The 114,728-nt window shown below is 54.8% G+C and carries 113 protein-coding genes (2 of these 113 only partly in view); 41 read left to right on the forward strand and 72 right to left on the reverse strand.

What is annotated here, in order from left to right:
- From SR894_RS21175 to SR894_RS21185, 3 genes are all read left to right on the forward strand, one after another.
- Window positions 1-396, forward strand: partial view of a malate synthase G gene (locus SR894_RS21175; protein WP_133733604.1) — the final stretch only. It extends 1,779 nt beyond the left edge of the window; the window shows 396 of its 2,175 coding nt (coding positions 1,780-2,175); the start codon falls outside the window, past its left edge; the stop codon is at window positions 394-396.
- 67 nt (window positions 397-463) lie between these two features.
- Window positions 464-880 (forward strand): PaaI family thioesterase, encoded by a 417-nt coding sequence (locus SR894_RS21180; protein WP_133733605.1) that lies wholly within the window; start codon window positions 464-466, stop codon window positions 878-880.
- A gap of 277 nt (window positions 881-1,157) precedes the next feature.
- Complete coding sequence (locus SR894_RS21185; protein WP_133733606.1) at window positions 1,158-2,660, forward strand: methyl-accepting chemotaxis protein; 1,503 nt, start codon at window positions 1,158-1,160, stop codon at window positions 2,658-2,660.
- Between the two features lie 14 nt (window positions 2,661-2,674).
- Here SR894_RS21185 and paoC read toward each other — a convergent pair whose 3' ends face one another.
- The 3 genes from paoC to paoA are packed head-to-tail and all read right to left on the reverse strand — an operon-like array spanning window position 2,675 to window position 6,393.
- Window positions 2,675-4,876, reverse strand: coding sequence for an aldehyde oxidoreductase molybdenum-binding subunit PaoC (gene paoC, locus SR894_RS21190; RefSeq protein WP_223288413.1), 2,202 nt, complete (start codon window positions 4,874-4,876; stop codon window positions 2,675-2,677).
- A gap of 3 nt (window positions 4,877-4,879) precedes the next feature.
- Window positions 4,880-5,830, reverse strand: coding sequence for an FAD binding domain-containing protein (locus SR894_RS21195; RefSeq protein WP_223288412.1), 951 nt, complete (start codon window positions 5,828-5,830; stop codon window positions 4,880-4,882).
- Window positions 5,827-6,393: an aldehyde dehydrogenase iron-sulfur subunit PaoA gene (gene paoA, locus SR894_RS21200; protein WP_133733609.1), complete on the reverse strand. Its 567-nt coding sequence runs from the start codon at window positions 6,391-6,393 to the stop codon at window positions 5,827-5,829. The genes SR894_RS21195 and paoA overlap by 4 nt, the downstream gene beginning before the upstream one ends.
- 222 nt (window positions 6,394-6,615) lie before the next feature.
- On the opposite strand from paoA, the gene SR894_RS21205 reads away from it, so the two are divergent.
- On the forward strand, window positions 6,616-7,626 hold the full coding sequence (locus SR894_RS21205; RefSeq protein ID WP_223288411.1) for an XdhC family protein: 1,011 nt from the start codon (window positions 6,616-6,618) through the stop codon (window positions 7,624-7,626).
- Window positions 7,616-8,221 (forward strand): nucleotidyltransferase family protein, encoded by a 606-nt coding sequence (locus SR894_RS21210; RefSeq protein ID WP_133733611.1) that lies wholly within the window; start codon window positions 7,616-7,618, stop codon window positions 8,219-8,221. The genes SR894_RS21205 and SR894_RS21210 overlap by 11 nt, the downstream gene beginning before the upstream one ends.
- On the opposite strand, the gene SR894_RS21215 is transcribed toward SR894_RS21210, so the two are convergent.
- Complete coding sequence (locus SR894_RS21215; protein ID WP_223288410.1) at window positions 8,202-8,648, reverse strand: DUF411 domain-containing protein; 447 nt, start codon at window positions 8,646-8,648, stop codon at window positions 8,202-8,204. The two genes, SR894_RS21210 and SR894_RS21215, sit on opposite strands and share 20 nt — an antisense overlap.
- A complete protein-coding gene (locus SR894_RS21220; protein WP_223288409.1) occupies window positions 8,645-8,794 on the reverse strand; it encodes a hypothetical protein in 150 nt (49 codons plus the stop codon). The genes SR894_RS21215 and SR894_RS21220 overlap by 4 nt, the downstream gene beginning before the upstream one ends.
- 219 nt (window positions 8,795-9,013) lie before the next feature.
- On the opposite strand from SR894_RS21220, the gene SR894_RS21225 reads away from it, so the two are divergent.
- From SR894_RS21225 to SR894_RS21250, 6 genes are all read left to right on the forward strand, one after another.
- Entirely contained in the window at window positions 9,014-9,517 is a 504-nt protein-coding gene (locus SR894_RS21225; protein ID WP_223288408.1) for a cupredoxin domain-containing protein, read from the forward strand.
- 149 nt (window positions 9,518-9,666) lie between these two features.
- Window positions 9,667-10,332 (forward strand): response regulator transcription factor, encoded by a 666-nt coding sequence (locus tag SR894_RS21230; protein WP_223288407.1) that lies wholly within the window; start codon window positions 9,667-9,669, stop codon window positions 10,330-10,332.
- 85 nt (window positions 10,333-10,417) lie between these two features.
- Window positions 10,418-11,653: an ATP-binding protein gene (locus SR894_RS21235; RefSeq protein WP_290279164.1), complete on the forward strand. Its 1,236-nt coding sequence runs from the start codon at window positions 10,418-10,420 to the stop codon at window positions 11,651-11,653.
- 69 nt (window positions 11,654-11,722) lie between these two features.
- Entirely contained in the window at window positions 11,723-13,573 is a 1,851-nt protein-coding gene (locus tag SR894_RS21240; RefSeq protein ID WP_223288405.1) for a copper resistance system multicopper oxidase, read from the forward strand.
- Window positions 13,574-13,582: 9 nt separating this feature from the next.
- Window positions 13,583-14,347 carry a copper resistance protein B gene (locus SR894_RS21245; protein ID WP_133733617.1) on the forward strand — a complete coding sequence of 255 codons (765 nt, stop codon included), beginning with the start codon at window positions 13,583-13,585 and terminating at the stop codon, window positions 14,345-14,347.
- A 178-nt stretch (window positions 14,348-14,525) separates the two neighbouring features.
- Window positions 14,526-15,284, forward strand: coding sequence for a glutaredoxin (locus SR894_RS21250; protein ID WP_246638152.1), 759 nt, complete (start codon window positions 14,526-14,528; stop codon window positions 15,282-15,284).
- Window positions 15,285-15,362: 78 nt separating this feature from the next.
- Here SR894_RS21250 and SR894_RS21255 read toward each other — a convergent pair whose 3' ends face one another.
- Window positions 15,363-15,752, reverse strand: coding sequence for a DUF423 domain-containing protein (locus SR894_RS21255; protein WP_133733618.1), 390 nt, complete (start codon window positions 15,750-15,752; stop codon window positions 15,363-15,365).
- Between the two features lie 137 nt (window positions 15,753-15,889).
- Here SR894_RS21255 and thiS point away from each other — a divergent pair, with 137 nt between their 5' ends.
- The 3 genes from thiS to trmB are packed head-to-tail and all read left to right on the forward strand — an operon-like array spanning window position 15,890 to window position 17,702.
- Window positions 15,890-16,096 (forward strand): sulfur carrier protein ThiS, encoded by a 207-nt coding sequence (thiS, locus tag SR894_RS21260; protein ID WP_088700159.1) that lies wholly within the window; start codon window positions 15,890-15,892, stop codon window positions 16,094-16,096.
- A gap of 10 nt (window positions 16,097-16,106) precedes the next feature.
- The gene (locus SR894_RS21265) at window positions 16,107-16,916 is read left to right on the forward strand and encodes a thiazole synthase (protein WP_133733619.1); all 810 of its coding nucleotides are present in this window, start codon (window positions 16,107-16,109) and stop codon (window positions 16,914-16,916) included.
- A 15-nt stretch (window positions 16,917-16,931) separates the two neighbouring features.
- On the forward strand, window positions 16,932-17,702 hold the full coding sequence (trmB, locus tag SR894_RS21270) for a tRNA (guanosine(46)-N7)-methyltransferase TrmB (RefSeq protein ID WP_133733620.1): 771 nt from the start codon (window positions 16,932-16,934) through the stop codon (window positions 17,700-17,702).
- Between the two features lie 64 nt (window positions 17,703-17,766).
- Here the strand turns inward: trmB and SR894_RS21275 are convergent, their stop codons facing one another.
- From SR894_RS21275 to SR894_RS21290, 4 genes are all read right to left on the reverse strand, one after another.
- The gene (locus SR894_RS21275) at window positions 17,767-18,369 is read right to left on the reverse strand and encodes a glutathione S-transferase N-terminal domain-containing protein (protein WP_223288404.1); all 603 of its coding nucleotides are present in this window, start codon (window positions 18,367-18,369) and stop codon (window positions 17,767-17,769) included.
- 54 nt (window positions 18,370-18,423) lie between these two features.
- Window positions 18,424-19,419, reverse strand: a complete 996-nt coding sequence (locus tag SR894_RS21280; protein WP_223288403.1) for a 2-hydroxyacid dehydrogenase — start codon at window positions 19,417-19,419, stop codon at window positions 18,424-18,426.
- A 5-nt stretch (window positions 19,420-19,424) separates the two neighbouring features.
- Entirely contained in the window at window positions 19,425-20,336 is a 912-nt protein-coding gene (gene thpD, locus SR894_RS21285) for an ectoine hydroxylase (protein ID WP_223288402.1), read from the reverse strand.
- Between the two features lie 747 nt (window positions 20,337-21,083).
- Window positions 21,084-21,998, reverse strand: coding sequence for an AEC family transporter (locus tag SR894_RS21290; protein WP_223288401.1), 915 nt, complete (start codon window positions 21,996-21,998; stop codon window positions 21,084-21,086).
- Window positions 21,999-22,104: 106 nt separating this feature from the next.
- Between SR894_RS21290 and SR894_RS21295 the strand changes: the two genes are divergently transcribed.
- Window positions 22,105-22,608 (forward strand): hypothetical protein, encoded by a 504-nt coding sequence (locus SR894_RS21295; RefSeq protein WP_166650434.1) that lies wholly within the window; start codon window positions 22,105-22,107, stop codon window positions 22,606-22,608.
- Between the two features lie 5 nt (window positions 22,609-22,613).
- Window positions 22,614-23,207, forward strand: a complete 594-nt coding sequence (locus tag SR894_RS21300) for an SCO family protein (protein WP_133733626.1) — start codon at window positions 22,614-22,616, stop codon at window positions 23,205-23,207.
- Between the two features lie 22 nt (window positions 23,208-23,229).
- On the opposite strand, the gene SR894_RS21305 is transcribed toward SR894_RS21300, so the two are convergent.
- The 7 genes from SR894_RS21305 to SR894_RS21335 form a co-directional block, all read right to left on the reverse strand.
- Window positions 23,230-24,327 (reverse strand): alpha/beta hydrolase family protein, encoded by a 1,098-nt coding sequence (locus tag SR894_RS21305; RefSeq protein ID WP_223288400.1) that lies wholly within the window; start codon window positions 24,325-24,327, stop codon window positions 23,230-23,232.
- Between the two features lie 3 nt (window positions 24,328-24,330).
- The gene (locus SR894_RS21310) at window positions 24,331-25,011 is read right to left on the reverse strand and encodes a BamJ family beta-barrel-assembly machinery protein (protein ID WP_223288399.1); all 681 of its coding nucleotides are present in this window, start codon (window positions 25,009-25,011) and stop codon (window positions 24,331-24,333) included.
- Between the two features lie 133 nt (window positions 25,012-25,144).
- Window positions 25,145-25,588, reverse strand: coding sequence for a universal stress protein (locus tag SR894_RS21315; protein ID WP_088700144.1), 444 nt, complete (start codon window positions 25,586-25,588; stop codon window positions 25,145-25,147).
- A 21-nt stretch (window positions 25,589-25,609) separates the two neighbouring features.
- Window positions 25,610-26,893, reverse strand: coding sequence for a TRAP transporter large permease (locus SR894_RS21320; protein WP_133732166.1), 1,284 nt, complete (start codon window positions 26,891-26,893; stop codon window positions 25,610-25,612).
- A gap of 30 nt (window positions 26,894-26,923) precedes the next feature.
- On the reverse strand, window positions 26,924-27,502 hold the full coding sequence (locus tag SR894_RS21325; RefSeq protein WP_133732167.1) for a TRAP transporter small permease: 579 nt from the start codon (window positions 27,500-27,502) through the stop codon (window positions 26,924-26,926).
- Window positions 27,503-27,809: 307 nt separating this feature from the next.
- Complete coding sequence (locus SR894_RS21330) at window positions 27,810-28,856, reverse strand: TRAP transporter substrate-binding protein (RefSeq protein ID WP_133732168.1); 1,047 nt, start codon at window positions 28,854-28,856, stop codon at window positions 27,810-27,812.
- Between the two features lie 213 nt (window positions 28,857-29,069).
- Window positions 29,070-29,657 carry a TIGR02444 family protein gene (locus SR894_RS21335; protein WP_223288398.1) on the reverse strand — a complete coding sequence of 196 codons (588 nt, stop codon included), beginning with the start codon at window positions 29,655-29,657 and terminating at the stop codon, window positions 29,070-29,072.
- Window positions 29,658-29,686: 29 nt separating this feature from the next.
- On the opposite strand from SR894_RS21335, the gene SR894_RS21340 reads away from it, so the two are divergent.
- Entirely contained in the window at window positions 29,687-31,663 is a 1,977-nt protein-coding gene (locus SR894_RS21340) for an ATP-binding cassette domain-containing protein (protein WP_223288397.1), read from the forward strand.
- 26 nt (window positions 31,664-31,689) lie between these two features.
- Here SR894_RS21340 and dtd read toward each other — a convergent pair whose 3' ends face one another.
- From dtd to SR894_RS21390, 10 genes are all read right to left on the reverse strand, one after another.
- A complete protein-coding gene (gene dtd, locus SR894_RS21345) occupies window positions 31,690-32,127 on the reverse strand; it encodes a D-aminoacyl-tRNA deacylase (RefSeq protein ID WP_223288396.1) in 438 nt (145 codons plus the stop codon).
- 44 nt (window positions 32,128-32,171) lie between these two features.
- The gene (locus SR894_RS21350) at window positions 32,172-32,753 is read right to left on the reverse strand and encodes a chalcone isomerase family protein (RefSeq protein WP_223288395.1); all 582 of its coding nucleotides are present in this window, start codon (window positions 32,751-32,753) and stop codon (window positions 32,172-32,174) included.
- A gap of 105 nt (window positions 32,754-32,858) precedes the next feature.
- The gene (locus tag SR894_RS21355; protein WP_223288394.1) at window positions 32,859-33,704 is read right to left on the reverse strand and encodes a universal stress protein; all 846 of its coding nucleotides are present in this window, start codon (window positions 33,702-33,704) and stop codon (window positions 32,859-32,861) included.
- A 127-nt stretch (window positions 33,705-33,831) separates the two neighbouring features.
- Window positions 33,832-34,662 carry a bifunctional hydroxymethylpyrimidine kinase/phosphomethylpyrimidine kinase gene (gene thiD, locus SR894_RS21360; protein WP_133732174.1) on the reverse strand — a complete coding sequence of 277 codons (831 nt, stop codon included), beginning with the start codon at window positions 34,660-34,662 and terminating at the stop codon, window positions 33,832-33,834.
- Between the two features lie 137 nt (window positions 34,663-34,799).
- Entirely contained in the window at window positions 34,800-35,912 is a 1,113-nt protein-coding gene (locus tag SR894_RS21365; protein WP_223288393.1) for a TRAP transporter substrate-binding protein, read from the reverse strand.
- A 168-nt stretch (window positions 35,913-36,080) separates the two neighbouring features.
- The gene (locus SR894_RS21370; RefSeq protein WP_133732176.1) at window positions 36,081-37,487 is read right to left on the reverse strand and encodes a TRAP transporter large permease; all 1,407 of its coding nucleotides are present in this window, start codon (window positions 37,485-37,487) and stop codon (window positions 36,081-36,083) included.
- The gene (locus SR894_RS21375) at window positions 37,487-38,047 is read right to left on the reverse strand and encodes a TRAP transporter small permease subunit (protein ID WP_133732177.1); all 561 of its coding nucleotides are present in this window, start codon (window positions 38,045-38,047) and stop codon (window positions 37,487-37,489) included. Before SR894_RS21375 ends, SR894_RS21370 begins: the two co-directional genes overlap by 1 nt.
- Window positions 38,048-38,148: 101 nt before the next feature.
- A complete protein-coding gene (locus SR894_RS21380; protein ID WP_227406199.1) occupies window positions 38,149-38,985 on the reverse strand; it encodes an endonuclease/exonuclease/phosphatase family protein in 837 nt (278 codons plus the stop codon).
- A gap of 2 nt (window positions 38,986-38,987) precedes the next feature.
- A complete protein-coding gene (locus SR894_RS21385) occupies window positions 38,988-39,620 on the reverse strand; it encodes a thiol:disulfide interchange protein DsbA/DsbL (RefSeq protein WP_035583663.1) in 633 nt (210 codons plus the stop codon).
- A 202-nt stretch (window positions 39,621-39,822) separates the two neighbouring features.
- A complete protein-coding gene (locus SR894_RS21390) occupies window positions 39,823-40,452 on the reverse strand; it encodes a c-type cytochrome (protein WP_133732178.1) in 630 nt (209 codons plus the stop codon).
- Between the two features lie 357 nt (window positions 40,453-40,809).
- On the opposite strand from SR894_RS21390, the gene yihA reads away from it, so the two are divergent.
- Entirely contained in the window at window positions 40,810-41,448 is a 639-nt protein-coding gene (gene yihA, locus SR894_RS21395; protein WP_133732179.1) for a ribosome biogenesis GTP-binding protein YihA/YsxC, read from the forward strand.
- Here yihA and SR894_RS21400 read toward each other — a convergent pair.
- The 8 genes from SR894_RS21400 to SR894_RS21435 all read right to left on the reverse strand — a co-directional run bounded on the left by SR894_RS21400 (window position 41,421) and on the right by SR894_RS21435 (window position 50,411).
- Entirely contained in the window at window positions 41,421-42,179 is a 759-nt protein-coding gene (locus SR894_RS21400; protein WP_223288392.1) for an HAD family hydrolase, read from the reverse strand. The two genes, yihA and SR894_RS21400, sit on opposite strands and share 28 nt — an antisense overlap.
- On the reverse strand, window positions 42,176-43,135 hold the full coding sequence (locus tag SR894_RS21405; protein WP_223288391.1) for a tyrosine recombinase XerC: 960 nt from the start codon (window positions 43,133-43,135) through the stop codon (window positions 42,176-42,178). The genes SR894_RS21400 and SR894_RS21405 overlap by 4 nt, the downstream gene beginning before the upstream one ends.
- Window positions 43,128-43,838 (reverse strand): DUF484 family protein, encoded by a 711-nt coding sequence (locus tag SR894_RS21410; RefSeq protein WP_133732182.1) that lies wholly within the window; start codon window positions 43,836-43,838, stop codon window positions 43,128-43,130. The genes SR894_RS21405 and SR894_RS21410 overlap by 8 nt, the downstream gene beginning before the upstream one ends.
- A gap of 16 nt (window positions 43,839-43,854) precedes the next feature.
- Entirely contained in the window at window positions 43,855-44,688 is an 834-nt protein-coding gene (gene dapF / locus SR894_RS21415) for a diaminopimelate epimerase (RefSeq protein WP_223288390.1), read from the reverse strand.
- A complete protein-coding gene (lysA, locus tag SR894_RS21420) occupies window positions 44,688-45,959 on the reverse strand; it encodes a diaminopimelate decarboxylase (RefSeq protein WP_223288389.1) in 1,272 nt (423 codons plus the stop codon). The genes dapF and lysA overlap by 1 nt, the downstream gene beginning before the upstream one ends.
- A 33-nt stretch (window positions 45,960-45,992) precedes the next feature.
- Entirely contained in the window at window positions 45,993-46,124 is a 132-nt protein-coding gene (gene lptM / locus SR894_RS21425) for an LPS translocon maturation chaperone LptM (RefSeq protein WP_223288388.1), read from the reverse strand.
- On the reverse strand, window positions 46,121-47,524 hold the full coding sequence (gene argH / locus SR894_RS21430) for an argininosuccinate lyase (RefSeq protein WP_022521219.1): 1,404 nt from the start codon (window positions 47,522-47,524) through the stop codon (window positions 46,121-46,123). Before argH ends, lptM begins: the two co-directional genes overlap by 4 nt.
- Window positions 47,525-47,606: 82 nt before the next feature.
- Window positions 47,607-50,411, reverse strand: coding sequence for a bifunctional diguanylate cyclase/phosphodiesterase (locus SR894_RS21435; RefSeq protein WP_223288387.1), 2,805 nt, complete (start codon window positions 50,409-50,411; stop codon window positions 47,607-47,609).
- A gap of 134 nt (window positions 50,412-50,545) precedes the next feature.
- On the opposite strand from SR894_RS21435, the gene hemC reads away from it, so the two are divergent.
- The 4 genes from hemC to SR894_RS21455 are packed head-to-tail and all read left to right on the forward strand — an operon-like array spanning window position 50,546 to window position 55,032.
- On the forward strand, window positions 50,546-51,490 hold the full coding sequence (hemC, locus tag SR894_RS21440) for a hydroxymethylbilane synthase (protein WP_133732186.1): 945 nt from the start codon (window positions 50,546-50,548) through the stop codon (window positions 51,488-51,490).
- Window positions 51,487-52,266 carry a uroporphyrinogen-III synthase gene (locus SR894_RS21445; protein WP_223288386.1) on the forward strand — a complete coding sequence of 260 codons (780 nt, stop codon included), beginning with the start codon at window positions 51,487-51,489 and terminating at the stop codon, window positions 52,264-52,266. The genes hemC and SR894_RS21445 overlap by 4 nt, the downstream gene beginning before the upstream one ends.
- 13 nt (window positions 52,267-52,279) lie before the next feature.
- Window positions 52,280-53,758, forward strand: a complete 1,479-nt coding sequence (locus SR894_RS21450; RefSeq protein WP_223288385.1) for a uroporphyrinogen-III C-methyltransferase — start codon at window positions 52,280-52,282, stop codon at window positions 53,756-53,758.
- Window positions 53,755-55,032: a heme biosynthesis HemY N-terminal domain-containing protein gene (locus SR894_RS21455; protein WP_133732189.1), complete on the forward strand. Its 1,278-nt coding sequence runs from the start codon at window positions 53,755-53,757 to the stop codon at window positions 55,030-55,032. Before SR894_RS21450 ends, SR894_RS21455 begins: the two co-directional genes overlap by 4 nt.
- A gap of 54 nt (window positions 55,033-55,086) precedes the next feature.
- On the opposite strand, the gene mscL is transcribed toward SR894_RS21455, so the two are convergent.
- Both mscL and SR894_RS21465 read right to left on the reverse strand, forming a co-directional pair.
- On the reverse strand, window positions 55,087-55,614 hold the full coding sequence (mscL, locus tag SR894_RS21460) for a large-conductance mechanosensitive channel protein MscL (RefSeq protein ID WP_138799533.1): 528 nt from the start codon (window positions 55,612-55,614) through the stop codon (window positions 55,087-55,089).
- Between the two features lie 151 nt (window positions 55,615-55,765).
- Entirely contained in the window at window positions 55,766-56,209 is a 444-nt protein-coding gene (locus SR894_RS21465; RefSeq protein WP_223288384.1) for a universal stress protein, read from the reverse strand.
- Window positions 56,210-56,417: 208 nt separating this feature from the next.
- Here SR894_RS21465 and SR894_RS21470 point away from each other — a divergent pair, with 208 nt between their 5' ends.
- Complete coding sequence (locus tag SR894_RS21470; RefSeq protein ID WP_223288383.1) at window positions 56,418-57,320, forward strand: LysR family transcriptional regulator; 903 nt, start codon at window positions 56,418-56,420, stop codon at window positions 57,318-57,320.
- A gap of 18 nt (window positions 57,321-57,338) precedes the next feature.
- Here SR894_RS21470 and SR894_RS21475 read toward each other — a convergent pair whose 3' ends face one another.
- The 20 genes from SR894_RS21475 to salA form a co-directional block, all read right to left on the reverse strand.
- Window positions 57,339-58,142 (reverse strand): universal stress protein, encoded by an 804-nt coding sequence (locus tag SR894_RS21475; protein WP_223288382.1) that lies wholly within the window; start codon window positions 58,140-58,142, stop codon window positions 57,339-57,341.
- Between the two features lie 39 nt (window positions 58,143-58,181).
- Entirely contained in the window at window positions 58,182-59,378 is a 1,197-nt protein-coding gene (locus SR894_RS21480) for a benzoate/H(+) symporter BenE family transporter (RefSeq protein ID WP_138799536.1), read from the reverse strand.
- 74 nt (window positions 59,379-59,452) lie between these two features.
- Window positions 59,453-60,184 (reverse strand): ABC transporter ATP-binding protein, encoded by a 732-nt coding sequence (locus SR894_RS21485; RefSeq protein WP_138799537.1) that lies wholly within the window; start codon window positions 60,182-60,184, stop codon window positions 59,453-59,455.
- Window positions 60,181-60,948: an ABC transporter ATP-binding protein gene (locus tag SR894_RS21490; RefSeq protein ID WP_138799538.1), complete on the reverse strand. Its 768-nt coding sequence runs from the start codon at window positions 60,946-60,948 to the stop codon at window positions 60,181-60,183. The genes SR894_RS21485 and SR894_RS21490 overlap by 4 nt, the downstream gene beginning before the upstream one ends.
- 3 nt (window positions 60,949-60,951) lie before the next feature.
- Window positions 60,952-62,010: a branched-chain amino acid ABC transporter permease gene (locus tag SR894_RS21495; RefSeq protein ID WP_223288381.1), complete on the reverse strand. Its 1,059-nt coding sequence runs from the start codon at window positions 62,008-62,010 to the stop codon at window positions 60,952-60,954.
- 12 nt (window positions 62,011-62,022) lie between these two features.
- Entirely contained in the window at window positions 62,023-62,883 is an 861-nt protein-coding gene (locus SR894_RS21500) for a branched-chain amino acid ABC transporter permease (RefSeq protein WP_022521206.1), read from the reverse strand.
- A gap of 65 nt (window positions 62,884-62,948) precedes the next feature.
- Window positions 62,949-64,121: an ABC transporter substrate-binding protein gene (locus SR894_RS21505; protein WP_022521205.1), complete on the reverse strand. Its 1,173-nt coding sequence runs from the start codon at window positions 64,119-64,121 to the stop codon at window positions 62,949-62,951.
- Between the two features lie 99 nt (window positions 64,122-64,220).
- On the reverse strand, window positions 64,221-64,709 hold the full coding sequence (gene benB, locus SR894_RS21510; protein WP_138799547.1) for a benzoate 1,2-dioxygenase small subunit: 489 nt from the start codon (window positions 64,707-64,709) through the stop codon (window positions 64,221-64,223).
- A 33-nt stretch (window positions 64,710-64,742) separates the two neighbouring features.
- Entirely contained in the window at window positions 64,743-66,110 is a 1,368-nt protein-coding gene (locus SR894_RS21515; protein WP_223288376.1) for a Rieske 2Fe-2S domain-containing protein, read from the reverse strand.
- An 89-nt stretch (window positions 66,111-66,199) separates the two neighbouring features.
- Window positions 66,200-67,171: a catechol 1,2-dioxygenase gene (gene catA, locus SR894_RS21520; RefSeq protein ID WP_223288380.1), complete on the reverse strand. Its 972-nt coding sequence runs from the start codon at window positions 67,169-67,171 to the stop codon at window positions 66,200-66,202.
- 526 nt (window positions 67,172-67,697) lie between these two features.
- Entirely contained in the window at window positions 67,698-68,942 is a 1,245-nt protein-coding gene (locus SR894_RS21525; protein ID WP_223288379.1) for a benzoate/H(+) symporter BenE family transporter, read from the reverse strand.
- Window positions 68,943-69,014: 72 nt separating this feature from the next.
- Window positions 69,015-69,815 (reverse strand): benzoate diol dehydrogenase BenD, encoded by an 801-nt coding sequence (benD, locus tag SR894_RS21530; protein WP_223288378.1) that lies wholly within the window; start codon window positions 69,813-69,815, stop codon window positions 69,015-69,017.
- On the reverse strand, window positions 69,812-70,837 hold the full coding sequence (benC, locus tag SR894_RS21535; RefSeq protein WP_223288377.1) for a benzoate 1,2-dioxygenase electron transfer component BenC: 1,026 nt from the start codon (window positions 70,835-70,837) through the stop codon (window positions 69,812-69,814). Before benC ends, benD begins: the two co-directional genes overlap by 4 nt.
- Before the next feature lie 24 nt (window positions 70,838-70,861).
- The gene (benB, locus tag SR894_RS21540; protein WP_138799547.1) at window positions 70,862-71,350 is read right to left on the reverse strand and encodes a benzoate 1,2-dioxygenase small subunit; all 489 of its coding nucleotides are present in this window, start codon (window positions 71,348-71,350) and stop codon (window positions 70,862-70,864) included.
- A 33-nt stretch (window positions 71,351-71,383) separates the two neighbouring features.
- Window positions 71,384-72,751, reverse strand: a complete 1,368-nt coding sequence (locus tag SR894_RS21545) for a Rieske 2Fe-2S domain-containing protein (protein WP_223288376.1) — start codon at window positions 72,749-72,751, stop codon at window positions 71,384-71,386.
- Window positions 72,752-72,840: 89 nt separating this feature from the next.
- Window positions 72,841-73,812, reverse strand: a complete 972-nt coding sequence (gene catA, locus SR894_RS21550) for a catechol 1,2-dioxygenase (protein WP_138799548.1) — start codon at window positions 73,810-73,812, stop codon at window positions 72,841-72,843.
- Window positions 73,813-73,876: 64 nt separating this feature from the next.
- Complete coding sequence (gene catC / locus SR894_RS21555) at window positions 73,877-74,167, reverse strand: muconolactone Delta-isomerase (RefSeq protein ID WP_035565030.1); 291 nt, start codon at window positions 74,165-74,167, stop codon at window positions 73,877-73,879.
- Window positions 74,168-74,254: 87 nt separating this feature from the next.
- Window positions 74,255-75,373 (reverse strand): muconate/chloromuconate family cycloisomerase, encoded by a 1,119-nt coding sequence (locus tag SR894_RS21560; RefSeq protein ID WP_223288375.1) that lies wholly within the window; start codon window positions 75,371-75,373, stop codon window positions 74,255-74,257.
- Window positions 75,374-75,883: 510 nt separating this feature from the next.
- Window positions 75,884-77,056 (reverse strand): ABC transporter substrate-binding protein, encoded by a 1,173-nt coding sequence (locus SR894_RS21565; protein ID WP_223288374.1) that lies wholly within the window; start codon window positions 77,054-77,056, stop codon window positions 75,884-75,886.
- Between the two features lie 47 nt (window positions 77,057-77,103).
- Window positions 77,104-78,438, reverse strand: a complete 1,335-nt coding sequence (gene salA / locus SR894_RS21570) for a salicylate 1-monooxygenase (protein ID WP_223288373.1) — start codon at window positions 78,436-78,438, stop codon at window positions 77,104-77,106.
- A gap of 203 nt (window positions 78,439-78,641) precedes the next feature.
- Between salA and SR894_RS21575 the strand changes: the two genes are divergently transcribed.
- Window positions 78,642-79,547 carry a LysR family transcriptional regulator gene (locus tag SR894_RS21575; protein ID WP_223288372.1) on the forward strand — a complete coding sequence of 302 codons (906 nt, stop codon included), beginning with the start codon at window positions 78,642-78,644 and terminating at the stop codon, window positions 79,545-79,547.
- A 13-nt stretch (window positions 79,548-79,560) separates the two neighbouring features.
- Here SR894_RS21575 and SR894_RS21580 read toward each other — a convergent pair whose 3' ends face one another.
- From SR894_RS21580 to SR894_RS21590, 3 genes are all read right to left on the reverse strand, one after another.
- Complete coding sequence (locus SR894_RS21580) at window positions 79,561-79,968, reverse strand: nuclear transport factor 2 family protein (protein ID WP_138799554.1); 408 nt, start codon at window positions 79,966-79,968, stop codon at window positions 79,561-79,563.
- Between the two features lie 39 nt (window positions 79,969-80,007).
- Window positions 80,008-80,829, reverse strand: a complete 822-nt coding sequence (locus tag SR894_RS21585; protein WP_138799555.1) for a 3-oxoadipate:acetyl-CoA acetyltransferase — start codon at window positions 80,827-80,829, stop codon at window positions 80,008-80,010.
- Window positions 80,830-80,940: 111 nt separating this feature from the next.
- Window positions 80,941-82,443: an SLC13 family permease gene (locus SR894_RS21590; RefSeq protein WP_223288371.1), complete on the reverse strand. Its 1,503-nt coding sequence runs from the start codon at window positions 82,441-82,443 to the stop codon at window positions 80,941-80,943.
- A gap of 963 nt (window positions 82,444-83,406) precedes the next feature.
- Between SR894_RS21590 and SR894_RS21595 the strand changes: the two genes are divergently transcribed.
- The 5 genes from SR894_RS21595 (at window position 83,407) to SR894_RS21615 (ending at window position 88,379) form a co-directional block, all read left to right on the forward strand.
- Window positions 83,407-84,489, forward strand: coding sequence for a TRAP transporter substrate-binding protein (locus SR894_RS21595; protein WP_223288370.1), 1,083 nt, complete (start codon window positions 83,407-83,409; stop codon window positions 84,487-84,489).
- Window positions 84,490-84,491: 2 nt separating this feature from the next.
- Window positions 84,492-85,118 (forward strand): TRAP transporter small permease subunit, encoded by a 627-nt coding sequence (locus SR894_RS21600; RefSeq protein WP_223288369.1) that lies wholly within the window; start codon window positions 84,492-84,494, stop codon window positions 85,116-85,118.
- Window positions 85,111-86,469, forward strand: coding sequence for a TRAP transporter large permease (locus SR894_RS21605; protein ID WP_223288368.1), 1,359 nt, complete (start codon window positions 85,111-85,113; stop codon window positions 86,467-86,469). Before SR894_RS21600 ends, SR894_RS21605 begins: the two co-directional genes overlap by 8 nt.
- A gap of 54 nt (window positions 86,470-86,523) precedes the next feature.
- Window positions 86,524-87,147: an isochorismatase family protein gene (locus SR894_RS21610; protein ID WP_223288367.1), complete on the forward strand. Its 624-nt coding sequence runs from the start codon at window positions 86,524-86,526 to the stop codon at window positions 87,145-87,147.
- A gap of 254 nt (window positions 87,148-87,401) precedes the next feature.
- Entirely contained in the window at window positions 87,402-88,379 is a 978-nt protein-coding gene (locus SR894_RS21615) for a helix-turn-helix domain-containing protein (RefSeq protein ID WP_035581659.1), read from the forward strand.
- 223 nt (window positions 88,380-88,602) lie between these two features.
- Here the strand turns inward: SR894_RS21615 and SR894_RS21620 are convergent, their stop codons facing one another.
- Together SR894_RS21620 and SR894_RS21625 are read right to left on the reverse strand one after the other, a co-directional pair.
- On the reverse strand, window positions 88,603-89,511 hold the full coding sequence (locus tag SR894_RS21620) for an IS3 family transposase (RefSeq protein ID WP_290279159.1): 909 nt from the start codon (window positions 89,509-89,511) through the stop codon (window positions 88,603-88,605).
- Window positions 89,460-89,723, reverse strand: coding sequence for a transposase (locus SR894_RS21625; RefSeq protein ID WP_290278993.1), 264 nt, complete (start codon window positions 89,721-89,723; stop codon window positions 89,460-89,462). The genes SR894_RS21620 and SR894_RS21625 overlap by 52 nt, the downstream gene beginning before the upstream one ends.
- 299 nt (window positions 89,724-90,022) lie before the next feature.
- On the opposite strand from SR894_RS21625, the gene SR894_RS21630 reads away from it, so the two are divergent.
- The 3 genes from SR894_RS21630 (at window position 90,023) to SR894_RS21640 (ending at window position 93,839) form a co-directional block, all read left to right on the forward strand.
- Window positions 90,023-91,027 (forward strand): SphA family protein, encoded by a 1,005-nt coding sequence (locus tag SR894_RS21630; protein WP_223288365.1) that lies wholly within the window; start codon window positions 90,023-90,025, stop codon window positions 91,025-91,027.
- A 31-nt stretch (window positions 91,028-91,058) separates the two neighbouring features.
- On the forward strand, window positions 91,059-92,117 hold the full coding sequence (locus SR894_RS21635; RefSeq protein ID WP_223288364.1) for a hypothetical protein: 1,059 nt from the start codon (window positions 91,059-91,061) through the stop codon (window positions 92,115-92,117).
- A 264-nt stretch (window positions 92,118-92,381) separates the two neighbouring features.
- Entirely contained in the window at window positions 92,382-93,839 is a 1,458-nt protein-coding gene (locus tag SR894_RS21640) for a benzaldehyde dehydrogenase (protein ID WP_246638150.1), read from the forward strand.
- Between the two features lie 82 nt (window positions 93,840-93,921).
- Here the strand turns inward: SR894_RS21640 and SR894_RS21645 are convergent, their stop codons facing one another.
- Entirely contained in the window at window positions 93,922-94,701 is a 780-nt protein-coding gene (locus SR894_RS21645) for an IclR family transcriptional regulator (protein WP_223288362.1), read from the reverse strand.
- Between the two features lie 337 nt (window positions 94,702-95,038).
- On the opposite strand from SR894_RS21645, the gene SR894_RS21650 reads away from it, so the two are divergent.
- The 6 genes from SR894_RS21650 to SR894_RS21675 all read left to right on the forward strand — a co-directional run bounded on the left by SR894_RS21650 (window position 95,039) and on the right by SR894_RS21675 (window position 101,125).
- Entirely contained in the window at window positions 95,039-96,058 is a 1,020-nt protein-coding gene (locus SR894_RS21650) for a cupin domain-containing protein (RefSeq protein WP_223288361.1), read from the forward strand.
- A 30-nt stretch (window positions 96,059-96,088) separates the two neighbouring features.
- Window positions 96,089-96,946, forward strand: coding sequence for a fumarylacetoacetate hydrolase family protein (locus tag SR894_RS21655; RefSeq protein WP_223288360.1), 858 nt, complete (start codon window positions 96,089-96,091; stop codon window positions 96,944-96,946).
- Complete coding sequence (locus SR894_RS21660) at window positions 96,943-98,118, forward strand: 3-hydroxybenzoate 6-monooxygenase (protein WP_035563429.1); 1,176 nt, start codon at window positions 96,943-96,945, stop codon at window positions 98,116-98,118. Before SR894_RS21655 ends, SR894_RS21660 begins: the two co-directional genes overlap by 4 nt.
- Window positions 98,119-98,287: 169 nt before the next feature.
- Window positions 98,288-99,289 carry a TRAP transporter substrate-binding protein gene (locus SR894_RS21665; RefSeq protein WP_223288359.1) on the forward strand — a complete coding sequence of 334 codons (1,002 nt, stop codon included), beginning with the start codon at window positions 98,288-98,290 and terminating at the stop codon, window positions 99,287-99,289.
- 53 nt (window positions 99,290-99,342) lie between these two features.
- The gene (locus SR894_RS21670; protein WP_223288358.1) at window positions 99,343-99,861 is read left to right on the forward strand and encodes a TRAP transporter small permease; all 519 of its coding nucleotides are present in this window, start codon (window positions 99,343-99,345) and stop codon (window positions 99,859-99,861) included.
- Between the two features lie 4 nt (window positions 99,862-99,865).
- Complete coding sequence (locus SR894_RS21675) at window positions 99,866-101,125, forward strand: TRAP transporter large permease (RefSeq protein ID WP_223288357.1); 1,260 nt, start codon at window positions 99,866-99,868, stop codon at window positions 101,123-101,125.
- 192 nt (window positions 101,126-101,317) lie between these two features.
- On the opposite strand, the gene pobA is transcribed toward SR894_RS21675, so the two are convergent.
- Window positions 101,318-102,502, reverse strand: coding sequence for a 4-hydroxybenzoate 3-monooxygenase (gene pobA / locus SR894_RS21680; protein ID WP_223288356.1), 1,185 nt, complete (start codon window positions 102,500-102,502; stop codon window positions 101,318-101,320).
- A gap of 146 nt (window positions 102,503-102,648) precedes the next feature.
- Here pobA and SR894_RS21685 point away from each other — a divergent pair, with 146 nt between their 5' ends.
- On the forward strand, window positions 102,649-103,551 hold the full coding sequence (locus SR894_RS21685; RefSeq protein WP_223288355.1) for a helix-turn-helix domain-containing protein: 903 nt from the start codon (window positions 102,649-102,651) through the stop codon (window positions 103,549-103,551).
- Between the two features lie 27 nt (window positions 103,552-103,578).
- Here the strand turns inward: SR894_RS21685 and SR894_RS21690 are convergent, their stop codons facing one another.
- Window positions 103,579-104,469 (reverse strand): helix-turn-helix domain-containing protein, encoded by an 891-nt coding sequence (locus SR894_RS21690; RefSeq protein WP_223288354.1) that lies wholly within the window; start codon window positions 104,467-104,469, stop codon window positions 103,579-103,581.
- A 266-nt stretch (window positions 104,470-104,735) separates the two neighbouring features.
- Between SR894_RS21690 and SR894_RS21695 the strand changes: the two genes are divergently transcribed.
- Both SR894_RS21695 and SR894_RS21700 read left to right on the forward strand, forming a co-directional pair.
- Complete coding sequence (locus tag SR894_RS21695) at window positions 104,736-106,145, forward strand: aldehyde dehydrogenase family protein (protein WP_223288353.1); 1,410 nt, start codon at window positions 104,736-104,738, stop codon at window positions 106,143-106,145.
- Between the two features lie 27 nt (window positions 106,146-106,172).
- Window positions 106,173-107,282 carry an NAD(P)-dependent alcohol dehydrogenase gene (locus tag SR894_RS21700; RefSeq protein ID WP_223288352.1) on the forward strand — a complete coding sequence of 370 codons (1,110 nt, stop codon included), beginning with the start codon at window positions 106,173-106,175 and terminating at the stop codon, window positions 107,280-107,282.
- Between the two features lie 143 nt (window positions 107,283-107,425).
- Here SR894_RS21700 and SR894_RS21705 read toward each other — a convergent pair whose 3' ends face one another.
- From SR894_RS21705 to SR894_RS21735, 7 genes are all read right to left on the reverse strand, one after another.
- Window positions 107,426-108,715: a TRAP transporter large permease gene (locus tag SR894_RS21705; RefSeq protein ID WP_223288351.1), complete on the reverse strand. Its 1,290-nt coding sequence runs from the start codon at window positions 108,713-108,715 to the stop codon at window positions 107,426-107,428.
- Window positions 108,705-109,232 carry a TRAP transporter small permease gene (locus SR894_RS21710; protein ID WP_138799563.1) on the reverse strand — a complete coding sequence of 176 codons (528 nt, stop codon included), beginning with the start codon at window positions 109,230-109,232 and terminating at the stop codon, window positions 108,705-108,707. The genes SR894_RS21705 and SR894_RS21710 overlap by 11 nt, the downstream gene beginning before the upstream one ends.
- Window positions 109,233-109,244: 12 nt before the next feature.
- Window positions 109,245-110,270: a TRAP transporter substrate-binding protein gene (locus SR894_RS21715; protein ID WP_223288350.1), complete on the reverse strand. Its 1,026-nt coding sequence runs from the start codon at window positions 110,268-110,270 to the stop codon at window positions 109,245-109,247.
- A 349-nt stretch (window positions 110,271-110,619) separates the two neighbouring features.
- Window positions 110,620-111,666, reverse strand: a complete 1,047-nt coding sequence (locus SR894_RS21720; protein ID WP_223288349.1) for a TRAP transporter substrate-binding protein — start codon at window positions 111,664-111,666, stop codon at window positions 110,620-110,622.
- 56 nt (window positions 111,667-111,722) lie between these two features.
- Window positions 111,723-113,171, reverse strand: a complete 1,449-nt coding sequence (locus tag SR894_RS21725) for an aldehyde dehydrogenase (protein ID WP_223288348.1) — start codon at window positions 113,169-113,171, stop codon at window positions 111,723-111,725.
- Window positions 113,172-113,222: 51 nt separating this feature from the next.
- A complete protein-coding gene (locus SR894_RS21730; protein WP_133732200.1) occupies window positions 113,223-114,053 on the reverse strand; it encodes a p-hydroxycinnamoyl CoA hydratase/lyase in 831 nt (276 codons plus the stop codon).
- Between the two features lie 163 nt (window positions 114,054-114,216).
- Window positions 114,217-114,728: the final stretch of a TRAP transporter large permease gene (locus tag SR894_RS21735; RefSeq protein ID WP_133732201.1), read on the reverse strand. Its footprint extends 808 nt past the window's final position; 512 of the gene's 1,320 nt are visible here — the last part of the coding sequence; the start codon falls outside the window, past its right edge — the gene reads right to left on this strand; it ends in the stop codon at window positions 114,217-114,219.

A 114,728-nucleotide genomic window follows, 5' to 3' on the forward strand; every position in this document is an offset into this window, starting at 1 on the left:
AAGCAGCAGGAGTTGGATAACAACTGCCAGGGTATTCTCGGCTACGTAGTGCGCTGGGTAGAGCACGGCGTGGGCTGTTCAAAAGTGCCGGACATCCACAACGTGGGCCTGATGGAAGACCGCGCCACGCTGCGTATCTCCAGCCAGCACATTGCCAACTGGCTGCTCCACGGCATTGTCGATGCACCGCGGGTGGAAGAAACGCTCAAGCGCATGGCCAAGGTGGTCGATGAGCAGAACGCTGGCGACCCTACTTACACCGCCATGAGCGCCGATTTTGAAGGTTCTACTGCCTTCAAAGCCGCCTCTGACCTGATCTTCAAAGGCCGCGTGCAGCCTTCCGGCTACACTGAGCCGCTGCTGCACGAGTGGCGTCAGGTGCATAAAGCGAAGTAAATTCGTTTTATGGTGTAATCAGCCTCGAGGTTTATGCCTCGGGGCTTTTTTATAAAGGAAAACAATAATGACCGTAATGACTGCCGAGCAAATCGAAAACTTTCTGGATGAAGTCTTTCCCCAGCGGATGGGCAAGATAGAGAGCGTAGGTGAGATGACTGCCACCATGCGCCTTAAAATCGGTCATGAGCATCTGCGCCCCGGCCCCCGGGTTTCCGGCCCTACCATGATGGGCTTTGCAGATGTTGCACTCTACGTTGCGATTCTGGCGCAGATCGGCCCCGAACCGATGGCAGTGACCAGCGACCTAAACTGCCACTTCCTGCGTGCCGCCTCCGGCGATCACGATATTATCGCCCACGCCAAATTGATCAAGCTTGGTCGACGTTTAGCGGTCGGAGAAGTGCAGATTTTCTCGGTCAGTGATGAAGTACACCCAGTCGTCCATGTCACCGCTAGCTATGCGCTACCAAAGAAAGCCTAAGCCTTGACGGGATCTACCTCACCCAAATGTGAATAGCCAGCTAAACGAGGATGATCCATTAGTGATCCTTATATCAAAATATAAGCAAAAACAAATAGTGAAGAATTGTTAACTAACTACTCAAAGAATAAAAACTCCATTAATCTTACGGCGAAAGTGCTAACTATAGAAAAGACTGCTTATATTTAGCAAAATTCCATAAAGTTATTTTAAAAAATGTCGATAGGGCATTCCCCCTAGCAACTCCTTTCCGCTGCAAAGCAAGGAAAATATAATAATGCCAGACGCCTCTTTCTCGAACCATATTGCGCGTACCGACAGGCTCATGTGGTGGCCACTAGGGTTTGTCGCTTTATTATGCTTGGTGATTAGCTTTTTTACCCAAACGCTGATGCTAGTAGCGGTGGTAAGTGCTGCCACTCTACCGCTTACCTATATTCTCCAGCATAAATTACCAGGCCACATTGCTAACGGGTTCATCAAAGCCGCTGTGATGATGGTCTGGTCGGCCGTATTGATCGAACAAAGTGGCGGCATGATCGAAGCACACTTTGGCATCTTTATCTTGCTCTCTGTTTTAATCCTTTATAGCGACTGGCGAGTTATTGCTTTTGGTGGTTTGGTCATAGCACTTCACCATGCTCTTTTTACCTGGCTTCAGTATCAGGGGCTCGTTCAGCTTTACGTGAGCATGGGTGACATGCATGTCATGGAAGAGGGGGCGATAACCCACAGCCCTGTCGATTTACTGTATTGCTTACTTATGCACGGCGGCGCCGTGGTTGTCCAAGTCGTTATTCTTGGCTATTTGGCAAAAGTGCTGGAAAGCATGGTGCAAGAAGGGCTTCACGTCACTCGCTTTGCCATTGCCGCCGGTAGCGGAAACTTGGACGTTGCCTTCAGCAGAAAAGAACAGCAGTTGCCCGCAGTCTCGGCAATCGTAGAAATGCGCGACCAGGTAGCGGATAGCCTGCGAAAAACACAAACCGCAGCAAGCCACGTTATGGACTACAGTCAGCAGCTTTTTGTTGCTCAAGAGCAACTACGCACTCAAACGTCCCGTAACAGCAGTCAAACCGAGCGCATATCCACTAGCACGACGGAACTCGCAGCCTCGACTCGGGAAACCGCCAAAGAATCTCAACATATACGTCAACTGGCCAACGATGCTGAGAAAATTGCTCGACAAAACGGTAAGCAAGTCGAGGAAATGGGTGAAATGATGCGGCTACTTGATAAGCACTCCAAAGCTATCCAGGAGATGCTTGGCGAAATTGATAACATCACATTTCAAACCAACCTTCTCGCATTAAACGCATCCGTTGAAGCAGCAAGAGCTGGTGAACACGGCCGTGGCTTCGCCGTGGTTGCCAACGAAGTGCGTAACTTGTCGAAAAATACCCAAACAACTGCTACTCAGATCCGCCATACCATTGCGGCCACCACCGACCAAGTGTTGCTAGGGGTTAAACAAACTTCCACCATTGCGGAGACGACTCGGTCACTTATTCAAAGCTTTGAGCAGGTCGCCATGCGTTTAAACAATTCTGAAAGCGCAATTAGCCAGCAGCATCAAGGCGTTGAAGAGCTCGAGCAAAGCGTTAACGAAATTTACAATGCCCTGGAGCTCTCCCGTGCGGCGGTTGAAAACTCCCACAGCATGGCAGAACAACTATCGGTCACCGCTGATAAGATGATGAACGCCGTCAGTGGGTTCACACTGCCGCTCTCTTCGTCTACCGCCGAGAAGCCAATGCTGATTGCCTCACCCACAGTTTGACGCCTTAATTGGCACTATAAAATCGCACTGCGACCAGCCTCCGGGAGCTGGTCGATCATTCGATCAAGGGTTATGGGGTATTCACGCACCCGAACACCAGTGGCGTTATAAACCGCGTTGGCGATAGCCGCCGCCACGCCGCAGATACCCAGCTCTCCGACCCCCTTGGCTTTTAAGGGCGATGAAGCCGCATCCGTGGTATCCAGAAACATAACCTCCTGCTCGGGGATATCGGCGTGAACCGCCACCTCGTAACTGGCAAGGTCGTGATTAACAAAGAAACCGCGCTCAAGGTCAACGGTTAGCCCCTCCGACAACGCAGCACCCACGCCCATCGTCATACCGCCAAGCACTTGGCTACGCGCGGTGATCGGATTTAGGATGCGGCCCGCATCACACACCGCGAGCATACGTCGAACACGCGTTTCGCCGGTATAGGCATGCACCCCAACCTCGATGAAATGCGCTCCAAAGGTGCCAATCTGCATATCGTCTTTAAAGTCGCCAAAGTGGATCGTATCTTCGGCGACAAGCTCTTCGCCGTTTGCCACATCGGCAAGCGCCAAGTCAGTATCCACGGCTAGCACGCGGCTGTTTTCAAAACGCGGCTTTTCGACGCCTAAGCGCTTGGCGATCTGCTCTTGAAGCGCCAAACAGGCGGCGTACACGCCAGCGGTTGAACTAGTAGCCCCAAACTGCCCGCCTGAACCCGAAGATATAGGATAGGCACTGTTGCCCAGCCGAACTTCAACGGCGTCCAGCTCAATCCCCATCGTTTCAGCAGCCGTCTGAGCGAGAATGGTGTAGGAGCCGGTGCCGATATCGGTCATATCGGTCTCAACGATCAGCCGCCCGTCCTGCAAACGTACGCGTGCCCCGGAATCCAGCGTGGGCGCTCCGCGATAGGCCCCTGCCATACCGTAACCGATCAACCACTCTCCTTCGCGTTTTTCCCCAGGCGAGCGGTTGCGCGCCTCCCAGCCAAAGGCTGCTGCGCCTTGGCGTAAACACTCAACGTAATGACGATCGCTAAAGGGCTTTGAGGGATCTTCCGGGTCGACTTGGGTGTCGTTGAGCACCCTGAACTCGACGGGATCCATCTCCAGCTTCTGCGCCATTTCATCCATGGCAATTTCCAGCACGGCAAGCCCTGAGGCTTCGCCGGGAGCGCGCATATCCGCCGATTCGGGTAGATCCATCTCAACAGGCTGATGAGCGACGCGGCGACTCGCACCGGCGTAAAACGTGCGGGTTTGATTGACCGGGTTCTCGCCGCTTCCGCCGGGCAGGGTATGCGAAACCGCGGCATGGTCGAAGGCGATTATCTTGCCCTGGGCATCGGCAGCGATTCGCAGTCGCTGAATGGTGCCAGAGCGGTGGGTCGCATTGTTGAACACCAGCGGACGCGGCAAGGCCAGCTTGACCGGCCGCCCTGAGGCCCGCGAGCCGAGGGCGGCGAGTACCGCGTCAGCGCGCAGCCACAGTTTCCCGCCAAAGCCACCGCCAATGTAGGGGCTTTCGACGCGAATCGTGTCGGGGTCGAGATTGAAGGAGGTCGCCAACGCCTGTTTATTCATTTCGATCATCTGGTTCGACGTCCACACCGTCATTTGCCCGCCATCAGACCAGTCAACAATCGACGCGTGGGGTTCCATCATGGCGTGGCTTTGGGAAGCGGTGCGATAGACTTCATCCAGCGTGAAGGCCGCGGTTTGAAACGCCGCGTCAACGTCGCCCACGTCTGAAAGCGGTTCGCCGGTGTTATCCAGCTTTTCCCAAGCAGCTTCAAGGTCGAAGATACCCTGCTCTTGCTGGTAGCTGACATCAATCAGCGCCGCGGCGCTACGTGCCTGCTCCAGAGTCTCCGCCACCACTACCGCGATCGCCTGATGGTAGTGGGCAATCTTATCGCCACCGAACAGCCGGGCAACGTTGTTTTCCGAGCGATCAAGTGGCTCAATCTCCAGCGTCGTTACCACTGAAACAACACCTGGGGCGGCCCGGGCAGCCGACGCATCCATATGGGTAATTCGCCCCTTGGCAATGGTCGCACACAGGGGGTAGCCCACCAGTTGATCCGCCGCCACGTCATGACGCTCATAAGCATAGGGCGCACACCCCATCACCTTAAGCGTGCCGTCGATTCGCACATGGGGTTTGCCGATAATACGGGCGCGATCGAACAGGTTATCTTCCGCTGATTGATTAAAGTCCATGGGTCACTCCTGAGCCAGCAGCGCGGCAAGCGTTCGCTCTGCCAGGGTAAGCTTATAAGCGTTGTCTTGGGTCGGGCGGGCGCCGTCCAGTAATCGGCTCATGACCGCTGAAGCTCCCTGCGGCAGCGCTGCATCGGCTTCGTCACGGCGCCAAGGCTTCGGGGCCACGCCGCCAAGCGCGACACGGCCTTTGCCATCCACCGTTTGGATAAGCGCAACGGAGACCAGCGCGAATGCGTAAGAGGCTCGGTCACGTACCTTAAAATAGGCGTGGCGGCCTTCAACAGGCGCTGGCAGCACAACACCGGTAATCATCTCGCCCGGCGCCAGCGTGTTTTCAACCTCTGGGGTGTCGCCAGGTAATTGGTAAAACGCATCCAGCGACTGGTATCGCGTCTCCCCTCTCGGCGTGATGGTTTCCACTTCGGCATCTAATACCCTGAGCGCAACGGCCATGTCCGAGGGATGAGTGGCAATGCACGCCTCTGAGGTACCGATAACGCCCAGCCCACGCGAGCTGGCGCCTTCACCGAGTGCCGCACAGCCAGCCCCTGGCGAACGCTTGTTGCAGGGCATGCCGGTGTCGTAAAAATAGGGGCAGCGGGTGCGCTGGAGCAGATTACCGCCGGTCGTGGCTTTATTGCGAAGCTGGCCCGATGCGCCTGAGACAAGGGCTCGGCTGAGCACCGCATAATCACGACGAATTCGGTGGTCGGCGGCGAGCGCACTGTTACTCACTAATGCCCCTACACGCAAACCGCCGTTGCTGGTCTCGGTAATAGCGTTGAGCCCAGTACCCGTTACATCAATCAGGTGCAGCGGGGTTTCAATCTCGTGCTTCATCAAATCAAGCAGGTTGGTGCCACCGGCAATAAATTTGGCGCCAGACACTTCAGCGGCACGGGCAGCCGCCTGAGCAGGATCAGATACGCGTTCATAGGAGAAGGCTCTCATGCGTGCTCCTCCGCCACCTGATTAATGGCTTTTAGAATATTGGCGTAAGCGCCGCAGCGGCAGAGATTGCCCGACATCCGCTCGCGAATCTCGGCGTCGGTCACCTCAATCGGTGCGGTGAGATCCTTCGTTACATGGCTGGGAAGATCCGCTCGCATCTCCTTGAGTACTGCCTTTGCCGAACAAATCTGGCCCGGCGTGCAGTAGCCGCACTGGAAGGCATCATGATCGAGAAACGCTTGCTGCATGGGATCAAGATGGTCGGGCTCTCCCAACCCTTCGATGGTCGCCACGTCATCGCCTTCATGCATGACCGCCAGCGTCAGGCAGGCGTTAATCCGTTCGCCATTCACCAACACCGTGCAGGCGCCGCACTGTCCGTGGTCGCAGCCCTTTTTGGTGCCGGTGAGTTTTAAATGTTCACGTAAGGCATCTAGCAGCGTCGTTCGGTTGTCCAGTTCAAGCTGGTGCCTTGCTCCATTGACTACTAAAGAGACGTTCGAGCGCTCCGCGCCATTCTGCGCGGCTTCGCGACGCCTTTCAGCGCTATTAGGTGGGTTCATAACTATGTGCCTTCCCTGCTCATTGCTGTCGCTTTATGAATGTCGTCACGACTTCAGCATAGTCATGATTGGAGTAAGCAACCCGGCTTTCGGGCATAAAGGTTCTGAAAAAAAGATCTATTACATCCTCTGTACACGCTGTTGCTACGCTAGGCTATAAGTCTTATGCCCACGCCAAAACAGGCAATGGATGCCGTTTGCTAACTATTGGAATCGTTATAAATGCAGCATTTGGATCGGCAAGTGATTGAGCAAGCGCTTAAGTGGTCGCAGCAAGGGGAAACGATTTGGCTGTGTACCGTGCTCGCCACATTTGGCTCTTCGCCACGCGCGCCGGGCTCGTGGATGGCCGTCAGCCAAGAGGGCAAGCACATCGGTTCGCTTTCGGGTGGCTGTGTAGAGGATGACTTTATAAAGCGTCTCGGCGAGGGAGAATATGATCGCCCAATTACGGTGACGCGCTATGGTGACCCCGACGATACTCAAGGCGCGCATATTGCGCTTCCCTGTGGCGGTGTTTTAGAAGTGTTGATTGAGCGTCTGCTCTCGACTGCTGACACGCAGGAGCACTTGGCCACCCTGCTAGCTACCCTCGATGGCCATCACCGTTTGATGCGTAACGTGAATTTATCCACGGGAGAACACTCCTTCAGTGAGGATGCCACGCTCGGCCCTCGGGTGGTTCGGCTGGATGGTCAACCCTACGATGAACAAGAACATGATCGGCAAGATGTTGTTCAAATGCGGATTGCTCCGGCCAGACGGCTCATTATTGCCGGTATTTCACCCATTTCCGCCCCTTGTGCGGCCTTTGCCGCTACTCTGGGGTTTGAAGTGATCGTCTGCGATCCAGACGAGGCGGCCTGCGCAGACTTTGCAGTGTCGGGCGTAACTGTCAAAGCATTACTGCCCTCGCTCTACATTGCCTCCGGCGCCTGCCATAGCGCAACGGCGGTTGTGGCGCTTACTCACGACCCGCGTATTGATGATTTAGCTATGATGGAGGCTGTACGCACGCCTGCTTTCTATATCGGCGTGATGGGCTCAAGGCGCACATCGACTGCGCGCGCTGAGCGGTTGATTCGGTCTGGGGGGTTAACCGAAGAGGAGGTCAGCCGCCTGCATATGCCGATTGGTCTCGCGCTGGGAAGCAAGACCCCGGCTGAGATTGCCCTCGCGGTTATGGCGGATATCGTGCGGGTGCAACACGGAAAAACTATCAATGAGCTCTAGCAACGTTGTCGCATTGGTCATGGCCGCCGGTTACTCGCGCCGGTTTGGTGAGCACGACAAGCGCTGCGCGTGCTTGGCTGATGGACGCACGATGTTAGCTGCCAGCGTCGCCAACGCAGAGCAAGCGTTTCCTCTGCTACGCGTAGCGATCCGCGAAGAGGACGACACAGATCTTTTAGGGCTTGCCGAAGGCACGCCGCTTATTCGCATTCGTCAGGCGCGCCTTGGGCTGGGTTCAAGTCTGGCCGAGGCGGTAACGGCGCTTAGCAATGATCCTCGCCTCTCGAACGTGGAAGCGGTGGCGATTTTATTGGGCGATATGCCCTACCTGCAGCGAGACACGCTATTCGCGCTACAGCAGCTAGCCACTCACGACACCATCGTGAGGCCCTGCTTCAAAGGCCAACCAGGCCATCCGGTTATATTCGGACGTTCACAATGGCCAGCCCTTCAAACGTTAAGCGGCGACGCCGGTGCCAAAGACATTATTCGTCGCCACACGGCACACTACCGAGAGTATGCCGTGCAGGACAACGGCACGCTTATCGATATCGACGTGCCGGAGGAGCACGGCATCACGGCGCCAGCGTCATGAACGGCTCATCTTGCTGGTCGCTAAACGCATAGACGTTGTAGGGCTCGTCCTGAGGCCCCGGCATACCCGGCGTGCCAATGGGCATACCGGCCAAGCCAATACCGTCAAGATCAGGCTGTTGCTCGAACAGCGCCTGCACGGCTTCCATCGGAACATGGCCTTCGATCCAATACTCGCCCATCTCGATGGTATGGCACGACCCCAGTCCGTAGGGCACGCCCGCCTGCTGCTTGACATCGCCTAGCTCTACGTCATCAATGATCGTTACTTCTACGCCGAGTTCTTCAAGATGGCGTGCATAACCGTCACAGCAGCCGCACTGGGGATTTTTATACAGTGTGGCCTCGTCAGGCAGTGCCGCATGGGCCGTGGTGGCCCCCAGAACCAGTGCGCCGGATAAAAATAGTGATGTCGTTAAACGGCTCATGCGTGGCCTCCTTGATGAGAACGACTAAAAAGATATTTAGTAAGCGACGCGATCCCAAGCCCCGCCAGCAATAAAAATGCGAGAGGCATTAACCAGCCTACCCAGCCCAAAGAGCTCATAAAGGCAAAACAGTCTGCGTTCATCATGGCAAAACTCCTACGAGCATTAAAGCAATGATACCAACATGCTTATTACACAACTGAAGCTTACAACCTATGTGTGACACGGAGGTCAAGTTAGCCAGCATGTTTAACAATGCTTTCTTGACGCAGGTCATTAGGCTCTGTCCGAAAACTCACGGTTCAGGCTCATTTCAGGTTCGCGCGATATAAGTAATGGGTAAATACCACTGCGAGGCAAACATAATGCGCACGAATTACCTGATGCTTGGCCTACTAACGGTATCGCTTAGTACCTTAACCTTCACAGCATGGGCCGCTGGTGAGCACGAGGACAGTCAGCACAGCGCTAGCAATGCCGAGGTTGACCGCACGATTAGCGTAGAAGCGGGTGATATGTGGTTTGATCCTGAAGCCATACAAGTCACCGCAGGTGAAACCATTCGGTTTGAAATTATCAATAATGGCAACCTTGAACACGAATTTGTAATAGGTGATAAAGCCGCCCAGGAAGAGCATCGGATAATGATGCAGGAAATGAGTGGCGGCCATGGTGACGCTCATGGCGGACACGGTGGCCACGACATGGCAGAAGGTGCGCACGGCGGGCAGATGCCATCTATCACCATTGGGGCAGGTGAGACCAAAACACTGGTGTGGACAGCCCCCTCGAACGTTGAGAGTCTGGAGTACGCCTGTAATATCCCTGGCCATTATGAATCAGGGATGTATGGTGATATTAATTTCTAACGCGATATAACCTATGAAACCTCTGATTAACTATTGCGCTTGGCCATACTGCGTTAAAAATCATCTCAAAATGCTCATTTACAACCCCGCTTTTTCGTTGATTTTTGCCTTGTCTGGCCTGCGCTCATCACATTAATCAGAGGCTCCCTATGAAACTGTTGCTTTTAGAAGACGATGACCTATTAGCTGAAAGTTTGGCTGAAAGTCTGAAAGACAACGGTTACCTCGTCGACGTAGCCGACACCGTTAAGTCGGCTACGTCGTTCATGGCAACCGAGGAGTACGAGCTTGCCATCCTAGATATTGGATTACCCGATGGTTCGGGTCTTGAGCTAATCACGCGTTGGCGCAAGCAAAAACGCCCGACCCCGGTTCTGATACTCACCGCGCGCGACACCTGGGAAGACAAGGTCATTGGCTTGGAAACAGGGGCTGACGACTACCTCACCAAACCCTTTCACGAAGCCGAACTGATGGCGCGTTTAAAGGCCCTGCTACGCAGGCACTCTGGCCAATTATCCCAAGTCATCACTCTCAACGGGGTGTCCTTGGATGAAGCGGGCCAGCGTGTTTGTAGCGAAGGGACAACATGGCGTTCGCTTACCGCCACCGAGTTTCGACTACTACGCTACCTGATGCTCCACCCTGACCGTATTCACTCCAAGGAGCGATTGCTGGAACAGCTTTACGCGTTGGAGCAAGACGCTGCCGCACCCAACTTGGTAGAGGTATACGTGGCTCGTTTGCGCCGTTATCTTGGCAAATCGATTATCCAGACACGCCGCGGCCAGGGGTACGTTTTTGTTTCACGTTAATAAACGTAGCTTAAGGTTTCGCCTGCTAGCTTGGCTGGGAGGCGTTGCGCTCTTAGTCGTGGGTTTGACATGGTTGCTGCACGGCGTGTTTTTGCAAAATCTTGCTAAGGAGTTTCTCGGTGAACGCCTCAAGCGTGAAGCCGAACACGCAGTATCGCAGTTGGAAAATGACCAGTTAGCCATACCCTCTTCGCTCACATCGGCGAGTCAAAGTTATCAGGTTTTTCACCACCTTTATGTGCTGCGACTTAATGGTGAGATCAGCGCCTCACACCCCGAATGGCAACGTCAGCTAGCAACCTTACTTGAGGAAGCTGGTGATTCGCTAGTCGAGGTAAAGCGCGGCGAGCGCCACTTACTGGTGTATCGCCAGCAACTCGAGTGGCAAGGCACCAACGGCGTATTGTTAATCGGTGAAGATTTTTCTCAGGTAGAAAAAGGTTTAGCCACTTTGCACTGGTGGGTAGGTGGCATTGCGGCAGGCCTGCTATCGGTGCTGGTGGCACTCAACATGCTGGCCGTTAATCGTGGCCTGAAGCCATTATGGCAACTGCGACAACAGCTTGAAGAGCTCCAGTCTGGAGAGCGTCAACGGCTTTCTCTTGCAGCCCCCGCAGAGCTTGATGGCTTGGTCGCACAACTCAATCGCTTTATGGATGACATCGACTTGCGATTGCAGCGCTCACGAGAGTCGGTAGCCAACCTTTCTCATGCGCTTAAGACACCTTTGGCGGCGATCACCCAAGTACTTAGAGGCGGCAGACCCATTGATGAAAGCCGCCGCCACAAGGTACTGATGCGATTGGAGGATATCAACGCTCAGTTAGATGCCGAGCTTCGCCGCGCGCGTATTGCTGGCCCCCATGCAGGGCGCATGACCCACCTCGCCCGCGACAGCCAGCGCCTGATGGTTATGTTTCAGAGCCTCTATCCTCAGCAGGTGTTCGAGCTAACGCAAGCAGTTAATCAGCGCGACCAAGTGCCTATCGACGCCCACGATTACGCCGAAATGCTGGGCATTGTGTTGGATAACGCAGGCAAATGGGCCACCAACGCGATTCGTTGCCATATCAGCACTTCTGAGCTCGCTCTAACACTAACGATTGACGACGACGGCCCCGGCGTTGCTGAAAGCGATATAGCGCGCTTGGGCGAGCGCGGCACCCGGCTGGATGAACGCCGTCCTGGTTACGGCCTGGGGCTTTCCATACTTGCGCAGCTAGTGGCGCGTTACGCAGGACACTGCCAGTTCGAACGCAGCCCGTTGGGTGGTCTGCGGGTAACCACCACGCTGCCACTAAGGGGTATTAACGCCGCATAGCGTCTTTTTCAGCATTGATTCAGCTTGCTCCCCCAAGATGATGAAATTCATCAGCGATGGGAGCTTTATATGACGCGTTCGAATTTTATCACCCACCCGCTTTCACGCCGCCAGGTGCTGAAAGGCAGTGCGGCGCTGGGGTTGGGCTCTGCCGCTGCCATGGGTTTGAGCCCCGCCTGGGCCAACCCCTGGGGGCGTACAAACGTCTATTCCAAGGGCGTGGAAGAAGGCCCGGAGGTATCGCTGGCCATCCGGCGTGAGTCCATTTCTATTGATGGCCAGGAGACCAGCGCTTTTAGCATCAACGGTACTAGCCCCGGCCCGTTGATTCGCCTAAAGGAAGGGCAGGACGCGGTGCTACGCGTTACCAACCTACTTAATGAATCCACCTCCATTCATTGGCACGGCTTGATTCTGCCACCGGAAATGGATGGAGTACCGGGGGTCAGCTTTGCCGGTATCGCGCCCGGTGAAACCTTCACCTACCGCTTCCCTGTGCGCCAGAACGGCACCTACTGGTACCACAGCCACTCAGGTATGCAGGAGCAGCTAGGCCACGTGGGGCCGCTGATTATCGACGCTGACGAGCGCGAGCCTTTCCGCTATGACCGCGAACACGTGCCGCTGCTGACGGACTGGACGTTTGAAGACCCCATGTCGGTATTTCGCAATCTGAAAACCATGGAGGGTTATTACAACTTTCAGGAACGCACGGTTGCCGATTTCTTTGCCGATGTACGGCAAAATGGTTTAGCCCCCACCGTCGAGATGCGCGGCATGTGGGCCAAAATGCGCATGAGCTCACGGGATATTGCCGACGTTACCGGCAGTACCTACACCTACCTGCTCAACGGCCACTCCCCAGAGGAAAACTGGAACGCCCTGTTCAAGCCGGGTGAGCGTGTTCGGCTACGAGTGATCAATGGCTCGGCGATGTCCTACTTCGATGTACGTATACCCGGCCTCAAAATGACCGTAGTAGCCGCCGACGGCCAACCGGTTCAGCCCGTCCCTGTCGATGAGTTCCGTATCGGTGTTGCCGAAACCTACGACGTCTTGGTGTCACCCGAAGACGATCAAGCCTACACCATCTTTGCCGAATCCATGGATCGCAGCGGCTACGCTCGTGCCACCCTAGCCCCGCGTGAAGGCATGCAGGCGGAGATTCCTGACCGTCGCCAAATTGCTGACCGCGGTATGGAAGCCATGGGTGCCCATGGCATGGGCGGCATGGATCACTCCACTATGGAGGGCATGGATCATTCGGGTATGTCGAACATGCAGGGCATGGATCACTCGGGCATGTCCAATATGGACGATATGGATCATTCCAACATGGAAGGCATGGATCATTCAGCTATGTCGGGTATGAGTGGCATGGAACACCCCACTGGTATGACCGGAGAGCAGCACAACGCACTCGCAAGCGGCATGCTGGCGTCTGGTGAAGCCCAGCCGGGCTCGCGCTATGGTCAAGTGGGCATAGGTATTGATCCCAACGAGCGCCGTGTACTGGTTTACCAAGACTTGAAAGCCTTCACTCCTTGGCCCGACCGCCGCGAGCCTGGACGCGAGCTTGAACTGCACCTCACCGGCAACATGGAGCGCTACATGTGGTCGTTCGACGGCCAAAAATTCAGCGAGGTCTCCGGCCCCATCCACTTCGAAAAGGGCGAGCGCCTACGCCTGATCCTGGTCAACGACACCATGATGGAACACCCCATTCACCTGCACGGTATGTGGATGGAGCTGGAAAACGGTCAGGGGGAGCTGATTCCGCGCAAGCACACCCTGAACGTTAAGCCCGGCGAGCGGGTTTCGGCGCTGATCACGGCAGATGCCGAAGGCAGTTGGGCCTTCCATTGCCATCTGCTTTATCACATGGATGCCGGAATGTTCCGCGTTGTTCAGGTTTCTTAAGGAGGCAGTATGAAAGCCAAGCTCTACTTCACTGGCATTAGCTTAGCGTTTGTCATAACCACCGCTGCCCATGCGGAAGATGGTTACGATGCGCCGAAAGATTGGCCAGCCCCGATGATGGAACACAATATGGGTATGGCGCTCTTTGATCGTCTTGAATATAGCGTGCCCGATAACGGCGAAGAGGCCGTTGTGTGGGACTTTCAAGGCTGGTACGGCGGCGATGTTAACCGTGTATACCTCAAGTCGGAAGGCGAGAACGTCCAGGGCGACGGCGAGGATGCCGAGTTCGAATCCCTTGAACTGCTCTACAGTCGCCTGGTTGCCGACTTTTGGGAGTTACAGGGCGGCGTGGGTTACCAGGGTGGCGTATTTTCCGATGACCACGCCGAGCGCACCTATGCCGTGGTAGGCCTGCAAGGGGTGATGCCCTACGGCATCGAAACCGATGTCGCCCTAAAGCTGAGCGATGACGGCGACCTGGCCGCCAGCTTTGAGGGCGAATACGACCTGCGCCTGACGCAACGCCTTTATCTGCAGCCACGTACTGAAATAGCCGTTGCTGCCAGCGAAGTCGAGGAGTTTGGTGTCGGCGAGGGGCTAAACTCAGTGCGTGTGGGTATGCGTCTCGGCTATGAAGTGTCCCGCCGCTTCGCTCCGTACGTGGGCGCTTACTGGGTAAAAGAGTATGGCGATACCGCCGACCTTTCGCGTGCTAGTGGGAATAGTAGCGAAGATGCCGGTGTGGTTGCAGGTGTCAGGTTAATGTTTTAAATCGTTAAGCACTGCGCCACCGGAAGGTGGCGTTTTTTTGTACAACGATGCCTGTGGTTCCCAGGCACCTACACTGCTTGGACAAACTAGTGAGAACCGCCCATTTGACCTAAAGGTGGCACATAGGTTCTAGGCTAATAGGTAAGCAATATCGAGTTAATGAATAAACAAGAGGCTAATGATGGTATCAACCACGCACTCTACTGCTCGCGTTTATCGGATGAAAACAGCGGAGCACATGTGTCCGTTCGGCTTAAAAACCGTCGACCTGCTCAAGCGCAAAGGCTACGAGGTGGACGACAACCTGCTGACCTCACGGGAAGAAATTGACGCGTTTAAACAGCAGGAAAACGTCGACACGACGCCGCAGGTATATCTGGGCGATGAACGTATTGGCGGCTATGAAGAGCTGCGTAAGCACCTGGGCATGAGCGTTCCTGATCCAAAGGCCACCACCTATCGCCCCGTGCTGGCGATTTTTGCCACCGCACTGCTCGTCGGTTTTGCCGTCAGTTGGGCGGCGCAGGGCACGCTATTCACTGCACGTATGCCGGAGTACGCCGTCGCCACGGCGATGGTGCTCCTGGGTTTGCAAAAGCTGCAGGATGTAGAAAGCTTTAGCACCATGTTTCTCAACTATGACCTGCTCGCCCAGCGCCACGTCCCCTACAGTTACGTTTACCCCTACGCCGAGACACTTGCGGGGCTGCTGATGTTGGCGGGCACGCTTATCTGGCTGGCCGCACCACTGGCGCTATTCGTCGGCACCGTGGGGGCTGTTTCGGTATTTAAGGCGGTATATATCGACAAACGTGAGCTCAAATGCGCCTGCGTGGGTGGCAACAGCAACGTACCGCTAGGCTTTGTGTCACTCACCGAAAACCTCGTAATGATGGGTATGGGGCTGTGGATGCCGCTGCGGATGATGCTTGGATAAACACCCCCAGGTTCTTTGGTGCTCATCGCAGCTGGCGTAGAAAGGGCGACGCTATTATTGCTTGGCAACGCCTTACGGCTACGTATGACGGCGCTGCGCTAGCAGGGCTACCGCTCCAAGCGCCAACCAACCGGCCATCAACAGTAGCCCGCCAATGGGGGTGACAATGCCAAGGTTCAGCCCCGCCAGCGCCATCAAGTAGAGCGAGCCTGAAAAACACGACATGCCAAGCGCCCACAGCGCCAGCACCCAGCGTTGTCCGGCAAGCGGCTGCACTTGGCGCCATACCAGCACGATCATGACGGCAAGCGTGTGCCAGGCCTGATAGCGCACTCCGGTTTCAACCGCACTCACCATCGCTTCTGTGGTGCGCGCCGCCAGGCCATGGGCGGCATAGGCACCTAGCATTACCATCATCGCGCCCGATAGCGCCGCGATACACCACCACACTTTATCTGTTCGTTGCACGCTGCTCTCCTACGCCTATTGTGGGTGGCATCCATCGCGCTGATTGCACCTACGGCTTACCTTGCACGGTGCGAAACCGCTACAATAGAGAATGCCTTAGAGAACGAACTACCACGACGAATGAGACACGCCTATCTATGTCTATCCAGATACGTCTAAACGGCGAACCCCATACGCTGTCGACCGGCCTAACCGCCGCTGACTTAGTTGAACAGCTGGGCCTTAGCGGTCGTCGTATCGCCGTCGAAATTAACGAAGAGATCGTCCCCCGCAGCCAACACGCCGACACCCGCCTGGTCGATGGTGACCAAGTGGAAGTGGTTCACGCGATTGGCGGCGGCTAAAGGAAACACTATGACCCAACAAACGCATGTAGCGCTAGCCGATACCCCGCTAACCATCGCCGGACGCGATTTTCACTCGCGCCTGCTGGTGGGCACTGGCAAGTACAAAGACTTTACCGAAACCGGCGCCGCCATTGCCCAAAGCGGCGCTGAAATCGTGACCTTTGCGGTACGCCGTACTAATTTAGGCCAGGACGCCGATGCGCCCAACCTGTTAGACGTTATTTCCCCCGAACGCTACACCCTGCTGCCCAACACCGCCGGCTGCTACAACGCTAAAGATGCGGTGCGCACCTGCCGCCTGGCCCGGGAACTGCTCGACGGTCACAATCTGGTCAAGCTGGAAGTGCTCGGCGACGATCACACGCTTTACCCAAACGTGGTCGAGACGCTAAAAGCCGCTGAAACGCTGCTCGCCGACGGCTTTGACGTCATGGTGTACACCAGCGACGACCCTATTGTGGCACGCGAACTAGAAGCCATGGGCTGCTGCGCCATCATGCCGCTGGGCTCGCTGATTGGCTCGGGCCACGGCATTCAGAACCCACACAACGTGCGCCTGATTGTTGAACAGAGCAAGGTACCGGTACTAGTGGATGCGGGCATTGGCACCGCATCGGATGCTGCTATGGCGATGGAGCTGGGCTGTGACGGCGTACTGCTCAATACGGCCATTGCCCACGCCCGCGAGCCGCTACGCATGGCCAACGCTATGAAGCTGGCCGTGGAAGCCGGGCGCGATGCGTTTTTAGCTGGCCGTATGCCGCGCCGCCAATCCGCCGATCCTTCTTCACCTTTCGCTGGCCGTATTAACGGTTAATTGATTCGAGACCCCATGACTGAACCCAACGATACCGTACCCGAAAGTCACACCGCGCCCGAAAGCAACACCACCACAGGCCCGGAAGGTACGGATGCACCGCTGCACCGCCGCGGCATTAAAAGCTACGTGATCCGCGCGGGTCGTATGACCCAGGCCCAGAACCGGGGCTTAGAAGACATCTGGCCGCGTTTTGGCCTGACCATCGCCGACGGTCGTCAAGACTTGGACGCCCTGTTTGGCCGTAAGGCACCGCGGGTCGTAGAAATCGGCTTTGGCATGGGTAACTCGCTGATAGAACAGGCCGAGACTCATCCAGACACCGACTTTATCGGCATTGAAGTCCACGCCCCCGGTGTTGGCAAGCTGTTGGATGAAGTCGATAAACGCGGCCTGACCAATCTCCGCGTTTACCGGGAAGACGCCCTGGCGGTGCTGGAGCAGTGCCTGCCCGAAGGCTCGCTAACCACGCTGCAGCTGTTCTTCCCCGACCCCTGGCCGAAGAAGAAGCATCACAAACGGCGCATCGTGCAGCCTGCCTTTGTTGAGCTGATCCGCACTCGCCTGATGCCCGGCGGCACCTTCCATATGGCCACCGACTGGGAAGCCTACGCAGAGTGGATGGCCGAGGTAATGGAAGCGGCCCCCGGTTATGCCAATACCGCCAGCGCGGAAACCGCACCGTACGTGCCACGCCCGGCGTTCCGCCCGCTAACCAAGTTTGAAGCCCGGGGCGAAAAACTGGGTCACGGGGTTTGGGATTTGATCTATCGCCGGGAGGGGTGAATCTACGGGCTGTCTCCACCTCGCGATGGCCTAGTCTTTATGCGCTATCTGAAATAGTGGGTTCCTACTCAAATTCAGTTAGCGCAAAGCTCTCGCCCTCCACCACCTTCGCCTGCCAGGCATGTAGCGTCGGGTAGCGGTTTTGCCAATCAAAGGCCGGTAGGCGAAAGCTGATATACGCCAGCGCCACGGCAACGGTAATCGCCCCCAGGGTGCGCTGGGCACTGCCTGCCAGCACGCTGGGGTGGGCATTAAGTGTTATCAGGGTGCGTTCGATCGCTTTTAAACGGCGCTGCCCCAACAGCGTCGTATCCACTTCGTGGCCACTATGTTTGCGGCCGATCACCACGTTAAAGGCGGTGTCCATCAAGCCCTGCCCCAACCCTGCCAGCGCCAGGGTTTCCGCTAATGTTTTACTGGGCATCAGAGACGGCCCTTCGCCCACTGTATCCAGATAGTGAGCAATCAACAGCGACTCGGTAAGCACATCACCCTCGTCGGTTACCAGCGTTGGAATACGGCTAAGCGGCGTAATCTGCAACAGTTCGCTATCCGCCGCCCAAGGGTCGCACCAGCAAAGCTCGGTGCGCTCGATCAGCTGCTTTTCATAGAGACACACGCGCACAACGCGTGCATAGGGAGAAGAGGTATTTAAATAGAGCTGCATGGGGCGGTCTCCTGATTATTTTAAAGTGTATGCACTAGCAGCTTAAAGTTATATTTACTTGGCGCTAACCACCCGATGCATGGTGCCACTTCCACTTTCAAAAGCGTCGATGTTCGCCAGCGTGGTCTCGGCGATATTGGTCAGCGCCTCGGCAGTGAAGAAAGCCTGATGACCGGTGATCAGTACATTATGGAAGGTCGTTAGGCGCATAAACTGATCGTCGTCAATCACGCCCTGGGAGAGGTCTTCAAAGAACAGCTGCTCTTCCTCTTCGTAAACATCCAACCCTAAGCGGCCAATTTTGCCACTTTTCAGGCCTGCTATCACAGCTTGGGTATCGACCACCCTTCCGCGGCCGGTATTGATCAGCATGACGCCTTCCTTCATTTGCGCGATGGCGTCAGCATTAATCAAATGGTGAGTCTCAGGCGTCAACGGGCAGTGCAGCGAGATAATGTCGGCGCTGGCAAATAGCGTTGCTAGCGGCACGTACTCAACAAAGGATTTAGCAGCCGGGCTGGGAAACGGGTCGCTGGCCACTACCCGGCAACCAAAGCCGTGCATAATATCGGCAAAAATCAGCCCGATATGCCCAGTGCCAATAACGCCCACCGTTTTACCATGCAGATCGAATCCCAGCAGGCCATCCAGGGCAAAATTGCCCTCCCGCACCCGGTTGTAGGCGCGATAAGTCATGCGATTAAGGCTTAGCACTAGGGCGACCGCGTGTTCTGCCACTGCGTGGGGGGAATAGGCGGGCACCCGTACCACCGTAATGCCCAACCGTTCGGCGGTAGCTAAATCAACATGATTAAAGCCCGCCGAACGCAGCGCCACTAATCTTGTGCCACCGTTATGCAGTTGCTCTAACACGGTGGCATCAAGGCAGTCATTAACAAAGGCGCAAACCGCATCAAAGCCGTTAGCCAAAGGGGCCGTATCAGCCGTTAGACGCGCCTCCAAAAAGCTCAAGGAGTGACGCTCCCCTGCGTTAGCGCGAGTAATAAAAGTGCGATCGTAGGGTTTAGCGCTGAATACGGCGATGCGCATTGGCATTACTCATTAAGCGGTTTAAGCGGCTCCCATTCCGAACGATTGGCCAGAAACTCAGGCCTCGGTCGATTGCCGCAGTAAGGGTCGTGTAGCGTGTTTTCAACGCTATTGTAAACAAAGAACAGATTACTTCTCGGCCAGCAAGACATATTTATGTTCGAGCCGTGCATGGTATTGCATTCAAAGATCACCAGCGATCCGGCGGGCCCCTTAGGCGCCTCGATATCGTTTTCTAACATTAGCTCGCGAAGGCTACTGGCTGGGGGCACGCCTACCTCTTGGCTTTTTAGCGACTCTTTATAGTTATTTTCCGGCGTTCGTCCCACACAGGGAACAAAGTACTGATGCGAACCGGGGATTAGCATGAGTGGACCGTTAAACTCCCCGTTGTCAGTGAGTACTATGGAGCAACTTAACGCACGCATACGCGGCATGCCATCTTCGCTATGCCATGTTTCAAAGTCGGAGTGCCACTCAAAACCTTTGCCTTTGAAGCCTGGCTTATAGTTAATGCGTGACTGGTGGATATACACATCGCTGCCCAGCAGTTGCTTGACGATCGCTAACAATTTGGGATCTTGGGTCAAGCGCTGAAAACGTTTTGAAACATCATGAATGCCAAAAACGGTGCGTATCTCTTCACGTCCTGGCTCAAGGATAGTGCCTTCTGAGAGCTTGAGATCAGCATCGTCTTCATACTCACGCAGCTCTTGAAGAAAAGCCTGCATATCATCGGCGTCAAAAAAGCCTTCAAATGACAGAAACCCCTTTTTCTCGTACTCATCAATTTCTGACTTGCTCAAAGGGCCATTCGCAAGCTGTGATTCATCGCCATATACCACGGGATCAATACGCTTAAACATTCCCAACTTTCGTTCCAAGCGAGTCGGGAAAAGATCTTGTGTATCGCTCATAGCAAACTCCTCCGTTAGTGTGCTTATTAATAAACGCCTTTAAACGCTACTTATAAAACGTAGACGCCAAAGCGCCCCCAAGCAATGACACATGTCATCCTGCGTCGCTACAGCGGTTTTTGTATTAAAAATATAAGCGGCTAAGCGCATACACGTAGCCAAAAATCGGTAAGCGTAGAGAGCGGGGAAGGTTAGTAGACGCAAAAAAGAAAGCCGCTCCAAGGGAGCGGCAAAAAGACCGTGACTAGCAATGAGAGGGAGAAACCATGACAGGAAACTGGCGGTTTCTGTCGTGGTTGCCAACGTCTCATTAAACGCTGACAACCACAATGTAATAGTTCTCATTTACCGCGTCAATACAAATACGAATATTTTTTATTTACTTTTGATCATAGCAACCTCGCGCCTCTATCTGCACTGTTTCCCAGCGAACAGCGCTGGTTTAACTGACACGCGAGGCAGACAAACACTCAATGAGCGTTTGCACAGATCCTCATTGCGATTGACACAAGATTATAAAAAGAGGGATCCACAAAAAAAGAAAGCCGCTCCATTGGAGCGGCAAAAAGACCGTGACTAGCAATGAGAGGGAGAAACCATGACAGAAAATTGGCGCTGATTCTGAAACCAACAGCTGTCCTGGTTGCCAGCGTCTCATCAAACGCTGACAACCACACTGTAATAGTTCTCATTTACACCGTCAACATAAATACGAATATTTTTTATTTAGCTTTCCCAGCCCCACTCTTAGCTAACCAACTGCAGCCACAGCGGGAGGGTGAGCATGGCCAGTAGGGTTTGGCCAGTAATGATCGCGGCCATCAGCTCGGCATCGCCGCCCAGCTGGCGGGCTAGGATATACGCAGAGGTGGCGGTGGGCAGTGCTGCAAACAGTAGCGCTACGTCGCGGCTTACGGGATCCAGCTGCAAGATCCAAGTGAGTGCCAATACCAGCGCGGGCATGAGCAGCAGTTTAACGCTATTGGTGGCCAGTAAGCCGCGGTCAATGCGCAGCAGTGCCGCTGGGCGCAGCGCCACACCCACGGCCACCAACCCCAACGGCAGCGCCGCACGCCCCAGTAGCTCTACCGTATCCTGACTCCAGCCCGGCAAACCAACGCCCGAAAGGTTCAGGGCGATACCCGCTAGGCAGGCTAGAATCAGCGGGTTTTTAATCAACGCCATGGCACTTTTACCTACGCTAGCACCGCCGAGTGTGCCAGCGGCGACAAAGCTGGCCACGCACATCACATTAACCACCGGCACCATTAGCGCCACAGCGACGGCTGCGGTGGTCGCGCCTAAGCTGCCGTGTAGCGCGGCGGCGCCAGCAACGCCCACATAGGTATTAAAACGTACCGCGCCTTGAAATACCGACGTAAACGCCGCGGGCGTTAGCTGTAGCCAGCCACGCAAACGCCACAGCAGTAAGCCAAACAGCGCCATCGCGCCCAACAGCACCAGCGCCAAGCGGCCGACCGGCACTTGGTTTACATCCGCAGTGGCCAAGGTGCCCACCAGCATGGCCGGAAACAGCACAAAGTAGATCAGCCGCTCCATATGCGGCCAAAAGGTGTCGCTGGGCCAGCGCCAATAGCCAAGCACGGCGCCCAGTAAGATCAACAGAAATAGTGGGCCTAAGGCACCAGTGATACTCTCCATTTACGTCCCTTTTGCCTGCGACATCCCAGCACAGCGATATCGGCGCGATTGCTGTTACCATGGCAATGATTCCCCGCCCCACGGCTTGCGTAGCGATTATTCTGCCATGAAGATGACATCAAAACCTGCACACCCGGCGGGCTTTCCCGCCTTAAGGGTACTGATACTGGTCACTGGCTTGGCGCTAGCGGCCTGCGCGTGGTATGCCTTTTCACATTGGCTACACCGCGACAGTGATGTGACATGGTTTCCCCCCACTTCAAGCTGCAACCTGCATGCAGAGCCCTGCTCTGCCACTTTGGGCGATAAGGGCCGCATCACGCTCGCGGTTCAAGCAAATGGGCAAATCGATGCACTGGAGATATTACCACTGGAAGTAGAAGTCGATGGTGTAACGGCCACCCAGGTCGAAGTAGATTTTATTGGTCGAGATATGGATTTGGGGCTACATCGTTTTGCCCTTAGCGCAGGTGCTCCCGGCCATTTTGAAGGTCAAGGCCAAGTGGGCATTTGCACTCAAAACGTTATGCCCTGGCGTGCACGTGTCATACTGGAAACCGCAGAAGGCAAGGTAGGCAGTTGGTTCGATTTTGACGTAATTCGGAGTTAACGCATATGGCAAGGAAACCGTTATGGCTAGGCGCGGCGTTGGTCGCGGTTTTGCTGGTGGTCAGCGGCATAGGCCTCTATCAGTATGCCTTCGCCCCCCAAGAGGGCGAACCGGTAGGAGGCCCAGTTGAACTGCCCTCTACACAGGGTGATTTCTCGTTAACCCAGTTAGACGACGATCAAGTCGCGATTCTTTCCTTTGGCTACACCTACTGCCCCGATATTTGTCCCATGACCCAGTCGGTTAAGCGTCAAGCCCTGTCCCAACTCTCCGAAGAGCAGCGCGAGCGGGTAGTGCCAGTGATGATTACCGTTGACCCCGAACGCGACACTATCGCGCGCATGCAGGAGTACATGGGCTTTTTCGGCGAGGAGTTTATCGGCGCGGTAGGCAGCCAGGAACAGCTTGAAGATGTCGCCTCACGCTATGGGGTGATATGGCGGAAAGTCGAAGCGCCGGATTCCGCAATGGACTACACCATTGATCACAGCGCCTCGCTCTTTTTGGTTAATCGCGAGGGCGATATTCTTCAGCGAGTGCTCTACTCACCGACCCCGCATGGGTTAGTTTCCGCATTAGAGAGCGAACTAGACGGTTAAGCGCAGTTTCTTCTTAATCGGCTTATTCGGGTGCCGCCTGTAAACGATCCAGCATCGCCAGCAGCGCGCCAATCTGGGTACCGCTACGGGTATCGTGCTGCGGGCTTAACTGCCAGGTACTTTCAGCAAATCCCCACCAATCCCAGCAGCCCTGCGGGTTCGCCATACTGCTTTCTGCCTGAGGATAGAGGACGATTTGCTGATGCGCTGCCGCCCAGGCATTGAGCCCGGTGTAGCGTATAAACGTATCGCCAATGGCTTCTGCATTCATTTGGCAGCCGTGGAGCGCCAGCGTTACCGTGCACTCGCCCGCTTCGCAGCCTTCGGGTATAAACACATAGCCGGTGTCGGCTAGGCCTTTTACCGCAAATTCAGACTGATCAAACGCGACGAGTTCACCACCTTGCTCACCCTCTTGTTCGCTACTACGCACACCAGCACCAGAGACTTCCCGTTCGGGGTAGAGCCAATCCAGCATTTCTCCGGCAATATTGTCATCGCAGGATAATAGGAAACTGCCGCCCCCCTGACGACAATCGCCCCACTCCTGAGGCCCGGGTGCGGCTTCACTGGGCAACCGTATCGGCCAGCCATGTCCCGCATTGTCACTGCGCGCAACGCGTAGCTGATCAGGCGAAGCAAGCCACTGCTGCCACTGCTCAGCAAGCAGGTCGCCGAGCTGTGGCTCAACCACTTCATCCTCTTCGCCGTGCCATAAGTAGGCCCTAAGCTGGCTAAGCGCCTCAGCGCTGCCAACCTGTTCAAGCTCAATATAGCGCTGGTGGCGAGCCTCCAATTCATCTAGCGAAGGCAAGCCACGGCGGGTCATCATGCACTGGTTAAGCGCCAAACTGAGCGAGCCCTGGGCGCAGCTCCAGGGCCCTGCTGCCAGTACACCTAGGCCACTAAACCGCTCGGGCCAAGCTACCGCTAGCTGGGTCGCCATATAACCACCCGACGATACCCCCACTACGCTGGCCTGCTCACTCGCAGCACTCAGGGCGGGCAAATCCTCAGGCTCACTGTCCGTCTCGGCCTGAGCTAGCAGCGGCGTGCAAAGACCTAAGCAAACCAGTGCCTGGGCGAGAGAATGCAGGCTAGAAGTGGGGTGTGAGATCATCGCTTATTCGACGCCTAGCAAATCAACGCGGAAGGTCAGTACTTCGTTAGGCCCGATTGGCCCCTGGCCATTCTCGCCATAAGCAATATCCGCAGGAATATACAGCATCCAGCTATCGCCAACGCTCATCATCTGCAGCGCTTCCTGCCAACCTTCGATGACCTGATTGGTCTGGAAGCTGACGGATTCACCGCGTTCAAAAGAGCTATCGAAGACCGTGCCGTCCAACAGCATGCCTTCGTAGTTCACTTCGACGGTATCTTCAGGGCCAGGCGTGGCGCCATCGCCGGATTCAAGCACTTCATACTGAAGGCCAGAGTCGGTCACGGTCACTTCCTCGCGCTCTGCGTTCTCGGCCAGGAAGGCTTCGCCTTCTTCGAGATTGCTTTGCGCTATCTCTTCAGCTTCGGCTGCACGCGCTTGCATTGACTGCTCTTGGAACGCCATCAACGCTTCGGTCATCTCTTCTTCACTGAGCGCCAAGTCATTACCTTCAAACACATCGCTCATACCGTCGTTGAACGCGTCCAAGTCGAGGTCTTCGATGTCGGCCTGCATGCTTTCACCCAAGGTAACACCCAGGCTGTAAGCCAAGCGCTGTTCATCCGTTTCGGGCGCTGCCGCGGCAAAAGGGGCAACCAAAAGCAAACCTGTCAGAGCCGTGGTAGAGAGCAGTTGTTTCATGAAAGATCCTTTTTTATAGCGGCGCTGAACGCCAAACAGTGTCATACAAAGACTAACACCCACCGCCCCGAGCTGCATCTTCGGGGTGGTGGGTGCCAATAAGACCACAAAATGAGCGAGAGGTTTAGCGGATTTAGACCACCAGAGTAGGGCAGTGCGCCGCGCCCGCCACCCGCTGAGAAACGCTGCCTAGCAGCGGGTTCTTTTCGCCATTGGTGCCCTGGGCGCCAATCACGATCAGATCGCACTCTCGCTTACGGGCAAAGCGCACAATGATGCGCGAAGGCCGCCCGCCCTTCACAAAAGCACGCACACGGGCACTGTCAGCGCCCAGCTCGATCGCATGGGATTTCGCATGCACGGCGATCTCAGTGGCATACTCTTTTAACGCATCGTCAGGAATATCCAGCTGGTTGGGCCGCACCATAGAGAGCGAAGCTTCCAGCAGGCTATGGTGTTTAAACACGCACAGCAGATAGAGCTCAGCGCCGGTTAGCATTTGCAAACCCACCGCCTTTTCCAGCGCCCTTAAGGCACCTTTAGAACCATCCACCGGGACTAAAATGCGATTAAACATTCGCGTACTCCTTGTGGCTGTTTAGCGGAAGGCAACATCACGCAGGAACAGCGCAATTTGCGGAAACATGATCAGCAGAGCGGCCGCTAAAATCAGCATGAAAATAAACGGTGGAGTGCCTTTGATCACGTCCCAATAGGGGCGCTTGAAAATCGCAATAGCCGTGAAAATATCACACCCAAAGGGCGGGGTTGCCGAGCCTATCGCTACCTGCAGGGTAATCAAAATACCTACCAGCACAGGATCCAGGCCCGTCGCCGCAATGGCGGGCGCGAAGATGGGCGTTAGCACCAGAATGACCACAATTGGATCAACAAACATACAGGCCACAAAGAAGGAGATACAGATGGCAATCAATACGCCCGTTGGGCCAGCTTCATTGACACCCACTGCCTCCAGAATCATTTGGGGGATCTGGGCAAACGAGATAATCCACGAGAAGCCATTACCCACCGCGACTAGGATAAATACCACGGCGGTAATCAAGCCGGTAGATTTGGCGATGGCATAAATGTCGTTCATCTTAAGCGAACGGAAGACCACAAACTCAAGCAAAATGGCATACAGTACACAGGCTGCAGCGGCTTCCGTCGGGCTGAAGATACCGCCATAAATGCCACCAACGATAATGACCGGAAAGCCGAGCGGCCAAAGAGCCTGCCGAACCGCGACTGCACGCTCTTTCCAGCTAGATTTTGCTTCAGTAGGTACGTCTTTCACGATGGCGTAGATAATGCAATAAATCGAGAACATGCACAGGATCATTAGCCCTGGGCCAATCCCAGCAATAAATAGCTCGCCGATAGAGGTGCCCGAGATAACGCCATAAATAATCATGCCGATACTGGGCGGTATCAAGAACGCTATATCGCTGGCATTGATGATCAGCGCCAGCGTGAAAGAGTCCGAGTAGCCCGCTTTAAGCATTTTCGGACGCAGCGGTGAACCAACGGCAACCACGGTCGCCTGAGTAGAGCCAGATACGGCGCCAAACAGTGTACAAGATGCCGCAGTGCTCACCGCCAAGCCGCCTTTAATATGGCCGATAAACGCCATCACCATATCAATCAATCGGTTAGCAGACTGCCCGCGGGTCATGATGTCAGCGGCAAGGATAAACATAGGAACCGCAATCAGTGAGGCTGGGCGTATACCCGCCATCATTTGCTGGATCAGTGTATCCATCTGGCCGAAGCCGTTAAACATCATATAGAAGCCGATTACCGCAGCGGTAATCAGCGGAATCATCATTGGAAAGCCCAGCAGCAGCAGGGCAATCATAGTGGAGACCATTATTGTCGTCATAGCTATTCCCCTAGAGTGCAGTGCTCTGCATCAGACTTCAGTTTCGGTGTCTTTGTAACCATCCACCACACCCGTGGAGAGATACACGTCGTGAGAGGTGAAGTTTTTAACGGCGGTCAGCAGGTATTGAATACCGGTAATCAAAAAGCCCATCGGCACCCATAGGTAGATAATCCAGATCGGCAAGCCCATGGAGGGCAACACCCTGCCTTTGCTATGCAGATCAACAATATAAACCACCGAATAATAGAGCAGGAAAAACATCACAAGCGATGTGAACAGCGCGATGCAGATCATTAGCACTCTGCGCCCACCTACCGGTAGCGCATCGTAGATAGCCGACATGCGAATATGACGGCCGTGGCGCGCGGCATAACCAATACCCGCAAAGGTAATCATGATGATTAAAATGCGGTTTAGCTCACCGGAAAACATGATGCTATTGCCAAATACAAAGCGGGCAACCACGTTGGTGACCGTATTCAGCGCCATTAGCAAAACACCCATCGCGAGAATCACGGCTTCTATTTTGCTAATTGCAGTGTCGATCACGCCTAGTACCCCCGGCAAGCCGGAGCGGTAACTCTTTTCCATCTCTTCATCGGTCATGGCCGGACTCCTTTTGAACGGCTCTAACGGCAACAGTTACGTGCCGTAGGCACAATACACAGCGTTGTTCCTCTTCCATCTAGTCCGAACCTATCAAGCCCAGACCTACCTCGTGCCGAGGCGAACAGCTAACCCAAGCGTAACGGCATGCCGCTGCCGACGGTTCAACGCTAGATGCACGTAACCCAACGACAACATGGTTAGCCCCCAGCCGAGTAGCATCCACCTAACCGCCGCAAAACAAAAAGGGGCAGCCTTTGCTGCCCCTTGTTTAATCAACCATTCGCCAATGCGGCTTTAAGGATGATTACTCGTTGGTTACGGCTTCAAGGTCAGCTTTAAACTGCTCGAGTAGCTCTTCACCATCCTCACCGGTCATTTCCAGGAAGGCTTCTTCAACCTGCGGGGCACGATCACGGAAAGCTTGAATTTGCTCTTCGTCAAGACGTGTCACCGTCACTTCATCAGAGGCTTCCTGAATTTTCGCTAGTGACTCTTCAGCTAGGCCTTTGATATGTTCAATAGTGTGGTCATAAGCGGCTTCAGAGGCTTCCTGTACTAGCTCTTGATCTTCTTCAGACAAACCTTCATAGAAGTCCTGGTTGGCCATCATCGCAGTAGTGAACCAGCCGTGGCCGGTAAAGGTCAGGTGCGGAGACACTTCGTACAAACCGCCAGACTCGATCCAGAAAATCGGGTTCTCTTGACCATCGATAATGCCGGTCTGCAGACCACCATAGACTTCACCCCAAGGCAGCGGGGTTGGCGTCGCACCAAAGGCGTCATAGGTCTCTGTCAGGAGCGGGTTGGTCATGGTACGAATTTTTTTGTTATCCAGCTCCTCCGGCGATGAGAACGGCTCATTGGTTGTAATAACCATTTCGCCTTCAGGATACATCTTCAGCAGCTCTAGGCCTTGCTCGGCGTAAAGCTCAGGGAACATCTCGTTGATGGCCTTACTTTCGTCGAAGAACTCCAGGACGGTTTCTTCGTCAGTCGGCAGCAAGTAAGGAATGAAGAAAATTTGCGCTTCCGGAATAAGCGCCCCGGTAAAACCGGGCGACTGGTTTACAAACTGCAGAATACCGTTCTGGGTCTGCTCCATGATGTCATCAGACTCACCCAGCTCACCAAAGCGGTAAACTTGTACAGTGTGGTCTGAGTTCTCTTCAATATACTCTTTAAAAGCGTAGGCAAAGACGTCTTGAACGTCGCCTTCATACTCTTCGTGAGCGTAGCGCCAGTTATCTGCTTGAGCAGCGGCGCTGAGACCAAACAGCAGTGCACCTACACTGGCCGTGGTCAATAACTTTGTCGTTACAGAACGAGTAGAAACGGATTTGCTTGCCTTCATGCGTTGTTCCCCTTGCAGTGGTAAGCGCGCTGTACGAATGCGCAACGACCTAATTTTGAAAACCCAATTGTCTAAATTTAGGTCAGCTCCGCATTTATCAACACGAGCGTGTTATTCGCCAACGGGTATTCGCTTGCAGGACAATGATGCTGTTTATACTGCATGTCAGCGGGCGAATAACGCTAGGTATTTCAAAAACAGCTTAATTTCAGGCTAGCGCGGTACTTGGTGAGGGTCAAGCGGGCAAGTAAGCGTTTGTAGCGTAGGGAGCCATATATTCTGCTCTTCCAAACCGCCGCCAGAGCACTGATCATTTTGGGTAGAAAACAGCTGATTTCGCAACCACTTAGCCGCATCTAACGACATTTCGGCAACGTTCGCCACACGTTGCTCTTCTCCGGAAGCTTCCCATACCCACGCTTGCCAACGTTGAAGGTTCTCACGCTCAGCCATCAACTCCGCCCGTTTAATAGTCTCGCGCAGCGCCGCTATGGACTCGCTTTCCGCCGCAGAGGCTTTTAAATCACGCCGTAACCCGCGCAATATCTCCGTCACATGGCACTGCCAAAGACGTCGCTGCTCACGCTGGCGAGCAACCGCTTTAGGCATGGCTTCCAAGCCACAGGAGTAGAGCCAGCAGTGAAACAGCACTTCGCAAACATCCAGTCCGGCTTTCTCTTGCAGCGTCAGGCAGGCCGCCTCAACGCCGGGCTCGGCGTAGAGCGCCAGTGCAAAATCCCACAAGGGTGTCTGCTGTAGGCGCTGCAATCGGGTAGAATCAAGCGTAATAGAATCTCGCATCAAATGACCCACTTTCTTCGGGAGAAGGCATGATCGCACTGCGCCAAGTCGCCCTGCAACGCGGCACGCAAACGCTACTCGACAACGCGGACGTTACCCTTAATAACGGGGTAAAGGCCGGGATTATCGGGGCAAACGGCGCCGGTAAATCGAGCCTATTCAAACTCCTGCTCGGCGAACTTGCGCCCGACCAGGGCGAGGTAGAGATGAGCGGCGGCCAGCGCATTGCGCATATGGCTCAGGAAGTTGACGCCCTCGACCGCCCGATTATTGAGTATGTACTCGATGGCGACTTGGCGCTACGCCAAGCAGAAGCTGACCTACTGGCCGCCCGTGAAGCAGGGGAAGCCCACCGCGAAGCCGAGCTGCACGGCTTGATTGAAACCCTGGATGGCTACCGCGCCGAGTCGCGAGCGGCGCAGCTACTGGTGGGGTTGGGCTTCGTCCAGACTGACCTCGCCCGCCCGCTCTCGGCGTTTTCCGGCGGTTGGCGGATGCGGGTCAACCTTGCTCGTACGCTGTTTATGCCTTCCGATCTACTGCTGCTGGATGAGCCGACCAACCACCTGGATCTAGACGCCCTGCTGTGGCTGGAACAGTGGCTGACCCGCTACCCGGGCACACTGCTGCTGATTTCCCACGACCGCGACTTTTTAGATGCCGTATGTGACCACATCGTGCATATGCACCATCAGACCCTGGATCTTTACCGCGGCAATTACTCTCAGTTTGAGCGTACCCGCGCCGAAAAGCTTGCTCTGCAACAGGCTGAAGCAGCCAAGCAGCAAGCCCGCCGGGAAGAAATCGAGCGTTTTATCGCCCGCTTTAAAGCCAAGGCGACCAAGGCCAAGCAGGCACAAAGCCGGGTAAAAATGCTCGAGCGCATGGAAGATATCGCCGTCGCCCATGTGGATTCGCCCTTCCACTTTACGCTACCCGCCGCCGATAAAACCTCGCACCCACTGCTGGTGCTGGATCAGGCCCAGCTCGGCTATCGCGGTAAAAAGGGCGACGGCAGTGACGACAACATCCAACTGGACAAGGTCAACGTCACCCTGCTGCCCGGTAGCCGCATTGGCCTGTTAGGCCCCAACGGGGCGGGTAAGTCGACGCTAATTAAATCGCTCACCGGCGAGCTTGAGTTACTTAACGGCAAGCGCGTGCCCGGCGAACATTTGGCGATTGGCTACTTTGCTCAGCATCAGCTTGAGAGCCTGGATGTTTCATCGACGCCCTTTGTGCATGTCCAGCGCCTCTCTCCCACCGCCAGCGATCAGGAAATTCGCAACTTCCTGGGTGGCTTTGGCTTTAAGGGCGACGACGCCTTCGGCAAGGTCGCCAACTACTCCGGTGGTGAAAAAGCCCGCCTGGCACTGGCCCTCGTCGCTTGGCAGAAACCCAACCTGCTACTGCTCGATGAGCCCACCAACCACCTGGACTTAGAGATGCGCGAGGCGCTGACTCAGGCACTGGCAAGCTTCGAAGGCACGGTTATTCTGGTCTCCCACGATCGTCACTTGCTGCGCGCCACGGTCGATGAGTTCTGGCGGGTGGCAGATCACCGTGTCGAGCCCTTCGATGGAGATTTGGAAGATTACCGGGTTTGGCTTAAAGCGCGCCTAGAAGAGAGCCGCCGGGACTCCCGTGGAGAAAAAGCCGAGCGCCAGAACCAGCAGCCTAGCGGCGACAGCCGCGAAGCGCGCAAAGCATCCCGCAAAGCGGCTGCCGAGCTGCGTGAGAAGCTGCGCCCACTGAAAAAGCAGCGCGATCAGGCAGAAAAAGCCATGGAGAAGGCCCAGCAGGAACTCGATAAGGTAGAACAAGTGCTGGCAGATCCAGAACTCTACACCGACAGCAGCCGCAAAGCCGAACTAACCAAGACACTTGGTCAGCAAGCGGAGATTAAAGCGCGCCTGGATGAGTCAGAAAGGCAGTGGCTGAGCGCCGAAGAGGCGCTGGAGGCAATGGAAGCAGAACTGCTCGCCAGCGAAGAGACGGCTAGCTAGCGGAAAGCGAATACTCAACAACAGGGCTAGCTTTCCAACAAAAACGTTACCGGGCCATCGTTGATTAGCGCCACCTGCATATCAGCGCCAAATTCACCGGTGGCGACATTCGGCCAGGCAGTGCGGGCCTGGGTAACCAGCAAGTTGAATAGCGCTTCGCCCTGGGCTGGCGGAGCGGCGCTGGAGAAGCTGGGCCGCAGCCCCTTACGGGTATCCGCCGCCAGGGTGAACTGAGAGACCAACAGCAAGCCGCCGCTCACCTGCTGCAGGTTATGATTCATCTTGCCGTCGGCGTCGCTGAATACCCGGTAGTGAAGGAGCTTGTGCAGCAGTTTTTCCACGCTAGCCCCGTCATCTTGCTTCTCCACGCCTATCAGCGCCAGCAGTCCACTGTCGATACTGCCAACGACATTACCCTCTACCTCAACGCTGGCGCGCTTCACGCGCTGAATCAGTGCCTTCACAACGCTTCTCCCAGCTAACAAACGGCCATTATAACGACCGCTTATTAATTTTTCCCCAGCAGCGCATCGCGAAAATCTTCACCCAAAGGCCGCTCGCCCAGCCAGATACCGAACATGGCGCTCGCCAGCTCTGCGTTACCACCCTCATATAGCGTGTCGCCGTTCAGTGCCAGGCGCAGCGTGTCACCGTCCCAACTCAGCACATAGCGATCTTGCGGCTCGACGTCCTGGTAGCTTCGATTAAAGGCGGTAATATCTACCTCTAACTGCGAATACTCATAAGCGGTGAGGCTCTTCTGAAGGCTTTCTGTGGTGGCTTCAGAGAAGTCAGGGGCGTCGATGGCATGGAAATAAGCAAGCTCCAAGCGCCTTGGAACGTCACTCAACGGCTGTGGCTCGGATTCGCCTGCCTGGTAGTAGGCGCCCGCATAGGCCGTCCAGATCATGTAGCGAAACACGCCGCTACCGATAAGACTATAGCGCTGGCCGTGCTCCTCTACTGTGCGCTCAAACACTTCGCCTTTTTCCGTCACATTGTTGGCCATCGCCCAAGGCGTTAGTGATAGGCCAGCTAACAGCAGTGACCATTGTATGGCGCGCCTAGCCCCTAATAAGCATATAGACATAGAACCTCCTCATGGCAGCATATCTATACATACTGACACACCACATAAAGGTTCCGTACAATATTTATTATTGGCCGTTCACTACTGATTATTAACAGCGCCCGCTTACCAGGCACGGCAGAGCATTAAATCGCAGTGCGGTTCACACAGCAGCATCTCGGTTAGCTGGCTGGCGTGGTGGGGCTGACCGCGACTGCCGATCATCACGAGATCGGGCGTGTGGCGCTTCATATATGCTTGTAGCACATCGCAGGGCGCGCCTTGCTCTAACACCAGCTCCACATCGGGCACCCCATCTAACTCGCGCATCAGGCTCTCGACTTCATTGTTCAACTGCTCGCGCAGGCGCTGCACTTCTTGTTCACGCCAGTGGGCGTAATAGGCCTGCGAACCCAACTCACGCTCGCCGGGTAGCGTCCAGGCGTGCAGCAAGGTCAGCGTGGCTTCAGGGAAGCGAATCAGCGCCTCTTTCAAGGTATGCCGCGCCGTCAGCGAAAAATCGATAGGTACCAGAATATGCTGCCAGGGCTGGGTCGGCTGGTGAGAAGAGACCACCACAGGGCATGGTGCGCTGCGCAGCACGCGCATTGCCGTGGTACCCGCAAGCAGGTCTTTTTGCCCACGCTTGCGATGCATGCCCAGCACAATCAGCTCAGCGTTGCGTTCATGAGCTTCGCGGACGATTTCAACGTGAGGCGAGCCGGTCACGGTCTGGATAAGCGTTTTCGGCGCCTCTAGGGCGTAGTCTTCGCGTAGATCCGTCAACATGGTGGTGATGTCTTCCACTACCGCGCTCTCGACATCCAACAGCACACGCCTGGGTAGGTAAGGATCCAACACGTGCAGCACGTCTAACTGAACACCCTGGGCATAGGCCAAACGCAACGCCCGAGCAAAAGCGGCACGATTATCAGCGGAAAGATCGGTGGCAAACAGAATGGTGCGAGGCATGGCGAAACGCTCCTCGGCTGAGCAGCTCAGCCTTACAAGCCGTTAAGCAAACACTCCTTAGCATGGTGCGCAATGTCCATTCCCGCAAGCCAGCTAGCGCCTAAATGCTTCAAGGCAGCTCACCCAATCACCACCAAGCGTGAAAATGGTGCACCGGGCCGCGCCCTTTTCCTACGTTTAAGCGCTCGCTCGCCTCCAGGGCCGCATGTAGCCATTGCTTGGCATCACTGATAGCAGCTACCGGGGCATCCCCTTCGGCATCCACGGGCAGCTTCGCCAGGCAGGCGGCAATCGCTGAGGAGAGTGCACAGCCGGTACCGTGCAAATTGTCGGTATCGATTCGCGAGGCGGGCAACCACTCATGGCCATTGGGGGTTGCCAGCAGGTCTGGGCAGGTTTCCCCGCGCAGATGGCCGCCTTTCAGCACAACATAGGGCGCGCCCAATTGCGTTAACCCCGGCAACATCGCTTCCATGGCGTCTAAACTGGTAGGCGACGGCGTGTCGAGCAGTACCGCGGCTTCTGGCAGATTGGGGGTGATCACATCGGCCAGCGGCACGAGAATATCGCGCACTGCGCGAATGCCGGCGTCATCGACCAGAATATCGCCGCTCTTGGCCACCATCACCGGGTCGAGCACGATCCAGCGTGGGCGCCGCTGACGCAGCACATCGGCTATCACCTCGGCGACCTCGCGACTGGCCACCATGCCAATTTTGACTGCATCTATCGCCACATCATCCAGCAGGTGTTCCAACTGCTCGCGTATCGCCTGGGGCGCGACGGGGTACACCGAGGCCACCCCACAGGTATTCTGGGCAATCACCGCGGTAATCACGTTGGTGCCGTAAACGCCGAGGGCTGAAAAGGTTTTCAGATCCCCCTGCAGCCCGGCGCCCCCCGAAGGATCGGAGCCGGCGATGGTAAGCACATTGCGAAGACGGGAATGGGTAGACATGGGGCTCCTTCACGGCAAAAACGTCACTGTACGCCTAGGATACCCAAGCTGCGCGCCTTATGCTGCCGAAAACGTATATGCCATACACACAAAAGCCGCCCGAAGGCGGCTCGTTAGTGTGCATCAAGCACAGCAAACTATTCCGAGGTGTCACCTTCCGGGCTGCGGGCGTTGTAGTACGCCTGCTCTGAGATGGCGTGGTAATCCTCCACCTTCTCCTGGAATGCTTGATAGGAGTCATAGATACGCGTAGCTAATTCGCTCGATTCGGCCAGCTCGGCGACCACATCTTGCGAGTGCTCACGCGCCTGAGCCAGTACGTCGTCGGGAATGCGGCGTAGCTCGACGTCATGCTCGTTCACCAGCGTTTCCAGCGCATCGTTGTTACGCGCGGTGTACTCATCCAGTACGCTCTGGTTAATGTCGCTAATAGCGGTACGCAGGATCGCCTGCAAATCCGCTGGCAGCTCCGCGAAAGCCTCTTCGTTAACAATGGCCTCGAACATGACCGTGGGCTCGTGCCAGCCTGGATAATAGTAGTAGTCGGCGGCTTGGTGCAGGCCGAAAGCCAGATCGTTGTAAGGGCCAATCCACTCTGTTGCGTCAATCGCACCAGATTGCAGCGAAGTAAAGATCTCGCCGCCGGGCATATTCACAATCGCGACACCCATGCGACTCATCACTTCGCCACCCAGGCCCGGCATACGCATTTTCAGGCCGTCGAGATCGGCAACCGAGTTGATCTCTTTGTTGTACCAGCCGCCCATCTGGACGCCGGAGGCACCCGCCACCATGACGTCAACGCCAAAGTCATCGTACAGCTCGTTCCACAGCTCCATACCGCCGCCATAGCTTAGCCAGGCGTTCATCTCTTGAGCATTCATCCCAAACGGCACGGCGGCGAAGAACTGTGCGGCAGGCGCTTTGCCCTTCCAGTAGTAGGAAGCGGAGTGGCCTAGTTCAGCGGTACCGTCAGAAACGGCGTCAAATACCTCAAACCCCGGTACCAATTGGCCAGCCCCGAAGACTTCAATGGTCAGGCGACCATCCGACATTTCGTCGACCAGCTGGGAGAGCCGCTCGGGGCCCTGACCAACACCTGGGAAATTTTTCGGCCAGGAGGTGACCATTTTCCAGCGGAACTCGTCCTCTTGCGCCTGTGCTTGGTTATCGAAACTAGAGACCACCAGCAAACTGGCGGAAAGTGCGGTCGTCATGGCGATCGCGACGGGGAGTGTTTTGGCTTTCATACAATAACCCTCTTACTTTCTATTATTACTATTATGAGTAGGAATACTCCGCCAAGCGTAGAACACCAGGCGGTTTGCTACAGGCCATTAACGGCTATTTGCTGCTTTTTAATTAGGTTGCCACTTCTTAACGTTGATAGCAGCGATGCTTTTCAACTAACCCTTTTATTAGCCAAATTGCGCAGGTAGCCACGTTGCTAGCTGCGGGAAAAAGCTCAACATGAGCAACATACCCAGTTGCATTAGGATAAACGGTATAACACCGCGGTAAATAGCCGAAGTAGATACAGACGGCGGCGCTACGCCACGCAGATAGAACAGCGCGAAGCCGAACGGCGGCGTTAAGAACGACGTTTGCAGGTTAATCGCGATCATGATGCCCAGCCAAATCGGGTCAAGGCCCATGGCAAGCAAAATCGGCCCGACAATCGGCACCACCACAAAGGTGATTTCGATAAAGTCGAGAATAAAGCCGAGCAGGAAGATCACCAGCATAACAATGATCGTCGCGCCAACCACCCCACCAGGCATACCCTCGAACAGTTCGGTCACCATGTGTTCGCCGCCGTAAGCACGAAACACTAGCGAAAACAGCGCCGCACCGATCAGGATCAAAAATACCATGGTGGTAACGTGAGTGGTTGAACGCAGCACGTCCTTCAACGTCGCCCAATCGAGCTGACGATAGGCCAACGCCAGCACTAGAGCGCCGAATGCGCCTACCGCTGAGGCCTCTGTGGGCGTGGCAAAGCCACTAAGGATCGAGCCCAGCACCGCTACAATCAGTACCACCGGTGGCACCAGCCCTTTGAGCAGCAGCATGCCAATCCCCGAGGTATGACCAAGCTCGGCCATCAACTCTTCACGGTCGGCAGCAGGCGCCATATGCGGACGCAACCATGCCACCATAGCCACATAGATCATGTACATGACGACCAGCAGTAACCCGGGCACCAGTGCGCCCATAAACAGGTCGCCCACGGAGACCGTTTTAGGGCTGAAAATCCCCATATCCAGCTGCGCTTGCTGATACGCTGATGACAGCACGTCACCAAGCAGTACCAAGGCAATGGAAGGCGGAATAATCTGCCCCAACGTACCGGTGGCGCAGATAGTGCCGGTCGCCAGAGAGGTGCTGTAACCACGCTTTAGCATGGTGGGAAGCGACATCAGCCCCATGGTGACCACGGTGGCCCCGACGATGCCGGTAGAGGCCGCCATTAGCATGCCCACCAGGGTTACCGAAATACCCAAACCACCACGCATTGCGCCAAACAGTAACGCCATAGCGTCCAGCAGCGTCTCAGCCACTTTGGACTTTTCCAACAACACGCCCATCAAGACAAATAGCGGCACCGCCAACAGCGTTTGGTTGGTCATTATGCCGTAGAGTCGGTTAGGCAAGGCGGCAAGATAGCCACTATCAAAGTTGGCGTCGATACCGATGGCTTCCAACCCGAGCCCCATACCGGCAAACAGCAACGCCGTGCCCGCCAGAGACAGCGCTACGGGAAAGCCGAACATCAATACAATACAGATAACGGCAAATAAAATAACTGGCATAAATTCCAGCATCAAACACGCTCCTCAAGATGATTGCCACCGGCAGCAGACGGCACTATCCGCCCGGCCATCACATAGCCATTGCGCACAATTTCAATCACGCCTTGCACGATCATCAAAACGGCAAACAGCGGTATCAAGGTTTTCAGTGCATAGACTGCCGGAATACCGCCGTAGTCGGAGGAGGTTTCCAGAATGCGCCAGGAGTTGGCCACATAGCCCAGACTGGAAGCGATGATAAAGATCATCACTGGAATCAATAGCGTGATAATGCCCACGACATTGATTAACGCCTGGCGGCGCGGTGTCATGCCTCGATAGAATATGTCCACCCGCACGTGGCCGTCGTGGCGAAACGTATAGGCGGCTGCGAGCATAAACACGCTGGCGTGCATATACATCACTAGTTCTTGCATGAAGATGCTATTCACACTGAAGGCATAGCGAAGCAGTACAATAGCGAACTGAATCAACATCATAATGATGATCAGCCACGCAAGGGTACGCCCGAACCATTCGGAAGCGCGATCCAGCGCACCAATAAAAGCAGGTAGTTGTGTTGTGTCCGACATGGGAGTGTCTCGCGTAAAACGGCTAAGGGGATCAGCGTCCCAGACAATAGCGCATATACGCGGATAATGCAGCGCTCACGGAGTGCACAGCGTGCTTATTATTAAACGCTTGAACGAATTGCCGCTAAACAGGCCTCGGGCAAGGGTAAATCGACAGCAATCGGCAGGTGGTCAGAAAAGAGATGATCCAGCACCCGCACTTCGGCTGCCTCTAACGACTGCGACAACAAGATATGATCCAGCGCATGGCGCGGCTGCCAGGAGGGGTAACTGAGCAAGGGTTTAACCGGGTGCAGCGGTAACGACGCACTAAAACGCTCGTGAGCGTGCAGTTGGTCAGGGGTACAGTTGAGATCCCCCATGACCACCACGTGGCGCAGTGGTTGAATGATGTCGCTTAAGTAGTTGAGCTGCCGCACCCGGCCGCGGTGGCTTAGCGCCAGGTGGGCAACAAAGATATGCAGCGCATCCGGCCCTTCGCCAAAGCGAGCGTGAATCGCGCCGCGCCCCGGCATTGCACCCGGCAAACGGTGCTCTTCTATTTGGCTGGGTACCAAGCGCGAGAGCAAACCATTACTGTGCTGGGCAATGCGGCCCAGATTGCGATTGAGCTGTTGAACATGATGGGGAAACCCCGCTTTGGCAGCGAGATACTCCACCTGATTGACGCGGCTTGAGCGAAAACTACCGCCGTCGACCTCTTGCAGTCCCACCACGTCAAACTTGCTCAGCACTTCACCCATCACGTCCAGCCGCTTCTGGCGACGCGGATTGGGCAATAGGTGCTGCCAGCTGCGCGTAACATAGTGATGATACGCCGAGGTCTGAATGCCAACCTGCAAATTAAAGGTCAGCAAACGCAAATGCCCATCTTCAAACAGCGTCGAGCGTGGGCCATTTATGGCTGTTTCGTCACGCTCCCTAGCTTCACGTAACACGGTTACTCTGCGCGCTCTTCACGCACCTGCTCAACCAACGCTTCAGCGATTTTCGGCATGTTTTCAAGGCTACCGGCTGAGCTCGGCGTCACCAGAAAACGACCATCAATCACCAGGGCAGGCACACCCATTAACTTCATTTTGCGCATACGGTTATTGGCATCATTCACTTCGCTGCGCACACTAAAGTCAGTCAGCGCTTGCTTGGCCTCTTCTTCGCTGACGCCGTAGTTGGCAAAGAAAGCTGCAATCTCATCGGGCTCTGTGAGCGACTGATTTTCCTGGTGGATGGCGTTAAAGAAGTCAGCGTGCAACTCCTCTTCGATGCCCAGCGACTCAGCTGCATAGAATGCTGTAGCGTGGGTATTCCAATCCCCGCCCATGGTGGCAGGCATTTTGACGACACTAACGTCATCGTCCAGAGTCTCGTACCACTCGTTAATCGGCGTTTGCAGGCGGTAGCAGTGCGGGCAGCCAAACCAAAATATTTCGGTGACTTCAATTTGCCCGTCGTCAACCTGTGTCTCTACCGGCGATTCAAGCACCTCATAGTGCTGACCTTCCACCACTTCCTGGGCACTCACTGCCGCAGAAAGCCCTAAACCGGCCAGTGCGACCATTACCGTTTTAAACATCGCTCGCGTTTTAGACATTGTAAAAGCTTCTCCATGGGTAAGCGGAAAGTGAGACCGTGAATACATTAGCGGGTTCCCTCAGCTAGCAAACGTTACCAAGAACGTTGCTAGTGAGAACCCGCAAACGGCATAAGGAAGTATTTAGGCTGTCTATGTGTGGTGTTAAACGCTAGGGCTTAAAACGTTAGTTCAAACCCAACACTCAGTTCAAACCCAACACATAGTTAGCCACTGCTTCCATATCGTTGTCGCTCATTTTTGAAGCGATGTCGCCCATGATGTTATTGGGGCTATTGTTACGATCACCTGACGCGAATGCCTGCAGCGTTGAGACCGTGTACTGAGCGTGTTGCCCAGACAAGCCAGGGTAAACGGCGCTGCCGATACCGACGCCCGTGGGAGTATGGCAAGCAGAACAGGCGGGAATACCCTTGGACATATCGCCAGCGCGGTAAAGCTCTTCACCGCGTGCCAGTAGCTCAGCGTCTTCGTCACTGGATTGGCCCAGGTTGGCGTCTTGGCGCGCAAAGTGCGCCGCCACATCCCAAGCGTCCTGGTCAGAGAAGTCATCAACTTGACCGGCCATTTGGGGAACCATGCGGTTGCCATCGCGAATGTCCATAATCTGTTTCGCCAGATAGGACATCTGCTGACCCGCCAGGTTAGGAAAAGCGCCCGATGGGCTAATGCCCTGCTGCCCATGGCAGGCGGCGCAGGTTTGGGCCATTTCCTGGCCAGCGGATGCGTCAGCATCGGCTTGGTAGTCCGTTTGAGCGTGGGCGATGCCAACGGCGCCCATGGTAATTGCTAGGCTTGCCAGTAACTTTCTCATTGCTATTCCACTATGCCGTTTTATGTTTGACTGGTACGCACCCTGGGCGCTTCCCAGGTTTCACAAGTTACCAGGGTTAGCTCCGCCAATACCAACCTTCGCTAATACCAACAACGTATCGCGATGGTACACTAGCGCCTCAGGTCGCAGATATAAACCGCTTGCATTATAACGAATCACCCCAGCGGCGGGAATGCAAGTACTGACCTGCTTTAGGGGTAATTCGTCGCGGTACTGCTCTCAATTCTCTATCATGAGTCGCTATTATGCGTCCTACTTTACCTGATGGTGAGGCAATAATGAGGTGATAGTACGCAGAGTAGACCGCTTTTATGTTCGTTTTTCAGGATCAACCCCATGACTACCCCCCATGATAGCCCAATCCCTCGGCTGAACTACCCGACGGCAAGTTTTCTTATCAGCGCCCCCACCCTGGCCCTGTGCCCGGATGACACCGGCGCTGAGGTGGCCTTTGCCGGGCGTTCAAACGCAGGCAAATCAAGTGCTATCAACGCATTAACACAACAAAATGCGTTAGCGCGCACCTCGCGCACACCGGGGCGCACCCAGCTGATCAACTTTTTCAGCGTTATGAACGACGCGTCGCGGCGCTTGGTCGACCTGCCCGGCTATGGCTACGCCAAGGTTCCGGAGGCGGTCAAGCTAGAGTGGCAAAAGCACCTAGCGGAGTACCTGCGCAACCGTTACAGCCTACGCGGCTTAGTACTGCTAATGGACGTGCGCCACCCGCTCACCGAGTTCGACCAAATGATGCTCGACTATGCCGACCAGCGCGGAATGCCGGTGCATATTTTGCTTACCAAAGCCGACAAGCTGAAGAAAGGCCCTGCCAGCGCTGCGCTGCAAAAAGTACGCTCGCGTTTGAAGGATTGGGAAGACCTCGTCTCCGTTCAGCTGTTCTCTTCACTCAAGCGCGACGGCGTCGATACGCTATCCCAGAAACTCAATCAGTGGCTGTATACACCGCCTGAATGATGCATCTCTAGCTTCTCCAGCACACTGGGTAGCTCTTTAATATGGGCAATGCGGTGCACACGCGGGGGAAGCGGTTGATCCTCCGCTTCAGAAATCCAGACCGCGTGCATGCCCAGCTGCTGGGCAGGGAGCACGTCCTCCTGCCACGAGTCACCCACGTGCATGGCGCATTCAGGGGCCACGTTTAAGCGCGACAGCGCGGTGAGAAACGGCGTAGGATCGGGCTTGGGCGCCAGTAGCTCGCCCGCAGCAATGGCGACCGGAAAATAGCTGGCCAGCGGCTGACGTTTAAGATGTATATTGCCGTTGGTGATCGCCGCCAACTGATAGCGCTCCGCTAAGGCAGCCAGTAAACCGGCCGCTTCAGGGTGGGGCGTGACCTGTACACGCAGGCGGTGAAACTCATTCATCGCCGCCCCTGCCCACATCAACGCAGCACTGCGGTGCAGACCGGCGCCTTCTAACTGAGCCTCCAGGGCGCGCAAACGTAGCCAAGTGAAGTCGCCGCGCCGTTCGGGCACCTCTTTAGCCAACTGTTGACGACGCTGAAGGTAATCCAGCCCGCCCTCTTCGTGGGATAACGCCAGCGCTGTTTCCTGGCGTGCCGCTCGCCATGCCTCAAGCGCCTCCAGCAGCCAGCGGTAGTGGCCCTCTTCGGTACGCGCCATCACGCCGTGGTTATCCCACAACGTGTCATCGAGATCGAAGGTGATTGCCTGCAGCATCGTCATGGTTTACTCCTGGGGCTATTTTTGCGGTCGCTGGGGCCTCGTTTGGCGCGGGGGTGGGCGGCATCGTAGCTGGTCGCAAGATGCTGCCAATCAAGCCGGGTATAGATTTGCGTAGTCGACAGATTGGCGTGGCCCAGCAACTCCTGTACGGCGCGAAGATCCTGGCTCGACTCCAACAGATGGCTAGCAAAGGAGTGACGCAACCGGTGAGGGTGCAGGTGTTCGGGCAGGCCACGGGCAAGCGACAGCTGCGCTAAGCGCTTTTGAATGGCACGATGCCCTAAGCGCTGCCCGCGCTGGCCCACAAATAGCGCCTGCTCAGTAATAGGTGCCAGCACTGAGCGACACCCCAGCCACTCGGCCAGCGCCTGCTGGGCGCGGCGCCCTACCGGCACTTGACGCGGCTTGCCGCCTTTACCGATTACCCTTACCCGGCTGTTCTGCAAATCGCCCAAATCAAGGGCCGCCAGCTCCGCTAAGCGCAAACCGCTGGAGTAAAACAGCTCAAGGATCGCCTGATCCCGCATGCCCAATGGAGAGCCATCGTGGGGGGTATCAAGAAAGCGCGCCAAAGCATCGACATCCACTGGGCGCGGCAGGTGGCTCGGCTGTTTAGGCGTACGCAGTAGCCCCACCGGGTTATCGACCAGCGCGCCCTGCTTGACCAGGTAATCGGCAAAGCGGGACAGCGCCGCCCGTCGCCGGGCCAGGCTTCTAGGCGCCAGGCCACGACTACGCTCCGCCCCTAAAAACGCCCGCAGCAGAGCGGTATCTAACGCCGCGGGATCCGTCACATCGCGCCGCTCGGTGAAGCGACACAGGGCGGCCAGATCGTGCCGATAAGCCGCCACCGTGGCAGGACTTGCATGAGACGCCAGCGCCGCTAGAAAGGCCTCAACGCGCTTGGCTATCGGTGTCTCAGCCAGGGATGGCTCATCTAGCGTTGAGTCAGCCATGATCGCCCAGGCGAATCAGCAGGCGCGCGACGATATCGCCCAAGTACTCGGTGAACAGCGTGTCCATACTGGCCCGGTAAGCGTCTGGGCTGGGGCTGGCTAGCAGCAAATAGCCCAAGGGGTCGCCCGCTGAGAGGCGCGAAATAGCGCAGGAGCCTGCTTTACGGGGCGCTTTGACATGGGGCAGCAGGCATTTCCAGTCGCTAACGCTAAGCTTAACGCAGCGGCTGGTACGGCCATCCAACAACGCCGAAAGCCGCGCACTGGCGTGCTGATCCAGCACATGGCGAGGCGGCTGGGGCGGCGTCGGCTCACTATCGCTTAACGTGGCCGGACACCACAGCGCCATGGCCGGGGTTTCAAAGCGCTCGCTAAGCTGAGTGGCCAACGCTTGCGCCAGCGCATCGCGATCCGGCGCTTCCACCAGGGCTATCAACGTTTCCCGCAGCCGGCGGTACTGTGACTCGTTATGGCGAGCGGTCTCCAGCAGGTGCTCCAGGCGGCCCTCGGCGGTTTCCGCGCGCTTACGCAGATCTAACACCAGGCGCTCGAGCAGTGACACCGACCCGTCGATATGCGGATGGGGAACCTGCAGTTGCTGCAGAAGCCCTTCCCGGCCGACGAAAAAATCGGGATGGCGCGCCAGCCAGAACGCCACTTGATCAGGCTCGAGCGTTTTGCGGGGTTCGGGGGCTTGTGACATCGCCGTTCTCCTCGAATTAATTAAGTGCTACGCGGCCATCGAAAACCCGTGTAGCTGGCCCCACCATCGTTAGCGCCCCTTCCGGGTCAGGCCACTCAATGCTGAGCTCTCCACCAAGCAAATGAACCTTTACGGGGCTTTTCAGCAGCCCCTGACGAATGCCGCTGGCCACCGCGGCGCAGGCACCGGTACCGCAGGCCAGGGTTTCTCCGCTGCCGCGTTCGTACACGCGCAAACGAATTTCACTAGGCGAGAGTACCTGCATAAAGCCCACGTTAACACGCTTAGGAAAACGCGGATGCGCCTCGACCAATGGCCCTAGGCGCTCGACCGGGGCTTTATCCACGCTGTCGACCTGCAGCACCGCATGGGGGTTGCCCATGGAGACCACGCCGATCTGCAGCGTTTCATCGCCCACTTCGAGCTGATGTAGGGGTTGATCCCCTGGGGCATCGAACGGCAGCGCCAGAGGGCTAAACCGCGGGCGGCCCATATCTACCCGCACCATGCCGTCGTGCTGCACGGTCAGCACCAACGGCCCTCCGGCGGTTTCCACATGAATTTCATGCTTGTGGGTTAGCCGCTGATCGCGCACGAAGCGGGCAAAACAGCGCGCGCCATTGCCGCAGTTTTCCACTTCACTGCCGTCGGCATTGTAAATGCGGTAGCGAAAATCCATCTCGGGATCGCGAGGCGGCTCGACGACCAACAGCTGGTCAAAGCCAATGCCGAAACGCCGATCTGCCAGCGTGCGGATTTGGGCTTCGTCCAGCCGCGCGCGCTGAGTGACCAGATCCACCATGACAAAGTCATTGCCCAGGCCATGCATTTTGGTGAAGTGTAACAGCATTAGCGCCCCCCTTCGGGCAGCAGTGCTTCACCCGCCCATAGGCTGGCAACGGTTTCCCGGGCGCGCACCACGTGGCAGTTGTCGCCATCGACCATCAACTCGGCGGCACGAGGGCGACTGTTGTAGTTCGACGCCATGACAAAGCCGTAGGCCCCCGCCGAGCGCACTGCCAAAAGATCGCCTTCGGTAATCGCCAGCTCGCGTTCCTTGCCCAGGAAGTCACCGGTTTCACACACGGGGCCCACTACGTCGTAAAGGGCGCTTTCCCGCGTTTGGCGAGTATCCACCGGCACAATCGCCTGCCAGGCCTGGTACAGCGCCGGACGAATCAGATCGTTCATGGCCGCATCGACAATGGCGAAATTCTTGGTCTCGCCGGGCTTGAGAAACTCTACCCGCGTAAGCATGACCCCCGCATTGGCAGCGATGGAGCGGCCGGGCTCAAACAGCAGCGTAAGCGCTTCGCCACCTTCCCAGCGCGAAAGCCGCGCCAGCAGCTGGCTGGCGTAATCAAACGGCTGGGGCGGTTTTTCATCACGGTAAGGCACGCCTAAACCGCCGCCTAAATCCAGGTGCTCAATTTCGATGCCCCGCTCACGCAGACGCTCCATAAGCACCAGCAAGCGATCAAGGGCATCCAAAAACGGCGCAGTCTCGGTAAGCTGCGAACCGATATGACAATCGAGCCCCTTCACCTGCAGATTAGGCAGGCCTGCGGCTAGCTCGTAAACCGCCAAAGCTTCATCCACCGGGATGCCGAACTTATTATCCTTCAAACCGGTGGAGATATACGGATGAGTCCCCGCATCCACGTCTGGGTTGACCCGCAACGAGACCGGGGCAATTTTACCCAGCTCACCGGCAACGCGATTCAAGCGCTCAAGCTCCGGGCGTGACTCAACGTTAAAGCACTTAATGCCCACTTCCAGCGCACGGATCATTTCATGGGGCTGCTTGGCAACCCCTGAAAACACCACCTTCGCTGGATCACCACCGGCTTTGAGTACCCGCTCAAGCTCACCGATGGAAACAATATCGAACCCCGCACCCAGCTTGGCCAACAGCCCCAGCACTGCCAGGTTGGAGTTGGCCTTCACCGCGTAACAAATCAGGTGTGGGTGGCCACCCAGTGCTTCGGTATAGGCGCGAAAGTGACGCTCGAAAGTGGCTTTTGAGTAGACGTAGCAGGGTGTGCCGTACTCGTCGGCAATGCGTGACAGCGGTACGTCTTCGGCGTACAGCACGCCATCGCGGTAATTAAAATAGTCCATGGTGCTCTCCCCTTCTCCTGGGCCTGCAGCTATCTATTCAGACGCCTGGGCAGATTGCTCGTCAGCGGGCGCATCTTCCGGCAGATAAAGCGGCCCTTTTTGTCCACAGCCGACAACCGCGGTTAACAGCAGCGCCGAAAGGGCCATGATTACCAGCGTTTTCATGCGCCCGCCTTGAGCGCACTTAGCGCCTCACGCGCTCGCTGGGCGGCTGCCCGCACCTGATTCGGCGCGGTACCACCAATGTGATTACGGGCGGCTACCGAGCCTTCCAGGGTCAACACCTCGAACACATCCTGCTCGATGGTATCGGAGAACTGTTTGAGCTCATCCAGACTCATCTCGGACAGGTCTTTTTCGCTTTTAAGGCCATAGGCCACCGACTGCCCCACGATTTCGTGGGCGTCGCGGAAGGCCACGCCCTTGCGCACCAGGTAGTCGGCCAAGTCCGTCGCGGTAGAGAAACCACGCCGCGCCGCTTCATACATACTGGCTTTTTTGGGCTCAATGGCGGGCACCATATCGGCGAAGGCTTTTAAGCAGTCGCGCACGGTATCCACTGCATCGAACAGCGGCTCTTTATCTTCCTGATTGTCTTTGTTGTAGGCCAGCGGCTGGGATTTCATCAGCGTTAGCAGCGACATCAGGTGACCGTACACGCGACCGGTTTTGCCGCGTACCAGCTCAGGCACATCGGGGTTTTTCTTCTGCGGCATGATCGAAGAGCCGGTGCAGAAGCGGTCGGGCAGGTCGATAAAGTTGAACTGGGCGCTGGTCCATAGCACCAGTTCTTCGCTCATGCGCGACAGGTGCATTAGTAGGATGCTGGCAAAGCTGGTGAATTCGATAGCGAAGTCACGATCCGAGACCGCGTCCAGAGAGTTTTCCGTTGGACGGTCAAAACCTAACAGTTCTGCTGTTACATGGCGGTCGATCGGGTAGGTAGTACCCGCCAGCGCGGCTGCTCCTAGCGGCATGACATTGACGCGCTTACGGCAGTCCAGCAGGCGCTCGTGATCCCGGGCCAGCATCTCTTGCCAAGCCAGAATATGGTGGCCAAAGGTGACCGGCTGGGCGGTTTGCAGGTGGGTAAAGCCGGGCATAATGGTCTCGGCTTCACGATCTGCCAGCTCGATCATGCCTTCGCGCAGGCGCTTGAGTTCCACTTCGATTACATCGATCTCATCGCGCATAAACAGGCGAATATCGGTGGCGACCTGGTCGTTGCGCGAGCGCCCGGTGTGGAGTTTTTTGCCGGTAATACCGATCTTTTCAGTCAGCCGCGCTTCGATGTTCATATGCACATCTTCCAGCGGCACCGACCAGTTAAACTCGCCGCGCTCGATTTCACCCTGAATCTCGTTCAGGCCGTTAATAATCGCATCGCGCTCGTCATCGGTGAGCACGCCGACCCGAGCCAGCATAGTGGCGTGGGCGATAGAGCCCTGGATGTCCTGGGGGGCCAGGCGCTGGTCGAAATTAACTGACGCGGTGAAGCGTGCAACAAAGGCATCGGTGGGCTCGCTAAAGCGACCGCCCCAAGACTGATTCGTGGCTTGGCTCATCGAAGATATATCCTGCTGACAAAACAATGGAGTCGTTAGCAGAAAGTGTACCAGAGTCGCCCCGGTCAGCGGCACGCCGTTTTTATTTATGCGGGAGCCAAGAGCCTGACATTACGACGGCAGGTGGTTTGTGCAGAAATTCGTACAGGGCACTTAGGGGCATGGGGCGGGCAAAGTAGTAGCCCTGGAAATAGTCGCAGTGGTGCTGTTGCAGGTAGCCGAACTGCTCTGCCGTCTCTACACCTTCGACCAGCACTTCGAGCCCCATTTTCCCCGCCATGGCGACCACGCCGTCGATAATCGCGGCATCGTAGCGATCCGTAATCACATCGCGCACAAAGGAGCGGTCAATCTTGATGCGATTAATCGGCAACCGCTTTAAGTAGCTTAAGCTAGAGAAGCCGGTGCCAAAATCGTCTAGTGCAATCTGAACTCCCAGCGCTCGCAAGTTCTTTAACGCCTGGATGGCTTGCTCGGCGCTATCCATCAGCACCCCTTCGGTAAGCTCTAACTCTAACAACGCTGGCGTTAGGCCGCTGCTCGCCAGTACCTGCTCAATGGAGGCGAGGAACCCGGGGCGTTGAAACTGCATAGGTGAAATATTGACCGCCATAGTAATGTCGCCCAGCCCAAGTCCATTGAGCTGCTGGGCATCGCGACAGGCGGTAGCTAACACCCACTCGCTAATGGGAATGATCTGACCAGTATCCTCGGCAAGGCTAATAAAATCAGACGGCGGGATATTGCCTCGCTCAGGGTGCTGCCAGCGGATCAGCGCTTCAACCCCCACCACGCGACCGCTTGGCGCGTGAATTTGTGGCTGATAATGAAGTTCGAACTGCTGTTGCTCAATGGCTTGCTGTAGCGCACTGCGTAAGCTGACCCGTTCGCTCACCTTGCGATTCAAGTCTTCGGTATACCAGTGGTAGGTATTACGCCCGCGCCGTTTGGCTTTATACATGGCCAAATCCGCCTGCTGGATAAGCTGGCGGGGGTTTTTCATACTGCCATCATTGATGGCAATGCCAATACTGGCGGTGATGCGCAGCTCGCTGTCGCGAAACCAGTAGGGCGGCGAAAGCCCCTGGAGAACCCGTTCGACCACTTGTATTACATCGCCCTGATGGGCTAGATCCGGCAACAACACCACAAACTCATCGCTGCCAAAACGCGCAACGGTGTCCCAGGGGCGCAGTTCATTTTCCAGCCGTTTGGCAACCTCGACCAGAATAAAGTCGCCCACTTCATGGCCCAAGGTATCGTTGATCGGCTTGAAGTCATCCAAGTCGATAAACAGCACGGCGATATAGCGATGGTAGCGGCGCGCTACCACGCACCCCTCTTCCAAGCGCTGACCAAGCAACAGCCGATTGGGCAGCCCGGTCAAGGCATCGTGATGGGCGTTATGATCGAGTTGCGCCTGATATTCGCGCTGTTCAGAAATATCGTTTTGGACACCGATAAAGTGGGTCACCTGACCGTCTTCATCGAGAACGGGCGAAATGTACAGGTCGTTCCAAAACACCGTACCGTCACGCCGATAGTTACGAATGACAACGTGCACTTCACGCTGCTCGGCAATTCCTGACTTTAGCTGCTTGATAGTGGCGGGGTCGGTCTCTTCACCCTGCAGAAAACGACAGTTGCGTCCCAGCGCCTGGCTGCGCGAGTAGCCGGTAATGCGCTCGAAGGCAGCGTTAACGTAGACCATAGGCAGGTCGCTGCGCTGGGCATCTACAATCACCACCCCGTTGGTACTTGATTCAACGCTACGCTCCAGCAGTTTTAGCTGATGCTCGGTTGCTTTACGCTCGTTGATATCACGAAAATAGACCGCCAGACCTTCGGGTGAAGGGTATACGTGCACCTCCAGCCAACTATTTAAGCGCGGATTGAACGCTTCAAAATGTACCGCTTCTTGTTGGCTCGCGGCACGTTGATACTCTTTCTGAAACCTGCTGCCAACGGCGCCAGGAAACGTCTGCCAAATATGCTGGCCTAGCAGCTCACCTTCGTGGCGCTTCAAAATACGCTCCGCCTCTCGGTTCACGTAAGTAAAACGCCACTCCGTATCCAGAGTAAAAAAACTGTCTGTAATGCTATCCAGCGTCATGGTTAGCCGGTGCGCAAGCTGGGTCAGGTTTTCGCGCAACTGCTTTTGCTCGGTAATATCCTGCGACGCCCCCTGCACCTGAATAATGCGGCCCTCGTGATCGCGCACCGCCTTACCAATCGCTCGCACCCAGAGGTGCTTACCTTGGCGGGTAATCACCTCATACTCGTCATCAAAGCTAATACCGTACTCACAGCAGGCATTAAATGCCGCCATCAGGCGCTCCCGTGACTCCGGCGCATAAAAGGAAAACGCCTCTTCAACGCTGGGTTGAAACCCCGGGGGCATACCGTGAATATGGCTAAGCTCATCGGACCAGATAGGCTGACCGTCCGCCATGTCGACATACCAGCCGCCAATCAGAGCGGTTTCACCGGCAATTTTGAATAGCCGTTGGTTGCGCAGCAACTGCTCATCCGCGGCCTTGCGGCGCGTAATCACCCGGGCAATTACGTAAATCACGCCCTCCCCAAATGAAGCAGTGACTTCTAGCCAGTGCTGCTTGCCGGTTGCAGAAATAGCGCGCACCTCGAAGGGAAGGATCTTTTCGCCTTGGTGCATGCGCTGTAACGCCCCCTCGATCACGGGATGATCGAGGGGGTCAATGACAACACCACAGGCACGCCCAATTAAGTTTTCGGACGAGTACCCCAGCAGCGTCTCGAAGGCGGGATTGACTTGCAGCAGCGTGCCTTCAAAGTCGATACAGCAGAACAGATCCCGTGAGAGCAGGAAAAACTGGTCAAGCTGGCCGTGGGGTAACACTAAGGACATAGGATTTCCTAGGAACGGATAAAACACGTTACGAGAGCATAATTAGTTCCGTTATTTTTACTGTGGCGCTCGGTGCTTTATGATGACACTTATCATAGCTTGACTCGCCGTGTCTGCGGTATAGGGAGAATAACGTGCTATCAATCACCAAACTGCGCATTGCCACGCGTAAAAGCCAACTGGCCATGTGGCAGGCTGAGTACGTTCGCGACCGCCTAATGGCGGCTCACAGCGGCCTTGAGGTCGAGCTTGTAGCACTGTCTACCAAGGGCGACAAAATTCTCGATACGCCACTTTCAAAAATTGGCGGTAAAGGGCTGTTCGTTAAAGAGTTGGAAGACGCCATGCTGGATGGCCGTGCCGATATTGCCGTCCACTCGATGAAAGATGTCCCCATGCACTTCCCCGAAGGGCTGGGCCTGTCGGTCATTCTAGAGGGCGCCGACCCTACCGATGCGTTTGTATCCAACCACTACTCTAGCATTGATGAGCTCCCCGAAGGGGCGCGTATTGGCACCGCCAGCCTACGGCGCGGTCTTCAGATGCGTGAAGCCCGTCCCGACCTGCAAATTCTTAATCTGCGCGGCAACGTACAAACGCGGCTAGGCAAATTAGACGCGGGCGAATTTGACGCCATCATCCTGGCGACCTCGGGCCTTAAGCGGTTGGGCTTGGACGATCGGATTGCCCAGGCACTGCCGCCGGAAGTGTGCTTGCCCGCCTGCGGCCAAGGTGCTCTAGGCATTGAGTGCCGCCTGCATGATCCCGAGCTGATTGCGTTGCTAGCCCCGCTTGACGACGCAGACACCGCAACCCGCGTACGCGCCGAACGGGCCATGAACACGCGCTTAGAGGGCGGCTGCCAAGTACCCATTGCGGGCCACGCGGTGCTGGATATTGACAATGAAACCCTGTGGCTACGTGGCTTAGTGGGCAACCCAGAGGGCACCGAAGTGCTGCGCGCTGAAGGTCGCGGCTCGATGCATGAACCGGAAGCGCTGGGCATTCGCATTGCCGAAGAGCTGCTCGACCAGGGCGCTGGCGATATTCTGGCTGAGGTTTACGGCCGCGCCATATGAGCCAACCGGTACTGATCTGCCGCCCCGGCGAGCGCGGTGAAGCGTTGGCCGCTGCTCTGCGCGAGCGAGGCGAGAACGTTGAATCACTCAATGTGATGCAACTCGAAGCCTTACCAGAAACCCCTGAAATGCGGCGTATCTGGCTGGATATTGATCAGTACCATAAGATAATAGTCATCAGTCCCTTTGCGGCCACTTGCTTAAGTGAAGCGCTGGATCGCTTCTGGCCGCAGTTGCCTATTGGCATTGACTACTACAGCGTTGGCAGCGCCACAGCAGCGACGCTTTATGATCAGTTGGGTGTCCGCGTGCATGTGCCTGATCTGAGTGCCGGCGAAGATACCAGCGAAGCACTGCTGGCGCTTGCCTCGTTACAGCAGTTAGCGCACCAGCGTATTCTACTGGTGGCGGGTGAAGGTGGCCGCCCGCTGCTCGCTGACACGCTTGCCGAACGGGGGGCACTGGTAACACGAGCTGCGGTGTATCGACGCAGGTTTCAACCCCTTGCCCCCATGCTACAAACGCGTCTTTCTTCAGGTAATTACCGGGCGTTGATCGTCACCAGCAGCGAACTGCTGGAACATCTGGCAAAATGGTGCAATCAGGCGGCCTTGAACCAACCGCTAATCGTTTCCAGTCGCCGTTTGGCTACACTGGCTGGCATACTGGGTTTTTGTGACCTTAAGGTGGCGTCCGGAGCTACGCCAGCTGCGTTGATAGCGGCGTTGGAGACCTGCGACCCACAGGGTGCCGATGTCGATCAAGGAACTTACTAAGGGCTAGCGACACATGAGCAAACAAGTAAACGATCAGGACGATGTACAACCGACGTCCTCCGATGCCTCTCAAGGCGTCCCTAAAACGACCGACAAAGCAGCTTCCACGACCGACGCGACTGAGCCCAGCACGCCGAACACACCGCCGAGCTCTACAACACCTGCTCAGAGTGGTGCTAAAAATAGTCGGTCGCGGCGGCGTGGAAAGGGCTCGTCCACTGCGAGTTCAACCGCTGCTAGCAGCGCGGCAAAACCGGCAGATACCTCGACGTCCAGCAGCACAGGCTCATCGTCACCGAGTGCCGCTCAGCCAGGCTCTTCCTCCTCAAGTGGGTCGACCTCTAGTTCGCCATCTTCAAGCGCCGGCTCGTCAAAGCCGACCAGCGACAAGTCATCGGCGGGCACCACGCCGCCCACCGGCCACAAAGGCAGCAGTAGCGGCCAGAGCGGCGGTGGCGGTAAAAGTGGCGGCCTGGCAATTGCCCTGGTGATTATTCTGGCGATTGCCCTAGCGTTCGTCGCTTGGCAAGGTTGGCAACGCCTGGATAATCAGCAGCAGCGCCTCGACGAACTGGCGCAACAGGCTGAAGGTAGCGCCTCACAGCAGGCGGTTAGCGACCTTGAATCACGCCTGGATAGCGGCGAAGCCGAGCGCGATGAAGCGTTGCAGAGCACTCTGGGCGACCTGCGTGATGAATTTGAAAGCTACCGCAGCGACGTTGATGAGACCCTAGGCCAAGTGCTGGATCAGCTCTCTCAGGAGCAGGACACCGACGAGCGCGAGTGGCTGCATGCCGAAGCTGCCTACCTGCTACGCCTGGCCAATCAGCGCTTGCAACTGGAAGGCGACGTTGACGGCGCGGCCGCACTGCTGCGTACCGCCGATGCGCGCCTAGTTGATGCTGATAACCCAGCGTTGACGCCCGTACGCGAAGCCATTGCCAATGAGCTAGCCGCGCTGGACGCCGTGCCCCAGGTTGACCGTACCGGCCTCTACCTAGCGCTCAATGCCCAGCAGGAACGTATCTCCTCTCTGCGACTCTCTCAAGAAATTGAGGAGCAAGCGGTAACCTCCAGCATCGAACAGCCGCCGACCGGCACTTTCCAGCGCCAGCTGGCGCGCTTCGGTGAAGAGCTTAAAGACCTGGTGGTGGTTCGCCATCACAATGAAGCGCTGGAAGCGCTGATTACTCCGGAGCAAGAGTCTTACCTGCGCCAAAGCCTGCGCTTAGTGCTGGAGCAGACACAGCTGGCCCTGCTCAACGAAGAGAAAGAGCTTTATGACGCGAGTATCGACAAAGCGCTGCAACTGCTGAACGACTACTACGACACCACTCGCGAAGAGACCCAAAGCGTTATTGCGCGCCTTCAAGAGCTCAAGGAAGCCGAGGTAAAACCCGAGCTGCCCGATATCAGCGCTTCACAGCAGGAACTTGCACGCTTTATCGACAACCGCTATGAGACGCGTGGCCAAAGCGGAGGTGATTCATGAGAAAGCTTGTTCTCCTCATTGTCGCAGGCCTCGCCGTCGGGGCCCTGTTCGGGCATCTGATGATGTCGGTGCCCGGCTACTGGCTGATCCGCGTGGGCGACTCCTCCATCCAGACATCGTTTTGGTTTGGTCTGGTACTGCTGTTTGCCGCCTTTATCGTCCTACACTTCGTGCTGCGTTTGCTCAGCGGTATTATTCGCCCCATGGGACGTTTTCGTAGCTGGAACAGCCGCGCCCGTAACCGTCGCGCCATGCAGCGCACCGTGCGTGGTCTGGTAGCACTGACCGAAGGGCGCTGGAAAAAGGCCGAAAAAACCCTGGTTAATGCCGCCGATGACTCCAGCACACCGCTGGTCAACTACCTATCCGCAGCGCTGGCGGCCCATTACCAGGGCCACCACGTGAAATCCCAGGAGCACCTGAATCAGGCACAGCTAACCACCGACGGCGCCGATACCGCCGTTGGCCTGATGCAAGCGCAAATGATGATTGAGCGTCAGCAGCCCGAAGAAGCGCTGGCGATTCTGAATCGCCTGGATAAGAAGCTCTCCAACCACCCGCAGGTGCTCAAACTACTCAAGCAGGTGCACTTAAGCGTCAACGATTGGGAAGGCTTAAGGCGTTTGATTCCACGCTTGGCGGCGCAGAAGCTCATTACCCAGCAAGAGCGTGAACAGCTTGAGTTTAAAGCCTATCGCGAACTTATCGTGTTTGAAGCGCAAAACCCCACCAACATTGAGCGGGTGCGTGGCCTTTGGGCCGATATGCCCGACTACCTGCGCGGCAACACCGAACTGATCGTGCTATACAGCGAAGCGCTGATTCAAGCCAACGAAGAGCCAATTGCCGAGCGCTTGCTCAACCATTCGCTGGATCACCACTGGGACGCGCGGCTGGTGAAACGCTACGGCCTGCTAAACGTAGATGCGGCACGCCAACTTGCTAAAGCCGAGAAGTGGCTGCAGGAACGCCCCAACGACCCAGAGCTGCTGCTCGCTTGTGGTCGCCTCTCGCTGCGTATCGGCCAATGGCAGAAAGCACTCGAGTACTTTGAAGCCAGCCAGCGTCAGCGCCCCAATGGCGAAGTCTGCGCTGAGCTAGCGCGCCTCTATGCAAGCCTGGGCGAGCATAACAAGAGTCAGCTCTACTACCGCCACAGTGTTGAGATGTTGGCCAAATCGCTGCCATCGCTGCCGCAACCCAGCGATGCTAACGACAGCAAAAAGCCCGACAGTAAGCAAAAAGAGAGCAAAACCATTAAAAAAAGCGCGTAGTGGCGCTTCTGCTATAACGCTCAAGGGCGCCTTCATAGGCGCCCTTTTTAGTGGCTAAGGTTTGGCAGGTGGCATTGGTGGTGGCGCAGGTGCTGCTTCAACCGGCGCTTCAGCCTCCACTGGCTGAGAAAGCGTTGCTGTGCAGTGGCCACAGCGGGTGGCTTTGATTGGCACCACCATCAAACAGTAAGGGCAAGGCTGCTCGGTAGGACTTGCAGGTGCCACCGCCTCTTCGCGCTTTAACCGGTTGATGGTACGTACCAATAGAAAGACCACAAAGGCGACAATCGTAAAGCTCACCACCGCATTAATAAACAGCCCAAGGTTTAGCGTTACCGCCCCGGCGGCCTGGGCATCCGCCAGCGTCGCATAAGGGCCACCCACCACCCCTTGGCGTAACACCACAAACAGATTGGAAAAGTCGACCCCGCCCACCAGCAAGCCAATCAGCGGATTCATCACATCCGCCACCAGGCTTTGCACAATCAGCGTAAACGCCCCGCCGATAATGATCCCCACCGCCATATCGACGACGTTGCCTTTTACCGCGAACTCTCGAAATTCCTGGAAAAATTTTGCCATTTTCAAACGTCCTAACGTTTCGTTTTTAGCCAATACCCTGAGTTATAGCGTCTTGCTAAAAGCATGGGCTAGGGTGTGTTAGGCGACAAGTAAATTTCTGCAGATTGAAAACTGTATCGGGAGAGGTGCGGGCAGATATCGCCGCTGCTTTTTATTGGCTCACCGTAATCACAGGACACTTGGCTGAATGGCTCACTTTGTGCGATACACTGCCAATCACCACACCAGCCAAGTCGCTTAGTCCCCGGCTGCCCATCACAATGGCATCGACATTATTGGCATTGGCGGCCTCTATAATGGCGCGGGCTGGGTCACCTTCCGTCAGCAACTCTTCAATGTGCTTAGCGCCCTCTGCCTGCGCGGAGCTCACCGCCTGGGCCAATAGCTGTTCACCCACCTTCTCGCGTTCAGCAAGCGTAGTGCCAGCATCAATCGCACCAATGCCCCATACCAGTGTGGTCGCATAGGTAAGCGTTTCAGGTACATGTAGTAAGTAGAGCGTGGAGCCTTCTCTATCCAGCAGCTTGCAAGCTACTTTCAAAGCTTGTTTAGCGCTCTCAGAGCCGTCGACAGGAACTAAAATACGCGCATACATGGCAGGCCTACCTCCTTTTATTCTAGCGTTCTTTACTAAAGTCGTAGTCGATATTTCGCTTTTAAACGTTTAAATGCTGGTAGCGTTATGGCGCTTGGTTAGGCTGGTTTTTAAGTTGCCTCAATACGTGAAAAGCATCGCCAGCATGCTAACAAGCGAATGACAAAGCCAATATTGTTTAAGTAGCCGCTCATACCTTGGAGGTATCATGGAACTACGCCACCTGAGGTACTTCTGCGTTGTCGCTGAAGAGCTTAACTTTACCTGTGCGGCTGAACGGTTGCATATGTCTCAACCGCCTCTTTCCCGCCAAATCAAACAATTAGAACAAGAGGTAGGAGCTGAACTGTTTGAACGAAGCTCAAGAGGATTGCGTTTGACGCCGCCAGGTGTCTTTTTTCAGCAGCACGCTCTGCAGATTTTAGAGAAAGTGGAAGTCACCATCGACGCCACTCGACACATGGCGCGTAGCAAGCGGGCACTATTCGGCATTGGCTTTGTACCGTCCGTTTTTTACGGGCAACTCCCAATGCTCGTGCGTGATTTGCGCCGCATGGATAATGTCGAGCTCTCCTTGGCAGAGCTTACGACAGTACAACAAATTCAGGCGCTCAAAGCGGGTCGCATCGACATGGGCTTCGGGCGTTTACGTATTGATGACCCCGACGTCGAGCAGGAGATTCTCTTCGACGAGCCATTAATTGCAGCTCTATCTAGCGGTCACCCGCTAGAGGGCACAACCCCTAGCTGCGAAGAGCTGGCTCGCTACCCTCTAATCCTTTTTCCCGCAAAACCACGTCCTAGCCTTGCCGATATGGTATTGGGAATTTTCCGCCGTCAAGGATTAAAGGTCGAAGTTGTGCAGGAAGCCAACGAGGTTCAAACGGTACTTAGCCTTGTCGCTTCCGGCATTGGCATTACGCTGGTTCCAGAGCAGGTAAAGCGTGTCCAACGCGATGGTATTTGCTATGTACCATTGGCCGATAAATCAATTACATCTCCCGTTATCTGCAGCCGTCGGCGGGGCGAAAAACCCTCCCCGCTTATGCAGGAAGCCAATGCTATTTTAGAAGTACTCGTTGAAAATCGCCGCTCTGGGCGCTACCCATAATGGCAGCAAGCCAGTGATTCAAGGTCGCAGAACAGCCACAGGGCAAGAAGCTTCATGCAGCACTTCGTGGCTGACACTGCCCGCCACCACCTGCGAAAGGCCGCTACGCCCATGGGTGGTCATGGCAAGCATCGTATTATGGCTACCCGCTAAATAACTGACGATAGAGTCGGCGGGGTCGCCATGAAGCACCTCCCAGTCTACTTCCAGTTTTTGCTCACTTTCGACACGGCGTGCCAGCGCGTTTAGATAGGCTGACTCCATCACATCGGTATGACCTAACGCTGTGGACTTTCTGGCAGCAGAGACATCTATCACTTGCAACAATTGCAAACGAGCTCCCAAACGCTTCGATAAAGTTGCTGCATGGGGCAAAATTTGCTCGGATAGCTTAGACCCATCAACACAAACGGCTAATACGTCGACCCGCTGGTGGGCTCGACTGTCATAGCGGGGGCCACACAGGTAAACCGGACGCTGAGCCCTTCGCACAACCCCTGCAGTTACGCTGCCGATCAGCATCTCCGGTACCGGGCGTCGACCATGGGCCATCATACATAGCCCGGTATCCTCGCAACTAGCGAGCTCACCCAGATACGCCTTGGCGCTATCATGAGCAACGACGTCGATAGCGACTGCTTCGAGATGGTGCGACGCCAAGCGCCCCTGCAGTTTAGTGCGCCGTGGGCCGATCTCATCTTGCGTCGGCACCACCGAGATAGCGCTTACCTCTACCCCCAGCTGGGCCGCAAACGTTTGTCCGAACTGCAGGGCATGCAAAGCACTTTCACTATCATCAACCGCCACAACAATCTTTTCCATGGTTACACTCCCACTACCGCTTCAGTAGTATCACTGTTATTAGGTTTTATGGTTAAGCGAGCTAAAACGTCGATGCAGCAGGTTATAGGCAAGCGACCCAGCGACCACCCCCCAAAAGGCAGAGCCTAAGCCTAAAAAGCTAACGCCCGATGCGGTGGCAATGAAAGTAATGACAGAGGCTTCCAGGTGGCTCTTTTCGGCCGCGAAAGCACTAATATTGCTGGTAATAGCACCAATCAGCGCAAGTCCTGCAAGTACCGCCACAAACTCCCCCGGCAGCGAGGTAAACAGCGCTACAATAGTGCCCGCAAAAATAGCGCCAAACAGGTAGAAAACACCGTTTGCCACCCCGGCAACATAGCGCTTATCACGATCTTCGTGGGCCTCCTTACTCGTACAGATTGCTGCTGTAATCGCTGCAATTACAGTGGTAATACCGCCAAAAAAGGCGGTAAAAAAGGAAGTTACACTAGCCACGATAACGATTGGCCTGGCCGGGGTGGAGTAGCCTGAGGAGCGCATAATTGCCATGCCGGGCAAGAATTGGCCTGTCAAACTCACCAGTACCAGGGGAATGGCCAGGCTCAGCGTCGCATTCCAGGACCACTCGGGGCGGATAAACTGGGGCTCGGCAAACTGGAGTGACACCCCCTGGAGGCTGGCGCCCTCTAACAAGACCGCCAAGGTGATGCCAGCGATTAACAGCAGCACCAAGCTGTAGCGAGGGGTAAGCCGCTTAAAGAGCAGGTAAGCGATAAACATACCAATGGCCAGTGCTGGCACGCTCTCCAATGAAACGAAGACTCCCACCCCGAACTGGAAAAGAATGCCTGCCATCATCGCGCTAGCTATGCCCGGCGGTATCAGCCGGATGATACGGTCAAAAGAACCCGTAACGCCGATCAGAAAAATGATCACGGCGGCCGTTAGGTAGGCGCCCACCGCTTCATTAAGCGTCAACCCCGGGAACAGTGTTACCAATAACGCAGTCCCCGGCGCCGACCAAGCGGTCACTACCGGCACTTTTAACCACAGGCTTAAAAAAATACCTGAGACAGCTGCGCCGATTGAGATGGCCCAAACCCAGGACGTCATCATGGTGCTGGATATGTCGGCGCTCTGAGCCGCCTGGAAAAAGATGGCGAGTGGCCCAGAATAAGAGACCAGCACCGCTACAAAGCCAGCAGTGATTGCTGGAATCGACAGATCCTTTTGCAATTGCTTGTGAAATTGCATGCAACACACTTCCCCGTGTCAGTATTTAACGAGTATCCAACAGCTCCGGCAAGCACCTGCTTGCCGGAGCTGTATCAAGCAACGCCGAGGTGGGTTTCAAGAATTGATGGATTATCTTTTAGTCCCTGAGAATCACCGCTATAGACCACTTCCCCCTTGACCAGTAGCAGGTGTTTTTCTGCTATCTTCAGAAGGTTATCGATATTTTTATCGACGATAATGGTAGAAATTCCGGTCGCTTTGATCTCACCTATGATCTTCCAAATCTCATCGCGAATCAGCGGTGCAAGACCTTCGGTCGCTTCATCAAGGATCATCAGGTCGGGGTTGGTCGTCAGCGCACGGCCAATAGAAAGCATCTGCTGTTCGCCGCCTGAGAGAAAGGAACCATCATGATTGATACGTTGACCCAGGCGCGGGAACGTATCCAGAACGCGCTCTAGCGTCCAGGGAGACTCCCCCCGATCATTAGGACGTGCGGCCATAATCAGATGCTCACGCACACTGACGCCTGGAAAAATACCGCGTCCCTCCGGCACGTAGCCAATCCCTTGGCGAATCAGTTGCCAGGGGCGCCGCTTGGTCGCCGAGACGCCCTTAATAAACACCTCGCCGCGCCGAGGTGGGACAAACCCCAGTATCGACTTCAGCGTCGTGGTCTTGCCCATACCATTGCGGCCCAGCAGACTCAGCGTCTCACCAGGCATCAGGGTCAAATCCACCCCATGCAAAATATGGCTCTCACCGTAGTAAGTGTGTAGCCCCCGGGCATCAATCAATGGCGTATTGGTTTGCTCTGCGCTCATGCGGTTGCCCCCTCTTCATGACGCCCCAGGTAGACATCGCGTACCTTTTCGCTGGAGCGTATCTGCTCGGTCGGGCCGCTCTCCAACACACAGCCATCGACCATGACGGTAATGCGATCAGCCAAGCGGAAGACCGAGTCCATATCGTGTTCAATCAGCACCAGTGTGTAGCGATCCGTTAGGCCGGCGAGCAGCTCGGTGACTTGAGCGGTCTCTTCACGCCCCATTCCCGCCATTGGCTCATCAAGTAGCATCAGCGACGGCGCTGTCGCCAATACCATCGCGATCTGCAGCTGGCGCTGTTCGCCATAGCTCATATCTGATGCAGTCGTATAAGCGCGATGGTTCAATTGGCAGGTATCCAGTACCTCTTGAGCACGCTCACTAACTTGCCGCGAGGTTTGGCGCGAACGCCAACTGCCAAACACGCCGCCCATATGAATACGCGCCGCCAGTTCACAGTTCTGCAGGCAACTCAGGCGTGGGAATATATTGGTTTTCTGGTGGCTGCGGCCAATGCCCATGCGGGCGATCTGGCGCGCGCTTTTACCCTGGATCGGCTGACCGCGATAGAGCACCTGGCCTTCAGAAGGGGGGATCTCGCCAGAGAGCAGATTGATTAGCGTACTTTTACCCGCGCCATTAGGACCCAAAATAGCGTGGATTTCATTAGATTTAACGTCAAAATCAACGTCGTTGACTGCCACTAAACCACCAAATCGGCGAGTCAACCCATGCGTGGCTAAAATGACTTCATCGCGCATAGCTTAGCCCTCCTTATTGTGGGTAATGGGTTGAACGGAGGGAGACAATTTGGGATTTTCGACGGTTTTAGTCGTCGTTTGAGGCTTGCTTTTCCAGGGCGGCGCTACAATCAAGCCCGCAATCCCGCGAGGAAGCACCAGTACGGCAACGATAATGGTCAGCCCCATGAGTATCGGCCAGTGCGTCGTGGCATGCTCGTAAACATAGAGCAAAATTTCGTAGGCGAAAGCGCCTAAAATGGGGCCAAAGATGGTGCCCATGCCGCCTAAAATCAGCATCATCAGCACTTCGCCAGAGGTGTGCCAGCCCAGCTGAGCCGGATTAGCGAAGCCGTACTGCATCGCCGCTAACATGCCAGCAATCGCTGCCATAACCCCAGCGATAACAAAGGCAACCAGTTTATAGCCGCTGGTGGCATAGCCTAAGGCCTGCATTCGGTGCTCGTTGTCATGAATACCGTCGAGCACTTGACCAAAGTAGGAGCGAGTGAGCCAGCGTAGAAAGAAGTAGCCGAGAAGCAGCATCCCTAAACAGAAGTAAAAGAAGCTGTAAGGGTTATCAAGATCTACCAGCGTACGCTCCCCTAATGCCAAACTCGGTCGGAACATAATAAAAACACCATCGGTTCCTCCCGCAAACTGGGATGTACTAATGAAGTAGTAAAGCATCTGGCCAAATGCCAGCGTTGTCATGATGAAGAAGATGCCTTTAGTGCGGATCACCAGCACACCGACGATTAACGCGACACAGGCTGAGACGCCCATAACAAGTGGCAGCATCCACCACATTGACGCTGGACTAAAATCAGGGCTGGCTAACGCTAGAGTGTAGGCCCCCAAACCGAAGAAGAGCGCATGCCCCAGACTGACTAAGCCCACAATGCCTACCAGCAGATCCAGACTCATGGCAAACAGGGCCAGAATCAGCATCAGGGTCAGTTTCTCCAACATGAAGTTGGCCTGATTACCGAATACCGCTTCTCCCCAGAGAGGAAAAGCAGCCACCAACGCCGTTAATACCAGCATGATGAACGCAACGCGCTTGGGATATCTATGTAACATTTCTTACTCTCCTCACGCGAAAAGACCGCGCGGTTTCACCAGCAATACCGCCGCCATAATCAGGTAGATCACCATGCTGGCAAGGCTAGGGATGAGTACCGCCCCAAAAGTGGTGGCCATGCCAATAATGATGGCGCCCCAAAAGGCTCCTTTAATGGAACCAATACCGCCGATGACGACGACGACAAAGCAAGTGATGAGAATGCTATCGCCCATGCCTGGCGCGATAGAGGTGAGCGGTGCGGCGATCATTCCCGCAAAGGCAGTGAGCGCAACACCCACGCTGAAAATCAGCGTAAACAGGGTACGGACATTGATTCCCAGCCCTTCAACCATGTCGCGATTAACCGCGCCGGCGCGGATGATGATGCCCAGCCGCGTATGCCGCATCACCCAATAGATCACCCCAGCCAATGCCAGGCAGACGCCCATCACAAAGAGGCGGTACACCGAGTACTGCAAGTTATCAGTCAACTGAATACTGGCATCGAACGGTGCAGGCACCGCAACACGATGCACATCGCCCCCCCAAATAATCCGCTGTGCTTCGTTGAGCACTAAAATCAGACCGAAGGTTAGCAATACTTGATATAGGTGATCGCGCTTGTAGAGCGTATCCAGAAACAGCCGCTCAATAATAAGTCCCAATGCAATAGCGATAGGAATAGCCACCAGAATAGCCAGCCAAAAATTACCCAAGCGCAGGGTAAGGTCGTAAACCAAATAGGCACCAATCATATACATAGCGCCGTGGGCCAGATTGATGATGCCCATGATGCCGAAAATCAACGTCAAACCGCTGGCAATCAAAAAAAGCAGCAAGCCGTACTGCAGACCGTTAAGGAGCTGTACGCTGAAAAATGCGAGATCCATAAGATCCCTCCGAGAATCTGAGTGAGGGGCGAGCCATGCCCGCCCCAGAATGCATACCGATGTGGTTACATCTGACAGGCATCATCGGGTACTTCTAGATTCTCATAAGCCATACGTAAGACTTCGTGCTTACCGTCGCGAATCTCGCGTAGATAAACATTTTGAATGGGGTGGTGGGAGTCTGAGAAGCTCAAGGGCCCCCGTGGACTCGCCAAATGGACGTTGGCCAATACCTCAATCAAGCGCTCCTGATTTGAGGTATCGCCACCCAGTACTGAAAGCGCCTGAACCAGCATCATGCCTGTGTCATACCCCTGTACCGCGTAGGTATCCGGCAGTTCACCGTAGGCATTTTCGTAGGCTGAAACGAAGGCCTGGTTGGCATCATTTTCGAGGGTTTCGGCGTAGTGCAGCGTGGTCATAACGCCTTCTCCGGCATCGCCCAGGGCCTCTAAATTACCCTCAGTAAGGAAGCCAGAACCATAAAGAGGGATCGACTCTTTGAGCCCTGCTGCAGCGTAATCGGTAACGAAGCTAACACCGCCGCCGCCAGCAAAGAAGGTATAGACAGCATCCGGCTCAAGACTGGCAATTTGCGTCAAATAACTCTGAAACTCAGTACTGGGAAACGGAACTAAAATCTGCTCGATAATCTCACCGCCCTCAGCGGTAAACGCCTCCTCGAAACCGGCCAGATCCTCTTTGCCGCCCGCGTAGTCCCAGGTAATAGTGACAATCTTACGATGACCTTGCTCATAGGCCACTTTGCCCATGGGGTAGCTGTCTTGCCACATACTGAAGGAAGTGCGGAAGACGTTAGGCATGCACAGCTCATTAGTAGCGGCACCCAGCCCCGCGTTGGGAATGATCGTAATCGCACCCGTCTGCTTAGCCACGCGCAGCATGCCCATGGCAACGCCGGAGTGTACGGGCCCAATGACGAAGTCAACACCGTCTCCATTAACTAGACGACTCATGTTCTGAGGTGCTTTGGAAGGGTCAGCCTCTGAATCAAGCTCAACGTACTCCACATCACGACCGCCTAGCTGACCGCCTTCTTGTTCAATGGCAAGCTTTAGGCCGTTAGTAATGGCTTCTCCAAGTGCCGTATAGGTACCTGAGTAAGGGAGCATCAAACCGAGCTTCACCGGATCTTCATTGGCGATGGCACTGCCTGCTGACAGCATGGCAGTAGCGCTTAGAAGCGTGGCAAGAGAGGTCTTTTTAAATGTTTTCATTATATTTTCACCAGGGTTGAGTTGTTGTTGGTGGTTCTTGGGTGGTTATTAGCAAGGTGTGTACCGCAGTATGTGACGTCCCTGTCTTATCTCTATCGATTACACGTGATACACGTCGATAACCTGATGGATATAGTCGTTATTCAGCTGCACGACTTTTCTTGTGATCAGCGGGCTCTCACCCGACACGTCCAGGGTATAAAACGACGTGCCGAAGAAGCTGTCGGTCTTCTTGTAGCGGTGGTTGAGCGTGTGCCAGTTGAACCGCAGCTCTACCGTGTCGCCCTCTTGCGACAGGATCTCCAGGTTGGTTACCTGGTGGGTGGTGCGCGGCTCCGGTGTACTCGCCCCGCTGCGCTCGGTCTTGATCCGGTAGACCCGATCCTCTAACCCTTCACGGTTGGGGTAGTAGATCAGCGAGATTTCGCTGTGGGGGTCTCGGGTGAGCTGGTCGTCGTCGTCCCAGGCGGGCATCCAGAACTCGGCGTCTTTGCGGTACAGCGTGAGCCACTCGTCCCACTCCCGGTCGTCCAGCAGCCGTGCTTCGCGGTACAAAAAAGCTTGGATGTCGTGATAGCTAATGCTCATGGCACTTCTCTCCTCTCTTCTGGCGCTGGGCGCTTAGGCGGATGCGGTGGCGATAAATTGGCTGCGCTCTTTGTCGATGGCACGCAGCATTTCGCTGACCCAGTGCTGGTGGTGCAGCACGTAGAGCCCTTCGTCTTCCGGGGAGGCGCCGCTGAGCAGGGGCTTCATGTCGATCGCTTGGGCCGTTTCATCGGCGCCTTCGATCCACTGTTGGGCCCCGCGGGAGAGGTCGTTCCATTCGGCCAGCGCGCCGTTGTAGCCTTCTTGGCAGGCGCGGAACTCTTCGAGGTCGTCGGGGGTGCCCATGCCGGAGACGTTGAAGAAGTCTTCGTATTGACGGATACGCACACGCCGGTCTTCGGCGGCTTCACCTTTGGGCGCGAAGCAGTAGATGGTGACTTCGGTTTTGTCCACGGCGATGGGACGGATCACGCGGATTTGCGTGGAGAACTGATCCATCAGGTAGACGTTGGGGTAGAGGCAGAGGTTGCGGGTCTGGTTGACGATGGAGTCAGCGCGGGCTTCGCCCAGCTGCTCCTGGATCCGCTCTTTGTGCTGATAGACCGGGCGCACTTCCGGGTTAAGCAGCCGGGTCCACAGCATCATGTGACCGTTTTCGTAGGAGTAGAAGCCGCCTTTGCTCTTCGACCAGCCGTCGGCGTCCACTGCCTTGGTGCCGCCCGCGTCGTAGTTGCGGCGCTCCATGGTGGAGGCGTAGTTCCAGTGTACGGAGCTGACGTGGTAGCCATCGGCGCCGTTTTCGGCCTGCAGCTTCCAGTTGCCGGTGTAGGTGTAGGAGGAGGTGCCACGCAGGATCTCCAGGCCTTCCGGGGCTTGGTCGACGATGTTGTCGATGATCTTGGTGGTTTCGCCCAGGTGTTGTTCGAGCGGTTGAACATCATCGCTCAGGCTGCCAAACAGGAAGCCTTTGTAGTTTTCAAAGCGCGGTAGGCGCTTGAGGTTGTGGGAACCATCCTGTTTGAATTGCTCAGGGTAGGCGCCGTTCTTCTCGTTCTTGGCTTTGAGCAGTTGGCCGTCGTTTTTGAACGTCCAGCCGTGGAACGGGCAGGTGAAGGTGCCTTTGTTGCCGCGCTTGCGGCGGCATAGGGTGGCACCACGGTGGGCGCAGGCGTTAATCAGGCCGTGCAGTTCGCCCTGCTTGTCGCGGGTGATAATCACTGGCTGGCGGCCCATGGTGACGGTCATGTAGTCACCGGGTTCCGCGACCTGGCTCTCGTGGGCCAGGAACAGCCAGTTGCCTTCGAAGATGTGCTTTAGCTCAAGTTCAAAGAAGTCAGGATCGGTGAACATGCTGCGGTGGCAGCGGAAGATGCCGTTATCGGGCTCATCTTGGACAGCGCCGCGCACGCGGGCTTCGAGCTGATCAAGCTGCGTCGTCATGATCTCTCTCCTCGTATTGATGATGTCGCGCTGTTATGTCTTGCGAAGGCGGGCCAAGGGGAAGGCCCGCATTGCTCAAGGCATGAGGGTTATACCTTGGCGGTACCGGCGAGCTGGCTGGCCAGATCCTGGTCGTCTTCTTTAGCCCGCGGGCGGGCGTGACGTACCTGCAGTTCGGCGGCGTCGGTTTGGGCCAGCTCCACATCGAACACCACGTGGGAGAAGGGGCCGTCCAGGTCGCGCTTGGCGATCTCGGCCGGGTCGTCAATACGCTCGGCGGGAACCACCAGCTCTTCCCGTGTAGCAAAGGCGAAGTCGTCATAGGTGTAGGGGTCGCCCGCCAGGTTGATCTGTGTGGTCAGGTGCTGATGGCCCGGTGCGGAGACGAAGTAGTGGATATGCGCCGGGCGCTCGCCGTGACGACCCAGGGACTTGAGCACCACATCGGTGGGGGCGCCTTCGGGTACGCCGTAGCCGGAGGGGATAATGCTGCGCGCGGTGTAGCGGCCGTCGCTGTCCGCGTAGATCGTGCGGCGCAGGTTGTACTCAGATTGTGAGGGGTCAAAGAACGAGTAGCCGCCCTGGGAGTTGGCGTGCCAGATCTCGACCTTCGCACCGGCAATCGGGGTGCCATTCACATCGCGCACCTGGCCGGTCAGCCACATGGTCTCGCCCTCGGTCGTGTCATCGTCCATGCGCGCGAAGCCTTCCGCCTCGGGGGCACCGGCCACGTATAGGGGGCCTTCGATGGTGCGTGGGGTGCCGCCGGTGCGCTTGGCTTCGGCATCGATAGCGTCCTGACGCATATCGAGGAAGTGGTCAAAGCCCAGCCCTGGGGACAACAGGCCGAACTGGGTCTGGCTACCCAGGGCATTGAGCAGGTTAACCGCCGCCCAGTACTCTTCCTCGGTGACATCGAAGTCATCGATCAGCTTGAACAGATCACCCACCAGGCGATGAACGATCTGCTTGGCGCGGTCATTGCCGCCTGACTGATCAACGCCAGCAACGGCATTTAGGAAATCTTGAACCTCGGGCGTGTCGAATATTTTTACGGTCATGGTGAAACCCTATCGTTGGTTTTATTGTTGTCTTGGAGCCCGGCGATAGCGGTAGTACCTGCTGAAGAGTAAATACGCCTATCAAGGGCCTAAAGACGACAGTTGTTGTTATGTTCGTCACTAATATCGATCATGCTGCGACTTCCAGACCAATATCGTTTGAGTTCCTTCCCATACTTCATAGGTATCTCAGCGAGAGGGGATTTTGAATATTTGTTTCCTAAGCGGAGCCAGTAAAAAAAGCTAACCTTCTATTTTAAAAGTAAAATCGCCAAACATTAATACTAAGCCTGCTAATAATACCCAGCCAGACTCATCATTAACTTAACCTTTAAACCAATATCGTGGTTTTTGCGTGACATAATATTCAGTTGACCTGCTCCAAAGGAGGAACAATTAATTTCAACTTGCGACAAAAGGATAAAGGGACAGTTAAACGTAAAATGGGACAAAAAAGACCCGCACTGCAAAAGCAGACACGGGTCAAGGAGGATAACCACTATGAAGTTGCAGGAGTTGTGTGAGATCAACCGCTCTTTTTGGCTACCTCGCGGGTGAATATGAACTCGAAATCCCTGGTTTCGAAGATGGCCGAAACAATCACGCCCAAAACTAACGCCCAAAACGTGGCGCCGATGCCGAGAATCTGAATTCCCGACGCGGCAATTAGAAAGGCAAACAGTGCACCTATTTCATGCTTCTTGCCTGAAAAGGCGATAGCCATCGAGGAGGTGATGACCCGCATCAGTGCCAGCCCAGCGATAATGGCAATAAAGTAGCGCGGCGTAGCCTCAAGTAGGCTGACCACATAGCCGTAGAAAGGCGCGGCAACCACAAAGATAGCCCCGGCAATCACCGCCGCCACCCAACGTTTGTCATGAGTTCCAGCTTCTGGTGAGGCACAGACGCCGGTCATGGGGGCGGCAATACAGGTACTGTGCAGATTGAAAAAAGCAGACACCATGGTTCCGAAACCGCCCACCGCAGTGATTCCATTAGCGGGCACTTCTTTGTAACCCATTCCCTTCACTAGGCCGACACCCGCGGGGGTCTCCATGCCCACCAGGATAATCGCAAGCGGTAAACCATAGGTTAGAAAGGCGCCTAACGTGAATTCGGGAATGATGAACTCGGGAAAACGGATCGTCGCCTCGATACCGGACAAGTCAACCCCGGTTGCCATCAAGTACACAATGCCCGCCAGCATCGCCACAACCAGAGGCGGCACCTTACGTAAGAGGCGTGCAGAGAAGAAAAAAGCCAGGATCATGATAGAGGCTGGCACGATAGCGCTCTCCAACGGCTTAACCATGTTGAGGCCAAAGCTAAGTAGCATACCGCCCACCATGCCCATCACTATCGGCATCGGTATCAAACGCATAACGATACCCATCACTCCGGTCACGCCAGCAACTAGCGTAATAGCCCCCGCAATCAAGCTGGCGCCTAATGCAGCCTCTAGGCCGATTACAGGGATGACCGCTGCAAACATTAATGCACCGGGGATAGAGTTAGCCATTGGCAACGGCAAACGGTAATAGGCCGGCATGAAGAGTCCAAACAGGCCATTGATCATCAAGTAGCTGATCACCCAGATCATGATGAAGGAGGAATCCAGACCCGCAGACGTGCCAGCGCTGATGTGAACGACCCCAACGCTGAGCCCTAAAATTCCCGCCACTAGCCCAGTACTGGCGTTGTCGGCATTGAGGTCGCGCAGGAAATCGCGGGGCGCATGCCTTAGGCTGACGCCTTTCTCAATATGTTTCACGGTCTACTCCAGGGGATTATTGTGCTTAGAGTGATTGCTAGTTTTTATCTAGAATTGCCTTTTCCACTATTGCTAACCAAGGTCACCGCCCGCTACGGGCAATACACTACCGGTGATATAACTGGCCTCGTCGGAAGCAAGGAATAGAATTGGCGCAACCATTTCATCCAATGTTCCATAGCGGCTCATCAAGCAGCTCTGCTTAGTCTGATCGATATGTGCTTGAAACCACGCCTTCTCAGTCTCGTTACTGGGCGTTGGCGTTCCACGCGAAATACGCCGTGGCGGGGCTTCGGTGCCACCGGGTGCCGTGGCTACGACACGAATACCGTGCTCGGCATACTCAAACGCCAGCGACGCAGTCATCGCATTGATACCGCCCTTTGCTGCCGAGTAGGGGATACGGTGAATACCCCGCGTTGCCGCTGAAGAGACATTGACGATGACACCGCTGCCCTGCTCAACCATGGTTGGCAGCGCCGCACGACAGCACCAAAGTGTAGGCATTAGAGAACGATTGATCTCTGCGGCGATCTGCGCCTCGCTAAACTCGGTAAAAGGCTTGAAGTTAATTGCGCCGCCAACGTTATTAACCAGAATATCGATGCGACCAAAGTGAGAGAGCGTCGCCTCCATGACTTGCTCGGCGCCTTCCCATTTTTCTAGGTCGGCTTGTACCGCAATCACTTCGCAGCCCTGCTTGCTTAGCTCAGCAACGATCTCGTGGATATCATCAGCGCGATCTACCAATACCAAGCGCGCACCTTCAACGGCGGCGCGCTCAGCAACCCGCTGCCCAATTCCTTGAGCAGCACCCGTGACCACCATTACTCGATCTTGAAAACGTGGGCCGTCAAAACGTTGATTGCTCATGCGCTCTCCCCCACTTGATTAGGTGTGAATTTCTCATAGTGGAAGCTCAGGGGCTCGATTCCTTCAGCGTCGAAGTACTTCAGCACGGCGTCTACCATCGGGGGCGGACCACACAGGTAAACGTCCACATCGCCGTCATGCATTACCTCGGCGTCCATGTGGTGCGTCACGTAACCTTTACGCGAATGCTCGCTAGCCTCGTCGACCACCACGGTGGCGTAGGTGAAGCTGGGAATTTTTTCTACGAAGGCATCTAACGCATCGGTTTTGACTAGGTGGTCATCTTTATTGACGCCGTAAATCATATGAATCGGTGCATCACAGCCCTTTTCGACCAATTGCGCTAACATGGAGAGAAACGGAGCCAGACCCGTGCCGCCAGCAAGCATAAGCACCGGGCGCTTCACTTCTCGCAGGTAGAAGCTGCCCAGCGGGCCGGTCAGCGTAAGCTTTTCGCCCACAGCAGCGCGCTCGGTTAAATAGCCGCTCATTACCCCGTTGGGGATGTTGCGAATTAAGAAGGTGGCGCGCTTATCCCCCGGCAATGAGCTGAAAGAGTAGGAGCGGTGCACCTCAGTACCGGGCACATCAATATGAATGTACTGCCCTGGCAAAAAGGCGAGGCCTTCGGCATCATCCAAATCAACGACGAGCTCAATACTATCTTCGGAAAGTTGCTCAACTGCTGCTACCGTGCTCTCAACCTTGCCCACCTGTGTTTTACACAGCGTGGATGCCACTGGCACTTGAATAACACAATCCGAAGAAGGCACCATCTGACACGTGAGCACCTGGCCTTCCGCGGCTTCCTCATCGGAAAGCGCATCTTCCAGGTACTCGTCACCCATATCGAATTCGCCCTGTTCGCAGTGACCTTTGCAGGTGCCACATACGCCGTCAGAGCAGTCCATCGGTAGGTTTACTTTCTGCCGGTAAGCAGCGTCGAGAACAGTCTCCCCCTCTTTACAGCCAATAAAGCGGGTCACGCCGTCCTCAAAGTTAAGGGCAATGGTATAACTCATGGTTAACTCTCCTCTCTCCTCAGGTCACACGTGATACACGTCGATAACCTGATGGATATAGTCGTTATTCAGCTGCACGACTTTTCTTGTGATCAGCGGGCTCTCACCCGACACGTCCAGGGTATAAAACGACGTGCCGAAGAAGCTGTCGGTCTTCTTGTAGCGGTGGTTGAGCGTGTGCCAGTTGAACCGCAGCTCTACCGTGTCGCCCTCTTGCGACAGGATCTCCAGGTTGGTTACCTGGTGGGTGGTGCGCGGCTCCGGTGTACTCGCCCCGCTGCGCTCGGTCTTGATCCGGTAGACCCGATCCTCTAACCCTTCACGGTTGGGGTAGTAGATCAGCGAGATTTCGCTGTGGGGGTCTCGGGTGAGCTGGTCGTCGTCGTCCCAGGCGGGCATCCAGAACTCGGCGTCTTTGCGGTACAGCGTGAGCCACTCGTCCCACTCCCGGTCGTCCAGCAGCCGTGCTTCGCGGTACAAAAAAGCTTGGATGTCGTGATAGCTAATGCTCATGGCACTTCTCTCCTCTCTTCTGGCGCTGGGCGCTTAGGCGGATGCGGTGGCGATAAATTGGCTGCGCTCTTTGTCGATGGCACGCAGCATTTCGCTGACCCAGTGCTGGTGGTGCAGCACGTAGAGCCCTTCGTCTTCCGGGGAGGCGCCGCTGAGCAGGGGCTTCATGTCGATCGCTTGGGCCGTTTCATCGGCGCCTTCGATCCACTGTTGGGCCCCGCGGGAGAGGTCGTTCCATTCGGCCAGCGCGCCGTTGTAGCCTTCTTGGCAGGCGCGGAACTCTTCGAGGTCGTCGGGGGTGCCCATGCCGGAGACGTTGAAGAAGTCTTCGTATTGACGGATACGCACACGCCGGTCTTCGGCGGCTTCACCTTTGGGCGCGAAGCAGTAGATGGTGACTTCGGTTTTGTCCACGGCGATGGGACGGATCACGCGGATTTGCGTGGAGAACTGATCCATCAGGTAGACGTTGGGGTAGAGGCAGAGGTTGCGGGTCTGGTTGACGATGGAGTCAGCGCGGGCTTCGCCCAGCTGCTCCTGGATCCGCTCTTTGTGCTGATAGACCGGGCGCACTTCCGGGTTAAGCAGCCGGGTCCACAGCATCATGTGACCGTTTTCGTAGGAGTAGAAGCCGCCTTTGCTCTTCGACCAGCCGTCGGCGTCCACTGCCTTGGTGCCGCCCGCGTCGTAGTTGCGGCGCTCCATGGTGGAGGCGTAGTTCCAGTGTACGGAGCTGACGTGGTAGCCATCGGCGCCGTTTTCGGCCTGCAGCTTCCAGTTGCCGGTGTAGGTGTAGGAGGAGGTGCCACGCAGGATCTCCAGGCCTTCCGGGGCTTGGTCGACGATGTTGTCGATGATCTTGGTGGTTTCGCCCAGGTGTTGTTCGAGCGGTTGAACATCATCGCTCAGGCTGCCAAACAGGAAGCCTTTGTAGTTTTCAAAGCGCGGTAGGCGCTTGAGGTTGTGGGAACCATCCTGTTTGAATTGCTCAGGGTAGGCGCCGTTCTTCTCGTTCTTGGCTTTGAGCAGTTGGCCGTCGTTTTTGAACGTCCAGCCGTGGAACGGGCAGGTGAAGGTGCCTTTGTTGCCGCGCTTGCGGCGGCATAGGGTGGCACCACGGTGGGCGCAGGCGTTAATCAGGCCGTGCAGTTCGCCCTGCTTGTCGCGGGTGATAATCACTGGCTGGCGGCCCATGGTGACGGTCATGTAGTCACCGGGTTCCGCGACCTGGCTCTCGTGGGCCAGGAACAGCCAGTTGCCTTCGAAGATGTGCTTTAGCTCAAGTTCAAAGAAGTCAGGATCGGTGAACATGCTGCGGTGGCAGCGGAAGATGCCGTTATCGGGCTCATCTTGGACAGCGCCGCGCACGCGGGCTTCGAGCTGATCAAGCTGCGTCGTCATGATCTCTCTCCTCGTATTGATGATGTCGCGCTGTTATGTCTTGCGAAGGCGGGCCAAGGGGAAGGCCCGCATTGCTCAAGGCATGAGGGTTATACCTTGGCGGTACCGGCGAGCTGGCTGGCCAGATCCTGGTCGTCTTCTTTAGCCCGCGGGCGGGCGTGACGTACCTGCAGTTCGGCGGCGTCGGTTTGGGCCAGCTCCACATCGAACACCACGTGGGAGAAGGGGCCGTCCAGGTCGCGCTTGGCGATCTCGGCCGGGTCGTCAATACGCTCGGCGGGAACCACCAGCTCTTCCCGTGTAGCAAAGGCGAAGTCGTCATAGGTGTAGGGGTCGCCCGCCAGGTTGATCTGTGTGGTCAGGTGCTGATGGCCCGGTGCGGAGACGAAGTAGTGGATATGCGCCGGGCGCTCGCCGTGACGACCCAGGGACTTGAGCACCACATCGGTGGGGGCGCCTTCGGGTACGCCGTAGCCGGAGGGGATAATGCTGCGCGCGGTGTAGCGGCCGTCGCTGTCCGCGTAGATCGTGCGGCGCAGGTTGTACTCAGATTGTGAGGGGTCAAAGAACGAGTAGCCGCCCTGGGAGTTGGCGTGCCAGATCTCGACCTTCGCACCGGCAATCGGGGTGCCATTCACATCGCGCACCTGGCCGGTCAGCCACATGGTCTCGCCCTCGGTCGTGTCATCGTCCATGCGCGCGAAGCCTTCCGCCTCGGGGGCACCGGCCACGTATAGGGGGCCTTCGATGGTGCGTGGGGTGCCGCCGGTGCGCTTGGCTTCGGCATCGATAGCGTCCTGACGCATATCGAGGAAGTGGTCAAAGCCCAGCCCTGGGGACAACAGGCCGAACTGGGTCTGGCTACCCAGGGCATTGAGCAGGTTAACCGCCGCCCAGTACTCTTCCTCGGTGACATCGAAGTCATCGATCAGCTTGAACAGATCACCAACCAGGCGATGAACGATCTGCTTGGCGCGGTCGTGGCCGCCTGACTGATCAACGCCAGCAACGGCATTTAGGAAATCTTGAACCTCGGGCGTGTCGAATATCTTCACGGTCATGATTAAAACCTCTATTTTTATAGGCTTTTGTTTTATAAAAAGAACTGGCGTGTTCTATCGATAATTAACTGTCATCGTCGCGCACTGAAGAGGGGTGACGGCACAGCGGTTTGACACTGATCTCCATATAAGGGAATAGCGGCAGGTTACTGACGAGTTCCTGCAGCTCAGCGTTGTCTTCCACGTCAAAAATACTGACGTTTGAGTAACTACCCGCTACCCGCCACAAATGGCGCCATTTACCCTGACGCTGTAGGTCTTGGGAATACGCCTTTTCCGTTGCCTTGATCTTGGCAGCCTGCTCGGCTGGCATGTCGGGCGGCAACTTAACGGTCATCTCAACTTGAAACAGCATATGGCTCTCCTCTTTTCATCGCGGGCGATCTAAACAATGGCTTTATTTGCCGTGGCGTTACTTTAGTGACGTTTACGTGCGTGACTGTTACTTACGTGAGTAGTGCGCCAACTTATCTTCATCCAGGGTGATGCCGAGGCCAGCCCCTTGCGGTAACTCCACTCCAAACTCGGTGTAGTTGAGAGGGGTAACGACGATGTCGTCTTGCAACAGCAGCGGGCCGAACATTTCCGTGCCCCAAGCCATTGCTGGCAGCGTTGCCCAGGCGTGTAGAGAGGCAGCCGTACCGATAGTGCCTTCCAGCAGGGTGCCGCCATATAAGCCAATGCCAGCTGCTTGGGCGACGTGAGCCAGCTCAAGTACCCCGTAAATACCGCCGGATTTGGCGATCTTTAGCGCAAAGGCACCACTGAACCCGCCGCACACTAGATCAAGCCCGTCGCGGGCATCTTGCACCGCCTCATCGGCGAGCATCGGCACATTGAAGCGGTTAGCCAAGCGAACAAGGCCGGCATGTTCACGAGCGCCAATGGGCTGCTCAATTAACTCGATGCCCGCATCCTGTAGCACCTGAATACCGCGAACAGCAGTGGATTCATCCCACGCCTGATTAACATCAACTCGCACGCTGGCTCGATCACCCAGCGCTTCCTTGATCGCCGCCACATGACGCACGTCCTGATCCACCGGGTTAGCACCAATTTTTAACTTGAAGTCGCAGTGCCGACGCTGTTCTAAACGCAGCATGGCCTCATCAATATCTTTGGCGGTATCACCGCTGGCTAGCGTCCACAGCACGGGCAAGTGATCCTGACGTACGCCGCCCAGCAGCTCGGCGACGCTCAATCCCAAGCGTTTGCCCTGAGCATCCAACAGAGCTGTTTCTAATGCAGATTTGGCAATCATATTGCCGCGAGCATGGCGGTTAAGCCGAGCACGCAACTGGTGGACATTGTTGGAGGGCTGGCCGACCAGCAGTGGAGCTAGATAAGTATCAATATTGCGCTTAATGCTCTCTGGGCTTTCTGGGCCGTAGGCCAGGCCGCCAATGGTAGTGCCTTCGCCAAGCCCTTCGATACCGTCGGAGTGGCGCATGCGCACAATGACCATGGTTTGGCAGGCCATGGTGGTCATGGAGAGTTTGTGAGGACGGATGGTCGGTAGGTCGACCAGCAACGTCTCAATATGTTGGATGACGGTTGACATGCAGGCTCCAGCGTCTGGCAATCGTTGACTTGATGTCAGTTTGATTGCGTGAGGAAGAGGGAACCAATATTGTTTAGGTGCTTAGCCATACCGAGGAGGTATCAACAAAGGGAGATGACTGCCTGTTTTTTTAACGGGCAACTATTTTTATTAAACCACCTCTACCTCTGCTCAGCTTCTTCAGCCCTATTCACCTTCTTTAATTTCCTTTACTAATCAATAGATTGATAAACATGGTGGCATTTTAACGACGGTTTACACATAAATGAGCGACGTAATGATGGGTAAGGCATAGCGACACGGTGAGTAGATAATATCTGCGACTAACTATTAACGTGATGGCACACTTTCCATACGCCAAAGCCAGCTGAGTGGTGTTTCTTTTACGACAAAAGAATAAGACATATCATTGAGACATGGGGCGTAAAGGACAGGAAGGCAGCACGACGCTAATCACACGATTTAGTCGTACTGCCAACAATAATAAGCGCTAACTCTCTAAAAACTCACTTACATCTGGCAATCAGCATCGGGTGACTCGAGTAGCTCATGCGCTACCGATAATACTTCGTGCCTACCATCGCGGATCTCACGCAGGTAGATATTTTGTATCGGGTGGTGGGACTTGGAGAAGCGCAATGATCCACGTGGGCTCTGCAGCTCAACGGCAGCGAGTGCGTCAATGAGTGCATCGCGGTCAGTGGAATCACCTTCTACTGCATCAAGCGCTTGTATGAGCATGGCACCAGTGTCATAACCATGCACGGCATAAGCATCAGGCATCTCACCGTAAGCCTCTTGATAAGCAGCTACGAAGCTCTGATTTTCTTCACTCTCCAGCGTTTCAGCGTAGTGTAGCGTCGTTAACACCCCCTCGCCCGCGCCCCCTAATGCTGCCAAATTACCTTCGGTCATAAAGCCAGAGCCCAACAGGGGAATATTTTCCTTAAGTCCGGCTGCAGCGTAGTCACGCACAAAGCTGACACCCCCTCCACCCGCGAAGAACGTATAAACCGCGTCGGGATTGAGGCTGGCTATTTGCGTCAAATAACTTTGAAACTCAGTACTGGGAAAAGGAACCAGAATTTGCTCAATAATCTCACCACCGGCTTCCGTAAAAGCCTCCTCAAAAGCAGCAATATCCTCTTTACCACCGGCATAATCCCAGGTAATCGTTACCATCTCACGGTGGCCGCGATCATAGGCTACTTTCCCCATGGGGTAACTGTCCTGCCACATGTTATGTGAAGTACGAAATACATTGGGCATGCAAAGTTCGTTCGTTGCTGCCCCCAAACCAGCATTGGGAATAATGGTAATAGCGCCGGTTTGCTTGGCCACGCGGAGCATCCCCATGGCCACACCTGAGTGGACAGGGCCAATAACAACGTCGACCTCGTCACTGTTCACTAATCGGCTCATATTCTGGGGGGCCTTGGAGGGATTGGCCTCGGAATCAAGCTGGACATACTCGACTTCACGTCCTCCAAGCTGTCCACTATTCTGCTCAATAGCGAGTTTCAAACCATTGGTAATAGCCTCGCCCAGTGCCGTGTAGGTACCCGTATAGGGCAACATGAAACCTAGCTTTACAGGCTCGCCATCTTCAGCCATCGCAAGTTGCCCTGCCAGCAAAAAGCCTGCCCCAAGTAACGACGTCAGTGTTGTATTATTTGTTTTCATCGTTGCACTCTTTGTTGTAGTTCGTCTTTATAAAAGAAGTTATTGCTTTAAATGGGTAGTTTTTGGTTCACCCCCCAGTTCTCGCTTGTTTCAAACTGCAAGCTATTTTTAGCGGCAATCACATCGTCGTGTGGGTCATGATTCCACAGCCACTCGAAGCGGCTCTCAAGATTGTTAATTAGCTCGGCTTCGTAGTCGCCGATGCCCTCTCCTGCATATTCGTAGACATCGCCCGCCTCATGGGAGGTACGCTGCACTTTGCAGGTACGGCTATGGCGTACTTGTTCAAAGGCAGACAACACAGTGCTCACGTTGTGGCTACGGCAACTGGCATCCGCCAGCAGAGTCGCCAGCACATAGGCGTCCTCCAGCGCCTGACCGGCCCCCGCCCCCTGGTGAGGCACTAACGCATGGGCGGCGTCGCCAACGATCAGTACGCGGTCGCGCTGGTAGCGGGCAAGCTCAGGTAACTCATGCAGCGCCCAGCGCGTTGGCTCAGGAATGCATTCAAGAATGGCTTGGCAAGCCGGACTCCAACCTTCAAATACTTCTAGCATTTCCTCCTGGCTGACGGCTTGAACCCACTCTTCGCCTTCGGGCAGTTTAGGGTTCGGTATCGAACGATCCGTAATGAAGGCCACGACGTTAACGAGTTGGGACTGCTTAACCGGGAAGGTCAAAATATGGCGATCTTTGCCAAGATACATCTGGGGGACTAGCGCTAACCGTTTCTCGCTGCCTTTAGCCTCTAATGCAGCCTCAAGCTGGCCAGTGGGGATCATGCCGCGATAAGCGTAGGTTCCACTCCAAAACGGGGTAATTTCACCATACTGCTCCGGGGGCAGCACATGAGAGCGCACCGCAGACTTAATACCGTCAAAGCCGATGATCACATCGCCAGTAAAGTGAGTGCCATCGTCGAAGCTGGCGGTGGCGCTGTCGGCTTCTTGCTTAACGCCTATACAGCGTTTGCCAAAGTGGGCGATGCCCTCAGGCAGATTGGCGACAATGGCATCCAGAAAATCGGCACGATGCACCGAGGATTGGCCAACACCTGGCGCTAAGCTAGCGGTTAAGTAAGTGTCATCGCTACCACGCCGCCATTCAAACCAAACATCCTCAAAGGGCGCTGGTGAGGAATCGGCAATACGCTGATAAGCGTTTTCCAACCCCAATAGCTGAATGGCTTTTACCGCATTGGGGCCAAAGGAGACACCCGCACCAATCTCGGAGAACTGGGGAGCAGCTTCGAAAAGCTGTACATCAAGGTGGCTATCTCGAGATAGCGCGACGGCGAAGGCCACGCCCCCAATACCACCACCGACGATGCCAATCGAAAGACGTTTTGGCTGTGTATTTGCTACTGTGCTGTTAGCTACCATGATTTAACTCTGCTCAGGGGCTTATCGTTATATGTTGAGCGCTATGCTCTCCCCCTAACGCTATTCGGAAGCCTCAACTGCCACCACACAGCTTCTTTCATTCAGACTATAAACGGCGCTAATAACAAAATGAATCAACCAGTTAAAAACCTCTCTGACGGCTACATTCGACTATTGTGGAATACATTGCGAGGCGTAAGGTGATGGAGAAACTTGCCAACATTGACCTGAATCTGCTGGTTGTTTTTGACTTGTTGTATCAAGAGCAAAATACACAACGGGTGGCGCTGCGCTTGGGTATCACCCAGCCGGCGGTGAGTCATGCACTGAAGCGTCTACGTCACTTGCTGGAAGACGAACTTTTCGAGCGCACATCGCAAGGCCTGCAACCTACGCCCCGTGCCAGTCGACTTCACCCCGGTATTGCGGATGCGTTGGCACGCATGAACGACACGCTGAGCCTATGCGACGATTTCAACCCCGCGAAGAGTGAGCGCACTTTCCATATCAACATGACCGATATCGGTGAAATAGTATTTCTTCCACGCTTGCTGCAACATCTTTCACGCCATGCGCCGGGGGTTTCACTCAATACCGTGCGCAGCCACCATAATGACCTGAAAAACGAGATGGAGGAGGGAGAGATAGATTTGGCAGTTGGTCTGATCCCGCAACTAGGGGCAGGCTTCTACCAGCAGCGACTGTTTGTACAACGCTACGTTTGCTTAATGCGCGAGCATCACCCCCTCGCTGCGGAGGAGTTTAGCCTTGAGGCGTTTCGCGCAGCGCATCACGCTGTGGTGGTTGCTCGGGGCACGGGGCATGGCATTATCGAAGAGCAGCTTGCGCACGCTGGGGTTGCGCGCCCAGTTCGGTTAACACTGCCGCATTTCGCAGCTGTTCCCTATATCGTCAGCAGCAGCGATCTAGTGGTGACGGTCACCGATAAATTAGCCGAGGCAACGCGAACACGTTTCGGGTTAGCCATTCGTGAGCACCCCCTAACGTTCCCAGAAATCCCGATTAATCTTTTCTGGCACCGTCGCTTTCATCAAGACCCAGGCAACCGCTGGCTGCGTGGGCTGATGTTTTCTCTGTTCTCTGAATAGGGGTCATTAACGCCTAGGAGCTCGGCTTCGCCCAAGCGGCGCGGGTGCTATGGGCTGCCGTTTTATTGGTAATTTTCCAGATGCCGTCAACCTTTACCAAGGCAATCACATCGACCCAGGAATCCGCCAGGTTGTCGCTATTATCAAAGCCTAGCAATACGCTGGCGACCTCTCCCGCCTGGGTGACAGCAATAAAGCGGCTCGTCACTTTACGGTGGCTAGCCGCCCAGCGCTCGAAACGGTCGCTGATTAGGTCGGTTGCCAACTTACCATCAGCATCCACAGCAAAAATCCACGCGTCCTTATGAAACGCCTCCTCCAGCTTTTCTCGACCGCCTTGAAAGCCATCGACATATAGCTGCACAACGCGTTTGATCTCGTCGATCTCAGGTGCATCACCTACGACAGTAACATTGGTCATCTCTCTACTCCTGCGGTTTTATTGCCGGTTTTGTCGTGTTTATAACCCAAGCATCTCACGCGCCTGTTGCCAGGTAGCCACTGGTCGCTGGTACTTTTCGCATAGGGCGACGGTGCGCTCGACCAACGCCGCGTTGGAAGGCGCCAGCGTTTCGCTATCCAGGCGCACGTTATCTTCAAGCCCGGTACGGGTGTGGCCACCAGCGGCGATAGACCACTCATTAAGAAGGTATTGGCTGGCGCCAATACCTGCGCCGCACCACTGTGCATCCGGCGCCAGCCGCTTGAGCGTCTCGATATAGAAATCAAACGTTGGCTTGTCCGCTGGCATCGAATTCTTAACGCCCATGACAAACTGCACATAAAGCGGTGCTTTCAGCTTTCCCTGCTTGGAGAGTGCAACCGCCTGATGGATATGCGACAGATCAAACGCTTCGATTTCAGGCTTTACGTCGTACTTGAGCATCTCATCGGCAAGCCACTCCACCAACTGGGGCGGATTCTCGTAAACACGATTGGGGAAATTGTTGGAGCCCACCGAGAGACTTGCCATGTCGGGCTTTAGCGGCAGCATGCCGCCGCGTGCCTCGCCAGCGCCAGATCGCCCGCCGGTAGAAAGCTGAATAATCATGCCGGGGCAGTGCTTCTTGAGCCCTTCCATCAGCCGGCCAAACTTCTCCGGGTCAGAGGAAGGCGTTTGGTCATCGTTACGCACGTGGCAGTGAGCGATAGTAGCCCCCGCCTCGAAAGCCGCCTGAGTACTTTCAATCTGCTCTTCAACCGTGATGGGCACGGCAGGGTTGTTCTCTTTGCGTGGCAGGCTGCCGGTGATAGCGACACAGATAATACAGGGCTGGGACATGGAAGCCTCTTTGTTCTTATTGCGAACACTAATTTGCATAACGAACACTTTAGGCCGAATATCTGATATCGTCAAATCAGACTGGCTGCCAACGACGTTGGCAGCCACGGTTTAGAAAGAGACATCGAATACCAGGGGAACGATGGTGTAGAGCGCAACCATAATCACCAGCAAGCCGATGATATTGAGCCAGATGCCTGCCCGAATCATGTTTTTGATGGGAAGATCCCCGGTCGCGAAAGCCACTGCATTGGAAGGTGTCGCCACGGGCAACATAAAGGCGCAGCTCACGGCAAAGGTAACCACGATGGTCATCAGAAAAGGTTCGATACCCAGTCCCACGGCAATAGATCCCATAATCGGGAAGAAGGCAGCCGCCGTCGCCGTGTTACTGGTTAGCTCGGTCAATAGGATAATGACGATAGCAGTGATGGCTAGGATCAGAATCGGAGGTAAGTCCGATAATCCCGAGACGCTCTCGCCAACCCATGCACTCAAGCCAGTGGCGGTGAACTGGGCAGAGAGTGTTAGGCCACCGCCAAACAAAATCAGTACCCCCCAGGGCACGTCTCGGGTAGCCGACCACTCCAGCAACGCCCCTTTTCCATTAGAGGCAGGAATCACAAACATCAGAATCGCCGAGAGAATCGCCACGCTGGTATCGTTGATGTTACCCAACCACGGCAGCGCACTCTGCACGACAGGAATTCTCGCGATTAACGGCAGGAATACCCAGCAGAACACTGCCCCGGCAAAAACCATCAATACACGTGACTCTTCAGGCGATAGTCGGCCCATTCCCTTGAGCTCTGTCTCGATCATCGCCCGGCCACCCTGGATGCTCTCGACTTCCGAGCGGAACACCAGTTTGTTAAGCACAAACCAAGCCAGCATTAGCATGGTGAATGAGAACGGCACACCCACCAGCATCCAGTGGCCAAAACCGATGCTAAGCCCGTGGGTGTCTTCCATGTAGGCCCGCATTAGCGCCATCGGCGGCTGGCCGATCAATGTGGCCATGGAGCCGATGGTGATGGCATAGGCAATGCCCAGTAGCACAGAGGCAGAAAACTTGGGCGTGTCATCACCGTTACCCAGCGACTTCACTAACGCAATGATCGAGCCACCGATTGGCACCATAATCACTGCGGTTGCTGTATTGCTCACCCACATGGTGATGAACCAGCTTGCGAACATCAGACCGAAGACAATTTGAGCGGGTTTAGTACCCACGGTGAGCACCGTCAGTAACGCGAAGCGACGATGTAAATTCCAGCGCTGCGTTGCCAAGCCCAGCAGTACGCCACCCAATACTAGAAAGGCAATGCTGTGAGCATAGGGCGAGGCGGTCGCTCCGACCGAGGCAATATCGAAAAAAGGGAACAGTACAAGCGGCAACAGCGACGTGACAGGAATGGGAATCGCCTCTGTCATCCACCAGGTGGCCATCAGCATAGCAATGCCTGCTACAAGACGAGCGTTGAAGGCTATCATTTCGGGTAAAAGGAAGAAAACACCCAAGCCAATGACAATGCCCATGACGAGCGAGATTGGTTTGAAAGCAGAAGCTTCAGCGTAGGGCGTTTGTTCAACGGCCACGGTGGTTTGCGACATGATCATTTTACCCGCAGAGCAATAACAGTGAAGGTGAGTGTTACTGCTCGGGTTCACTGATTCCAATACTTATCGGGTTGTTACCTATACCCAACCGGTCAATGAGTCAAGACTGCAAAAATGCCTATGTAACGATAAAAAACAGAAATTTAGCCGTTATTTAGTTGTCACACTCGTTGGTGAGGCACATTTTCAAAACGCAGGCTTACGTGGAATCCAACTTTTTTCACATTGGGTAATGTGCGACCAATAAATGACACTGTAGATGTCGTTATCTTTCGATGGCCGGTCGCCGGGAACTTGGAAGTACATTAACGAGTATGGGGTGGTAAGAAACACGAACCGAAAACTGACAATAGCACCGTGTTTGTCAACGGAAATCAGACGAAGTAACTAGTCACACAGCATCCGCAAACCTTGGGCACACCAGATCGGAGATAAGACGCGGAGTATTCTAGAGACGTTGTGAGTGCAATAGCATGATTTAAACCGTACACCCCCAGAGCTGGTCTAATGGTAATACCGCATGACCGTTGATGACAGAACAATCCAAGGTGGCTAGATTCCCAACACATCTAACCTCTCCGCCCTCGCGCGAAAACAGCTGCAAATAAAAGCTGCTATATAACAGCACAGGATTTAATCGAAAAAACCTATGAGCCCCCTTGGATCAGAAGAATGAACCGTCCCTGAATTTGTATTACAGTGAAAAATAAATCTTTAGCATAAAAGACTAAAGTATTATTTTACAAGTTCATTACACGATAATTTTTCATTCAAAGCACAGAGATCGTGATTTTATCCGTCTAAAAGGAAGCTTTTCATGTAAGAGTATTCTAAATACTAAATAAGACAAACCTTTAAGGCATGCCTTTAAACCTATTAAGTATTTGCTCTAGATTGCAGCGGTTGTGACCCTTTCAAGGCTAACAAACATACTCAAACATAAAATAAGGTAATGAGATGACTACAAAGAGCCTTAAACACTTAACAACCACCGCACGCATTATCCCGCTGGCAGCCGCTATAGCGGCGGCAGCAGTAGGTACTGCACACGCCAGCGAAAGGCTAGATGTCGCGAGCGCCTACTCTACTCAGAACCTGTTTGGCCAGAGCGCCAAGAACATCTCCGAAAGAATCAAAATGATGTCGTCAGGTGAGTTTGAGTTCGCCGTCCATGATCCGGGCGAACTCGTACCTCCGTTTGAGATCTTCAACTCTGTCTCGTCTGGTGCCATCCCCGCCGGCTGGACCAGCATCGCCTATCTTTCCGGCAACTTGCCCATTGCCAATCTCTATGGCGCTCTACCCTTTAGCCCACCCGCAGAGGCAGTGTTCTCCTGGACGTCTGCTGGCGAAGGAAGCGAGCTGTTGCAGAAGGCGCTGGACCCTTATAACGTCAAGTTCCTGGCTTGCTCCTACCTACCCCAAGAGCCAGGCGGCTGGTTCAACAAGGAAATCAACAGCACCGATGACTTGAACGGCCTGTCGATGCGAATCTCTGGGCTGGGCGCACAGGTTCTAAACAAATTCGGCGCTTCAACACAATTGATTCCCGGGAACGAAGTCTACCTCTCGCTTGAGCGTGGTCGGGTTGATGCCGCCGAGTTCTCGATTCCCCAAGTTGATAGTGCGATGGGCTTGGACGAGATTGCCGAGTATTACTATTTCCCCGGCTGGCAGCAAGGGGCAGGCTGGCTTGCACTGCTCATCAACCAGAGCGTCTGGGACGGATACAGCGATTCTCAGCGTGGGCAGATCAGTACCGCTTGTCAGGCCAATATCCAGAAAGAGGCTGATGAGGTGATCCCGGCCCAGGTAGAGACGCTACGTGAACTGGAAGAGAGTGGCGTCAAGATCCGCCGATTCCCTGATGAGGTTCTCAATGCCCTACACGATAGTTGGGATGAAGTGCGCAGCGAACTAGTGGCTGAGAGTCCCGAGTTCGACGAAGCGTACACATCACTAATGGAGCATGCCGAAAAGATGCAGCAGTGGCATGACCTCCAAACCCTTCCTAGCAAAACAGATGTCCAAGGGGACTGACTATGACTACGACCCCTCTCGCCCCTTGGCGTGAGCGTGGCGCTGCGGTCTCTTCCGCCCTGTCTCGACCCTTGGTCGGGATGGGGCTGTTGGTAGGTCGCGTCACCAGCTGGCTGGTATTGCTGGTGATGGCGGCTGTCCTGTTGACCGTACTGCTCAACGCTACTGGCATCAACGAGATTGCTCGCTGGAACGATAAGGTGCTCCTTTTCGGAAATGCCCTGACCATCAACAGCATCACTGAGCTTCAGTGGCACCTTTTCGGTGTCTTGACACTGTTCGGAGGCACCTACGCCCTACATCACGATACCCATGTGCGTGTCGATCTGATTTATCACCGCTTATCGCCTAGTCATCGCGCCATGGTTGATGTGATCGGTCACTTGGTGTTGCTGATTCCCTTTTGTCTGCTGGTCGCTTGGCTTTCTAAGCACTTCGTGACGATGTCCTTCTTGACAGGGGAGAAATCGAACTACGGGGGACTCACGGATCGCTATCTGATCAAGGCCATACTTCCCATCTCTCTGGTTTTCTTAGCCTTGGGAGCCCTTGGTCAAGTATTCGAGAAGCTAACCATCATCCTTGACCCGCGAAAAGCGGAGACAGATCACGAGGTCAACAATGGCTGAATTCATCAGTGAATATTATTTGGCGATGTTGATGGTGGTATCGCTGCTGGCCGGTATTTTTACTGGTTATCCTGTAGCGTTCCTGTTAGGCGGGCTAGGCATTATTTTCGCCTTCATCGGCGGCATTCCCGTTCCTTTCTTGGCCACAGTAGGATCACGTATCTACGGTGGTGTGGTCGAGAATTGGTTGATGATCGCCATCCCGCTCTTCGTGTTTATGGGCCTAATGCTTGAGAGTTCCGGCGTGGCGAGGCGATTGCTACTAACCTTGCAGCGTGTATTCGGGCGGACGCCCGGTGGACTCGCCATTTCTGTAGCTATTCTGGGTGTAGTGATGGCTGCCAGTACGGGCATTATTGGTGCGTCAGTGGTTATGCTTGGTCTTCTAGCGTTACCCGTGATGGTGCGGCAAGGTTATCACCCGGAGATGGCCTGTGGGGTGATAGCGGCTTCCGGTACGCTTGGGATTCTCATCCCACCTTCCATCATGCTGGTTCTCATGGGCTCGATACTTCAAGTATCGGTAGGAGGCTTGTTCAAAGCCGCACTAATTCCCGGGCTGTTGCTCGGCGCCCTCTATGTTGCTTACCTATTGATCATCGCTCGTATCAAGCCCCATTGGGCGCCGCTGCCGGACCTCGACGCCACTGACACCGACACATCTCCTCTCATGTTAGCCTTGGCGCGGGACCTGTTTGGCCCATGCGTGTTGATCTTCGCCGTACTGGGTTCAATCATGGCAGGGATAGCTACACCGACGGAGGCGGCGGCAATCGGTGCACTGGGCAGTGTGATCCTTGCGCTGCTAATGCGCAGTATTAGTTGGAACACACTTAGTAAAACCGTACAGGAGACCGCCCGCACATCGGCGATGATTCTGTTCGTCGTGATCGGTGCTACCAGTTTTTCTGTCGTCTTCAAGCGGTTGGGTGGTGATTACATGATCGAGGCCTTGATCACTGGTACGGGGCTTGGGCCCTATGGTTTGCTACTGCTGATCATGGGCTTGATCTTTGTGCTTGGTTTCTTTCTGGAATGGATTGAGATCAGCTTCGTGGTTCTTCCCCTAGTAGCTCCGGTGGTAGAAATACTGGATTTCGGGTTGGGACTAAGCAGTCAAGCCATTCTGATTTGGTTTGCCATTTTGGTCGCCATAAACCTACAAACGAGTTTTCTCACACCGCCCTTTGGCTATGCGCTGTTCTACCTTAAGGGAATTACGGAAGGTAAGATCGGAATCGGCACTATTTATCGTTCGATCATCCCGTTCGTCCTTCTTCAGATCACTGGGTTGGCTCTGTGCATATTCTTCCCTGCAATAGCGCTCTGGTTACCTGGTTTGTTGCCATGACTCCTTCGACACTATTTCCTATTTAGCCCATAGACATTTAAGAAGGAATGAGTAATGAAATTTGAACTAAACAACCCCACAAAAACTGCTCTTCTTGTCATTGACATGGAAAATGATTTTGTTAAATTAGGTGCACCGATGTGTGTACCCATGGCTACTAAAGCTGTACCGAATATCAAGAAACTGATAGATGTCTGCAGGAAAAAGGGCGCCACGGTAATTTACACAACTCATGTGCACGGAAAAGATCGTGGCGACATGGGGCTGATGTCAGGCTTCTGGCCGCCTATCGACAGCCAAGAAGCTCTTGTTGATAACACACCGGGTACAGAAATATATTCAGACATCGCTCCCCAAGAAGGAGAGCTTGTCATCAAAAAGCACCGCTACAGTGCTTTTTACAACACGGACCTTGAGACTCAGCTTAGAAATAGGGGAATTGATACGCTTATTATTACTGGCACTGTTACTAATATGTGCTGTGAATCGACTGCTCGAGATGCTCAGTTTAGAGACTACAAAACCATTTTTGTTTCGGACGCTACTGGCACTATGGATCATCCTGACCTGGGTGCCGGTGCTATGAGTGCCGAAGATGTCCAAAAGGCGACACTAACAAGCCTTTCATTCTGTGTTGCTGAGATTGCATCGGCTGATGAAGTCATAGAAAGACTTTGAAGCAAACAATATATTGCTGTTCATGAATTAAAAAAAGGGATGAAGGCAGAAGCCAAAAAACCAGTTTCAACAAGGTCCTCCCTATTACTATTATTGCTGCTGCCCCTGCACTGACGCTCCGGGGGGGGGCATCAACGCTTAGAGCGCTTAATATTCTTGAATACCGTATAGCCGCCAGCAACTGCTGCAATGGGCCAGCCTAAAGCTAAGGATGTACTTTTTAATAGCCACCTCACACAAAATGAGTGCGCACCATGAGACATTTTTCCAGCGTTAGCACAGAGCATTTCAGCCATACTAAACGCCTTAAAGAATGGCAAGATGTCATGAGTATTCATCTGGGGAAAACCCCGGAACGCATCCGGCGATTGGAAAGTACTTCGGTTTCACCACTATACAAAGAACCATTCAAGGGACGACTTGAATACGGCGCGCTTGGTGAGTTGCAATTCTGCAGAATGGTTTGCAGCCCTCACCGATTTTCTCGACGCATTAATAAAACCGCATATCGGGATGCTCACCCTGGGTTGCTGGTTTTACAAATGGGCGGAGTGAGCCAGGTTGAACAAAGTGGTAAAAGCTCTACCTTCACTCCCGGAGACCTCCTCTTTCTAGACTGTGGCCGACATTTCACTGTTACAAGTACCAAAAACTGTGAGTATTTAATGCTTCTTTGTGGCAATCTTGGTACGCCTGCCACCATCCCAAAAGATTTACGCATAAATAATCGGAATGGACTAGGCCGAATGCTCCATAATTTTATTGTCGACGCCTATACACAGTACCCTCTCCTGAACGATGCCACATCCTGTTCGCTAGGCAAAAGTATTATTTCCTTGCTCCAGAACACGGTTGAAAACAAGAACAAGGAAGAAGAGCTTGAGCATAACCCGCGCTTATTTAAGAAAAACTGGATAAAAGATTTCGTTGATAGGAACCTTTCTAGCCATGAATTAACCGTAGAGCGAATAGCCCAGATTGCGCAGTGCTCTACACGAACCCTTCATCGCGCATTTGAAGATGAAAGTGAGTGTAGTTTAAGTGAGTATATCTGGCAGCGCCGCTTAACCCGCTGTGCAGAAGACCTTCGAGACCCAAATAGCATAGGGCGCACGATTAGTGATGTAGCACATAAATGGGGTTTTACCTGTAGTGCACACTTTAGCAGATCATTTAAAGCTTCTTATGGCGTTTCACCGCGAGTCTTTCGCGATTCAGCCAGGGCCGGCTGATATTTCAAAACTTAATTTTAATTAACAATATTAACGAAAAGCTATTAAGCAAACCCACTCATCTCTATCGGCTACCCATTGCTATGAGCCGAGCTACTTTCGAAGCCCTCCTCGCTCAACACAGGCTAATCATCGTATTCTCGGACAATATGTTGTTTGACAGTTGGCAGAGCTCCAGGCCCACCCCTCTTGCTTTCAATAATCACCCGACGTCACCCCATCTTCAGTAGCACCCGGGTTTAGAGTCAGACGTAACTTTATCGTGTCTTACCACCAGTTGCTCGGCATAGGCTGACGGTGTCAGCCCACCAAGACACTTCTTCGGCCTTTCTTCGTTGTACTCCCGCCTCCATGCCTCAATGACCACCTTGGCGTGGTGAAGGTTAGTGAACCAATGCTCATTCAGACATTCATCTCGAAAGCGCCCGTTAAACGATTCGATGTAGGCGTTTTGGTTGGGTTTTCCAGGTTCAATTAAAAACAGGGCAACGCCACGTAGATGCGCCCATGAGAGCATGGCCCGCCCACAGAACTCCTTTCCATTATCCGTACGAATGGCGCTAGGTAAGCCACGTTGTAAAACCAGTTGATCTAGAATCCGTGTTAAAAACAACCCGCCAATGGCCTGTTCAGGCACGATCGCCACGGCTTCATGGGTAGCGTCGTCGACAACGGTGAGGTTCTTTATCACGCGGCCTTCCGCCGTACGGTCAAACACAAAATCCATCGACCAGACCTGGTTGGCGGCACAAGGGCGACCCAGTGGCTTTCGCTCAGAGGTAGACACCTTCTTCCGCTTGCGGCGTTTTACCTGCAACCGAGCCGCCGCGTAGAGGCGCTCGACGCGCTTATGATTGACCCGTTCACCGGCTTGACGCAGTTTCAGGTAGATCATGCCAGCGCCATAGCGACGATGCCGGTGTGCCAAGGCAACAATACGTTCACGCAGAGCCTTGTTGCGGTCAGGGGCCGCTTGATAGCGCAATGCACTGGCACTCATGCGGATGACATGGAGCGCCCGGCGCTCGCTTAGACCACTTGACACCATGAAGCGCACCACGTCGAGGCGTGCAGCGGCACTCACCACTTTTTTCTCAGCGCCTCGCGAGTGACCTCCATTTCCAGTAGTGATTCGGCGAGCAGCTTTTTTAAGCGTCCATTTTCGGCTTCGAGTTCTTTGAGTCGCTTGGCATCGGGGACCCTCATGCCGCCAAACTTGCTGCGCCATAGATAGTAACTGGCTTCTGAGAAACCGTGCCGACGGCACAGCTCCTTGATGGGCAGTCCTGCTTCTGCTTCGCCCAGGAAACCAATGATCTGTTCTTCGCTGAAACGCTTCTTCATGTCCAATCTCCTGACGTAGGATCGGACTCTAAAGTGTAGCGCTACTCAAACAGGGGGTGACGTCGCACCTTCAAAAATACCTCCCCGTATCTTGCAAAGGGGGGGCCATGAGCTTGAACTTTAAGTAACTCGCATACGCTACGACTCATGAAATGTCGTAATGGCACAGCTGCTCAAATATGTCGCTTTCAGACAAGACACGATCTTTTTTCTCTCCTAAAGTCAGGTGCAACAGAGGCATTAGACCTCTGTATTAAAAGTTAAACACCCAAAACTACTATAACAACAGGCCTTGATGTATGAATAAAGCTCCCATGTACGCACGTGCAATAATCTCGTCGTCTCTATTTGCCCTGGTATGTTCTTCTGCCTTGGCGGCAAATGGTCCACCCCCACCTGCCGTTAGTCAGCCAGGTGGCATAAACCTTGGTAATACCAGTTTCTATGACGGCTTCGCTGGGCCGCCTGGACTTAATCACAATATTTACTTACAGCACAGTAGAGCAACGTCTTTCCGCGATAACGATGGCAATGATAATAAGGTTTTTGATAACCCAGAGTTCAGTGCCACCACTTTAGTAAATCAATTTACTTACTACTCACCAAAAACAATTGGGAGAGGAGGGCATTTAGGCTGGAGCATCATTCTACCAATCGTTTCACTCGATGCTGATTTTGGGGCTAAAGGCCCTCAATTAAAAGACAACGGTACAGGTTTTGGAGATATATCTCTTGGCCCAATGGTTCAGTTTGATCCAATAGTCGATGCTCAGGGACGGCCTACGTTCGTTCAGCGTTTGGCGCTTGATGTTTCGTTGCCTATAGGTGAATACGATGAGACTAAAGACTTTAATCCCGGTTCAAATTTTTACTCGATAAACCCTTATTGGGCGGCAACGTGGATGCCTGCTGAGCGTTGGGAAATGAGCTGGCGGCTGCATTATTTATACAACTTCAAAAACAGCGATCCTGCCAGCAGTACCTACCAGTTGTTCAATGGTGATCCAGTTCGCGATACCCAAGCAGGCCAAGCCGCCTGGTCAAACTTCGCCGCCTCTTATGAAGTCATTCCGAACGTGTCAGTTGGCTTAAATGGATACTACTTTAAGCAACTGGAGGACGACAAAGTCAATGGACAACGACTTGAAGATTCGCGAGAGGAGGTATTAGGCATTGGACCAGGGCTATTGTGGAAAAGCACGCGCGGACCATGGCTTTGGTTCAACGTATATCACGAGACAGAAGTCGAAAATCGCGCAAAAAACGACTTCTCAGTCCAAGCGCGCTTAGCGTATCCACTTTAATTAAAATGAATCTACCACGAGGTGTAAAGCTATGAATAAGCCAAAAAAATGGATCGCAGATAAGATCGAGAGCCTCGATCCCTATAAAGATTACATCGAAATATGGAGGCTTTCAAGCAGTTATCGCTTGAATGACTTCATGCAAAATTTTATTTACGCATTGACCTTCCCCAACTTTATCGTAACGGACTGGGGGTCAAAAGCTGTCTGGCGAGAAGATGGAGGGAAAGTACTTCACCAATCCACCTCGCGGGTTGAGCAGACGGGCAGTGCCAATGCTCTTTGGTGGTTCTATGGCCCTAACGATGAGAGAACTCTCAAATCTATTGAGAGTATAAATAAGCTTCATGCTTATTGGGCCAAAAAGTACCCTGGCGCATTCTCCTATAATGAAGATTACATCTATACGTTGGCGTTTTCTGCAACCACAATGCATCGCCTAAAACTGAAGATGGGGGCCCCTGGTATATCTGAAAAAGAGAAAATAGCGGCTCACCTTTTTTGGCGTGACATGTCTAAACTTTTTTATGCGGAAAACGGTCAACCCATCACAGGCTATCCAAATAGTTTTGAAGAGCTAGTAGAGTTCTGTGAACAGTATGAAAACACTCCTAGGCCGACACCCGAGCGAGCCAACTTGGTAGCTAATGCTATCTATGAGCAGTTTGTTTTCAGGTTTTTTCCACCCCCGCTTCACTGGTTTGGCCACCAGCTAATTAGGGCCATGTCGCTACCCACTACGCTAAAAACGCTCGGTATCGACCCACCCGACCCAATGGCTGCTGAGATTCTCCCGAAGCTTATGGGCTATATTTTCTGGCAGATGGAAGAAAACGCTGACGACCCAACCGAAAGCTATATCGAAGAGAGATTGCGGATGTCAAGCGAAGAGAAAAAAAGTATTCGGAGCGAGATAAAGGATCTGGATGGACGCTTTCCCGAACACTTTGCTCAACAATATAAAGACGACCCCAAATTTATCGGCTGTCCATACCATGCAGCCCTGGAGGCAGCAGCTTCTAGTAAAAAAAGTAACAGTGAAGATAATTTTGTTGACGAATTAGAGAAGAAGGCAGGGGCTTTAGACTAGGAGACTTCGGGGGCAATGAAGCATAAGTAGAACTTAGAATAAGATATCGTTGCTGACTTGCCCCTTATCCCAGTAAAACAATGATCTCTTGCGGCAGCTACAAACACGAAGTACAGAAACACAAAATAATATTTCGTCTACCTTTCTCCTAAATTGGAATACTTCCTTGAACAGTTATATTTTCACATCAGCATATCAGTCGTTTCCGAATTAAAGCCATCTCAGTTAGTCATTACACTCGCAAATACAATAAGGAATATTTATATGAATGAGACTTCACCCATCTGGGAAGACAAAATTTACCTGGGACAGTGGCAAACAGCTGAAGGGCCTCAGGCTGCCGTAATTGGACCCGCCACCGGCGAAGTCCTCGCTAAAGTTCAGACGGCTACTCCCGTAGACGTAGGTCGCGCTGCACTTATCGCTAACTCAGCTCAGCAACATTGGGCCACGTTACCTTTCGATCAAAAAGCAGAGATCCTACGCCGGGCCGCCGCTCTGCTCAAAGAACGGGCCGAAGAAATCAATCGCTGGAATATTCGTGAGTGCGGCTCTACAGCAGCCAAGGCTGAATGGGAACTGCAGGTTACCTATGAACAGGCCCAGATGGCCGCAGCACTCCCCATGCAACCCAACGGACAGATCTTCCCTTCTAGCATGCCAGGTCGTCGCAATTACTGGAAGCGGGTACCCATTGGCACAGTGGGGGTTATAGCTCCTTGGAACTTCCCCATCCTCTTAGCCATGCGCTCGGTCTTTCCTGCCTTAGCCATGGGCAACTGTGTGATCCTGAAGCCAGCCCCAATGAGCGCTATCTGTGGAGGTGCTTTGATGGCCGAGGTTCTAGAAGCAGCTGGCTTGCCGGAGGGCGTGTTCCACGTACTACCAGGTGGGCCCGAGGTGGGTGAGGCGTTGGTTCAACACTCGGATGTCGGCATGATTTCCTTTACGGGCTCTACCGCCGTTGGCGAGAAGATTGGCGAAACCTGCGGGCGTATGCTCAAGAAATGTGCCCTTGAGCTTGGTGGCAACAATGCAATGGTGGTTTTAGAAGATGCCGACTTGGAGGCTGCCGCCTCTTCCGCGGCTTGGGGGGCTTTCCTCCACCAGGGTCAAATCTGCATGCAGGCGGGACGACACTTAGTACAACATTCAGTGGCGGAAAAATACATGAAGAAACTCGCCGACCGGGCCGCCCGCCTAGTTACAGGTAACCCTTGGACACAACAGGTACACCTCGGCCCATTGATCAATGAGGCGCAAGCCAAGCGTGTAGAGGAGATCGTAAACCGCTCAGTAGCAATGGGTGCTAAGGTAATCGCTGGCGGTAAACGCGATGGCAACTTCTTTGAAGCCACGGTTCTTAGCGGCGTGACGCCAGAAATGCCTGCTTTTGGCGAGGAAATTTTTGGCCCTGTAGCCCCCATTACGCTTTTTGATACCGATGAGGATGCTATCGCATTAGTCAATGCTTCCTCCTATGGGCTAGCCGCCGCTATTCACTCCGCTTCTACAGAGCGAGCCCTGCGCATTGCTGATCGCATCAAAGTAGGCATGGTGCATATTAATGATCAGACGGTAAACAATGAATTTCAGGTGCCCTTCGGCGGCATGGGCCGCTCAGGTACCAGCGGTCGCTTCGGTGGCCCCGCAAACCTGGATGAGTTCACCACCACCCAATGGGTCAGTGTTATGGAGCAAGGTATCCAGTATCCCTTCTAGCGCTCAATGAATTAAGCATTTGCTATTGACAAAAAGCCCTGTGCTGCGAAAGCAGGCACGGGGCAAATAGATGGCGTCTTCATCACTGCTGCAATTGAGCTAAGTGCTGCATTTTACTGGTCATTTCTTGACCTGCTGCTGCTACAACGGGCATCAAAAAAGAGGTTACTTCCTCTGTTGCGACGGTTATCGGTAAGACGAGGCTGACACTTCCAAGAACTCGCTTGTCGTCATAAATAGGGGCTGAAATCCCAGAGGCACTTGTTCCAAGCTCACCTGCCGTGATAATAGCAGGCTGGCTTCTAAGCTCTCGAAGGCTTCGCTTGACCTCTGTCCAGTTGGCGCCAAGGCCAAACTGGTTGAATTTATCAGAAGCGTGGTTGAAGTAGGCTCTAGCTTGGCGTAAGGGTAAGTTGGCTAGAATCACTTTTGATGCAGCGCCTTGATATAAAGGTCGCGGCTGGCCACGCTCATAGCTAATCTCATGGTGCTGATAAGTCTCGAATTCCTCATGCACACACATTACTTGGCCGCGGAAGTAGCGGCAAAGGATGGCGATACTGGCAGAAGGTGCCGAGCTGAGCATTTCTCGCATAATACTTCTCGCCGCATGAATCATTGGATCGCCAATCCTTAGTTTACGGTCCAGCTCAATTATCGCCGGGCCAAGTACATACCTCCCTGTCGTATAGGCTGAAATATAACCGGCCGAGGCAAGCGTTCTGAAGTAACGGTAGGTCTGGCTGGCCGAAATCCCCAAATGTACAGACGCCTCATCGACCGACCACTCCCCTTTTTCTTCATCAGCGAACAGGGAAAGTAATCGCAGCAGCCGTTCCTGAGAATTCTCTTTCAAAGCCACCTCAACATTTCCAGTCTGTTAATAGCGCCCTTAAACCACTGCGCGCATCTTTTGCAAAGCTCACTAGGGGCTTACTGCAATAACTGACTGTCACACATGACCATCAGTTGCCTCAATACGCTGTGATTGCTGAAAAAAAATTTTAAGCGCCTAGCACCATAGCCTGTATCAAAGCCTCCAGAAGATAATACTTTTGTCGCAAATACATATTTTTGCCTTGACCCCAACCGCATAAAAAGCAAAATTATCACATTACGAAAAAATTGTCTTATTTACGGCAGAGACAATAATTGCTGATCCTTACAAACACACATCAGCTGAATCTTAAGGAGGAGCTATGACCGATACAGCATTTAAAGAATTAATCTCCAAAGACAACATGGCGCCACTATGGGAGGTGCTGCGAGGTTTGACACCACGTGAGCCTAAACAGGTACTGGAGCCTGTTATCTGGCGTGATAAAACGATTCGCAAGAACATGGAGATGGCTTGTGAAGCCATTTCAGCCGAGGATGCCGAGCGTCGCGTCCTGGTGCTGGAAAACCCAAAGCTACGCGGTAAATCCTTGGTAACCACCTCACTATACGCAGGCATTCAGATGATTCTGCCTGGCGAGGTCGCGCCAAGTCATCGGCATACGGCTTCGGCCTTGCGCCTGATTCTCAGCGGCGAAGGTGGCTTCACTAATGTGGACGGTGAAAAAGTAATGATGCGCCCTGGTGATTTCGTGATCACACCATCCGGGGTGTTCCACGACCATGGCGCCGAGGGCAGCGACCCGGTGATGTGGCTGGATGGCCTTGATGTACCTGTCGTACAGATGCTTAACGCGGGCTTCTCTGCTGACGATCCGAACAATCGCCAGGAAGTTCGTCGACCGGCAGGCGACTCTGAAGCGCGTTATGCATCCGGGTTAACCCCAGTTGGGTATCAGGGCAGTGGCACGACGAGCCCCTTGTTCCACTACCCCTATAAGCGCACTCGGGCGGCGTTGACTCAGCTCGCTGAGAGTGGTGATTGTGATCCTGCCATTGGGCTCAAGCTGGCCTTTACCAATCCCACCAATGGTGAATCACCGATCCTTACCATGGGCGCTTACATACAGCTTCTGCCACCAGGGTTTCAAGGCGTGGAGCATAGGGAAACAGATGGTGCGGTCTATTGCGTAGTGGAAGGTAGTGTCCGCGTTCACGTCGGAGATCAGGAGTGGACGGCAAATCAGCACGATGTGTTTGTGGTTCCTGGCTGGGCCTGGCGCCGCTTCAAAGCCTCCGATGAATGTGTTTTGTTCAGTTTTTCAGATCGTCCCCTTCAGGAACATTTGGGCTTTTGGAAGGGCGAGAGTAAAAAAGCCTGACAACTCCCTGATACAAAGGATAACCATTGCATGAAAATCTGCTTGTTCAATAACAATCGCCTGGGTGTCGTAGATGGTAACGAGGTATTGGACGTCTCAAGCGTCCTAACTCGTATCGGTACCTCGGAATATCCCTATCCCCGTGGAGATCAACTGATTGCTTGCTTACCAGAATTAATGCCTGTCATAGCGGATGCCATACAATTCGCTCGGCGTTATCCTCTCAGCAAGGTGACATTGCGCTCCCCGGTTGCCAACCCCGGCAAGATTGTCGCGGCTCCAGTCAACTACCAAGCCCACTTGGATGAGGCCATTGAGGATACCGCGACTTTCTCCCGAGCACATGTGCGAAAGATACAGGAGACAGGGCTGTTCCTCAAAGCTACAAGCTCACTGGTCGGTCCTGATGATTCTGTGTGCGTCGATCTTCCGGACCGCCGAACCGACCACGAAATCGAATTGGTTGCCATCATTGGCAAACGTGCCAAAAACGTTTTAGCAAAGGATGCGCTGTCCTACGTGGCGGGATACAGCATCGGGCTGGATATCACGATTCGTGGGCCGGAGGAGCGCAGCCTGCGTAAGTCGCTAGATTCCTACACAGTGCTGGGCCCCTGGCTGGTTACCGCCGATGAGGTAGAAAACCCTCATGCATTAGCGATGACCCTAGATGTGAATGGAAAAGTGCGACAAAGCGCCAATACCAAAGATCTGATCATGGATGTAGCCGAACTTATAGAGTTTGCCTCCAAATTCTACACCCTCGAGCCCGGCGATCTGCTGTATACCGGGACACCAGAGGGGGTGGGGCCTATCCAGCCTGGTGACACCATCAATTGTGAGATTGAGCGTATTGGTAAGATCAGTGTGAACGTGGAGGCATCATGAGTACTCAGCAGCCTATTCTTATTATCGGCGGCGGGATTGGTGGCCTTGCATCAGCACTGGCCTTGTCTCGTCTCGGCATCCCAACATTGGTTATTGAGCAGGCCGATGAGTTTCGTGAAGTGGGTGCTGGTATCCAAGTAGGACCGAATGGCTTCCGCGCCCTTGATCGCCTAGGGGTATTGGCGCAGGCACGTGAACTGGCGGTGCTGCCAGATGAACTGATCATGATGGACAGCGTCAATGCCACGCCGGTTGTTGAGATCCCGGCGGGTGACTCATTCATCGAACGCTTCCAGTACCCCTATGCACTGATCCATCGTGCCGACTTACACAACGTACTGCTCAACGCGTGTCGTGCATCAAGCCAGATAGAGTTTCGAACCTCTACTAGGGTCGCCTCCTTCTCAGAGGCCAATGGCAAGATGAATGTCACCACAGCTCAGGGGGAAGTAATCTCAGGAAGTGCTTTGATAGGGGCCGATGGCCTATGGTCTAAGGTTCGCGAGAGCATTGTCGGCGATGGAGCTCCGAGGGTTTCCGGTCACATTGCCTATCGTGCGGTAATTCCTATCGAGGAAGTGCCAGAAGCCTATCGCCGTAATGCCATGATTCTGTGGGGCGGCCCCAAAAACCACCTCGTGCAGTATCCGTTACGTGGAGGAAAGCTCTTCAATCTGGTTGCCGTGTTCCATAGCGACCGCTATGTAGAAGGCTGGAATACAGAAGGAGATCCTGAGGAGCTCAAGCAGCGTTTCGCTGGAACCTGCGATACGGTTCAAGAACTGTTAGCCAAAATTGATAGCTGGCGTATGTGGGTGTTATGCGATAGAGAGCCTGTGAAAGAGTGGAGCCGTGGCCGTGCCACCCTGGTCGGAGACGCTGCTCACCCGATGTTGCAATACCTTGCCCAAGGTGCCTGCATGGCTATAGAGGATGCTGTTGTGCTAGCTGATGAGGTTGCCCGCTGCAGTGACGATATCGCCAGTGCCTTTCAGGCGTACCAGCAGCGGCGCTACCTGCGCACCGGACGCTGTCAGATTATGGCCCGTGTTCACGGTGAGTTCTATCACGCGACAGGGGTTACGGCTGAACTGCGCAATGCCATGCTCGCTTCTCGGACGCCAGAGCAGTCTTATGAAGGGCTGGCTTGGCTATATGATAAGGATATTTGACGCGCTCTTAATATAATAACTTCCTAATAAAAAGTAATAACTGTTTACAACTCTTGCAAACCACCATGCTCATAAAATTTTAGAATTCCGTTTTTGACTTATGATTTTATAAGAGCACAACTAATTTTCAGTGAGAAAGAAAAAAACCTCTAAAAATAAGGTAAATACAATGACAAACATACTAAATACTGCCACTCGCTATCTTTGCGCGATTCCGCTAGGCCTAGCGTTAATTGCCAGCACACAAGTCGAGGCCAAAGAGTTACGCCTGGGATTAATTACTCCGCCTCAGCATATTTTGAATCAAACCGCCCAACGCCTAGCCGACACAGTGGCAGAGCGAAGTAATGGTGATTTAACCATTACCATTTTCCCATCCGGCCAGCTAGGGGATGAATCGGCCATGTTCACCCAAATGGAGACCGGACTGCTAGACATAGGGCTTATGACCGCTGCAGCTACCAGCCAGCGTGAACCAGCTTTCGTCGGCTGGTTCACTCCCTTCCTCTTTTCCAGCGTAGAAGAGGCGGCCAAGGCCACCGAGACAGATGCTGCTCAGCAGATGCTGCAGAACCTGGAGAGCAAAGGTCTGCACGCATTCGGCTATACCTTTGCGGGCATGCGCCATATTCTTATGCGCGAAAGCGCTGTTAACAGCACTGAGGATGTTAGCGGCAAAAACATCCGCATTATTCCGTTCGCAGCGATGAATACCTGGTGGCGAGCCGTTGAGGCTCGGCCCACCCCGACGAGTTTGCCGGATGTTTACCAAGGCCTCCAAAACGGTATGCTGGATGGTGTGGATATTGACCTCGATGCCTTAGTAGGTTCGGGCTTTTATGAAGTAGCGGAGCATCTAACACTGACTAGCCATATGGCGTTTCCTGAGGTAGCCATAATGGGCCAAGCATCCCGCGCTTCACTTAGCGATGCAGAACGCCAGCTAATTGATACCGCCATGGCTGAGGCACTTGCCTGGGGTACTGAGACGGAAATTGCAGCAGAAGCGCGCAACCGCGCCATGCTCGAAGAGCGTATTACTGTAACCGAGCTAGCAGATGCTGAGAGCGCGTTTAGCACGGCTAACCAGGCCTTTGCTGAGCGCTTTGGCGATCACCCGCTTATCCAAGCCTTCCAACAGCAATCAAACGAACTCCTTAACGTTAAATAAAAATGCGTCGGGGCGCACTTGCGCCCCGCTCTGCCCCAGCAAGGAGTCCTTCCATGCATTCTCCCTGTGAAACATGGCTTACCCGCGCAAGCCGACACTTAGCAAGAGTTGAGCAATTTGCCTGCAGCGGGCTTATCGTCGCTTTTAGCGTACTTTTAATGGTGAATGTTATCGCCCGCTATGTGTTTAACAGTCCTCTATATTTTGCCAACGAACTCGCCGTTTATATCTTGATCTGGATGGCATTTCTGGCGATATCCATAGCCATTCATCATGACCAGCATGTGCGTTTGACTATGTTAATGGCGATTCTGCCAAAAACTGCTCAGCGAGTTTGCTACTGGCTAACGGAGCTACTTTGTTTGGCCATCTTGGCGACGATATTGTGGTACACCATCACCTGGCTGCGCTCGCCATCAGTCAGCTACGACATTGCCATTACCTTGGATTGGCCCAAGTGGCATTTCTACCTCATTGTGCCGCTTTTCTGTGCCACGTCGATATTTCACCTCATCGCTAGGCTTTCCGATCGCTCACGCGTGAACTTTACTCTGGCTACCGACGAGGAGTGATCTTATGACATTTATGGCCTTTCTGGTATTTATGCTGCTTGGCATGCCAATTGCCTTTGTCCTACTGGGCTCAACGCTCACTTTTGTCCTTGCATCAGGTAACTACCGTCTTCTGGAAAGCTTGCCCCAGGTAATTTTTAGCTCGTTAGACGTCTTGGACTTGCTGGCAATACCGCTGTTTATTCTGTTAGGGGAAGTCATGAACGAGGGTGGCATAACCCGACGCATTATTACCGCGGCGCGTGCGTGGTTTGCCTGGATTCCCCATAGCATTGCCTACGTGTCGCTCACTTCAAATTTGATGCTCGCTTCCATTATGGGCTCAGCCACAGCGCAGATCGCCATTATGAGCCGGGTGATGACCCCGGAAATGGAGCGTGACGGCTACGATAGGGGCTTTGCTGCTGCGCTGACCGCTGGGGCTGGCCTGCTAGGGCCCATTATCCCACCTTCAATGGTGTTTATTATTTATGGAGTCATTGCTCAGGTATCGATTGGCGCCATGTTTATGGGAGGTGTTCTCCCAGGGCTGTTGCTGTTTGTATTAATCAGCGGGCTCATTGCGATCATTGCACGCCGTGCGCATAACTCTCCAACCGGTGAGCGAGACAGCATTCCTTTGTGGCGCGCCACTCGCAGCGCCCTCTTCACGCTCAGTATTCCCGCCGTAATTGTGGGCGGAATCGCGTTTGGCGTTGTCACGCCAACGGAGTCTGCGGCTACCGCCACCTTAATGGCGGTGATTATCGGCAGCGTGTTTTTTCGCGAGCTAAAATGGGGGCAACTGCCGGGAGTATTGAGCCGTACGGCACGCAATACCGCGATCGTGCTTTTTTTGATTGCCGCCGCCAAGGCCTTTGGATGGGTGCTGGTATATAACCAAATCCCACAGCAGGTCGCTGAGTTGTTGCAGAACACCACTGAAAGCCCATTGGTGTTTATGCTTTTGGTCTTTGTGATGCTTATACTCGTTGGGATGGTGCTGGATGGCATCGCCGCGCTGATCATTTTGGTGCCTATTTTACTGCCGGTAGCACAGCAGAGCTATGACATTGATCCGATTCATTTTGGGATAGTCACCTGCATGACACTAAGCTTAGGTCTATTAACCCCCCCGGTCGGCGCCGGTCTCTATGTGGCCTCGGCTATTAGTAACGTCAGTTTGCCCCGTATCACGAAATGGATATTTCCTTTCATTGTAGCGACCTGTCTCGTCATTCTCGCGGTGATCTTTAACCCATGGGTGGTTAACCTACTCAGCTAGGGCTTTAATTATTTTTTGTACTCCTCGCCTGCCCAGCGGTTCAAGGCTGAGCAGGCATTATTTCAACAGTGCCCGGTATTTTCTCGCCTGCTATAGAAACTGATGTGATGCGCGCCGAGTCCGGACTCGCGCATGAGACGATTTTTAACGCCGTATGAGCAAGTACAATAGTTAATCAGAGGTTTCTTAGGGCTACTCCAGAGACTCGTAGGGCAGCCCCACATAGTTTTCCGCGATGGTGGTCAGCCCCGCTTTAGAGCTGGTCACGTAGTCCAATTCGGCTAACTGCATGCGGCTGTTAAAATCCTCTTGGTCAGAGAAGTTGTGCAGCATGGAGGTCATCCACCAGGAGAAGCGCTCCGCCTTCCAGATGCGCTTCAGGCAGGTTTGCGAGTAGCGCTCGATCAAATCCGTGCGGCCTTCTTGGTAAACCTTCACCATTAGCCGATAGAGCGTGTTCACATCGCTGGCGGCCAGGTTAAGCCCTTTGGCACCGGTGGGCGGTACAATATGCGCCGCATCACCGACCAGGAACAGCCGCCCGTACTGCATTGGTTCGACCACGTAGCTGCGCAGCGGTGCGATGCTCTTCTCGATGGAGGGCCCGGTGACAAGCTTGGCGGCCACCTCGTCAGGCAGGCGGCGCTTGAGCTCTTCCCAAAAACGCTCGTCAGACCAATTTTCTACCTTTTCATCTAACGGCACCTGGAGGTAGTAGCGGCTGCGAGTAGCGGAGCGCATGCTGCAGAGGCTGAAGCCGCGCTCATGGCGTGCGTAAATCAGCTCATCGGAGACCGGCGGAGTATCCGATAGCAAGCCCAACCAGCCAAACGGGTAAACCTTTTCGAACTCTTTTATGCGCTCTTGCGGGATCGCCTGACGGGAGACGCCATGGTAGCCGTCACAACCAGCGATATAGTCGCACTCCAGCCGGATCGTTTCGCCGTTGTGCTCAAAGGTTAGGTAGGGGTGGTCACTATCCAGATCGTGAGGCTGGACGTTGTCTGCTTCATAAAGCGTGGTTGCGCCAGCGGCTTCGCGAGCCTCCATTAAATCCCGCGTTACCTCCGTTTGGCCGTAAACCATGACTTTACTGCCGCCGGTAAGTTCATCCAGTGCGACTCGCACGCGGCGGTTGTCGAAAACAAGCTCAAAACCGTCATGGGGTAAGCCCTCTTCATCCATGCGCTGGTCAACACCCGCTTCGCGCAGTAAGTCCACCATGCCTTGCTCAAGCACACCGGCGCGGATACGGCTCAATACATACTCACCGCTACGCCGCTCAACAATCACATTATCAATGCCTTGGCGATGGAGTAGCTGCCCCAGCAGTAGGCCAGAAGGGCCAGCGCCAATAATCGCGACCTGTGTCTTCATAGGGGATGCCTCATCGTTGTCATTATCAAAAACTTATGACTTGTATTTTTCAATGAAACACGTCGCATAATAAGGCATGATCTAGATCAATTATTGGACATTTAGCGTGTTATTACTCAACCTTAGTCGTATAGGAGATGTAGGTGATGCCAGCCTCATCGGCAACGTCCGTTCCGGTATTTAAGCTCTATGGCGAGACGCAGCATTGGCCCACGCCAGACTTGCTTCACTGCGAATCCATCCCTGAGCGCAGCCAGCTACATGACTGGCGTATACGCCCGCATCGCCATGCCGACCTGGTGCATATTCTGTTTATTGCGCAAGGTAGCGTTGAGTTAGAGCTGGAGGGAACGAGCCACCAGCTTCAGAGTGCCAGCGCGATCGTGGTGCCCGCGATGACTATTCACGGCTTTATCTTTTCACCGGATGTGCAGGGGCACATCATTACCTTGGCTAAGCCATTGGCTGACCACTTACATACGTTAATGGGTGAGAACAGTACGCTAAAAAAAGCCGACTTCTACCCGCTGCTACAGGCCAATCGGGCTGAGCGAATTGCCACCCTGGTCGCTCAGATCGACCAGGAGTACCGCCAACCGGCCCCCGGACGGAACAGCCTGCTCGAAGCACTTATTCAAGCTTTGGTGGTAGAGCTATCGCGCCTTTGTGCTTATACCGGCAGCACGGCAAAGCGCTACGGCCCCCGCCAGAGTGACAAAGGACGGCAGCATTTAGAGCACTATCAAGCGCTGATCGAAGCGCACTATCGCGAGCAGCCGAGTATTGAACAGTTAGCCGAGCAGGTTGGGGTGAGTAGTGCGCACTTGAATATGCTCTGCCGCCAACTCGCCGGACACAGCGCCCTGCAGTTGCTGCACGAACGTTTGCTGCTGGAGGCCAAGCGCCAGCTCACCTATACCAATATGACCATTGGCCAAGTCTCTGACAACTTAGGCTTCTCTGAACCGGCTTACTTCACGCGCTTTTTTAAGCGCAATACCACGCTTTCACCGCGGGATTTTCGCTTGCGGCAGCAGGCTCCACGATAAACGCCAGGCTGCTTGACTGCTTCGCCGCTAACCCAACTGTTTTCCGCGTGCCCGAAGATCGCCAGGTGATACCCCATAGCGCTTGCGGAACACCCTGGCAAAATGCGCACCATCAGAAAAACCGTGCTCCAGAGCGATATGAGTGATGCTGCGCCTTTGAGGAGTGGCGTCTAACAGTGCCAAGTAGCACTGCTCCAAGCGTAATTCACGGATGAATGCTGCGGGTGGTGTCATACGGTAACGCCGGAACTCATCGTAAAGCCCTCGCACCGACATATTCAGGGCATAGGCCAGATCTTCAGGAGCCAGCAGCGTATCAGCAAGGCGCTCAAGCACCACACGTCGTGCTTTGGTAAGCCGTTCACTGGGCATGGGTGCGTTATAAAGCTGCTCCCTTTGGTAGCGCCAGAACGACCCGAACACCAGCTCCAAGGCGGCGTCTTCCACTTGGCCTATCGATGGGTCACTGCCCCACCTCAGTTGAACGCGCAGTGCGGCTAGCGCAGCATGAGCAGCGGCATCTACAGGGATGGCAAGCCCTTCACAACGTTCGGCCAACCGTCGCCATTCAGGCATATCGGCAAGATCGACTTTCAGCATCAGGGCTCGATAATCCCCGTGGGTATGCAGCTGATAGGGGCTCGATAGCCGATAAATAGTCATCTTGCCAGGGGCTAACCGGATGGTTTGGCCGCCCTGTGTCATCAGCGCGCCACCGCGTAATTGCCAAACCAGCTTAAAGATATGATCGCCATCGGTCTGCGCCGCTAGCCGTGGTGTGCGAGCAACGCGCACCGGCGAGCTGGCGATGTATACCAGTCGACTTCGCAGCAAGTCCTGCCCTCGCAGCCTGGCGAAAAACGTGGACGTTAATGGTGCGACCTCAAGGGGCAGCAGTTGCCTTTCGTTTGCTTGCACGAAAGATTCCAGACTGGTAGTGCTTAACGAGAATGGCGGCGCTCTATCGGGGAATGCTGCCCCTCTTGAGGTAAGGGCATTCATGTCAGGGTGACTCCGATTTTGTTGTTTCTATTATTGATAGGACTTCACGATTATTTAGCTTGATCCAGGTGCTTATGCTTGGCAACCCACCGTTGCAGAAATCGTCAAGTAATCTGCAGGGATGCACAAGACCAAGCACTCGATGCGGCATTGAATGGGGTAGCCGCAACAGGAGAAGCATCATGCAAAATAATCATAAATTTCACGCCCTCATTAATGGTGAGCTGGTCTCTGGCACTCAGCAGATGCCCGTCATCAATCCCAGTAATGAAGAGTTCCTGACCTACTGCCCCCAGGCCACGCCTGAAGACGTCGAGCGTGCCATTGGTGCGGCAAGAAAGGCGTGGCCTGCCTGGCGGGACGCGCCCATGGAACAACGCCGCCAGACGTTACACGCCATCGCCGACTGCATTGAGGAAAATGCCGAGGAGCTGCAGCGGTGGATAACCCTGGAACAGGGTAAGCCTCTGGCAGGCGCCGCGGTCGAAACCAGTCAGGCTCCGGCCATCTTGCGCTATTTCGCTGAAATGGATCTTTCACCCCGCACGCTGCAAGACGACGAGCGCCAGCGCGCTGAACTCCACCGACGCCCCCTAGGCGTTGTGGCCGCTATCGTGCCCTGGAATTTTCCGCTCGTGATGGCCTGCTACAAACTGGGGCCAGCGCTGATTGCGGGCAACACCTGCCTTATCAAGCCAAGCCCCACCACACCGCTGGCGACCCTGCGCCTGGGGGAAATGATTGCCGACCTGGTACCGCCAGGCGTGGTCAACATACTGCCGGACGGTGGTGATGTTGGCCCCTTGCTCACCGGCCATGGCGGCATCAATAAGGTGTCCTTCACGGGTTCCACGGCCACCGGCCGGGCAGTCATGCGTTCTGCAGCCGATAGCTTGCAGCGCCTCACCCTGGAGCTGGGTGGCAACGATGCCGCCATCGTGCTGGACGATGTGGACGTCGACGCCGTGGCACCGCAGCTGTTCGCGCTGGCCTTCGTCAACTCCGGCCAGGTGTGCATGTCGATTAAGCGCCTCTATATTCAGTCCGGCATCTACGACCGCATGTGCGACGCCCTCGCCGAGCAGGCCCGCGACGCCAAGCTAGGCGAAGGATTAGACCCAGAGACTCAGTATGGCCCCGTGCAGAACCGTCAACAGTTCGAGGCAGTGCAAAAGCTACTGGAGCAGGCCCCCCAGCACGGCCGCGTTATTGCTGGAGGCAATACCTACGGCCCAGGCTACTTCGTCGAACCCACCTTGATTCGCGATATCGAGGAAGGTAACCCGCTAGTGGATGAAGAGATTTTTGGCCCGGTACGCTCACTGCTGCGCTTTGATGATATCGATGAGGCCATAGCGCGAGCCAATAACTCACCTTATGGCCTGGGCGGTTCGGTATGGACGCAAGACCTCACGCTGGGCAAACAGATCGCCTGTCGGTTGGAATCAGGCAGCGCCTGGGTCAACCAGCACTTCGCCATGGCGCCGCACATTCCTTTCGGCGGCCATAAGCAGTCCGGCATCGGGGTGGAGTTCGCCGAGGCAGGACTTCACGAATACACCGCGATTCAGTCGGTGGTGATCGCCAAGTAATCTTCTTGAAACCAGCAGGAGCCTGCCATGAATATCATTGCCGCCGTTGCCCGCTCGCCTCGGGCACCATTTTCTATCGAAACGTTACAGCTTGAAGCGCCCCGCGCAGGCGAAATCCTGGTGCGTGTGATCGCCACCGGCATTTGTCACACTGATATCGCCATGCGCGACCAGCAGCTACCTACACCTCAACCCGTGGTACTCGGCCATGAAGGCGCCGGTATTGTTGAATCGGTTGGGGCCGGAGTGACCAAAGTGGAAGTCGGTGACCCTGTGGTCATGACCTTCAACTCCTGCGGCCATTGCCCCAGTTGCTCGGGTGGCCAAGCCAGCTACTGCCATGATTTTTTCCCACGGAATTTCTTTGGCACCCGTGCCGATGGCTCCATCGGCCTATCGAAAGACGCCGAGCCGGTTCACGCCAATATCTTCGGCCAGTCCTCTTTCGCCAGCCACGCCCTCTGCCATGAACGCAATATCGTCAAGGTGCCCACTTCAGCGCCACTGGAACTGCTCGGCCCTCTGGCCTGCGGTGTGCAAACCGGTGCCGGTGCAGTGCTGAACTCGCTTGCTGTGGCACCGGGCGATTCACTGCTGGTGTTTGGCACCGGCTCCGTGGGGCTTTCCGCGATCATGGCGGGGGTGGTCGCCGGTGCGACCACCATCATTGCGGTCGACCTCCACGAACAGCGGCTGGCACTGGCAAAAGAGCTTGGCGCTAGTCATGCCATTCCCGCCAACGCAGAAGACCTGATGGAGCAGATCTTCCAAGCCACGGGCGGCATCGGCGTTGATCATGCGCTCGATACCACGGGCCTGCCCACCGTCATTCAAAAAGCAGTGGATGCACTGGCGCCGCGCGGCACCTGCGGGATTGTTGGCGCCTCCGACCCCACGACCACGGTGGAACTGAATCTGACCCATATGATGTCAGCGGGGCGTAGCCTGCGGGGCATTGTGGAAGGCGACTCGCTGCCCGATATCTTTATACCGGCGCTGATTCGGCTGTATGAACAGGGCCGCTTCCCCTTTGATCGATTGGTGACCTTCTACGATTTTGATCAGATCAACCAAGCGATCGACGATGCCGAGCATGGTCGGGCAATAAAACCCATCGTGCGTCATCCTATCCACTAAACCGCGCATCGTTGGTTATTTTATTCCCTCGCTTGTCGTCGACTATTTTCTCCTCAAAACCAGCTCAGCCCGGCCTTGCGCCGGGCGGCTTCCTCTCTCAACAGCGGTAATGACGATATTGTACGTCGCTTATTTCAATTTACTTAAAGTAAAAAGAAGGTCGAGAGCACCGGGAAAAGAATCAAAAGCGTCAGGCGCAGCAAGTCAGACACTACAAAGGGTGTAACCCCTTTAAATATCTCCCCCAGCCCCACGTGCGGCGCCATCGCTTTAATCACAAACACGTTCATCCCCACCGGCGGGGTCATCAGTCCCAGCTCAACGGTCAGTACGGTCAAAATACCGAACCATACCGGGTCGATACCCATTGCCTGAATAATCGGATAAACCACCGGTACGGTGATTACCAGCATGGCGATGGAGTCCATAAACATTCCCAGCACAAAGTAGAGCGCCAGAATGCACAGCACCACGACAATAGGAGTGAGATCCATGCCGTAGAGCAGGTCAGTGATAGAGAACGAAATGCGCGACACCGAGATGAAGTAACCCAGCGTTTCAGCCCCCACCAGCATAAAGAACACCACCGCAGAGAGCGCCAACGTCTCTTGTACGCTATGCCATAGCTGCGCACCGCGCATGCCTTTCGAAAGGGCATAAAGCAGCGTGGCGAACGCCCCGACGCTAGCGCCCTCCGTCGGTGTAAAGGCACCAAAATAGATACCTAAAATCATCACCAGGAAAACGCCAAAGAAGGGCACTAAACCGGTCAGCGATAGCAGCTTCTCTTTCCAAGCAGTGGGTTCGCCCGCTACCGCCAGGGAGGGGCGCAGGTACATCACCACGGTAATGGTCAGTGAATACATCACCAGCCCCAGCAGACCGGGAATCAGCCCCGCCATGAACATATCGCCAACGGACTGTTCGGTAAGAATGGCGTAGATAAGCAGTGCGATACTGGGCGGAATCATAATGCCCAGCGTGCCGCCTGCAGCCAGCGCGCCAGTTGCTAAACCACGGTTATAGCCATAGCGCTCCATCTCCGGCAACGCTACCCGGGTCATGGTGCTCGCCGTGGCTAACGAAGAGCCGGAGATAGCGGAGAAGATGCCGCAAGAGCCCACGGCCGCAATCGCCAGGCCGCCCTTCCAGCCACCGCAAATAATACGCGTTGAATCAAACAGCTTACCGGCCATCCCCGAATGAGCAGCCAGCACGCCCATCAAGATAAACATGGGCACGGCGCTGAAACTGTAGTTAGAGAGTACTTCCACCGGTACGGTTTTTAACTGCGCTACAGCCGCATCCCAACTAATGATTTGCGCAAACCCCACTACCCCCACAATGAGCATGGTTAAGGCGACCGGTACGCGCAGAATCATCAATACCAATAAAAGCCCTAGACCAATGGCACCAATCGCTTCACTCCCCATGAGTTGCCTCCTCACCCACTGCATAAATAACGCCGAGCAAGGCGTGAATAAAGCTACGTATCCCCAGTAGCAAGCTGAGCACTGCTGCCAACTGGTAAATCGGCCCCAAGGGTAGCCGCAGGTCTTGGGTTATTTCGCCGTGCCGACTGGCCGCTGCGGCCGAATCCAGCAAACCCACAAACAGAATCAGCCCCAGCGCCATAAAGCCGAGGAAAAAGAGCCCCTGCAGGCGATTTTTTATCGCTTGCGGCAAGCCGTGGGAGAACGCCTCTACCACCACTTGGCTTTTCTCCACATTAGCCGCCATGGCCGCTAGTAGCGCAAACAGCATCAAATAGCTAACCAGCTCTACACTGCCTGAAACGCGCAGTGCAATTGCACCTTCCGTTATACGCGATAGATAACGCGTACTTACATCAGCAATGGTTACTGCCAGCAACCCAATCAGTGCGATGCCAGCCACCAAGCGACAAATGAGGGCCAGCCAGTGGCTGGCCCTATAGAGAGTAGACTTCATATAACCTTACCCCTATTGGGTACCACACGACTCACTGGCTGCCAGTGCTGCTTGATATACATCTCGGGCCTGGTCCAGACCGCGCTCTTCCAGCTGCGTTAGGTAGTTTTCAATACCGGTTTCGAGCGGTTCTTGCCAATCAGGATGCGCTAACGGATTTTCGATTTCGCGAATGGTATGGCCTGCATCAGCAGCTTCTTGTTTGCCTTCTACATCAAGCCGATCAAACACCGCACCGGCGTTTTCAGCCCACTTCATGCCTGAGTTATTATCGATTACCGCTTGTTGCTCTGGCGTCAGGCTGTCATAGGCGCGCTGGTTCATGGTGGCGACGAAGATCAGCGTGTAAAAGGGCACTTCGGTGTGATAACTCACTAGCTCGTTGATGCGGAAGCCTTTGAGGCCTTCCCAGGGAAAGCTCAAACCTTCAATAACACCACGCTGCATGGAGGTGTAGATATCAGGGGCAGGCATGCCCACAGGAATCGCGCCCATATTTTCCAGCATCTCGCCCGCTACAGCGGTGGGACGGCGAATGCGCAGCCCTTCCAGGTCGGCAGGGGTTTGCACATCGGTGTCGATGGTGTGGATGCCACCGGGGCCCGTGGTAAACATAAACAGCGGGCGGGTGTCTTCGTATTCGCTATCCAAATGGCCGTCGTCATAGAGCGTTTGCAGTACGCAAGCACCTTGCGTTGCCGTGCTCGCTACCCCAGGTAGTTCGACGATCTGTGAGAGGGGGAAGCGACCGGCAGTATAGCCCTGGGCGGTGGCACCAATATCGGCTATACCGTTGGCAGCAGCTTCATAAATGGAGTCCGGTTTGGCTAGGGTACCGGCGGGAAACATTTGAATGGTTAGATCGCCATTGGATTCTTCTGCAATGGTATTGGCCCATGCCTGCAAAACATCTTCATTAACGCCTGAAGGGCCAGGCCAAAAGTGGGCCATCCGCAGGGTGGTCTCTGCCTGGGCAGAGCTAACGGCCAGGCCAGTAATTGCCGCTGCCAAAATGCATCGGGATAGGGACATTTTCATAGGAGCCTCCAGGACTTTCTTGGATTATTGTAAGTTCGCATAGCGAATACTAGTTCGCTTTAAGCAACCACATTAGTCCACTATGAGGCGTAGGGCTAATCGACATTCGTCTATGTTTAGGCACCGCAGCGAGCCTTTATACCCGCACGATCAAAGGTAATCAGTGTTCCAGCCTGCATACCCGTCCCGAAAAGCAAAATAGCAACAGAAACTTGGACTTTTCCAATATCACTTCACGACCATAGTCGAACTACCTAATGACCACGCGACTAGCCATCCCCTGATGCACCAATAATAAAAGCCGCCTTCGCTAGTACGAAGGCGGCTTACTGACAAGAACAAAGACTGACTACATTGTCTGCTCGGTATATTTCTCTACTAAGCGAGTCGCCTCATCATAGAGCAGTTGACCATCAAAGCCTCGGTTACCCATGTCGTCAATCCACTGAGCCGTGGCCGTCTCAGCGGCTGCCTGCCAGGGTGCCAGTGAGTCTTGAGCGATGTAGAACATTTCACCTTCACCACTCGCTTCAATGGCTTCAATCGCCTTCTCTTCCGCTTGATCCATGACCTGACCGATACGCTGCGCCTCTTCAAGCCCGGCATTATCGTCAATCACCTGTTTCAGTTCCGGCGAGAGTGCATCATAGCTAGCTTGGTTTAAGCCCAGTACCATCATTGCCGTATACAAACCTTGCTCACCCTCGAAAAAGGTGTGGTTCTGGGCGATATCCAGCACGCCCAATGCCGCTGCGCTCTCAAAGGGTAGCGTCAGGCCGTCGATCACCCCCCGCGAAATCGCTTCTGGAATTTGTGGCATCGGCATACCCACCGCTTGCGCGCCAAGCAGCCCCAGATAGCGATTCATCGTCTTCGAGGGCGCGCGCATGGCTAGCCCTTTCAGATCGTCGGCGTTTTCTATAGACGTATCTCTGGTATGGATTTTGCCCGGCGTATGGGCAAATACGGCGATAGGGTAGACGCCCTCAAAGGCAGCCTGCATATGCGTTGTCGCAAACTCATGGGCTGCCATGCTGGTGGCTTCCCCCGTTGTGGGCAGGAAGGGTTGGTCGAAGGCCTCAGACTCCGGGAAGCGATTAGGCGTATAGCTGAGCAATGTCCAGGCAATATCCACTACCCCATCCTTGGCTTGATCATAGAGCGAGGGCGCCGACCCACCCAACTGCATGGCAGGGAATATTTCTACCTTGATAGCCCCCTCGGACTGCTCTTCGATACGCTTAGCCCAAGGCTCCAGATACTCGGTCTGCACTGGCGTGGCAGGGGCAGCAAAGTGGTGCAAGCGCAGGGTCACCGTGTCTTGGGCGTAGCCACTAGCGCTGAAGAGTATGCCGCTTAACAACGCGAGGCTGGCGAGTGTGGGTTTTATTGTCATTGTAATGAACTCCTTATTTACTTCGCTTTCTTGTAAGACATAAGTTCCTGGCTAATCTAAATAGGGTAATGGCGCGGGCCAAGCTGCAGAGTCATCCAGCGCAGGTCGGTGAACTCCTCAATCCCGGCCTTACCGCCAAAGCGTCCATAGCCGCTCGATTTAACGCCGCCAAAGGGCATCTGCGGCTCATCGTGGACGGTGGGCGCATTGATATGGCAAATACCCGACTCAATGCGTTGGGCAAACTGCATCGCCCGGGCGGTATCGCGGCTGAAGACGGCGGCAGACAGGCCATATTCACTATCGTTCGCCACACGCAGGGCTTCCTCCTCATCCTTGACACGCATCAGCGCCACCACCGGGCCAAACGACTCTTCGCCATAGAGGCGCATCGCCTTGGTAACCCCATCGACCACGGTAGGCTGCATAATGACGCCTTCGGCCTTACCGCCACAGGCTAAACGAGCGCCATGCCGTTGGGCGTCGTCAAGCAGGGTGTTGAGCTTCTCGCCCGATTCGCGATTGATCAGCGTACCCAGCGCGTTACCTTCTCCCCGGGGATCGCCCGCGCGCAGCGTTTGTGCTTTGCGAGCCAGTTTTTCGACGAAGGCATCAGCGACCGCATCCACCACAATCAGCCGCTCAGTGGACATACAGATCTGCCCCTGATTGAAGAAGGCGCCAAAGGCAGCGGCCTCCACGGCGGCGTCAAGGTCAGCATCTTCAAGTACCACGAATGGGGCTTTGCCCCCCAGCTCCAGCAATACCGGCTTGAGATGGCGCGCTGCCTTTTCGGCAATGATGCGTCCTACCTCGGTCGAGCCGGTGAAATTGATACGGCGCACGGCTTGATGTTCGATCAGCGCCTCGACGACCTCGGCGGCCTGCGGGGGCGCATTGGTCACCACGTTAACGATGCCATCGCCCAGGCCCGCCTCGATCAGCACCTCCCCAATCAGGTGGTGGGTTCCGGGGCACTGTTCAGAAGCCTTGAGTACCACCGTATTGCCGCACGCCAGCGGTGTGGCGATGGCACGGGTGCCAAGAATAATCGGTGCGTTCCAGGGCGCAATGCCCACCACCACACCGCAGGGCACGCGCACGCCCATCGCTAAGTTATCGGGCACGTTAGAAGGGATGACCTCACCCCCCACTTGCGTGGTCAGCGACGCGGCCTCGCGTAGAATGCTGGCGGCGACCATCACGTTAAAACCTGCCCAGCCTGGCGTAGCGCCAGTTTCATCCACCATGCGTTCGATAAAATCGGCTTGGCGTGCCTCCATGGCCTCTGCGGCCTTTAGCAGCTTGGCGCGCTTCTCGCCGGGCCCCGTTCTTGACCAGGCAGGAAATGCTTTCGCGGCTGCTTCTGCTGCCCGAGCAGCATCGGCGGCAGAGGCCGCCGCAGCCTGGGTGACGACGCTACCAGTCAGCGGATTGGCCCGAGTAAAGTTCGCGCTTTGTTCAGCGGCACACTGCTCTCCACCAATTAACAGTTTCAGATCCATGACGACCTCTCGTTTAAAGGATTATCGATTGTTGTTGTTCAGATCCCGTACTTATCGATGGTAGCTCTCTAGTCCCGGCTTGATGCTCTTGTCATCAAGGAACTGCTTCAGCCCTTGCTCACGCCCCTGCTCAGGATCAAGCTGCTGCGCCTGGTCGAGCTTGGCGTAGAGATACTCCTCGTTCTGCTCCCAGGTCAGTTCGCGGCACATTTTGAAGCCCGTCTTGGCAGCACGCATCACAACGGGGTTCTTATCGCGCAACGTTGCTGCCAGCTCGCGGGTGGCTTCGCGTAATTCAGTCAATGGCACGCTTCTGTTAACCAGCCCCATTTTGGCCGCCTGGGGGCCGGTAAATGTTTCCCCGGTCATGATGTAGTAGAGCGCTTCACGGTGGCCTACGGTGTCGGCCATGGCTTTGCTAACCAGGTTGCCTGGGGGAATACCCCAGTTGATTTCGGAAAGACCGAATACCGACTCGTCGGCGGCAATCGCCAAATCGCAGGCAACCAGCGGCGAGAAAGCGCCGCCAAAGCACCAGCCATTAACCATGGCAATGGTGGGCTTGGCGTAGTGGCGCAGTAACTTCCACTGCCAGGTAGAGGCGTCACGGCGCACCTTGACCTGAACGATCTCGGGGCTGGCGTCGATCTCGCGGAAGTACTCTTTAAGATCCATACCGGCTGAAAAGGATTCACCCTCGCCGGTCAACACTAGTACGTGGGCCTCTTGATCCAGCTCGATGGTCTCCAGCACATCGATCATTTCACGGTTGAGCGTCGGGCTCATGGCGTTGCGCTTTTCAGGGCGATTCAACGTCACCCAGGCAATGCCCTCTTCGACGTTTACTTTCACGGTTTGCCAGCGATCTTGGTAGTTACTCATCTCTTACTCCTCAGGTTTTATCGAACGACTTACAACGTTACTTATCAAAAACGACTGTTTAACAATCTGTTCAGCGCTGAACTTTTCGCTTAGCTATCTCCTCGCCATCACGATGGACGTTAACCTTCGCTGGCTCGCGTCATGGGACATGTGACCACCTTGATCAATTTATTAAGTAGACGAAGCCAAGCGAGATGGCGGGGAAGAGCACCAGCAAAATAATGCGAATAAGATCGGCCGCTAAAAAAGGCAGGATGCCTTTAAAGGTTTCCGTTAAAGGAATGCGTGGCGCCATGGAGTGGATAATGAAAATGTTCAGCCCCACCGGCGGCGTGATCATGCCAACCTCGACGACCACCAGCGCTAAAATACCGAACCATATCGCCACATCCGTTGCGGGCATACCGAAGTCCATCCCGGTGACGATGGGCAGAAAGATAGGCACGGTGAGCAGGATCATCGAGAGGCTGTCCATAAAGCAGCCAAGCACCAAATAGCAGAACAAAATGCCGGCCAGAACCACCCAGGGGCTGATCTCAAGCCCCACTATCCAACCGGCGGTCATTTGCGGAAGCTGGGTCAGGGCAAGGAAGCTATTGAAGACACTGGCGCCAAGGACAATGAAGAAGATCATTGCCGAGGTCACCGCGGTCTCAAGCACACAGTCCCGCAGGC

It is taken from the genome of Vreelandella neptunia, assembly GCF_034479615.1.
GTDB classification, from domain to species: Bacteria; Pseudomonadota; Gammaproteobacteria; order Pseudomonadales; family Halomonadaceae; genus Vreelandella; species Vreelandella neptunia.

Bases quoted from the DNA above. Each gene is read 5' to 3' on its own strand.
- SR894_RS21180 (WP_133733605.1), top strand. From the start codon at position 464: ATGACCGTAATGACTGCCGAGCAAATCGAAAACTTTCTGGATGAAGTC.
- SR894_RS21185 (WP_133733606.1), top strand. From the start codon at position 1,158: ATGCCAGACGCCTCTTTCTCGAACCATATTGCGCGTACCGACAGGCTC.
- paoC (WP_223288413.1), bottom strand. From the start codon at position 4,876: ATGGACTTTAATCAATCAGCGGAAGATAACCTGTTCGATCGCGCCCGT.
- SR894_RS21195 (WP_223288412.1), bottom strand. From the start codon at position 5,830: ATGAGAGCCTTCTCCTATGAACGCGTATCTGATCCTGCTCAGGCGGCT.
- paoA (WP_133733609.1), bottom strand. From the start codon at position 6,393: ATGAACCCACCTAATAGCGCTGAAAGGCGTCGCGAAGCCGCGCAGAAT.
- SR894_RS21205 (WP_223288411.1), top strand. From the start codon at position 6,616: ATGCAGCATTTGGATCGGCAAGTGATTGAGCAAGCGCTTAAGTGGTCG.
- SR894_RS21210 (WP_133733611.1), top strand. From the start codon at position 7,616: ATGAGCTCTAGCAACGTTGTCGCATTGGTCATGGCCGCCGGTTACTCG.
- SR894_RS21215 (WP_223288410.1), bottom strand. From the start codon at position 8,648: ATGAGCCGTTTAACGACATCACTATTTTTATCCGGCGCACTGGTTCTG.
- SR894_RS21220 (WP_223288409.1), bottom strand. From the start codon at position 8,794: ATGATGAACGCAGACTGTTTTGCCTTTATGAGCTCTTTGGGCTGGGTA.
- SR894_RS21225 (WP_223288408.1), top strand. From the start codon at position 9,014: ATGCGCACGAATTACCTGATGCTTGGCCTACTAACGGTATCGCTTAGT.
- SR894_RS21230 (WP_223288407.1), top strand. From the start codon at position 9,667: ATGAAACTGTTGCTTTTAGAAGACGATGACCTATTAGCTGAAAGTTTG.
- SR894_RS21240 (WP_223288405.1), top strand. From the start codon at position 11,723: ATGACGCGTTCGAATTTTATCACCCACCCGCTTTCACGCCGCCAGGTG.
- SR894_RS21245 (WP_133733617.1), top strand. From the start codon at position 13,583: ATGAAAGCCAAGCTCTACTTCACTGGCATTAGCTTAGCGTTTGTCATA.
- SR894_RS21250 (WP_246638152.1), top strand. From the start codon at position 14,526: ATGATGGTATCAACCACGCACTCTACTGCTCGCGTTTATCGGATGAAA.
- thiS (WP_088700159.1), top strand. From the start codon at position 15,890: ATGTCTATCCAGATACGTCTAAACGGCGAACCCCATACGCTGTCGACC.
- SR894_RS21265 (WP_133733619.1), top strand. From the start codon at position 16,107: ATGACCCAACAAACGCATGTAGCGCTAGCCGATACCCCGCTAACCATC.
- trmB (WP_133733620.1), top strand. From the start codon at position 16,932: ATGACTGAACCCAACGATACCGTACCCGAAAGTCACACCGCGCCCGAA.
- SR894_RS21275 (WP_223288404.1), bottom strand. From the start codon at position 18,369: ATGCAGCTCTATTTAAATACCTCTTCTCCCTATGCACGCGTTGTGCGC.
- SR894_RS21280 (WP_223288403.1), bottom strand. From the start codon at position 19,419: ATGCGCATCGCCGTATTCAGCGCTAAACCCTACGATCGCACTTTTATT.
- thpD (WP_223288402.1), bottom strand. From the start codon at position 20,336: ATGAGCGATACACAAGATCTTTTCCCGACTCGCTTGGAACGAAAGTTG.
- SR894_RS21290 (WP_223288401.1), bottom strand. From the start codon at position 21,998: ATGGAGAGTATCACTGGTGCCTTAGGCCCACTATTTCTGTTGATCTTA.
- SR894_RS21295 (WP_166650434.1), top strand. From the start codon at position 22,105: ATGAAGATGACATCAAAACCTGCACACCCGGCGGGCTTTCCCGCCTTA.
- SR894_RS21300 (WP_133733626.1), top strand. From the start codon at position 22,614: ATGGCAAGGAAACCGTTATGGCTAGGCGCGGCGTTGGTCGCGGTTTTG.
- SR894_RS21305 (WP_223288400.1), bottom strand. From the start codon at position 24,327: ATGATCTCACACCCCACTTCTAGCCTGCATTCTCTCGCCCAGGCACTG.
- SR894_RS21310 (WP_223288399.1), bottom strand. From the start codon at position 25,011: ATGAAACAACTGCTCTCTACCACGGCTCTGACAGGTTTGCTTTTGGTT.
- SR894_RS21315 (WP_088700144.1), bottom strand. From the start codon at position 25,588: ATGTTTAATCGCATTTTAGTCCCGGTGGATGGTTCTAAAGGTGCCTTA.
- SR894_RS21320 (WP_133732166.1), bottom strand. From the start codon at position 26,893: ATGACGACAATAATGGTCTCCACTATGATTGCCCTGCTGCTGCTGGGC.
- SR894_RS21325 (WP_133732167.1), bottom strand. From the start codon at position 27,502: ATGACCGATGAAGAGATGGAAAAGAGTTACCGCTCCGGCTTGCCGGGG.
- SR894_RS21330 (WP_133732168.1), bottom strand. From the start codon at position 28,856: ATGAAGGCAAGCAAATCCGTTTCTACTCGTTCTGTAACGACAAAGTTA.
- SR894_RS21335 (WP_223288398.1), bottom strand. From the start codon at position 29,657: ATGCGAGATTCTATTACGCTTGATTCTACCCGATTGCAGCGCCTACAG.
- SR894_RS21340 (WP_223288397.1), top strand. From the start codon at position 29,687: ATGATCGCACTGCGCCAAGTCGCCCTGCAACGCGGCACGCAAACGCTA.
- SR894_RS21350 (WP_223288395.1), bottom strand. From the start codon at position 32,753: ATGTCTATATGCTTATTAGGGGCTAGGCGCGCCATACAATGGTCACTG.
- SR894_RS21355 (WP_223288394.1), bottom strand. From the start codon at position 33,704: ATGCCTCGCACCATTCTGTTTGCCACCGATCTTTCCGCTGATAATCGT.
- thiD (WP_133732174.1), bottom strand. From the start codon at position 34,662: ATGTCTACCCATTCCCGTCTTCGCAATGTGCTTACCATCGCCGGCTCC.
- SR894_RS21365 (WP_223288393.1), bottom strand. From the start codon at position 35,912: ATGAAAGCCAAAACACTCCCCGTCGCGATCGCCATGACGACCGCACTT.
- SR894_RS21370 (WP_133732176.1), bottom strand. From the start codon at position 37,487: ATGCTGGAATTTATGCCAGTTATTTTATTTGCCGTTATCTGTATTGTA.
- SR894_RS21375 (WP_133732177.1), bottom strand. From the start codon at position 38,047: ATGTCGGACACAACACAACTACCTGCTTTTATTGGTGCGCTGGATCGC.
- SR894_RS21385 (WP_035583663.1), bottom strand. From the start codon at position 39,620: ATGTTTAAAACGGTAATGGTCGCACTGGCCGGTTTAGGGCTTTCTGCG.
- SR894_RS21390 (WP_133732178.1), bottom strand. From the start codon at position 40,452: ATGAGAAAGTTACTGGCAAGCCTAGCAATTACCATGGGCGCCGTTGGC.
- yihA (WP_133732179.1), top strand. From the start codon at position 40,810: ATGACTACCCCCCATGATAGCCCAATCCCTCGGCTGAACTACCCGACG.
- SR894_RS21400 (WP_223288392.1), bottom strand. From the start codon at position 42,179: ATGACGATGCTGCAGGCAATCACCTTCGATCTCGATGACACGTTGTGG.
- SR894_RS21405 (WP_223288391.1), bottom strand. From the start codon at position 43,135: ATGGCTGACTCAACGCTAGATGAGCCATCCCTGGCTGAGACACCGATA.
- SR894_RS21410 (WP_133732182.1), bottom strand. From the start codon at position 43,838: ATGTCACAAGCCCCCGAACCCCGCAAAACGCTCGAGCCTGATCAAGTG.
- dapF (WP_223288390.1), bottom strand. From the start codon at position 44,688: ATGCTGTTACACTTCACCAAAATGCATGGCCTGGGCAATGACTTTGTC.
- lysA (WP_223288389.1), bottom strand. From the start codon at position 45,959: ATGGACTATTTTAATTACCGCGATGGCGTGCTGTACGCCGAAGACGTA.
- lptM (WP_223288388.1), bottom strand. From the start codon at position 46,124: ATGAAAACGCTGGTAATCATGGCCCTTTCGGCGCTGCTGTTAACCGCG.
- argH (WP_022521219.1), bottom strand. From the start codon at position 47,524: ATGAGCCAAGCCACGAATCAGTCTTGGGGCGGTCGCTTTAGCGAGCCC.
- SR894_RS21435 (WP_223288387.1), bottom strand. From the start codon at position 50,411: ATGTCCTTAGTGTTACCCCACGGCCAGCTTGACCAGTTTTTCCTGCTC.
- SR894_RS21445 (WP_223288386.1), top strand. From the start codon at position 51,487: ATGAGCCAACCGGTACTGATCTGCCGCCCCGGCGAGCGCGGTGAAGCG.
- SR894_RS21450 (WP_223288385.1), top strand. From the start codon at position 52,280: ATGAGCAAACAAGTAAACGATCAGGACGATGTACAACCGACGTCCTCC.
- SR894_RS21455 (WP_133732189.1), top strand. From the start codon at position 53,755: ATGAGAAAGCTTGTTCTCCTCATTGTCGCAGGCCTCGCCGTCGGGGCC.
- mscL (WP_138799533.1), bottom strand. From the start codon at position 55,614: ATGGCAAAATTTTTCCAGGAATTTCGAGAGTTCGCGGTAAAAGGCAAC.
- SR894_RS21465 (WP_223288384.1), bottom strand. From the start codon at position 56,209: ATGTATGCGCGTATTTTAGTTCCTGTCGACGGCTCTGAGAGCGCTAAA.
- SR894_RS21470 (WP_223288383.1), top strand. From the start codon at position 56,418: ATGGAACTACGCCACCTGAGGTACTTCTGCGTTGTCGCTGAAGAGCTT.
- SR894_RS21475 (WP_223288382.1), bottom strand. From the start codon at position 58,142: ATGGAAAAGATTGTTGTGGCGGTTGATGATAGTGAAAGTGCTTTGCAT.
- SR894_RS21480 (WP_138799536.1), bottom strand. From the start codon at position 59,378: ATGCAATTTCACAAGCAATTGCAAAAGGATCTGTCGATTCCAGCAATC.
- SR894_RS21485 (WP_138799537.1), bottom strand. From the start codon at position 60,184: ATGAGCGCAGAGCAAACCAATACGCCATTGATTGATGCCCGGGGGCTA.
- SR894_RS21490 (WP_138799538.1), bottom strand. From the start codon at position 60,948: ATGCGCGATGAAGTCATTTTAGCCACGCATGGGTTGACTCGCCGATTT.
- SR894_RS21495 (WP_223288381.1), bottom strand. From the start codon at position 62,010: ATGTTACATAGATATCCCAAGCGCGTTGCGTTCATCATGCTGGTATTA.
- SR894_RS21500 (WP_022521206.1), bottom strand. From the start codon at position 62,883: ATGGATCTCGCATTTTTCAGCGTACAGCTCCTTAACGGTCTGCAGTAC.
- SR894_RS21505 (WP_022521205.1), bottom strand. From the start codon at position 64,121: ATGAAAACATTTAAAAAGACCTCTCTTGCCACGCTTCTAAGCGCTACT.
- benB (WP_138799547.1), bottom strand. From the start codon at position 64,709: ATGAGCATTAGCTATCACGACATCCAAGCTTTTTTGTACCGCGAAGCA.
- SR894_RS21515 (WP_223288376.1), bottom strand. From the start codon at position 66,110: ATGACGACGCAGCTTGATCAGCTCGAAGCCCGCGTGCGCGGCGCTGTC.
- catA (WP_223288380.1), bottom strand. From the start codon at position 67,171: ATGACCGTAAAAATATTCGACACGCCCGAGGTTCAAGATTTCCTAAAT.
- benD (WP_223288378.1), bottom strand. From the start codon at position 69,815: ATGAGCAATCAACGTTTTGACGGCCCACGTTTTCAAGATCGAGTAATG.
- benC (WP_223288377.1), bottom strand. From the start codon at position 70,837: ATGAGTTATACCATTGCCCTTAACTTTGAGGACGGCGTGACCCGCTTT.
- benB (WP_138799547.1), bottom strand. From the start codon at position 71,350: ATGAGCATTAGCTATCACGACATCCAAGCTTTTTTGTACCGCGAAGCA.
- SR894_RS21545 (WP_223288376.1), bottom strand. From the start codon at position 72,751: ATGACGACGCAGCTTGATCAGCTCGAAGCCCGCGTGCGCGGCGCTGTC.
- catA (WP_138799548.1), bottom strand. From the start codon at position 73,812: ATGACCGTGAAGATATTCGACACGCCCGAGGTTCAAGATTTCCTAAAT.
- catC (WP_035565030.1), bottom strand. From the start codon at position 74,167: ATGCTGTTTCAAGTTGAGATGACCGTTAAGTTGCCGCCCGACATGCCA.
- SR894_RS21560 (WP_223288375.1), bottom strand. From the start codon at position 75,373: ATGTCAACCGTCATCCAACATATTGAGACGTTGCTGGTCGACCTACCG.
- SR894_RS21565 (WP_223288374.1), bottom strand. From the start codon at position 77,056: ATGAAAACAAATAATACAACACTGACGTCGTTACTTGGGGCAGGCTTT.
- salA (WP_223288373.1), bottom strand. From the start codon at position 78,438: ATGGTAGCTAACAGCACAGTAGCAAATACACAGCCAAAACGTCTTTCG.
- SR894_RS21575 (WP_223288372.1), top strand. From the start codon at position 78,642: ATGGAGAAACTTGCCAACATTGACCTGAATCTGCTGGTTGTTTTTGAC.
- SR894_RS21580 (WP_138799554.1), bottom strand. From the start codon at position 79,968: ATGACCAATGTTACTGTCGTAGGTGATGCACCTGAGATCGACGAGATC.
- SR894_RS21585 (WP_138799555.1), bottom strand. From the start codon at position 80,829: ATGTCCCAGCCCTGTATTATCTGTGTCGCTATCACCGGCAGCCTGCCA.
- SR894_RS21590 (WP_223288371.1), bottom strand. From the start codon at position 82,443: ATGTCGCAAACCACCGTGGCCGTTGAACAAACGCCCTACGCTGAAGCT.
- SR894_RS21595 (WP_223288370.1), top strand. From the start codon at position 83,407: ATGACTACAAAGAGCCTTAAACACTTAACAACCACCGCACGCATTATC.
- SR894_RS21600 (WP_223288369.1), top strand. From the start codon at position 84,492: ATGACTACGACCCCTCTCGCCCCTTGGCGTGAGCGTGGCGCTGCGGTC.
- SR894_RS21605 (WP_223288368.1), top strand. From the start codon at position 85,111: ATGGCTGAATTCATCAGTGAATATTATTTGGCGATGTTGATGGTGGTA.
- SR894_RS21610 (WP_223288367.1), top strand. From the start codon at position 86,524: ATGAAATTTGAACTAAACAACCCCACAAAAACTGCTCTTCTTGTCATT.
- SR894_RS21615 (WP_035581659.1), top strand. From the start codon at position 87,402: ATGAGACATTTTTCCAGCGTTAGCACAGAGCATTTCAGCCATACTAAA.
- SR894_RS21625 (WP_290278993.1), bottom strand. From the start codon at position 89,723: ATGAAGAAGCGTTTCAGCGAAGAACAGATCATTGGTTTCCTGGGCGAA.
- SR894_RS21630 (WP_223288365.1), top strand. From the start codon at position 90,023: ATGAATAAAGCTCCCATGTACGCACGTGCAATAATCTCGTCGTCTCTA.
- SR894_RS21635 (WP_223288364.1), top strand. From the start codon at position 91,059: ATGAATAAGCCAAAAAAATGGATCGCAGATAAGATCGAGAGCCTCGAT.
- SR894_RS21640 (WP_246638150.1), top strand. From the start codon at position 92,382: ATGAATGAGACTTCACCCATCTGGGAAGACAAAATTTACCTGGGACAG.
- SR894_RS21650 (WP_223288361.1), top strand. From the start codon at position 95,039: ATGACCGATACAGCATTTAAAGAATTAATCTCCAAAGACAACATGGCG.
- SR894_RS21655 (WP_223288360.1), top strand. From the start codon at position 96,089: ATGAAAATCTGCTTGTTCAATAACAATCGCCTGGGTGTCGTAGATGGT.
- SR894_RS21660 (WP_035563429.1), top strand. From the start codon at position 96,943: ATGAGTACTCAGCAGCCTATTCTTATTATCGGCGGCGGGATTGGTGGC.
- SR894_RS21665 (WP_223288359.1), top strand. From the start codon at position 98,288: ATGACAAACATACTAAATACTGCCACTCGCTATCTTTGCGCGATTCCG.
- SR894_RS21670 (WP_223288358.1), top strand. From the start codon at position 99,343: ATGCATTCTCCCTGTGAAACATGGCTTACCCGCGCAAGCCGACACTTA.
- SR894_RS21675 (WP_223288357.1), top strand. From the start codon at position 99,866: ATGACATTTATGGCCTTTCTGGTATTTATGCTGCTTGGCATGCCAATT.
- pobA (WP_223288356.1), bottom strand. From the start codon at position 102,502: ATGAAGACACAGGTCGCGATTATTGGCGCTGGCCCTTCTGGCCTACTG.
- SR894_RS21685 (WP_223288355.1), top strand. From the start codon at position 102,649: ATGCCAGCCTCATCGGCAACGTCCGTTCCGGTATTTAAGCTCTATGGC.
- SR894_RS21695 (WP_223288353.1), top strand. From the start codon at position 104,736: ATGCAAAATAATCATAAATTTCACGCCCTCATTAATGGTGAGCTGGTC.
- SR894_RS21700 (WP_223288352.1), top strand. From the start codon at position 106,173: ATGAATATCATTGCCGCCGTTGCCCGCTCGCCTCGGGCACCATTTTCT.
- SR894_RS21705 (WP_223288351.1), bottom strand. From the start codon at position 108,715: ATGGGGAGTGAAGCGATTGGTGCCATTGGTCTAGGGCTTTTATTGGTA.
- SR894_RS21710 (WP_138799563.1), bottom strand. From the start codon at position 109,232: ATGAAGTCTACTCTCTATAGGGCCAGCCACTGGCTGGCCCTCATTTGT.
- SR894_RS21715 (WP_223288350.1), bottom strand. From the start codon at position 110,270: ATGAAAATGTCCCTATCCCGATGCATTTTGGCAGCGGCAATTACTGGC.
- SR894_RS21720 (WP_223288349.1), bottom strand. From the start codon at position 111,666: ATGACAATAAAACCCACACTCGCCAGCCTCGCGTTGTTAAGCGGCATA.
- SR894_RS21725 (WP_223288348.1), bottom strand. From the start codon at position 113,171: ATGGATCTGAAACTGTTAATTGGTGGAGAGCAGTGTGCCGCTGAACAA.
- SR894_RS21730 (WP_133732200.1), bottom strand. From the start codon at position 114,053: ATGAGTAACTACCAAGATCGCTGGCAAACCGTGAAAGTAAACGTCGAA.